The sequence below is a fragment of the Paraburkholderia heleia NBRC 101817 genome (genome assembly GCF_000739775.1).
Lineage (GTDB): Bacteria > Pseudomonadota > Gammaproteobacteria > Burkholderiales > Burkholderiaceae > Paraburkholderia > Paraburkholderia heleia.
Map to the genome: position 1 here is coordinate 54,220 of NZ_BBJH01000023.1, position 111,198 is coordinate 165,417.

Sequence of the window (111,198 nt, forward strand, 5' to 3'; positions counted from 1 at the left end):
GATCATCGCCGGCGCGAAGTAGGCGTCGATCGCCAGCTTCATCGCTTCCGGGCTTTCGGGACCGTAGGCCATGCCGGCAATCGTCGTACCTTCACCGATGCCGGTCACGCCGTCGCTGCAATACACCTTCACCAGCATCAGGGTTTGCCCGTACATCGTCGCGACGGACAGCTTGTGAGGGCGAATCGTCGGCAGATCGACGAGGCGGGTTTCGATACGTTCGATCGTGGCGGAAGTCATGTCGAATGCGTGAAATGAAGAAGGTATGGTGGATTTATACCCGCCGCGCATCCGCGAGATCCAATACTATTTGCGTCCAATTCCATACCTTTATAATATGGAAACCTCTAAATCGCCCATAAACAGGGGAATATTGCGGCGCATCATATGCTCAGAGTATTGATAATTTGATGCCTCATGTGGGAAGAAAACATGGATCTCCGCCAGCTTCGTTACTTCGTTGCCGTTGTCCGCGAGCGCAATTTCACGCGCGCCGCTGAACAGCTTTGCATCGCTCAACCGCCGCTGAGCCGGCAGATTCAATTGCTCGAACAGGAGATCGGCGTGCCCCTTCTGATTCGCAATACGCGACCGGTGCGCACGACCGATGCGGGGCGCCTTGTCTACGAGCAGGCCATGCAGATCCTTGGGCGCGTCGAACAACTGCAGGCGAGCGCCAAACACGTAGGACTGCATCACCGCACCGTGTTGTCGATCGGCTTCGTCGCCTCCGTTCTGTATTCGGGACTGCCGCCGTTGATGCGCAAGCTGCGCCAGAATGCGCCGGAACTCGACATCCAGATGGTCGAGCTGATGTCGGTGCAGCAAATCGAGGCGTTGAAGGAAGGCCGCATCGACATCGGTTTCGGACGCGTGCGTCACAGCGACCCCAACGTGGCCGGTATCGTCCTGCGCGAAGAACCCCTTGCGGTGGTGGTGCCGATCGGCAGCGAGATGGCGCAGGAATCGACGCCCATCCCCATCGAGCAACTGGCCGGGCAGAAACTGATTGTTTATCCCAGGGAGCCGCGCCCCAGTTTCGCCGATCAGGTATTGAACGTGTTGCACGGCGACGGCGTGCAACCGGGTGAAGTGCTGGAAGTGCGGGAAATCCAGACGGCGCTGGGTCTCGTCGCGGCCGAGTTCGGCGTATGCGTGATCCCCGCTTCGGCGCGGCAGTTGCGTCAGGACGTGCACTACCGGCTGATCGACAGCGACCACGCGACTTCGCCGATCATCCTGAATCACCGCGTGAACGACAACTCCGTCTATGTCGATCTCGTGAAGCAACTGGTCAAGGAAATGTACGCCGAGCCCCAAACGTGGCTGCCCGCGAAGAAGCAAAAGGCTTGAAGCGATGTGCCGCTCGCTCAACGCTTCGGTGCGGTCGTGATCGATGCGGGCGTGCGCTCCGATGCGCTGGTCAGCGCCGCGGCGGTTGCGCGGCGTGCAGCCTGCGTGCGCTGAAGCGAAGCATCACTGCGCCGCGAGCCGCTCCGCTGAGAACCGCACGCCGTCGAAAAGCCGCTCGGCCACGCGCCCGGGAAAGCCTGCCGGCAGTGTGGCCGCGACCTCCTCTATCGCACCGGGCGTACGCGCCAGCACGCGCTCGATCAGCGGTCCCGCATCCGGCCCGTAATGGCACAGTCGCGCGGTGGCGTCGAAATGCGTGCGCTTCACGTCGCGCATGCGGTAGTGGCGCGCCTTGCCCCACACCGCCATGGCGAGCGACGCCTTGTGCCACGACCATTGATTGCCGCCGTCGCCCTCCACGGGCCAGATCGACATGACGTCGTAGAGCGGCGCGAGCTGAAAGCGCCCGGCCGGCAACAGGCGGATGCTGAAGTTCTTCGCGTGGCCGTCCGGCGCCGCGAGCATCCAGAAAACGATTTGCGCAACCAGAAACGTTTCGAGGTCCTCGCGCGCCCGCTGCGACTGGCGCAGGAGACCCGCAATCTCGCGCACGCCGGGACCGCCATGCGCTTCGTACTTGCGATGCGGCGGCACGCCGAGCGCCTGGCAGAAGTCCTCCTGCGGCAGGCGCAGCAAGCCACCGGTGCGCGAGCGCGTACGATCGAAGCGCTCCACGCTGAGCACCTTTTGCGCGCCGAACTGGATGACCTGCGCCTGCGAAGCGGGCAAACCGTAGGCCCTCAGCAATGCCAGGCAAAGCCATTCGTTTTCCACTGAGGTATTGAAGTCCACCTTGCGATGGCCGATCAGCCCCAGTGGCAGTTTGAGAATATGGGTGGTGGGCGTGGCGCCGCGCGGCAGCAGCCATCTGCCGCGGTGACGCAAGAGCGCGGTCTTCTCCTGCGCGCCTGCCAGCGAAATGCGCAGATCGTCGGTCTCGAGCGCGCCACCGAGCAGCGCGCCGGCCGTTTCGAGCAGCAGGCGCTCGATGACGGCATCGCTCAACGCGGTGCCTTCGATGCGGTCGACGCGTCCCGGCGTTTCGTCCTCGCCCAGCAGTTGCACCGCGCCCACGCAGTCGCGCCCAATGGCCTTGAGCAGGTCGAAGGCCTCGAGCGTATCGGTGCGAAACCGCGCGGCGATGCGGCGACGGATGGGCTCGCTGTCAGGCAGGAGATTGTCAAAAAAGTGCTGGACGCGCTCGCCGCGCAACGGCACGTCCCCGATGCCGAACGGCAGCGAGAGCGAAAGCGGCCGGCCGACGGCCGAGCGCTTCCACGCGTCGTCATAACGCAACTCGGCGTCGCCGGCGGACGTCATGACCCACGTGCCCACGCGCTCGCCGTTGGCCCAGATCGACAGCGCGCGCGAATGCGATTTGCGGCCCATGCTCACCACTCCGCCGCGCTGGCGGCCGCCTCGCGTGACTGCACGCAGAGTTCCAGCCCGTAGAGCGCGAAAAGCGCGAGCATCTGCTCGAGCGAGAGGCTGGCGGCACCCGTGGTTTCGAGCGCGGAAAGGCGCGGCTGGCCGATGCCGAGATGCGCCGCGGCCTGCGCCTGGGTCATGCCGCGCGCCTTGCGGGCCGATTGCAGAATCTCGCCAAGCCCGCCTGGCGTCTGGACGATGATCTTCATGGCATATTCCTCTGAGACATAAACTGATTATATGCCTGTGGGGAATATTTCGCTAATATCACTCACGCGAATAAATAGAAAATATCTCTTACACGAATAATCGTCCGGCGAGCCTCCTGGATCCGGCTCGACTGCCGCGCACCCCTGCCGGTTAATCTGCAATTGCCTATGATGTATTCGGCTACACACCCGTATTCCCCTTTTTGCGAGGACCCCAGCCATGGACACACAGACCGTCAGGATTCCCGGCCCCGATCACCCGATCACGGTCGAGCCGGCGCACGCGCGCGTGGTGGTGAAAGCAGGCGGCCGCGTGGTCGCCGACACGCTCCGTGCGCTCACGCTGCGCGAGGCGAGCTATCCGGTCGTGTTCTACATACCGCGCGAGGACGCCGACATGTCGCTGCTCTCCCGCACGGAACACAAAAGCTGGTGCCCGTACAAAGGCGAGGCTTCGTACTACTCGATCACGCCAGGCGGCGCGCGAGCCGTGAACGCGATATGGAGCTATGAAACGCCGCATGAAGCGGTATCGGTAATCAGGAACCATCTGGCGTTCTACCCGGATCGCGTCGATTCGATCGAAACGTCCGACTAAACGCGTCGCGCCGCCCATCGATGCGCAACGTAACGCCACACGACGTTAACCGCTCAAGTTTTGCGCCGGGCCGGCCGTTATGCACGTTGGCTCATGGGAGAACGGATCGGCCACCCACGATGCCGCGGCGACGCGACATCGGCTTCGTCGACGCCCACTCGGGCCCCAAGATGTGCCAGGATTCGGTTATTCGTGCGGCCAGGCCCGCCGCACCCCGTTCCCTTACATCCAACCGACATGCAACAAGGCACCCCGGCCACTGCGGCCAGTTTCGCCAACATGGGCGTCGATCTGCTCGACTTCTTCGACGTGACGCCCACTTCGCTGTGGCTCGAAGACTATAGCCAGTTGCGCGCGCTCTTCGACAGCTGGCGTGCACAAGGCGTGACCAGCCTGCGCCAGTTCCTCGAAGACGATCCGCGCCGCGTGGCCGAATGCTCGGCCTGCATCCGCGTGCTCAAGGTTAACCGCCATACGCTCGATCTTTACGGTGCGCGCGACTATGAAGAACTCGCCGCACATCTTCCGCAGGTGCTGCGCGACGACATGTTCCAGGCGCACGTGGGCGAGCTCGAACAGATGTGGGCCGGCCACACGACGTTCGAGAGCAAGAGCGTGAACTACACGCTGCGCGGCCGGCGCATGGACATCCTGTTGCGCGGCGTGATCCTGCCGGGCCACGAAGCCGACTGGAGCCGCGTGCTCGTGGCGATCGAAGACGTCTCGGCGCTCGAAGAAGCGCGCCACCGGGCGGCCGTGAGCGAGCAATACGCGCTCGGCGTATTCGAACACTCGCCGGTTTCGCTGTGGGTCGAAAACTTCTCAGCCATTCGCGAGCTGCTCAACGAGGTACGCGAGCAGGGCATCGTCGACTTTCGCACTTTCACCGACGTACACCCCGAGTTTGTCGAGCGCTGCATGAGCGAGATCCAGGTGCTCGACGTGAACCACTACACACTGGGCATGTTTCGCGCACCGGACAAGGCTACGCTGCTCGCGCGCCTGCCGGAGGTATTCCGCGACGAAATGCGTCCGCACTTTCGCGAGCAGTTGCTCGATCTCTGGGAAGGCCGCCTCTTTCAGCAGCGCGAGGTGGTGAACTACGCGCTCGACGGCAGCGAGGTCAACGTCCACCTGCAGTTTTCCGTGTTCCCGGGCCACGAAGCGCAGTGGGACCTCGTGCTGCTCGCGCTCACCGACATCACGGCGCGCAAGAAAGCCGAGGCCTACCTCGAATTCCTCGGCAAGCACGACGTGCTCACGAAGCTCAAGAACCGCTCGTTCTATGTGGACGAACTCAATCGTCTGCACCGCAAGGGGCCGTTCCCGGTGAGCGCGATCGTCGTCGATATGGACAACCTGAAGATGGTGAACGACCAGCTCGGCCACGCCGCCGGCGACGCGTTGCTGCGCCGCGCCGGTGAAGTGCTCGCCAAAGCGATCCAGAAGCCCTGGCAGGCCGCGCGCATCGGCGGCGACGAATTTGCCGTGCTGATGTCCGGCGCCGACGTGCGCGATGCGCAAACCATGGTGGACAGCATCACCAAACTGGTGGAGCTGAACAACCAGTTCTACGGCGGACCGAAGCTGAGTTTTTCAATGGGCTTTGCGGGCTGCGAGGAAGGCGAAAGCGTGGAAGCGATGCTGCGTGAAGCGGACGCCGCGATGTACGAGGTCAAGCGCCGCCGCAACGAAACGAGCCGCACGTCGCTGGAAGCCGACGCCGCGCGCGATGCCTGAAGCGCGATGCGCGAGCAACGCTTCGGATACCGTAAGAAAAACAGGGAAGAAAAAGCGGCCGGCATGTAATCATGCCGGCTTGCCGAGGGCCTCGCGCCCTCGTTTCATACACTCAGGCCAGCGGCGCGACGCCACCTGCCCGAGTGCGGGCCGCCGCACTGGCGTGATGCTGCGCGCGCGCCAGCGAGCCAGCCGCGCGCATCCGCCATGGCGGCGGCCCTGGCATCACGACGCGTTGACGGCGTCCTTGAATGCCTTGCCAGCGGTGAACTTCACCGTCTTGGCGGCGGCAATCTGGATCTCCGCGCCCGTGGCAGGGTTGCGGCCCACACGGGCGGCACGCTGGCCAGTCGAGAACGAGCCGAAGCCGACGAGTTGCACGGAGTCACCCGAGGTGACAGCACGCGTGACGACGTCGAGGATCGCGTCGATGGCTGCGCCCGTGGCTGCCTTGGTCTCGCCCGTGCTGGCGGCGACTGCGTCAATGAGTTCCTGTTTGTTCATCTGCTACCTGTGTTGAGTTGAGAAAACCTGCATACCCTACCTCACGCGGGCAAAACAGGCAAATCGCGTTGCATGTGGAAACGCGCGGATCGCCCGCCCGGCACGTGTTTTGCGCTGCGCGTGCATGACGGCGAAAGCCGAATCAATAGCACAACACGGAGTCAGTGTGTAGACAAAAACACGTTAAAAATTGGCAAAAATGCACAAAAACGACATTATGGCGAGTTTAATCGAGTTTATACAGGAACAATTCGTGCAGATACCCCCTGAGGCATAACGAAAACCGGCAATATTTCCGGTTATGACCAAGTCAGAAAAAAATGCCTCGCCGGGAGCAGCCGCATGCCTGCCGCCGCCCTTGGCGACGCCGCCCGCATGCCTTCCGGCGAGCCGGCCGGCAGGTCGAGCGGGCCGTTTGGGTCGCGACGCCGGTTCGCGGCCGTCTTCCCGAGTCAGGGATGGCGGCCGGCCAGATCGCCTGCGTGCCTTTCAATTGCGCAACGTAAGGCAGCGTCAACGCCTTTGGCCTTTGGTACCGTCTGCGCAAAAGGAAACCGCATAGCCGGGCAACAGATTGATCAGTGATGCTGATTACCTTCCGACCCGCGGCGTTCGATCGCGACGGCCGGGCTCACGTGAAAACCCATAGCACGCGCGCGGGCGCATCGGTGAGATTGGCGTAGCGAAAGCGGCATAGCGCCGGCAACTGGAAGCTGTCGTTGGCCCGCAGCGTCACGGGCTCGGCGCTGCCCTCCACCCAGATCGTCAACTCGCCTTCGAGCACGAAGCAGCCCTGCTCGTCGCTGTCGTCCACAGGGCGCTCGCCGCTCGTCGCGCCGGGGTCGAGCCGGCTATCCAGCATCGAGAAACCCGACGACATGCTGGGCGAAACGAGCACGTCCGTAATGCCGCCGCCATAGTAGAGCGTGCGCCGCTCGCCTGGCCGCGTGACCCACGGCAGCTCGCGCGGCATGCTCACGCTATAGAAGTATGTGGTGGGCGTCTGCAGCGCCTCGCCGATGGCCGTGAGATCCGCCACCGTGGGCCGCGAAAGCCCGCGCTCGACCTGCGAAAGAAAGCCCACCGAACGGCCGATCCTTTGCGCGAGTTCGGCGAGCGTCACCTTCTTGTGCTTGCGCAGATCGCGAATGAGGATCGCGAGCCCTTCTATTTCGTCCTGCTGGTTCATGCGGTTCTCTCTGTCACACGACGTCGCGCAGGCGATACCACAGCTTGCCGAGCGCCTCGAGCGGCGCGGCGAAGCGCTCGCCGCCCGGAAAGCGCGGATTATGAATGCGCTCATAGAGCGAGAGCAAGTGCGGCTCGCCGAGGATGGCGTCGGTAACGGCACGCGCCGCCGCGAGCGTCGGCAGGATGCCGTGCCCGGAAAAACCCTGCAGCCAGTAGCGATCGCGTTCGTGACCGACGTCGGGTGTGCGGCGGATGCTGATGTCGATATGACCGCCCCACGCGTAATCGAATTCGATGTCGCGCAACTGCGGAAACGCACGCTCGAGACTCGGGCGGATTGCGGCGCCGATGTCCTTTGGGATGCCGCCGAGATACGTGCACGCGCCGCCAAAAAGCAGTCGATTGTCCGGGCTCAGGCGAAAGTAGTCCGGCACGAACTGATTGTCGATCACGCAACTGTTATGCGGCAAAAGCAGGCGGGCAAGCGCAGGGTCGAGCCGGCGCGTGGCGATCTGCCAGGTGCCCACGGGCAGCACACGGCTGGCCAGTTCGCTGTCGAGCCGATCGATGTAGGCATTGCAGGCGAGTACCAGCGTACCGTGCCTTCCCGCGTGCTCGCCACGTAGCCGCCCGGCGTTTCGCGATACGCGAGCACGCGGCTTTGCTCGAAGATGGCGCCGCCCGCGCGCTCGATGGCGTCGGCGAGGCCGAGCGCAAGCTTGAGCGGGTCGAGATGGCCCCCCTCGGGATCGTAGAGCGCCGCGCGATAGCGGTGGCTGCCGATCCACTCCGCCATCTCAGGCCCGGCAATCAGGCGCAGGCGTTCGTAGCCCCACTTCTGCGCGGCCTCGTCGCGCGCGGCTTCGAGCATGGCGACGCGCGAGCGCCGCACCGCCGCCCACAGGCTGCCAGGCCGGTAGTCGACGTCGAAGCCGTGCCGCGCGGGCAACTCGCGCACTTCGGCGGCGGCCCAGCGCATGCTGTCCCACAGCGCCCTCGCGCCCTCCAGACCCAGCGCCTGTTCGAATGGGAGCATGTCGCACGACCAGCCGGGCAGCGCCTGACCGCCATTGCGACCCGAGGCCGCCCACGCCACGCGGCTCGCCTCGACGACCGCGACGCGCCGGCCGGCCAGCGCAAGCCGCAGCGCCGTGTGCAGGCCGCTGAAGCCCGCGCCCACGACCAGCACGTCGGCGTCGCAATCGCCCGCCAGCGCCGGACGCTCGGGCAGCGCCCGGCTCTGGGCATAGCGACATGCGTAATAGCTTTCGATATGACGAGTCGATTCGGTGAACATGAATGAAACGTCCGTGAAATTTTTCATGTTAAATTTCATGAAAAATTAGCACGGCAATTTCATGTGCGCAAATCGGCATGTTCCCGGCGGCTCTGCCAGGCGCAATACAGTCCCCACCCGAGTCCGGCGCACCCTGCAACGAGTGAGCCCATCAGTACGCCGAGCTTCGCCGCATCCAGTGTGCGCTGCTCCGGGAACGCGAGCGACGCAATGAAGATGGACATCGTGAAGCCGATGCCTGCCAGCAACGCAACAAGGCTGACACCACGCCAGGACATCCCGGTAGGCAAACGGCAAAGCCTCAGCTTGACCAGACTCCAGCTGGTCAGAAAAACGCCAAGCGGCTTGCCGATCACGAGTGCCAGTGCGACTCCGAATATGACGCCAGACGTGTCGCGGCCAGTAAAATCCGATCCGTCGAGCGATACTCCCGCATTGGCAAGCGCAAAAAGCGGCATGATGCCGTACGCAACCCACGGATGAAGCGCCCACTGCACTCTCACGACTGGCGGGAGAAGATCTCGTTGTGCAACACGCAGGGTTTGCAGCGGCCCCTCCAGCCGGTCGAACGCCTGGGTATTCGTGACATCCGCTTCTTTTACGTGATATGCCACCTCTGAAAGCTCGACCAGTACGCGTTCATGTCCGCGAGATGCCACGACCGGTGTCATCAGCCCGAGCACGACACCCGCAAGCGTCGGGTGTACCCCGCTGATGAACAACCCTGTCCAGATGACGGCGCCCGGAAGGATATAGGCCGTCGCTCTGCCGATATCAAGCCGCCGCATGACGGCAACGGCAACAATGCCCGCTCCTGCAAGCGCGAATCCGCTGTAGTCGAGTTGTGCGGAATAGAACACAGCGATGATCAATACCGCAATGATGTCGTCGACAATCGCAAGCGTCAGCAGGAAAACGCGAACGTTGCCCGGTATCGATCGCCCGAGCAGCGCAAGCACACCGACCGCGAATGCGATGTCGGTCGCAGTCGGCACAGCCCATCCGTGAGCCATACCCGAACTGCGGTTTACAGCAAGATAGACGAATGCAGGCACTGTCACGCCGCCCACCGCCGCGGCCAGGGGCAATGCGGCCTGCCTGAAATCGCTCAACGAACCGGCGTGGATTTCCCTGCGGATTTCCATACCCACAACCAGAAAAAAGATGGTCATCAACGCATCGTTGATCCAGAAATGCACCGGTTGAGAGAAAAGGAATCCGGCCGCGCCGATTGTTAGCGGCGACTCGAAGAATTCACGATAGCTATGCGCCAGCGGCGAATTTGCCCAGATGAGCGCCATTGCCGCAGCGACGAGCAGGATGATGCCACTCGCCGCTTCGACGTGAAGAAAGTGTTCGAGCGCAGTAAAGGCTCTCTTTGCGATATGCCGTGGCCGGGCGAGCGGGCGTGAGAAGTCGTTGAGTCGCATGGGCGTGTCAGATCCTGCGTGGCGGCCCGACCAGCGCGATAAACCTGTCCCGCTGCGTCATGCAGCTAACACCCTTGCGATATTTTACACAATGCTTCCCGTACGCTTGTTCTCGCGCTTGCCCTCGCTGCGTGGCGCGAGGGCAAGCGCGAGAACTGCAGCAAGAACTTCCCGGGATCGATCGGGCCATTCATTCCGTCGGCGCGCGCTCTCGATCGGAGCATCGACGGTGAAACATGGGACAGAGCGCAGGCACGTTGCCCAACGCGATCATTTTGTCGAACTGACGATTAATGTGGCACGCATTGCATCGCGAAAGTGTCCCGGTTCGTTACAGAATGCGATATATCGGCCAGGCTCGAGTACAAGGCGTGTCGTGACGGTCTCGCGAGGGTTGAGGTCCTCCACGCCCTGCAGTTTGCTCAGGCGATCCTCGTTGACCTGTTGTGTCTTCTGATCGTACGGTAGTGCGTTGCCGTCTTTGGACCACGGCAAGATCAGGAATTCGTGCTTCAAGGTACGCGAGTCATTCGTGATCGTAAATTCAACCGGCCCTGCCGGCACGGTCGACGGCACGAGGGTCAACGACATCCCGGCCCCGGCCTTCCCGCCGTCTGAAAGGTGAACCGTTACCGCGGTCGGTTCGACTGGCAGCGCAGAGGGCGCAACAGCGAAAAGACCTGCAGTTACCAATGCCTGAAACACGTTCCTTTTGAGCATGGAAAGCCTCCTGTCCGATAGCGATTTCCCATCGATCCACGTGACTGTGCATTGGAGCGCCGCCGATCATTCCGGTCAGCGGTTTTCGGTTGTGCCATACACTGCGTGATCGACCCTCAGGTCCCCCTACCCAATGTGCGACGTTTGAGCAGCTGGCTCCACGAGGTATTCGAAAGTCAATGTACCGCTGTCTGGCTTAAGGCTGGCTTATGGTTGTGGCATCGATCACCTCGTACCGGCGGCGGGTTCTCGCCCGCCGTTAACCGTGCCTTAAGTCTGCAGTTTCAAACTGCAATTGCTGGAAGACCGAAATGCCAGCACACCCCGAAGGGCCAACCACGGAGGGACTTCTCATGAATACCATCATCAAGGCGCTTGCCCTGTCGCTTGCAATCGCCGCCCCAGCGATTTCGTTTGCAGAGTCAACCAGTGATCCGGTAACCCGCGCGCAGGTTGAGGGACAACTGGTTCAGCTCGACCAGGCCGGCTACAAGCCAAGCAACACGAAATATCCTGCGGATATCCAGGCTGCCGAGGCCCGCGTGGCTGCGCGGGGCGCGATGGCGTCGAAGGCTGACAGCAGTTATGGCGGCACCGCAACGAGCACGTCGCAATCCGGTGACCACGTCTCGCATCACGCGTGGAATGCGGAGTACGGCCATCACTGAGGACAACCAGAACAGTGCAGCAGGATGTGGACCGGTCTCGTAGAAACGACGCGCCGATGGGCAACGTCCTGCAGCAAGGGTTGCCGGGCAACGAGTTCGGCGCGGACCTGGCATGACGGTCAGCCGGCTTCCCTCGCCCCGCACACAGCGGGTTCGAGGCCCTCGTCCAGCACGAGGATCCTGTCGAACTGACCCGTGAGGCCCGCTAGCTTGTGTGTAATGAGAACGACGCTGCGCCCCGCCATCAGTTTGACGACAGCGCTCATCAAGGCCTGCTCGGTTACGGTATCCAGCCCCTCTGTCGGCTCGTCCAGCACGAGGATCGGGGCGTCACGCAGCAGCGCTCGGGCGATGGCGAGCCGCCGTGCCTGGCCACCCGACAGCCGCGTGCCGGCTTCCCCGACCTGCGTGTCATAGCCCTGTGGCAGCGTGCCGATGAACTCGTGCAGTTGCGCGTCACGGCATGCCGCTTCCAGGCTCGCCTGATCGGCATCCGGGCGTGCGATCAGCAGATTCGCCCGGATCGTGTCATTGAAGAGATACGTGTCCTGAGAAACGACGGCAATACGGTCGCGCACCGCTTCGGCAGCGCAATCGCGCAAATCAAGCCCGCCCAGTTCGATGCATCCGGTCGAATAGTCCCGGAAACGAAGCAGCAATTGCACGAGGGTGCTCTTGCCTGCGCCGCTCGCGCCAACGATTGCAACACGGTGGCCAGCCGGAAGTTCGAATGAGAGATTACGCAGAACCCACGGAAGTTCATCGCCGTACCGGAAGCTCAAGTCGCGCACCACTAAATCGTTGCCCGTTGCTAGCGCGACGGGCTCCGCACGATCCTGCACCGCCGGCGTCGCGTCCGCGAGTTCGAAGATCCGGCGGGCGGCGGCGAGGCTTTCGCCTAAAAGCTGGAGCGCCGGGGAAATCGGCATGACCGCTTCGAAACTGGCGAGCACGAGAAACGCGAGCATGGCGACGTCCGCGGGCGCCAGAGAAGAGGACAGCATCCGCGGTATGGCCAGCAGCAGCGCGCACCACGTCGCTGCCGAAACGCAGACGGCGAGCATCCCCTCCGAGAACCCTTTGGCACGGCTGAGCTTCGCCTGGTGCCCGACTAACCGCGCGGAAAGCCGATCAACCTTTTGGGCGTACGCGGACGCTGCGCCATAGACCTGTAGCTCGCCGAGTCCCTGCAGGCTGTCGACGATAACCTCCTGCAATTCGGCGCGCAAAACGACGCTGGCACGGGCTGGTTCGCGTGTCGTGGCGAAGCCGATGGCCGGCAATGCAATTCCCGCCAGCAGCAAAAACAGCAAGGTGACTGCCGCAACCGGCACACTGAATGCGGAGAGGACCGCGACGATCGCTAGCGTCCCGACGCCCCCCGTCACCAGGGGGACAATGGCACGAAGATAGAGGTTGCTGAGACTGTCGATATCGGACTGAATGCGCGTCGCCAGGTCAGCGCCGCGCAGGCGCTCGAGACCCGCCGGTGCAAGCGGCTCGATGCGGCCGTAGAGCCACACGCGCAAGCGCGCGAGCAGCCGTAGCGTGGCTTCGTGCGTCACGACACGCTCGAGGTAACGCCCCCCTGTCCGGATGATCGCGCAGGCGCGGATTAGCGCAGCCGGAGTGAAGTAATCGAATGCAAGATGGGTCACGCCGGCCAGCGCCATCGATGCAATGAACCAGCCAGCAACCGCCATCAGTGCGACGTTGGCGAGTACTGTCCCGAGCGACAACGCGGCGCCGGCTGCCATCCACCACCAGTAAGGGCGAAGCAGTGCGATGAGGCGCAGGAGATCGGCACGCATGGCAGCGCGATCGTGCGGCGCAGGCGCGGCGGTACGGGCAGACGATTTCATGCATGGACCTCCGCGCGCGACTCCTGGCCAGCAGCTTCGGCCTCGATAAGCCGCCGGTAGACACCGTCCTCAACCGCAAGCTGTGCATGCGTTCCCGATTGCACGGCCTTGCCGTTATCCATGACAACGATCGTGTCGGCAAGCGCCGCTGTTGCAAGCCGGTGCGCGACCAGCACGACTGTCCGGCCGCGGGCGAGGCGCCGCAGCGCATTGTGAAGGCTCGCCTGGGTGCGAACGTCCAGGCTTGCTGTGGGTTCATCGAGCAGGAGCACGGGTGCATCCTTCAGAAATGCGCGGGCCAGGGCGAGTCGCTGAATCTGTCCGCCTGACAGCCCCACCCCGCGCTCACCGAGGCGCGTGTCGTAACCGTGCGGCAGCGACTGAATGAACTCGTCGGCGCCCGCGTCTAACGCGGCCGCACGCAGGGCGTCGAAGTCCGCGTCTGGCCGGGCAATCAGGAGATTGTCCCGTACCGTGCCCGCAAACACATGCGCTCGTTGCGGCACCCACGCGACGCGCGCGCGCCAGTCGTCGAGATCTGTCTCGTCCAGCAACTGCCCGTTAACAGAAATGGTTCCGGCGGCAGCGGTCGCGAAGCCCAGCAGCAGGCTCAGCACCGTGCTCTTGCCCGCGCCGCTGGGGCCGACCAGTGCCGTGATGCGCCCCGCTTCGGCGACGAACTGCAGGCCATCGAGTGCGACGCGCCCAGGCGACCAGGAGTGGGAAACATTATCGAAGCGGATCAGGTAGCCGTTCGCGGCAGGCAGCGGCAGCCGCGCACCAGCGTTTGCCGGTTCGGGCAGCTCGAGTATTTCCATGATGCGCTCCGCGGCCGCGATCGCGTCGAGCCGCTCGTGATACCGGCTGCCCAGCGTGCGCAGCGGCAAGTAGAACTCGGGCGCCAGCAGCAAGACAAATAAACCGCGCAAAAGCGGAATTTTCCCGTAAAGAAGATGAAAGCCGATCAGCACCGCGACGACCGCGATGCCCAGCGTCGCGAGGAACTCCAGCACGACCGAAGAAAGAAAGGCGACCCTGAGCACCTTCATGGTGCTCGCGCGATAAGTCTCGGACAGCCGCGCGATGACGGCAGCCTCACGCCGGCCTGCATTGAACAGCTTCAGCGTCGTGATGCCTTGAAGCGAATCGAGGAATCGTGCTCCCAGTCGCGCGAGCAGTTTCCACTGGCGCTGGTTCGCTTCGGCGGCGGCCTTGCCGAGCAGGATCATGAACAGCGGGATCAGCGGCGCCGTGACCAGCAGGACGAGCCCGGAGGTCCAGTCCACCGGAAACACGACCATCAGGATGGCGAACGGTAACAGGACCGTCAGCGCGCGTGCGGGCAACCATCTCGCATAGTAGCCCTCGAGCGCTTCCACACCCTGGACGAGATGGGTCGCGAGGGCCCCGCTCGCCTCGCCGCGCAGCCACGTCGGCCCGAGTGCCTGCAACTTGCGCAGCAGCTCGCCGCGCAGCGCCTGCCGCATGCAGGCAGCACCGGCAAATGCCGTGCGCTCTGCCAGCCGGACCAGGACGAAGCGCAGGCCCATCACCGGCAGCATGAGCGCAAGGACCGGCCATATCCGGTCGAGCCCCGCCCGGTCCATCACCACGGCGCTCAGGACAGCGGCGAGCAACGCTGCCTGCACCATCACCAGCAGACCCGATCCCATGCCGAGTGCCACAGTTCGGCCCACGCCCGCGCGAATGGCGCCCGCGCGCCGGGCCAGCCAGCGATCGACGATTTTTCCTGGTGATACGTCTGGGTAAGACATCGATGATTACCTGGTAGATACAGCGGCGCCTATAATCTTTCCGGAGATAGCGCGAATGCGGCGGCGCGCCACCATCGCCCTTATCGATACACGACAACGCGGAGACACGATGAAAACCGTTCTACAGTTCATATTGTTCCTTGCGATCGCGATTGCCGCCATAGCGGTAGGTGTCATCGTCGGCAACTACGGTCTCTGGTATTTTTCGTGGCTGATCGGCACGGCGTTGATCGTGCTGTTTGCGACAGCCGGAGGGGTACTTTTCGACACGCAACAGGAACAGCATGAAATAACCTGATGCCGGCACGGACTCGCCGCGTGAGGCGTGATCACTCGATTAAACCGGGGGGCACACGCATGCGGCCACGCCGTAGCGAAGCGGCGTACGTTGCGAATGCGTCCCGCGCGTCGACTTCCCCTCGCAACAGGTCTGCCAGTGTCTGAGACAGGCCCACGGTGCCGGCCGCTCTCGGCGTCAAACGCAGAATTGCTACGCCCAATGCCCGTAACGTGTCCAGATCTGACGCCCAGTCCGGCACGAGGTGCGCCGACGACGCGTCGCGATCGCAACCCGGCATCGCGTGCCGTGCCCACCCTTCGTAGCTGCAGCTTTCGACGCGACAGTTCCAGCGCGAAAACGGTCGCGGCGAGAGCACCGGCAATTCGATTTCGCAGTCGGCGTTCCCGTCGCCTGCATGCGCAAGATTCTGGATGACCTCGCCCTTGCATACCGCCGGCAACACCCAGCGCCGCGCCCCCAGATCAAGCAGCCGTTTCAGGTCGGCTCCGCCCGTACAAGGCACGCCCGCGCCGATCACCAGCGGCACCTTTCCGGCAAGCAGTCGCAACGTCCACGCGTCGCCAACTTCGACCGGCAGGTCTGTGTCCTCGATCCACGTGTGAACGCAGTCGGCATCCCGGTTGGCCGAACCGGCGTGCACGGAGAGCACGACCTCCTTGCCGCCCAACGCAAGCTCGTGCGCAAGGGCAAGACAGTCTCTCTCCTGCAAGCCGGCGAGCGTGCCGTGAATCGCGACGCCGATGTAGACCACATCGACCGACGAAAGCGCGACGGTATCGTAGAACGCCATCGTTGCCGAGCGGCTCCAGCGCCCCACAAGCGCACCCAGGGAAATCTTCATGGAAGGATCCTCGCGCGAAGGCAGGGAGCCATTGAGCGGCCGTCGCACTCCCGCCTGATCCGCTACACTGCGCCGCTCAGGCTCGTTCCTTTTCCTGCGTGTCGAACAGCACGCCGCCGGCCACGGCAAACAGCACGATCGTTGCCGTTCCGATCATCCAGGAAAAGTACCAGGCACCGTAGTCGCCGACCACTACGCCGAGTACGATCGCGATCACCGCAGCGGCCATGAAGAGCAAAAAGTGTCGCAGGATTTTCATGACTCACTCCTTCAATATGCGTGTGGATTCGATTCGACGTGCTCGGCCTTGACCTTTCCGCGCATGACATAGAACGCCCAACTCGTGTAAGCGATGATCGCCGGCATGAACACTGCCGTCCAGCCGCTCATCCACATGAGCGTGTTGCGGCTCGAAACTGCATTCCAGACGGTCAGGCTCTGCGACGGGTCACTGGACGACGGCATGAGGAACGGGAAGAGGCTCACGCCAGCGGTACCGATCACCCCGATCCAGGCCAGCGCGCCAAGCCACCAGGCGAGCGACGCCCGGCCCGCACGAATGGCAAGCAAACCGAGGGCCATGCCGGCGTAGCCAAGGGCCGGCACGATCCACAGCGCGGGGTGCAGGTGGAAGTTGTCGAACCAGGCGCCCTCGGCTCGCGTCACACTCTGCTGCAGCGGGGTCTGCGCAACACCCGGCAGGGGAGCATGTTCGATACGGTAGCCGCCCAGATGGCTCGCCCAGATTCCACCGATTGTGAAGAGAACGATTGCAATGACGCCGCCCACCGTCGCCGCGCGCCTTGCCCTGTCCCAAAGTGCGCCGCGCTCGGTACGCCCCATGAGCATCGCGCCACCCATCCAGATCGACAGTGAGAGTGACAGGACCCCGCACATCACGGCGAAAGGATTGAGCAGACTCAGGAAGCTGCCGGTATAGAACGATGTCAAATCCCAGCCGAAGTGAAACGGCACGCCCAGCAGCATGTTGCCCATGCCGGCGCCGTACACGATCATGGGTACGGCGCCGCTCACCACCAGTGCCCAGTCCCACGCGTTGCGCCATGCGGGCGTTGGAAGCTTGCTGCGGTATTCGAACCCGAGGGGCCGCACGATCATCGTCCATAGCAACAACAGCATGACGATGTAGAGTCCCGAAAACGCAGTGGCGTAGATCAGCGGAAAGGCGGCGAAGATCGCACCGCCCCCGAGAATGAACCAGACCTGGTTGCCGTCCCAGTGCGGCGCTATCGTATTGAGCGCGATACGCCGTTCAGTGTCGGTCCGGCCCACGTAGCGCAGCAGCGCGCCAACGCCCATGTCCATGCCCACCATGATCGCCAGTCCCATCAGCAGCACGCCGAGGAGCAGCCACCAGAGCACCTTGAAAAATAGATAGAGTTCCATTAGTGCTCCTTGACAGTTGTGGCGGGCAGCGCGGCTGGTTCGAGGAAGGCTGCCTCGCCGTCCCCATGATGGCTTTCGGGTCCCTTGCGTATCGCCCGGGTCATCAAAAAGATCTCGACGGCCGCGAAAACCGTATAGATCAGGACGAATCCTGCCAGCGAGAAGATCATGTAGCCCACGCTGTGCGTCGACGCGGACATCCAGGTCGGGAGGACGCCGAACACCGTCCACGGCTGGCGGCCCACCTCGGCGGTAATCCAGCCCATCTCGCAGGCGATGAACGGGACGGGAATCATCCACGGGGCGAGCCTGAGGAACCAGCGGTGGCGCGTGATGTCGCCGCGCAGCGAGAAGATCACCGATATCACGAAGTACGCAAGCATGAGCAAGCCGCAGGCGACCATCGCGCGGAATACCCAGAAAATCGTGAAGACGTTCGGGATGGCGTCCCGCGACGCACGCGCGATGTCCTCATCCGTCGCGTTCGCGACATCCTGCCCGCTCGCATAGCGTTTCACGAGAAAGCCGTAGCCAAGGTCGTCCTTGTGGGCGTTGAACTGGGCAAGCGCCGCAGCGTTGCCTGGGTCCGAACTCAGCACCTTGAGCGCCTCGACTGCGGGAATGCCGTTGCGGATGCGCCGCGCGGCATCGGCCTCGATGCGGTCGATGCCGGGGACGATCGTGTCGAACGTGTGCGTGAGGAGCGGTGTCAGGACATAGGGGATCCGGATGCTCCAGGCATTACGCTGCTCGCCCTGCACAGGCCAGGTGGCCACATTGAACGGCGCCGGCGCCTTTTCCGTCTGCCACATCGCTTCCATGGCCGCCAGCTTCGAGGGCTGCGCGTGGCCGCCAACGAAACCCAGCGCGTCGCCAAGCGTGATCACGCCCGCCACCGAGAGCACGCCGAACAGGCTCGCCATGCGGAACGAACGCTTCGCGATCTCCATATGCCGGCCGCGGAGCATGTAGTACGCGCTAATGCCAGTCACGAAGATGGCGGCCGTGACGTAGCCTGCAATACTCGTGTGGACGAACTTCGTCTGGGCGTCCTCGCTGAAAATCAGCGCCCCGAGGCTCGTTAGCTCCATGCGCATGGTCACCGGATTGAACGCCGCCCCCTGGGGGTTCTGCATAAAGCCGTTCGCGACGAGAATCCAGAGCGCCGAGAAGTTCGAACCGAGTGCCACGAGATAGGTGACGATCAGGTGCTGCGCCTTCGTCAAGCGCCCCCAGCCGAACGCCATCAGGCCAATAAACGTGGACTCCATGAAGAAGGCCATCAGCCCTTCGATGGCGAGTGGCGCACCGAAGATATCGCCCACGAAGCCCGAGTAAAACGACCAGTTCGTGCCGAACTCGAACTCCATGGTCAGGCCGGTCGCCACCCCGAGGGCGAAATTGATCAGAAACAGACCGCTCCAGAATTGGGTAATCTCCCGGTAGATCTTCTTGCCGGTAATGACGTAGACGGTCTCCATCACCGCAAGAAGAAAGGTGAGTCCCAACGTGAGTGGGACAAAGAGAAAGTGATAGAGCGCAGTGGCGGCGAACTGCAACCGCGACAGCTCAACCACGGTATCGTTGATCATGTAATGCTCCGCTAAAAGCTGAACGAGCCGAATCCCCGGTCCCCGAACCGCCCGTCGACAGGCAACGAAAGCTCGGGGCGATGGCACTTCGATACAGGAGATCGAAACCCCCTGAAGGGCGAAGCTTATAAAATGCTGCAAGCCTTAACACTTGCTAATTCTATGTAATCGAGTAATTTTTTTCAGTACGTAATAGGCGTGGCGCAATGTCGCATGACGGTATCGAATGAATTCCAGGCCCAACAAGGACTGTTACACATCACGTACTTTCATGAATATGCAATAATTGAATTTGAAAGTGTCCATTGCAAGCTTGTGATAAATCAGGTGCCACCATGAGCGACCCTGTAGCAGCAGCACCCCGCGCGCTACGGATCGGAGATCCAGCCCCCGAGTTCCGTGCCAGAACCACCTGCGGCGAACGCTCGCTTGCGGAATACCGCGGCAGCTGGCTCCTTCTGTTTGCCCATCCCGCCGATTTCACGCCGGTATGCACGAGCGAGTTCGTCCGCCTTGCTCAGGCGCAGGGCAGCTTCGACTCAATCGGTTGCCGGCTCCTGGGCCTGTCCATCGACAGCCTGTACTCACACCTCGCATGGCTGCGCGATATTCATACGCATTTTGGCGTCAAGGTGACGTTTCCCATCATCGAGGATCCGTCCATGGCGATCGCCACGGCCTACGGTATGCTCGACCCACTGGCGCCCGACGCGGCCGCCATCCGGGCCAGTTACGTGATCGATCCGCAGGGGGTGATCCGGGCCATTACCTGGTACCCGCTGAACGTCGGGCGCTCGGTGGACGAACAGCTGCGCCTCGTGCGCGCCCTGCAGACCGCGGACAGCTGTGGCGCTTCCACGCCGGAAGGCTGGCAGGAGGGCATGCCGCTGCTGGAACTGGCACCGACCTCGCTCTATGACGTCATGCAAGGCGAGCAGGACGGCGCGACCTGGTACTTTCGGGAGCGGAAATTGTGATGAGTGTCTCATCCGGCGAGTTCGAAGCACTCAAGGAGCGGGCGGCCGAAGCAGCGGAAATCATGCGCGTGCTCGGCAACGCGAACCGGCTTCAATTGCTCTGCCAGATCGCTCAGGGCGAGCGATCGGTGGGCGAACTGGAGGAACAGCTGGACATCCGGCAACCTGCGCTTTCGCAGCAGCTGGCCGAGCTCCGCAAGTCAGGACTTGTCCAGACACGCAGGGAGTCAAGGTCCATTCTGTATTCGCTGGGGGACGGACGTGCTCGTCTTCTCCTGGAGATGCTGCTCGTCGCGTTCGGCATAAAGACGGCGGCGACCGATGCCGGGCGAGAAGCGGATCCACGGCGCCCCGCAGCTCGCCAGGTTGGCGACGCCGCGCGATTTGCCCGATTGGGCAAATGAGCCGCCCCTGTACCGTGACCGTACTGGGCGCGCATTCCACGCGCCTGATTGGGACTCGAGCGTATTTCGCAGACGTCCCGGTTCTCTCGAACACGAGGCATGGCGGTCACAGGAAACAGGGCATCCGATAGCCAACGCCCCTGACCGTCATGATCGACTGGGCACCGAGCTTGTCGCGCAAATCATTGACGACCAGATCGACGGCACGCACCGCAACGGGCCGTCTGCGTCCATAAAGGTGAAAGGCGAGCTCCGAGCGCGTGAAGACCCTCGTTGGTTCATTGGCAAGTGCGATCAGCAGCCGGTACTCGCTATGCCGCAGTGTCACCGGCATACCGTCGCGCGTCACCCGATGCCCGGCAATGTCGATGCCGAGTTTCCCCATCGACATCGCCCCACGCTCGTGCAGTGAGCGACACATCAACTCGCGCACCCTCGAGCCAAGGTCCTGCGCCTCAAAGGGCTGCATCAGATAGTGGTCGGCCCCCTCCTCAATCACGATTTCGGGGCGATCAAACTGATCCTGAGGCAATACCGCGATGACGACCGCCGTGCCTCCATGGCGGCGGTAGCCTCGCAGCAAGCGCAACGGATTCAGGTTGATGCTTCCGAAATCGATGAGCACGAGTTCGTGAACGAGATGCAACAAGCCGAGCTCCGCTTCATATGCGCTGCTCGCCCAGTCGAGGTCATGTCCCGAGCGTTGCATCAGTTCAATGATGGGCAGCGCACTCGATTCGTCGTCTCCAACCAATAGCCACTTCACACTACTCTCCCGTCTCCTGCCGACATTGTCGGGCGTGCAGCCTTATCCCAACCTTAAGGTTCGGGCCGGTGCAGGAACGCTTTATTTGATTCTGGCTTGGCGCAGGGGCGCTCTCTTCCTGTCCACGCGATCGGGGGTGATGGGCGCGCGCGTTTGCGCGATTCCCGGCTTTATAAGCAAACCTGATCATGATCGATGACCGCCGAATGTTCGCGTTAACTCGTACATAAGTTTCCCTCTCCAGAATCAGGGTGCAGGTCTATCCATCCCTCTACCGTCCGGAGGCTTGTATGAAGACGACGATCATCGGGATCGCCAGCATCGGGATGCTGGTCGCGCCGCTCCTTTCCCTTGCGCAAACGAGCCCCCATCCGACCCGCGCAGAAGTGCGTGCCGAGCTGGTGCAACTCGAAAAAGCCGGCTACCACCCCGCGAGGCGCGACGAGACAACCTATCCAGGTGACATTCAGGCAGCCGAAGCACGCGTTGCGGCCGAAAAAGCCGCAGGCGGCCTGTCGACGTCCGGAATGGGCGGCAGCACTGGCGGCGCTTCACAGTCAGGCGACGGCCGCACCTCGCGCCACAGCACATTGCCGCTGTACGAACACCATTAATCGCATCGCACGCTGAGCAGCGCCAACATGCAGGCTACAAGCCGGGCAGAACACAGTATCCTGCCGATATCCAGGCGCCGGAGGCTCGCGTTACCGCGCGCAACCCTGCGGCCGGTAACGCCGCGACAGCTTGCGGCGGCACGTCCGCGGCTACACCGCAGGCGGGTCATCGCATCTCGAAGGCGACGTGGGATTCGCTGTACGGGCATCACCGGCACCGGCAAGGATGAGCGATTCGATGCGGATACTTCTCGTAGAGGACGACACACTGATTGGCAACGGGCTGCAGCGGGGACTGCAACGCGAGGGCTTCGCAGTTGACTGGGCCCAGGACGGCGACGCCGCGGCGCTTGCCTTGCGGACCACCCCGTATGGGCTCGTCCTGCTCGATCTTGGGCTGCCGAAACAGGACGGGCTCGCCCTGCTCGCGCGACTGCGTCAGCGCAAAGACGACACGCCGGTGATCATCATCACCGCCCGGGACGCCGTACCGGACCGTGTCGCGGGCCTCGACGGCGGTGCCGACGACTACATCGTCAAGCCGTTCGCGCTCGATGAACTGCTCGCGCGCATGCGCGTGGTACGCCGGCGCCAGGCCGGGCATACACGAACCAGTCTGCACGTCGGTCCGCTTCGGCTCGACCCGGCGCAGCATCGGGTCTGGCTGCGGGAAGTGGAGATACCGATGACGACGCGCGAGTTCGCGCTGCTGCAGGAGCTGATGCAGGATCCCGATATCGTCGTGTCGCGCGAGCAGCTCGAAGAGCGCATGTACGGCTGGAACGAGGAGATCGGCAGCAACACAATCCAGGTCCATATCCACAACCTGCGCCGCAAACTTGGCACACAGGCGATCCGGAACGTCCGTGGAGTCGGCTACCAGATGGGAGAGATCGATTGAATTCGCTACGCCGGCGCCTGCTCTGGTGGCTGCTCCCTGCCACGTTGCTCACCGGACTGCTTGCGAGCGCGGCCACCTATCGTGGGGCACTGGCGGAACTGGACGAACTGCTCAACGATCAGCTAAAGGCCGTCGCCCAGCACGTCGTGGTCGAGCCCGACGGACACCTGTCGCTGCGAGGTTTGCAGGGCGCGAACGAGGACCGTCTCTCCGGAGAACAGTCTCATGCCGTGCTTCTCCAGGTCTGGCGCGGCAGCACGTCCGTATTCAGCACGGACATTGACTCGCCTCTTCCGCCGCCTTCCGGGGCGGGTTTCGCAGACATCATCGTCGGGGGGCAGCTCTGGCACACCTATGTCACGAAGGACGGCGACATGCTCGTGCGCGTCGCGCAGGCAAGGCGCGCGCGTTGGGAAGCGGTGGCCGAGATCGCGATGCACCTGTTCTGGCCAGTGCTGTCGCTAATCCCCGTGCTTGCCCTCTTTCTGTGGTTCGGGATCGGCTACGGCCTGAGGCCGCTGCGGAATATCGCTGCAAATCTCAAGCGAAGGGACGCGAACAATATGCAGACCATCGACACCACAGCGATGCCCGGCGAAGTCAAACCGCTGGTTGATGCGCTCAACGATCTGCTGCAGCGCCTCGACGACGCATTTGCGGCTCAGCGCGATTTCATTGCAGACGCTGCACACGAACTTCGAACGCCAATCATGGGCCTCGGGCTGCAAGCGGACCTGTTGCCGAAGGCGCTCAACGCAGAAGAACGCGAGCTCATCATCGCACAGATTCGCACAGGCACCGCACGTCTTGCGCATCTCGCCGAACAACTCCTGGCGCTCGCCCGCCTCGGCCCGGATTCGTTGCCTCCGCCCATGTCCGTTATGGATCTCACCTCATTGGCGCGTTCGGTTGTTGGCGAGCGGGCACGTCTGGCGCAGGCAAACGAAATTGACCTCGGCCTCGTCGCCGCTTCGCCCGTGCAGGTTCGCGGCAACGAGGACGGTCTTCGTATCCTGCTCAACAATCTGGTCGACAACGCCATCCGATATGCTGGCTCGGGTGCGCGTGTCGATGTCGTTGTGCAATGCGAGGACGGTTCGCCGACGCTCTCGGTATGCGATACAGGACCCGGTATCCCCGTGGAAGATCGCGAGCGGGTGTGGGAGCGCTTTTATCGCGGAAACGGACACGGCGCCTCCGGCAGTGGTCTCGGGCTGTCGATCGTCAGGCACATTGCCGGGCAACATCAGGCTGTCGTCGCGCTCGACAGCGGCCCGGACGGCCACGGTCTGACCGTGCGCTTTCGCTTTCCCAGGCCAGTCGCCGAGAGCGGCGCTCCGAAGACTTCGAAAACGGACCAGGCGGGCGCGCCCGCTGCCACGGCCCGGCGGGCCGCCTGAGCGACGTCTTTTTCATGGGCGGGGCGCCTGAAATCATCCCTGCCTTTCCGTACGTCCTTCGCGTACCGACAATGCAAGATCGGAGTACGCGAGCCGCGATCCGATTTCGAAACGAGCGGCCTTTCAGTCGATGAAATAAAGTGCCCTCGTCGTTCGGAACAATAAGGCAGCCTTAAGAATTTCTCGCGTAAAGTGAGAACATGCGCCTCGCGATGTGATCAACCCGCACCGAGCCATGCCCGCTTCACGCAGGTGATTCACTGAGCGGCAGTCCTGTCGATTCCGGGCTATTCGCCAGCATCACCTTTCGAAGGCCCCGACCTTGTGAGCGGGGCCTCCTTTTTTTTAATCTCCGCGCTCAGGCCGACGGCGCCCGACGCGCAGCCCGTTGCCGGATCGGCATGATGCAGACGACGACAAATCCGGCCCCGCGGAAGCCGGCATGAGCCTCACATGGGTTTCACGAACACGATACGTTTAGACCCGATGCATGGAAGGCCGCCGTCGGGACAGCGCGAGGCAAAGACTCAAGCAGCCGCGCCGTTGCCCGCAGCCCTCGCGTTTCCGTATTCTTCAATAATGCCGATCAGCGCGTTCAGATCCGCCGGCTTCACCAGGTAGTGATCGATGCCGGCATCGGCGGCACGAAGCCGATGTTCTTCCTGGCTGTAGCCGCTTATTGCAATGATCAGACTCTGCGGCAACGCGTCATCGGTTCGCAGGCGATGTGCCACGTCGAAGCCGTTCATGCCAGGCAAGCCGATGTCGAGCAGCACCACGTCGGGCAAAAAAACCTTGGCCTGCGTGAGGGCCGCAGCGCCATCCGCCGCGCGCTCGACCTGGTGCCCATATATGCGCAGGAATGCTTCGAGGCTTTCGGCTGTCGCGGCCATGTCGTCGACGATCAGTACGCGCATGCCCTGGGCCCGTCGAATTGGGACGACGTTCGGCCGGCTTTCGATTGCCTCGTCGACGACGAGCCGCGCTGGCAAGCGCACCGTGAATCTGCTGCCTTTCCCCCGCCCATCACTCTGGCACTGAACGGACCCCCGGTGCATTTCGGTCAGGTGGCGCACGAGCGTCAGTCCTATGCCCAGGCCGCCCTGCGCGCGGTCCAGCGATGTCTGTCCCTGCGCAAAGAGGTCAAAGACGTGAGGCAGGAACACCGGATCGATACCGTCGCCCTCGTCGGAGACGACAATCGAAGCCATCGCGCCGTCATGCGCCGTCGAGATGTGCACGCTGCCGCCGGGTGGCGTAAATTTCGATGCGTTGTTGAGCAGGTTCGCTACGACCTGCGACAGGCGGACGATGTCCCCATCGATGACAATGGCCACGCCCGGCTCGTCACGGGTCAGCGTCTGGGATCGCGCGGTATAGTTCGGCCCGCTGGTTTCGACTGCGCGATCAATGACGCTGGAAAGAAGCACGGGCTCCGTGCGCAGTGTGACGACGCCGCGAGCAATTCGCGAAACATCGAGCAGGTCGTCCACGATGCGCACGAGATGCTCCGCCTGCGTTCCGATAATCTCGCTGCCCCAGCGCAACACCTGGGAATCTGTCGGTCTCGCGCGTCGCATGACGGCCACTGCGTTGACAATCGGCGCGAGCGGATTGCGCAGTTCATGCGCAAGCATCGCCAGAAATTCGTTCTTGCGCTGGTCGCCGTCCCGAATCGCCGAAAAGAGCAAGGCATTCTCCAGCGCTATCGCTGCACGGCTGACGAATTCGTGCGTGACCGATGCGTCGTCATTGCGTTCGCTCGTCCTGTGGATGCCCAGCACGATGGTGCAGGGTTGCGCCGCCCCCGTCAACAATGGATAAGCCGTCATCTCCCTCAGATCCAGTGGCACCTCGCAGCACGTGCCGTCCTCCTGGGTGCATGCGAGGATGGGGCGCCCGTCGATCGGCAGGCGGGCCGGCTGCCCTGTCGACAAGGCCTCGCGGACCAGCATGTCGAGTTCTGGCAAGGATAACACCCGATGTTGCAGCGTAGCGGCGGCGCCCCAACGCGGCTCCCCCCATGCGGAATTCGCCACGCATGCGATGGTTTGCGGTGCTTGCCCCTCCCCTGGGGTAAAAACGAGCACAGCCGCATCGGCTAGCGTAGGCACCGGCAGTTCGACTATCCTGGCTACCGTATCGTCGACTTCCAGCGAACGCGTCAGCGCCTGGCTTGCGCGAGCGAGAAAATCCGCTCTGAATCGAGCCTGCTCGGCAGCGGCGCGTTGCACCTCGGCCTTCGCGAGGGCTTCGCGCTCGGCAGCATGTGCGATCAGCTGGTTTCGCATCCGGTACATGTCTACGAAAACACGCACCTTCGCGCGCAGAATTTCGGGAACCACCGGCGATGAAATATAGTCGACGGCGCCGAGCGCATAACCACGCGTCATCTCGTTGTCGTCGACGTACGCCGTGATAAAAATGATCGGCGTACGGGCCGTTCTTCGATACGAGCGCATCATCGACGCTGTCTCGAAGCCGTCCATGCCTGGCATGTTGACGTCAAGCAGGATCGCGGCGAATTCCTGCTCGAGTATGGCTCGAAGCGCGGCACGCCCGGACGACACCGCAACGATGTTCTCCCCGAGTTCTTCGAGAACGCTGCGAAGTACGAAGCGCTGCTCCGGAATGTCGTCGACGACGAGGATGTTGACCCGGTCGCCTTCCTCCTGCGAATGCGTTTCCATGGTCGTTCCTATGCGTGTAGCCACGCGTGCAGGACCGCGAGCAGATTACCGCGGTCGACTGGCTTCGACAGGTAGTCCCACGCACCGGCTGCGATGCAGCGTTCCCGGTCGCCCTTCATCGCCTTGGCCGTGACGGCAACGATAGGCAACGAGCGGCCAGCCGGCAATTTGCGGATCTCGCGTATCGTCATGAGGCCGTCCATCTCGGGCATCATGATATCCATCAGCACTGCGTCGATTGCGGGGTCCGTCGCGACCAGCCGGATCGCATCACGGCCGTTGTCCGCCCACACATGGCGCATTCCATAATCTTCGACGACGGTTGCCAGCGCGAATATGTTGCGCATGTCGTCGTCTACGATCAGCACCTTTTTGCCGTGCAGTGCGAGTTCCGATTCGCGCAAGCTGCTGATCTGCGCCTGGGCTTCCGTGCCGAGTCCAGTTGAACCGACATGTAATGCCGCGACTGTCGCATCCAGAAGGCGGTCGGAACCCGCGACGGGCATGACAACGTAGCGCTCGGAAGGTCGCAGCCACTGCTGCGCCCGCAGCGCTTCCCGATCCCCGATCACGACGACGGGCAGCGGTGCGAAAGAGGGTCGCCTGATGAGCGCCTCATCGAGCCATTCTGGCGACATGCCGCTCAACCCTTCGAGATCGACGACCAGTCCGTCTAGGTGGCACGCAGGCAGACGGCTCAACACTTCTGCGCCCGTTTCGCACGATTCGACTGTCACCCGGTCGCTCGCAAGCAACCTGAGAAACGTCTCGCGCTGCGGCGTCGGGGCCAACGCGACCAGTAGACGGCGAACGTCTACCGCCACATAGGTCATCAGGGCGCTCAGCGCGTCGTCGAGTTGCTCACGCGACTGGATCGGCTTGGGCAGAAAGCCGAACGCTCCCGAGTTAAATGCGCGTTCACGCGACTCGTCCGTGGAAATCACGCAGGTCGGCACGTGACGCGTCGCGAGGTCGTGCTTCAGGCGTGACAGGACGCGCCAGCCTTCCATGTCGGGCAGGAAAAGATCCAGCGTGACCGCATCGGGCCTGAACTGATCTGCGAGCGTCAATGCAGCCGAACCCAATGGCGTAACCAGACCCTTGAAGCCTTTCTCACGCGCGGCGTCGAGCAAATAATCCGCGAATGCGCGATCGTTCTCGACGATCAGCAGTACGCGATCGCCATGGGCAATGCTGTTTCGATCGTCCTGCGTGGATTCGACGAGGTTCGCAGCTTCTTCCACCGCGGCCGTTACGAGCTCGCGCACTGCGGGATCCGCTGTGGCCGGCCCGTACGCCGGGGGTTCCGTGACAGGCATCGAGCCGCGCGAGTCGTCGCGCATCGCGGCCCTGCGCACGGCTTTGCCGGGATCGCTCCCGAACGGGACGTATAGTGTGAAGGTGCTTCCTTTGTTCGGCGAACTAACCAGCCTGATCTCCCCGCCCAGCAGTTTGGCGAGTTCGCGGCTGATTGCGAGACCGAGGCCCGTACCGCCATATTTCCGGCTCGTGCTGCCGTCAGCCTGCTGGAACGCCTCGAAAATGATCTGCTGCTTCTCCGCCGAGATACCGACACCGGTATCGGACACCGAAAATGCGATGACCTGGTGTGCGCGATTCAGGCCTTCATGATCCGGGCTCCAGCCATCGAGAGCCTCTTCGATCGACAAGGTGACACGCCCTTCGTGCGTGAACTTGAACGCGTTCGACAGCAGATTCTTGAGAATCTGCTGCAGGCGTTTCGGATCGGTATAGATGGACGCAGGCAACTGGGCGCCCGTATGGACCATGAAGTCGACCTTGCGTGCTTCCGCGATGTGACGGAACGTGCGCTCGACGTAGACGGAAAGGTCTTCGATGCGATGTTCGGTGATCTCCACGACAACGGTACCCGACTCGATCTTCGCAAGATCGAGGATGTCATTAATCAGCATCAGCAGATCGTTGCCCGAGGAATGAATGGTTTTCGCAAAATCGACCTGCTTCTGCGAGAGGTTGCCATCCGCGTTCCTGCACAGGTTGTCGGAGAGAATCAGCAAACTGTTGAGTGGCGTTCGCAGTTCATGGGACGTGTTGGCGAGAAACTCGGACTTGTATTTGGACGTGAGGGCCAGCTGCCTCGCCTTTTCTTCAAGTGCCTGCCGCGCCTGCTCGACCTCGGCATTCTTGCGTTCGACCTCTTCATTCTGGTGCGCGAGAAGGTGCGCCTTTTCCTGCAACTGCTGGTTGGTCTGCTGAAGCTCCTCCTGCCGGCTCTGTAACTCATGTGCAAGCGTCTGGGACTGCCTTAGCAGGTCTTCGGTACGGGTATTGGCCTCAATCGTGTTGATCACGATGCCGATACTCTCCGTAAGCTGATCGAGAAAAGCCTGATGCGTGGGGTTGAGGCGCTCGACCGACGCCAGCTCGAGCACCCCCTTGACCTTCGCCTCGAAGACGACCGGAAGCACCAGCACATTGTGAGGCGTCACGCTCAGAAGGCCTGATGTAATCTGGAAGGGTTCCGTTGCGGGCGGCTCGAGGAGGATCTTGCGCCTGTCGACTGCGCACTGGCCAATCAGCCCCTCGCCGGGACGGACCAGCTTGCCGTGGGTCGCGCGGCCGCCCGCTGCATAGCTCGCCGTCAGGCGCAGCGATGGCGGCGTGCAAGCGCTATCGAGCACGTAGAACTCGGCCCGATGCACGCCGACCACGGGGGCGAGTTCGGAGAGGATCAGCTCTCCAACCGCCACGAGGTCTTTCTGGCCCTGCAGCATGCGGCTGAATTTCGCGAGGTTGGTCTTGAGCCAGTCCTGCTCCGTATTGACCTGCGTAGTGTCCTTCAGGTTGCGGATCATCTCGTTGATCGTATCCTTGAGTGCCGCAACTTCGCCCCGGGCCTCCACGGTAATCGAGCGGGTCAGATCGCCCTGGGTCACGGCAGTCGCGACTTCGGCAATCGCGCGCACCTGGGTGGTCAGGTTCGCGGCAAGCCGGTTGACGTTCTCCGTGAGTCCTTTCCAGGTGCCGGAGGCGCCCGGCACCTTCGCCTGACCGCCCAGCTTGCCCTCCACGCCCACCTCGCGCGCCACCGTCGTCACCTGGTCGGCGAATGTCGCGAGCGTGTCGGTCATGCTGTTGATCGTGCCGGCGAGCGCAGCAATTTCGCCCTTGGCTTCGACGGTCAGCTTGCGGTCGAGATCGCCATTGGCGACAGCCGTCACGACCCGGGCGATGCCGCGTACCTGGCTCGTCAGGTTGCCCGCCATGAAGTTCACGTTATCGGTCAGGTCCTTCCAGGTGCCGGCCGCGCCTTGCACGTCCGCCTGCCCTCCGAGTTTGCCTTCCGTGCCGACCTCGCGCGCGACACGCGTGACCTCCGACGCAAACGAGCGCAACTGGTCGACCATCGTATTGATCGTATTCTTCAGTTCGAGGATTTCGCCCTTGACGTCCACGGTGATCTTCTTGGAAAGGTCGCCGGCCGCCACGGCTCTGGTCACGTCCGCGATGTTGCGCACCTGGCTCGTGAGGTTGCCCGCCATGAAATTCACGTTGTCGGTCAGGTCCTTCCACGTACCGGCCACGCCTTGCACATCGGCCTGGCCGCCGAGCTTGCCTTCGGTACCGACCTCGCGCGCGACGCGCGTGACTTCGGACGCAAACGAACGAAGCTGGTCCACCATCGTATTGATCGTGTTTTTCAGCTCGAGAATTTCCCCTTTCACGTCGACGGTGATCTTCTTCGATAAATCACCTGCAGCGACCGCCGTGGTCACGTCGGCAATGTTGCGCACCTGCGCGGTGAGGTTGCTGCCCATGGAATTCACGGAGTCCGTGAGGTCCTTCCACGTGCCCGCCACGCCCTGCACATTCGCCTGACTGCCGAGCTTGCCGTCGGTGCCCACCTCGCGCGCCACGCGTGTCACTTCCGAAGCGAAGGATCCGAGCTGGTCGACCATGGTGTTGATCGTGTTTTTCAGCTCAAGGATTTCGCCCTTGACGTCGACGGTGATCTTCTTGGAAAGATCTCCAGCGGCGACAGCCGTGGTCACCTCCGCGATGTTGCGCACCTGCGCGGTGAGATTGCTGCCCATCGAATTGACGGAGTCGGTGAGGTCCTTCCACGTACCGGCCACGCCCTGCACGTCCGCCTGGCCGCCGAGCTTGCCTTCGGTGCCGACTTCGCGGGCGACGCGCGTCACCTCCGAGGCGAAGGACCGGAGCTGATCCACCATCGTGTTGATGGTGTTCTTCAACTCCAGAATCTCGCCTTTCACATCGACCGTGATCTTCCTGGAGAGGTCCCCGGCGGCGACGGCAGTGGTCACGTCAGCAATGTTGCGCACCTGCGCGGTGAGATTGCTGCCCATCGAATTGACGGAGTCGGTGAGGTCCTTCCACGTACCGGCCACGCCCTGCACGTCCGCCTGGCCGCCGAGCTTGCCTTCGGTGCCGACTTCACGGGCGACGCGCGTTACCTCGGAGGCGAAGGAACGGAGCTGGTCCACCATCGTGTTGACGGTGTTCTTCAGTTCGAGGATCTCGCCTTTCACATCGACCGTGATCTTCTTTGAAAGGTCGCCGGCCGCAACGGCTTTTGTGACCTCCGCGATGTTTCGGACCTGACTCGTCAGATTGCCCGCCATGAAGTTGACGTTGTCGGTGAGATCCTTCCAGGTGCCCGCAACGCCCTGGACGTCGGCTTGTCCGCCGAGCCGCCCCTCGGTGCCGACTTCACGGGCGACACGCGTCACTTCCGAGGCAAACGACCGAAGCTGGTCGACCATCGTGTTGATGGTGCGCGCCGTGCGCAGAAATTCCCCCTGCAACGCGCGGCCATCGGCTTCGAGTGCCATGTTCTTGGAGAGGTCGCCCTGCGCCACTGCTCCGATCACACGGGCGACTTCACTCGTGGGGTGCACCAGGTCGCCGATCAGCGAATTGATGGCGTCGACCGAGCCGCGCCAGAACCCTCGGGCAAACGGCAATACGGCACGCTCATTGAGACGCCCGTCCTTGCCGACGACCCGGCTCAGACGCGCGAGCTCTTCGAACATGCATACGTTCTGGTCAGCGAGTTCGTTGAAGACCTGGGCGAGCCTGCCGTGCACACCGGACCACTCGGGAGGCAGTTCGACTGTTTCGCCATCCTTGAGCGCACTGACCGCGCGAAGGATCGTCTTTGCGCACGCCGCGGCAGATTCGCCGCGCTGGATGACCGTATTGATAGTGGCGGCGTGATCGAACCAGAAGCCGTCGAGTCCTTCGACAGACAGACGCTGCCCGATGTTGTCCGTCGTAATCGTCGCATCCCGGAGCTGGACGGACATCCTGCCGCATTGCGCGGCAAGCCGGTTGAATTCTCCCGCGGCCTCACCTGACGGGCCCTCCCAGTCGTCAGGCAATCGCGCCGACGCATCGCCGCGCCGGAGAGCACCCAGCATACGCGCAATCCGCGCGAGGTCGTTCTCTTGCGCCGCCGTCGCCGTAACCGTAGGAGCGTCCATTTTTTCACCTCGAGGGCCGAAAAAAGCAAAGGGAGTCCGGTGCCACACGGTCTCCGTCGTCGGAGCTTGTTCTAATCTAATCGAATCTGATCGAATTGAAACGATTGCTCGCGGCGTTGCGGAGCAGCCATCGACTTCACGAAAGAGGGTGATCCTGATTGCTGGCGAGAGCGCAACCGGCTGCGAGCGCAATATGCGTGCCCGAAGCTTACGATTGACAGACAAGGCGCGCAGAACGCCCGTTCGGCACGCGTGCTAACCGTGCACGATCAGAACGGGACAGGACGATATTCGAAGCAAGGCCTCTGCGACACTGCCCAGCACTGCCCTGCCTACGCCGTGCCTGCCGTGGGTGCCGATCACGACAAGATCCGCTTCCTGCGTTTTCACGCAGCGCTGCAGGCATTGCGCGATCGAGTCGGACTTGCCGGTCGTTTCGCAGATCTCCACTGAGCACGGAACACCGCGATCCATTGCCGCCCGCCTAACCTCTTCAAGCGCAAGGCGGCCGTCCTCATTTAGCACCCTGCCGAGCGCCTCGGGATCGAAGTAGCCGGAGTAGGGCGCGAGACCCCATTTGTGCACGACGAACACAGCATGTACGCGGGCGGGCGCAAGCGCTGCGAACGCCACGGCTTCCTGCGTAGCGCGCCGGGCAGAATCATTACCGTCCACTGCCAGCAGAATCTTTCGATAAACGGGCTTTGCCATGGATGCCCCCTTTGATCCGTGTCGTGTCATGTCATGGCGACGCATCCACCCTACGCAGCGGGCGCCCGTCTCAACTGACCTCCGTCAATCGATTGCGTATCGACGGACGGCGCGATGGCGGCTGCTTTCGCGTGCCCCAAATACTGGTTGATCTGAGTCAACCGCGTTCGCGGGCGAGCCATGAGACTGAAGCGGCACGACACGAGAGACACGGGTCGTGATGGCCGCCGATTTGCAGCAGGGCTGCATGAACAGGACCTATTCACCATGAAAACTTCCGCGCCCAATCCCGCATCCCTCGGCCTTGCCGGATTCGCCCTCACCACGTGGCTGCTCAGCATGATCAACGCCGGATGGTTTGGCGGCGACGCGCTGGGCCTCGTGCTCGCCAGCGCCCTTGCGTTTGGCGGTACCGCGCAAGCGATCGCAGGGCTCATCGAAATTCCTCGCGGCAACACCTTCGGCGCCACGGCATTCATCGCCTACGGCGCGTTCTGGTGGTCGTTGGCGCTGTACCTCATGTACCTGCACGAGCACGTCGTGCCCGCTTTCGTGGGCTGGTATCTGCTTCTCTGGGGTGTCTTTACGCTTTACATGTGGGTAGCCACCTGGCGCGCCTCGCGGGCCCTGCAACTTCTCTTCCTTGCGCTGTGGATCACGTTCTTCCTGCTGGCCGCGAGCGAGTGGACCGGATCGCCCCTGATTCACCACGCGGGCGGTTATGCCGGGCTGTTCACCGCACTCGTCGCGTTCTACCTGTCCGCTGCGGAAATCATCAACGAGACCCACGGCCGCAACGTGCTGCCAACCGGCGCGCCGGCCCGCGCCAATGCCGACGATCTCGCCGGCACACGCACCGCCTGATTCTGAGCACCTGGAGAACATCATGACTGAGCTTGAACGCATCGCCTACGAACCGACGCCGCTGCTCCCGCCCGCCCCCGCGAGCGGCGAGTCGCACGAGTTCATCGCCCTGCCGCGCCCTCGCCTCGACGCCGGTGCGCCTCTCATGACCGCCCTCGCCCATCGCAAGAGCACGCGCGTCTACGCAGATGTGCCCATGACGCTCGACACGCTCGGCGCCCTGCTCTGGGCCGCAAACGGCGTCAACCGCCCCGATACCGGCGGGCATACGGCGCCATCGGCGCATGGCTTTCACGAAATCGATATTTATGTTGCGCTCCCGCAGGGCGTCTATCGCTATGATCCGGCGCTTCATCATCTCGTGCTCAGGCATCTCGCCGACGCGCGCAACATGACCGGCTATCAGGACTTTGTCGGCAAGGCGCCGCTCGATCTCGTGTACGTCTTGCGAGGCTCACAGGTGCTCGGTACGCCGCCGCAGCAGCGCGAGCTTTTCGCTGCCATTGCCGCAGGAGCGATTTGCCAGAATGTTTCGCTGTACTGTGCATCCGAGGGGTTCGCCACTGTGGTGCGAGGCTGGATCAACCAAAGGCTGCTCGCCGACGCGCTGCGCCTGAACGAAGACGAGGTGCCGCTCCTTGCGCAGACCGTCGGCAGGCCTGCGCTCAATTGACCGGCAGACCGGATCGAGTCATGGCGGCGCCAGGCCGGCGGAGGAAGCAACCATGTCCACACGTGTCGATTTGAGCGCTGTCCAAACCGAATACCGGCTTTGTTACGTCCGCACGCCCTGGGCCTGGTTCACGCGCATCCCGCTCGACCAGCAATGGGGTGAGCACTGGGAGCGCGCACCGTATATGCGCGAGGCCGGCTTACCCTACGCCGACGAAGCCGGCCAGATCCTCAAAGTCGGCTTCGACGGGCCGCTGCTGAGCCCCGAAGAGGGAGAGCACGCGCACCCGTACAGCGTGCAGGAAGTCAATGCGAAACAGGCGTCGTGGCTGCGCACCGAGAGCTACCTCGGCGGCCCCACCATTCACATCGTGGCCGGTGTCACGCTGCGGCGATTCATGGAACTGGTCGAACTGGCGGGCGGAACGGTCTACGCGCCTCTCGGCTGGGGCGAGTTGCCCGGGCTTCGGGTTGCGTCGAGCACCGGCCGCTAGCCGGCAAAGCACAGACATCGCTCGCGAGCCGGTGCGCCGTATCGAAACAGCGTGCTCGCGAAGACTTGCGCGCGTCGGAGCGGGGAGCGTGCCACTGCCCGCGACTATCGCGAAGGCGAACACTGAGGCGGATACGCTTGCCGTGATGTGTCCGCCGCCAGCGCGGGCGTGGCCAGTGTGCCGCCCGCCGGAAGCTGCGTGAGCGCAGCCGTAGCGGGCTGCGTGATCTCTCGATTGAGCGCCTTTTCGTCTTCAGGTTGTGTACCCGCGATCAGCGCGAGCAGTTCGTCGTGCTCGATCACTTCCCGTTCGAGCAGGCGTGCGGCAATCCGGTCCAGCGCGGCGCGCTGCTCGGCTAATGTGCGCGTCACGCGCTCATGGGCTTCCTTCAGCAGCCGACGCACCTCGTCGTCGACGAGCTGGGCCGTGCGCGCAGCCGGATGCGGCCCATCGGCACCCGCCGGTGCCGGCCTCACGGCGCCATCGTCGGCGCAATTCGCGAGGCCGAGGAGCTCGCTCATGCCATAACGGGCCACCATGTGCCAGGCCATCGTGGTGGCCCTCTCGAGGTCGTTTTCCGCGCCGGTGGAGACGTCGCCGAACACGAGCTCTTCCGACACCCTGCCGCCAATCAGTACGTCCAGACGGTCGAGCAGTTCGCTGCGCCTGAGCACGTAACGGTCCTCGGTCGGGACCTGCTGTGTGTAGCCGAGCGCCGCCACGCCGCGCGGGATCATCGACACTTTCTTGACCGGGTCGCAATGCGCGCGGCTCTGGGCAACGAGCGCATGACCCGCCTCGTGGTACGCAATGGTCACCTTCTCCTGCGCATTCATCACCCGGCTCTTGCGCTCGGAACCCGCCAGCGCCCGGTCGATGGCTTCGTCGAAGTCCGCCATGGTCACGTTCGCACGGTCGGCTTCGGCCGCGTGAAGCGCCGCTTCATTCACGATGTTCGCGAGATCGGCGCCCACGCAGCCGGGCGTGCGCGCGGCCAGCTCCCCGAGGTCGACATCGGGCGCGAGCGGCACCCCGCGCGCGTGCACGGAAAGAATCTGCCGGCGCCCGTTCAGGTCCGGGCGATCGATCGCGATGTGGCGGTCGAACCGCCCCGGACGCAGCAGCGCCGGATCGAGCGTCTCGGGCCGGTTGGTCGCCGCGAGCAGGATTACGCCGGCGTTAGGCTGAAATCCGTCCATTTCCACCAGCAGCTGGTTGAGCGTCTGCTCGCGCTCGTCGTTGCCTGAGACCGGATTCGCGCCGCGCACCTTGCCGAGCGCGTCGAGTTCGTCGATAAAAACGATGCACGGCGCCTGACGCTGCGCCTGCTCGAACAGATCGCGCACGCGCGCCGCGCCGACGCCCACGAACATCTCCACAAAAGACGAGCCGCTGATCGAGAAGAACGGCACGCCGGCCTCGCCCGCGAGGGCCTTCGCGAGCAAGGTCTTGCCCGTTCCAGGCGCGCCGACGATCAGGATGCCTTTGGGTATCTTTCCCCCGAGCCGTCGATATCGCTCAGGATGGCAAAGGAACGAGACGATCTGCTGCAGCTCCTTCTTGGCTTCGTCGATCCCGGCAATGTCGTTGAAGGTCGTGCCGGTCGCCTGCTGCAGATAGATCTGCGCACGGCTTTTGCCGATGCTCATGAAGTCTCTCGCGCCCCCGCTGCGCCGCAGCATGAATTGCCACGCGATCACGAAGAGCACCAGCGGGGCGATCCAGGCGAGCAGCAGGTCGCCCCAGATGCTGTCGAGCCCCCCGCGGTAATGTACGCCAGCGGCGGCAAGACGCGCGGGCAGCGACTCGTCGGCAACGCGTATAGCCGTGAACGGATAAGGCGGCTTGCCGGCGGGGAACGCGGCGGCGTCGGAGGCAGGGAGCGTTGCCTTCGCCTCGTCCGAGCGCAATTCCCCGCTGATGCGCGTGGGCGTGATGACGAGGTTGTCGATTTCGTGCGCGGCGAGCAGGCGCTGAAAATCGCTGTAGGCGATCGCCGGCGTCGCCGGGGCAAACCAGAGCAACTGTGCGGCTAGCAGCATCATGACGCCGACGAACAGCACGATGCTGCTCAAATCGAACTTGTTCTTCATGCGTTCGCTCCGCGTGGGCCAGGCGTCGCGCATGACTTGTCTGCGCCGCGGACGAGCAGAACCGGGCATGGCGCCGTCCGCACGAACTGCTCCGCGACACTGCCGAGTAGCGCCCGCTGGATGCCGCGCCTGCCATGCGTGCCGAGTACGGCCAGCTGCGCGCCATGGCTTGACGCACAGCGCTGCAGACACTGCGCCACGTTGTCGTTCATGTCCTGCACATCGAGCAGTTCGGTCTCGCAGCGCACGCCAGCCGATGTCGCTTGCGCGCGGGCTTCCTCGAGCTGCTTCATGGCGTCTTCGCGATACGCCTGGATCATCCCGGCCGGCACGTAGGTGAGCCCCATGCCGACCCCCATTGGCGCGACGATGTCGAGCGCGTGCACGACGCGCAGCCGGGCGCCGGTCAGGCCCGCCAGCTTCAGCGCTTCGGCGAGCGCCTGCTGCGAGGTTTCGCTGCCGTCGTAAGCTACCAGGATTTTTTCGTACATGTCTTTCCCCTCGCGGGCTGTCGCCCAGCGGATCGCGTCGCATCTTTCCATCTTCGAATCGGCCGGCGCTATGCGCTTGACTTGTGTCAAGGAACGTCGGTGCCACGTCCACCGCCGTCAATGCGTTCCCGCCATGCCCTCGCCGTTCGCCGGCTCGTCGCGCCACCCGCCGCCGAGCGCCGCGTACAACGCCACGGTGTCCTGCAGGCGCTGCGCAGCGGCTTCCAGCCATGCGATCTGCGCCTGATGCAACTGGCCGTCGGCGACCAGGATCTGCAGATAATCCACGGTCCCCGCGCGATAGTCGGCGCGCAGCAGCCGTAGCGCCTCCTGCGCCGCGGAGAGCGCGCGCGACTGCGCGTCGAGCGCGCCGGCGTCGTATTCGAGCGCGTAGAGCACATCCGCGACCTGGGCGAAGGCCGCAAGCACGGTTTGGCGATACTGCGCGCGCGAGGCCGCGTAGGCTTCCTGAGCGGCCTTGCGGCCGTACCACAGCGTGCCGCCCTGAAAGAGCGGTGCAGCCACGTCCGCTGCGAGGCTCCACGACTGCCCCATGCGCTGCGCAATCGATGCCGGTGAGGCGCCCGAAAGTCCGCCCGCGGCGGAAAGCGTGATGTTGGGCAGCATCGCCGCCGTCGCGACGCCGATCTGCGCGCTCGTCGCGTGCAACAGGGCTTCGGCCTGCAGCACGTCGGGACGCTGGCGCACGAGCTGCGACGGCACGGTTTGCGGCAGATCCGCAGGCAGCGTGACATCGCGCAGCGAGAGTTCGGGCGCGCGCCATTGCGCGGGCAGCGCGCCTGCGAGCGAAGCCAGCAGGTCGCCCGCCTGCGCCCGCTTTTGCTCAAGCACTGGCAGCGTGGCCTCCAGGGCGGCCTGCTCGTTCTGCAGGGTGAGCACCGCTGCGTAGGCGGCTGTGCCGACGCGCGCGCGCACCTCGGCAATGCGTACCTGCTCACTGACGAGGCCGATCATCTCCTGCGTCGCATCGATTTCGTCGCACCAGGCTGCGCGCGCGATCATTGCGTTGACCACGTTCGATTCGATCGTCAGCCACGCCGCCTCCAGCGCGTAGCGCTGCGCGTCGCGCTCGGCCGCGAGGCCTTCCACGTAGCGGCGGTTGCCGCCCCACAGGTCAATGGCGTAGCTGATCGAGGCGGAAAGCGTAAACAGATTGAAGATCGACGGCGCCGCCTGCGACCCCACGTGCAGCGGCGAATAGCGTTCGCGTGACGCGCCCGCTTCGGCACTGGCCTGAGGATAGAAAACGCCTGCGCCGGCGCGCAACTGGTCCTCGGCGCGGCGCAGCGAGGCTTGCGCCTGGTCGAGCGTGGCGTTGTCGGTGAGCGCGTCGTCCACGGCGGAGTCGATGGCGAGACTGCCGAACTGGGTCCACCAGTCGTCGCGCACGCTCACGTCCGCCCGCAGAGTCTGCGTCGCTCCCGCCGCCGCGAAGGCAGACGGGCTCCCGCCGGGCAGGAAGGCGTCGACTTTCGGCGGCGGCGGCCGCGAGAAGTCGGGCCCGACCGCGCACCCGCCGAGTGCCGCTGCGCAAAGCAAGGCGCACAGACTGGCTGCGAAGCGTGCACCACGCCGGGCAGCGCGATCCTGTCCATCCTGGGCGTGCGCGGGCGCAGTGTCAGCGAGCCGAAATGTAGACATCGACGATCTGTCCAGCATAGAGACGGAGCCCTGCCTTCGGGACCACGCGAAAGATGACCGGCAGCACACGCAGGTCCACGCGCTCGGTGCGCTGGTCGGAGAGTTCGATCTTCGGCGTGACGTAGGGCTGGATGCGCTCGAACTGCAGGTCGGCGTCGATGCTCGCGCCTCGCACCGACATGCGCGCCTTGAGCCGGGCTGGCTCCGGCAGCCGTGCGATGAGTATCTCGTCCACGTAGCAGCGCACCGCGAGACGCTCCGGCGCGGTGCCAAGCACGATCGCCGGGGCCATGCCCTGCGTATAGGTGTCGTACACGCCCTGTTGCGATAGATAGGAGCCCTGCGCCGTGTTCACGGCGAGGACCACGCCGTCGGCCGGTGCGCGCAAGCAACGCGTCGGCGGAAGCCGCGGCCTTGCGCAACGCGTCGACCTGCCCCTGCTGGTTGCGCACGTCATACACCCATGCGCCGGCGCGCGTGAGGCGGTCCTGGCGCGTCACGACCCCGAGATTCGCGCGCGCCACCCGAACGCCGTTCTCCGCATTGTCGAGCACGTCGCGGCTCACCGCTTTCGGGTCGATGTCCCATGCCTGCTTCTGTTTCGCGTAGGTGTCCTCGGCCATTTTCAGGCTGGCCTGCGCCGCGCTGACCTGGGCGTCCGCGACATCGCGTGTTTCCGGCCGCGGCTGCGCCTGCAGCTCTTCGAGCAGCGCCTGCGCGGCGTCGGCTTGCGCCGCGAGTTGCTGCGCGTTGGCGCGCTGCACCGAGTCGTCGATGGTCAGCAGGACATCGCCGGCTTTCACACGGTCGCCGTCGTGCACGGCAAGACGCGTGACCGCGCCGCCCACGTCCGGGTAGATGTTGACGTTCGCGCCCGCGGGCTGGTCGCTTTCCACGATGCCCGTGGCGTAGACGCCGTGCTCATAAGGGTTGGCCGCCGGCTGGAAGACGGGCGGCTGCGGCGCCTGCTGGATGCCGAAGACCCACGCGGCAACGACGCTCGCAATGAAGCCCGCAATGGCCGCGGCGAACAGGATGCGATGCTTCATCGCGCGCCTCCTGCCTCGATGCCTTTGAGCTTGCCATCCTCCATGCGCAGGATGCGGTCGGCGTACTCGAAAATGCGGGCGTCGTGCGTGACGATCACGATGCAGCGGCGGGCATTGAGCACCTGGCGCTTGACGAACTCGATGATATTGCGCCCCGTGTCGCCGTCGAGCGAGGCCGTCGGCTCGTCGAGCACGAGAATGTCGGGCTGGCTCACGATCGCGCGCGCGATCGCCACGCGCTGTTGCTCGCCGCCGGAAAGCTTCACGGGCGGCAGCGCCGCGCGGTTCGCAAGGCCCACCACGTCCAGATAGCGCACGGCCTCGGCCAGCGATTCGTCCCATGGACGGCGCTTGAGAATCAGCGGAATTGCCACGTTCTCGGCCGTCGTGAGGCGCGGGAACAGGTGATAGTCCCGAAACACGAAGCCGATGCGGTTGAGCCGGAAATCGGCGAGGCCGTCGTCGGGCTGCGCCCAGAGGTCCACGCCGTCGATCGAAACCGATCCGCCGTCGGGCCGCAAAATGCCGGAGATGACACTGAGCAGCGTGGTCTTGCCGCTGCCCGACGGCCCGACGATGAGCACCATTTCGCCAAAGTGCGCCTGCATCGACACGCTTTGCAGCGCCTGGGTACGCGCCGCGCCCTCGCCGAACCATTTGTCGAGCGCGCGTGCTTCGATGGCAATCGAGTCTGGCATCGCATCAGCCCCGGAAGATGTCGAACGGTTCGATGCGCAGCACGCGGCGCACGCCGAGATAGCTCGAGAGCGAGGCGATCACGACGACCATCGCGAACGCGAGGGCGAGGTCGCGATACGTGATCATCGCCGCGTAGTCGCGGATGCGCAGGCGGGCGAGCGAGATGGAGGCGGCGCACAGGCCTACGCCCAGACCATAGCCCGTGAGCGCCGTGAATGCGGCCTGAAACAGGATCATGGCAACGAGTTCGCGGCGCTTCGCGCCGATCGCCTTGAGCGCGCCGAACTTTTCGAGGTTTTCGAGGATGAACGTGTAAAACGTCTGCCCCGAAATCGACAGTCCGACGACGAAGCTGATCGCCGTCATCAGGAGAATGTTGGTGCCGAGACTCGTCTCGTACTTGTAGAAGTTGGCGATGCGCTGCATGAACTCCTGTTTCGTATAGGCGACGTAGCCGAGCGAAGCCACGACGGCCTTGATGTGCGCGATGTCGCGCGCCGACTTCGGCTCGACGAGGATGTACGACGTGGTGTAGCGCGTGGACGGGATGTACTGGATCGCGCGGCTGTACGTGGTGTAGAGCGTAGGCGTGCCGAAGAGCCCGCTGCTCGCCACCGTCGCGACGCCGACAATGACGGCGCGGTGGTCGTTCAGCTCGAAGTCGGTGCCGGGCGCGGGGTTGCCGAGCTTGTAGAACTCGGCGTCCTGCACGGCGATGAAGCCGTTCTCCGCATAGATGTCCTCGATGCGCCCGCGCTTCATGCGCGGCCAGCCATAGAGCGTGGTGTCGTCCAGCCCGATGACCGTCGTGGCCTGGTAGGTGCCGTCGCGCAGCTTGACGAGCGCCACGCCTGAGTAGAGCGGCACGGCGTACTTCACGCCGTCGATGCTGCGCACGGCGTCGAGCACGTAGTCGGGCATGCCGATGCTGCTGGCGATCGTCTGCACGGCGGGGTCCATCACCCAGATCTTCGCGCCCACGTTGATGACGGTGGACGACGAGCGATTCAGAATGCCGGCGAACATCGACATCATCTCGACCATGAGAAACACGGCGAACGTAATGCCGATGAGCAGCGCCGTGAATTTGGCGCTGTCGTTCACGAGCAGCTTGAATGCGAGGCGCAGGATACCTGGCATGACGAACCGTTTAGCCATGACTGTGCGGCCCTGGGTCGAGAATGATGTCAAAACTGCCACGCCGGATCCCAGCGTGAGCCTGAGCCGATTCTCGGGCAGGCGTTCCGCATCCTGTTGACGTGAGTCAAATGAACGAGATCGGGCGCTACACGGCATTCATGCCCGAGGCGCGGGGCACACTTTCCGGTGACGGGATGCGTGGCGGGGGCTGCGTGGGAGGCTGCGTGTGGGGCCGCGTCACGCCACCTCCTGCGTGCTGACGTAGAGCCGCTTCACCTCGTCCGGGTCGCACAGCGCCGTGCCGCTCGACAGCAGCGTCGCGGAGGCCGCTGCCTGTGCGAGGCGCGCGGCGTCCCGCAGCCTCTCGCCGCGGCGCAGCGCGACGAGCAGCCCCGCGAGGAAGCTATCCCCGGCGCCCGTTGCGCTCGAAACGGCTACGGACAGCGCTGGCACACGAATCGTTTCGTCTGATGTGACGAGCAGCGCGCCGCGTTCCCCTATCGTCAACGCAACGATCTGCGCGCGGCGCTCCTCGACGAGCCGCCGCGCAGCGCACAGCCATGCCGCCTCATCCGCGAGCGGTTGCTCCGCGAGCGCTGCCAGTTCGCCGAGGCTGGGCTTGACGAGATAGACACCTGCATCGAGTGCGAGCGCGAGCGGCAGGCCCGAGGTGTCGAGCACCACGCGCGTGCCGCGCAGGTTCGCCCAGCGGGCCAGGTCCGCGTAGGCCTTGGGCGGCAATCCGGGCGGCAGGCTGCCGCTCAGCACGAGATAGCGCGGCGCGGGCATCAGCGCATCGAGCAAGGCGAGCGTGGCCGACCACTCATCGGCGCTGATGTGCGGCCCGGGCAGGACGAAGCGGAATTCGCGGCCGGTCGAGCGCTCGGTAACCGAGAAGCTTTCGCGCGTCTCGCCCGCAATGCGCAGCCGTCGGCCGGGCACACGCTCCGCAGTCAGCATCTGTTCGAGCAAATTCCCCGCTGAGCCGCCTGCCAGGTAGACCGCAAGGCAACTCGACTCCCGGCCGTCGAGCCGCTGGATCACGCGGGCGACATTGAGCCCGCCGCCGCCCGGATAACGTCGCGCGGCCTCGCAGCGCAGCTTGTGCGTATCGACGACCCGTTCCACCGCCGTCGAGACGTCGACGGCAGGATTCAGCGTGAGTGTCACGATCTCGACCACGCTCGCCCCTTACGTAGGCGTTTGCCTACACATCAAGAAAAAATGCTTACGCCAGTTTCAGCGCCCGCTCATTGGAGCGCGCGCGACGGTGTCACATACTGAAGACGTACCACCGCTGCCGCCCGACTCCATCCGTTGCAAGGAGCGTTGACATGTCCACCGTCGAAATCCGCTCGCTGACCGCCGCGACGCTCCCCAACGCCAGCGCCGCCGACGACCCGGAAACCCTGCTCGCGCTTGCGCGCACTGCCGGCCTGCTCGTCACGCTCGACGGCCAGATCGGCCGCGAGAAGTATCAGAGCGTGGCAGGCTCGCTGCATGCGTTCCAGCGCTTCGCCGCCGCACTGCGCGACGCCCTCGTCGCGGCCGGCGCGCACTAGGGCCGGTTCACGGCAATAACGGGCCCTGGGGGCGGCTCCTGCTCCCCGCGGTCCGGGGCGCGCCTGCCGCGCGTTCTTCCTATTCCATGTGCATGCCGCCGTTGACAGCGAAATTGGCCCCTGTCGCGAACGCGCCATCGTCCGAGCACAGATACGCAACCAGCGACGCCACTTCCTCCGGCCGGCCGAGGCGCCCCACGGGGATCTGCGGCAGGATGCGTGTATCCATGATGTCCTGCGGCACGGCTTCCACCATCGCAGTGGCAAGGTAGCCCGGCGATACCGTATTCACGGTCACGCCGCGTTTCGCAACTTCGAGCGCGAGCGACATCGTAAAACCATGAATGCCGGCCTTTGCGGCCGCGTAGTTCGTCTGCCCGAAAGACCCGCGCTGACCGTTCACGGAACCAATGTTCACAATGCGGCCGAACCGCCGTTCGTACATGCCCGGCAAGAATGGCTTCGTGAGATTGAACATGCTGTCGAGATCCGTGTGCATCACCGCATCCCACTCGGGCTTCGAGAGCTTCATGAAACTCGCATCGCGCGTGATGCCGGCGTTGTTGATGAGCACATCGACGCCGCCGAACTCCGCGATTACCTTTCGTGCGCACTCCTCGCACGAGTCGTAGCTGGCCACGTCGAGCCCGAACGCATGGAACGTGCGCCCCGCCTCGCGTTCGCTGTGCAACCATGTCGCCACGTGATCGTTCTGCTCCGAATGGGATACCACCACGGTCATGCCGGCGTCGTACAGCTTCCGGCTGATGGCGGCGCCAAGGCCTCCCATCCCGCCGCTCACAAACGCAATCCGCTCCTTGCGCATCATGTTTCTCCTCGCAGACAGGCCACCGGCCGCGGATCGGCGCGATCGAACCGTCGCATCACTATAAAAACGCGTATTCGCCCGCGATTGACATGCATCAATCGGAGGCTTTCCTGGCGGAAAGCAGCGCGATGCGCGAAGGGTTGACTCAAATCAATGGTGACCCCTTGTCGGGACCTAGACTCATCCCACGCCACCCTTGTTCGCGGTTTTCTCAATCGTGGAGCGCCGATCATGGAGTACCGCAGCATTCTTGTTCATCTGGACGGCAGCGAACGCGCGAGCGCTTGCCTTGATCTCGCGTTGCTTGTCGCGCGGCAGCACGGCGCCCATGTCAATGCACTATTCGCACCCGTCACGACCGACCACGAAAGCGCATGGTCGGTCACGTTCGACGCGGCGTATCGCATGCGGACCCGGGAAGGCAAGCGCCGGGCGCTGGAGCACCAGTTCCTCAACGGGCTCTCCCAGGCGAACCTCAAAGGCACCTGGCGGGCTGCCACGGATCATGCCAGGAACGCGTTGCTCGCCCTCGCTCCGTTCGCGGATCTCATCGTGGTGGGTCAAAGCGATCCAAACGATCCGGACGCTTCGCGCAGTAACCGCCTGCAGGTTCAGGTGACGCTGGCAGCGGGACGGCCGGTCCTGTGGGTGCCCTATGCCGGGACGTTTGCCACTTTGGGCGAACGGATTGTCGTGGCGTGGGACGCAGGTCAGTCGGCCACACGCGCGCTGTACGACGCCCTGCCCTTCATGCGGCTTGCCGCGCACACCACAATCGTCACGCTCAACGCCGAGCGGGAAGGCCGCATACCGGGCGCCGACATTGCCCTCGTCCTCGCGCGCCACGGCATCGACGTGGAAATTACCCAGCTGCACACGCCCCCCACGGTATCGGTTGCCGAAGCCCTGCTTTCGCGCGTGAACAAGCTCGGTAGTGACCTGCTCGTGATGGGGGCGTACGGTCACCTGCGCTGGAAGGAACTCGTGCTCGGCGGCGTCACGCAAACCATTCTCGGGTCAATGCCTGTTCCAGTATTGATGTCGCATTGAGCACGCATTTGACGTAGCGTGCGCCTGCGTTGCGCGGCGCACATGCTCAGGTTTAAGGAAAATCGCCATGTGCTACAAGAGCCTGCTCGTCCATCTGGACGACTCGGAACGATGCGCGGTGCGCCTCGCGCTCTCGCTCGATCTGGCGGAACGCTTCGATGCGCATCTCACCGGACTGTATTGGTCGCATGCGTACCGGGACACATCCGGGGGCGAGCCAACGCCGCAGGCGCGCCTCGCACGGACGCACGAACGCTTTCTGCTCGCTGCGGAGCGCGCGGGCCGCACCGTCGAATGGCGCGCGCCGCAGCCTTGCGATAGCGCGATCGCGACGATGCACGCGCGCCACGCCGACCTGCTCGTACTGGGACAACCAGAAGACGAGGCATGGGTCGCGCAGAGCGCCGGCGGCTTCGTGGCGGACCTGCTGATGACGGCCGGGCGGCCGGCCATCGTGGTGCCGCATTCCGGCACTTTCACGGCATTCGCGCAGAACATCCTGGTAGCGTGGGACGGCAGCCGTGAAGCGGCGCGCGCCGTCTCCGACGCGCTCCCCCTGTTGCAGCGCGCCCAGTCTGTTTCGATCGAAGTGATTGCCTCTCACCGTGGCGCGCAGCGCGCGCGCGCCGAAAACGAGGCTATCGACGCCGCCGCGTGGCTCGATCTGCACGGCGTGCAGGCATCGTTTCACGAAAGCTTGAGCGATCCTCAAATCCTGACCGGAGCGGCACTGCTCAGCCGCGCCGGCGACCTGCACGCCGACCTGATCGTGGCAGGTGCTTACGCGCACTCGCGCGTGCATGAATGCGTCCTGGGCGGCGTGACACGCACGCTGCTGCAAGCGATGACGGTTCCGGTCCTCATGTCGCACTGATTCCACCTGGCGCACCGCGCCTTCGAAGAGGCGGGAAACCACCATGCTCGATCATCCCAACGACGCTGCCGCCAGCGCCACCCCGCTCGACAAGCTCGACGACTACGCGTTGCGTTACGCCGTGCGCCACGCCACGCTCGCCCCGTCGAGCCACAACAGCCAGCCGTGGCGTTTCGTGCCCGCCCACGACCGGATCCTGTTGTGCGCCGACCGCCTGCGGGCGCTGCCGGTCGTCGATCCTTTCGATCGGGAGCTGATCATCAGTTGCGGCGCGGCGCTCTTCAACCTGCGCGTGGCGCTCGCGAGTCTCGGCATCGGCTATGCCATCACGCTCTTTCCAACGAGCCTCGATCCCGACCTGCTCGCCGATGTGCGCCTGCTTCGTGAGCGGCCTGTGGGCGCGGACCTGGTTCCGCTGCTCAATGCCATTTCGCTGCGGGTCACCACGCGCCACCCGTTTTCTCCCGCGCCGGTCCCGGCAGCCGTCGAACACGAACTGGTCGAAGCGGCCCGCGCCGAGGGGGTTGACGTTGCATGCGCAACCGAAGCCGCGAAGCGCGAGGCGATCGCCGACCTCATCGCGCAAGCCGACCGGCGGCAGTTCGCCGATCCGAGGTTCCGCCGCGAACTCGCGAAATGGATCCATCCGCGCCGCACTGGCGACGGCATGCCGGCCTATGCGGCCGGACTTGGCTCCCTGCTCGACTTCGCAACCCCGCTCGTCGCCTCCGCGATCCGTACCTTCGACATGGGTGGCGGCGTGGCGGCGACCCATCGGGAGCTCGCGGCCGGCTCGCCCCTGCTGCTGTGCATCGCGACGAGCGTCGACGACGCGCAGGCCTGGCTTGCCGCGGGCGAGGCGCTCGAGCGGGTGCTGCTCGTGCTGACAGTGCACGGACTGTGCGCCTCCTATCTGAACCAGCCCATCGAAGTGGCCGAACTGCGCGCGCAGCTAGGCACGCTGCTCGGCATGCCGGAATCCGCTTGTCCGCAGCTTCTGCTGCGCATCGGACACGGCACGCCGGACGCGCCGTCACCGCGCCGCCCGCTGAGCGAAGTCGTGGCGTAGGTCCTCGTCCCAGGCAAATCGTCTGGATTCTCGAGCCTGCAACAGATCCGGACGCGGCAAGGAATTTGCCTTGCCATGCGGCATATCGATGTGACGTATGGTGTGACGTGGCTGGCGCGAGCCCGGCGAATTCGCTACGGCCGCCCTGAACATTCAGCCAAAGAGCCAAAGCACATGTGCGCTGGACGTTAGCCAACACCCGCACGCGCTATCTGACACTCCCCATTTCGCGCACGAATTCGAGTTGCGCCTGCAGGATCTGTTCGGCGCAGCGCGCATAGAGCCAGCCGGGCCCGTTGCCGGTGCTGTACATGCCGCGGCACATGCCCTTGAGCCGTATCGTCGTCGTTCCGTCCGCCGCCATTTGCCGTACCGCCCAGAAGTACGCGATGCCGAATTCATGCGGCATGCGTGTCTCGATCGTTTCGTCTGTCGTACGTTCGACTGGCGTGGGCGAGTGCCGTTGGACGAAGGCCCTGGCGCGGGCCCAGGCCTGCGCACAGTCGTCGGGCGTTGCGCATTGGATTGCACTCTGTTCTCGTCGCGCTTGCAGCTCGGTCTCGGACCGGCGGAAGGCGGCGTTGGCGTCGCGGCCCGTCTCCCGGTACGTAGTGCAAGCCGGAAGCGATGCAATCAACAGCGTCAGGCCAAGCGCCCAGCCGTAGGACAACCTGCGCGACATTTTTGTCTCCCCCGCCCGAAGATCGGCTCGCGACCGCGTGCCACCGACTCCAGGGTAAGGGCCCGGGCCTCGTTTCGATTGATCTACCTCAAGTCGAGACGGGTCCGCGTCAATGCCGCTTCGTCTGATTCAAGTCAAAGGCGGCGGGCAGGCGTGCGCTCCAATCGATGTCGGGCGCGCAGGTCGCGCGTGAAGCGAGGAGAGCATGATGAAGCTGACGTTTCTGGGCGCGGCCCAGACGGTCACCGGGTCGCGTTACCTGCTCGAAGCGGGGGACAAGCGGGTGCTGATCGACTGCGGGCTGTTCCAGGGCACCAAGAACCTGCGCCTGCGCAACTGGGATCCGCTGCCCTTCCCCGCCGGCTCGCTCGATGCCGTCATCCTCACGCACGCTCATATCGACCATTGCGGCTACCTGCCAGTCCTTGCACGCAGCGGTTATCGCGGCCCGGTGTACTGCACGCCCGGCACCGCGGACCTGTGCGGCGTCATGCTGCGCGACAGCGCACGGCTACAGGAGGAAGACGCGGCGTTTGCGAACCGTCACGGCTTCTCCAAACACCATCCTGCGCTGCCGCTCTACACACTGGAAGACGCCGAACAGGCGCTGCGGCTCATCGCGCCGCGCCCATTCGATGAACCCGTCGCGCTCGGCGAGCAACTGAGCTTCCGGCTGCTGCCAGCCGGCCATATCCTCGGGGCGGCCAGCGTCGTGCTGTGCAACGGGCATACGGTCATTGCGTTTTCCGGCGACCTCGGGCGCCCGGACGATCCGATCGTGCGTGCGCCATCCCCGCCGGTGCATGCCGACTACCTGGTGGTCGAATCGACCTATGGCGACCGGCTGCACGACGCGCTCAACCCCGAAGACGAGCTCGCCGAGATGTTTTCGCGCACCTTTGCGCGTGGCGGGATCGTGGTGATGCCCTGCTTCGCCGTGGGACGCGCACAGGAAGTCCTTTACTACATCGCGCGATTGAAACTGTCGGGCCGCATGGCGAATGTTCCGGTCTACCTGGACAGTCCGATGGCGATCAGCGTGACGGACCTCTACCGGCGTCACATGAGCGACCATCGGCTGACGGTCTCGCAGGTGCATGCCATCGATCATGCGGCGTTCATGGCGCGAACGGTGGACGAGTCGAAGGCCATTGCCGGACGCAGCGGCCCCATGGTCGTCATCGCAGGCAGCGGCATGGCCACCGGCGGCCGCGTTCTGCATCACCTGAGCCTCTACGCTTCGGACCCGCGCAACACGATCGCGCTCGTCGGCTACCAGGCGCCCGGCACGCGCGGCGCCGCGCTCGAGGCTCACGCGCCAGCCATCAAGCTGCATGGCGACTACGTGCGCGTGCGCGCCGAGATCTCCTCGATCACCTCCCTGTCCGCGCATAGCGATTACCGGGAAACCCTGCGCTGGCTTGCCGGTATGACGTGCCCGCCCGTGCGCACGTTTGTCACGCACGGCGAGCCCGCGGCGGCGGATGCCTTGCGCCGGCGCATCGTGGAGACGCTGCACTGGGATTGCTGCGTGCCGGAATACGGGCAGTCGTTCGAACTCGCCGAGGAAGCCGTGCGGCCTTACCCCTGCACGCCGAGCCCCGCCGAGGAACCGGCGCCCGCGCCGGCGGCAGGCGCGGCGCCCTGAACTGCTGGCCCGGCGCGTCCCGCGCGCGCCTGGAGGACAAGCGCCAAACTTTTTTGAGACACGGCTTCGAGTGGCTCATAAAATGGGCGTGCATCCCTCGTGCACGGGGTGTCGGCGTCACCCCCATTGGAGTCGATCCTTCATATGCGAATGGCCTACGCAGTGATCTCGCGCAAGCATTGCTTCCCGGATAGTCGGCATGAGCGCGGGTGCTGACCGGCGTATGCGCGCTGGACAAGGCGCGTGGCCCGCCATTGTCCAGCGTCTGCGCGAACCGGCCGTATCGGCCGCGCTGGCGTTCATCGTGGCCTTCGCGCTGGCTGGCGTCATTGCAACGTTCGTTACGCGACAGTGGCAAGCGGCGGCGGAACAGCGGTTCACCCGGCGAGCGGCGGCGCTGCACGAAACGCTCAGGCAGGCGCTGATTGCCGACGAGGCCATCTTGCGCGGCGCACGCGCCTTGCTCGCGCAGACGCCCGGCCCCGATCGGGCAGCCTGGAAGCACTTTGTCTCCGCTATCGATCTGGACAACTCCCGTTCGGCGATCACCGCGCTCGGCTATGTCACCCAGTACGCCAACCCGGCGGCAGGCGCAGCAGTCGCGACGCAATGGGCCGGCCTGAGCGCCAATCTTCCCGCAAACGCGTTTGCGCAGACCGAGGCGACGCGCGCCGCACGACGCTACGCTGCCGAAACCGGCAACGCCGCACTCGCGGCGCTGCCGGCGCTGGCCAACGCGCCACCGCTTCTCACGCTCTGGCTGCCCGTTTACGAGACGGGACCCGATGCACCAGGCAACGTGCAGAAGGTCATCGGCTTCGCGGTTGCCTTGCTGGACCCAGGGCGGCTCTTCGCACCGCTCGCTGCCGCCGATCCTGGGCTTGTGTTCCGCGCCCGGATCGGCACGCCTCCTTTGGACCTCTACACGAGTGAGCGCGGCGAAGAAGACGAGGTGTTGCCCGGCAAGCGGTTCCGGCGGAACGATCCGTTCGTGTTTGGCGGCGCAACGCTCGTGCTCGACGTCAGTGCCGACGCAGGTCCTGCGCTTACGGGGGCAGCAGCCTGCGCCACGGCCATTCTGCTCGCGGGGGCGCTCGGGGCCGCCGCGCTCGCGTTTTTCGTGCAACGCCTCATGCGTGCAAACCTGGCGCCCACGAAGGTCGCAGGCAACGCGCGGCTCAACGAAGCCCGCATGATGGGGATCATCCGCTCGTCGATGGAAGCGATCGTCACCGTCGACGATACCCAGCGCGTAGTAATTTTCAATCCGGCCGCCGAACAGGTGTTCGGCCTGTCCGCCATGGAAGCGATCGGCTCGCCGCTCTCGCGTTTCATTCCCGAGCGGTTCCGGGCCGCGCACGCGCAGCATGTCGAACAGTTTGGCGAGACCGGCGTCACCGAGCGCCAGATGGGCCGCCCGCAACGGGTGCTCCACGGGCTGCGGGCCAACGGCGAGGAGTTTCCCATCGAGGCATCGATTTCGCAGATCCGTGACGACTCGGGCAAGCTGTTCACGGTCATGCTGCGCGACATCACTGAACGCGTGCGCGCGGAGGACGCGCTCACGCGTTCGCGCGAAGAACTCCGGGAACTGTCGGCCAATCTGCAGAACGTGCGGGAGGCCGAAAAGACACGCATCGCGCGCGAGCTTCACGACGACCTCGGCCAGCAGCTCACCGCGCTCAAGATCGATCTCTCCGCGCTCGAGCGCCGGCTTGGGGAGAATGACGCCAGCGACGTCCCGGCGCGCCTCGCCGGCATGCGCAACCTGATCGACTCGACGGTGGGAGCCTTGCGGCGCATCGCGGCCGACCTGCGGCCGGTCATGCTGGACGATCTCGGCCTCGTGCCGGCCATCGAGTGGCTGGCGAACGACTTCACGAACCGCTACGGTATTGCCGTGGAACGCGATCTGAACGCGGACGCCACAATGTTTTCGAACACCGCTTCCTCCGCACTCTTTCGCATTGTTCAGGAAGCCCTGACCAATGTCGCCCGTCATGCCGACGCGAGCCTCGTCGAAATTTCGCTCAAGGTGGACGGACCAAGCTGCGTCCTGCGCATCGCCGACGACGGGCTTGGCGCGACCGGCGCCCCCGCAGATCCCGCCAGCACGCAGGCCAACGCTTTGCGGGACAAGTCGTTTGGCCTGCTCGGCATTCGCGAGCGAGCTCACATGCTCGACGGCACCGTTTCCATTGCTACCGCGCCCGGAAAGGGCTTTACCATGACGATCACGTTCGCCCTCCATGCTCTCCTGCCCGAAGAGGCCGCATCATGATCAAGGTGATCATCGCCGACGACCATGCGCTCATGCGCGACGGTCTGCGCCGCATACTGGAAAGCGCACTCGACGCCCAGTTCGAAGTCATCGGGGAAGGCTGCGACAGCGCGACCACGCTCGCGCTCGTGCGCGAGCACCCCGCCCAGGTCCTCGTGCTGGATCTCTCGATGCCAGGGCGCAGCGGCGTGGATCTCGTCAAGCAGATCAAGGACGAAAAGCCCGGGTTGCGCATTCTCGTGCTGACCATGCACGCCGAGCAGCAATACGCGGTACGCGCCTTCAAGGCGGGCGCTTCCGGCTACCTCACCAAGGAATGCGCCAGCACGGAGCTGGTTAGCGCCGTGACGAAGATCGCCGCCGGTGGCGTGTATGTCAGCATGACGATGGCCGAACGCTTCGCCCAGAGCCTGAACGAGCCGGCCGACACGCTGCCCCATCAACGGCTTTCCGACCGCGAGTTCGAAGTGTTCCGCCGGCTCGCGTCCGGACAGACCATTACCGAAATCGCGCAGGAACTCTGCGTGAGCGCGAAAACCGTCAGCACCTATAAGGTGCGCATCCTCGAAAAGATGCAGATGCCGCACGAAGCCGCGCTCGTGCGCTACGCGATGCGGCACAAGCTCATCGACGATCCCGACGAAGCCTGACCCTCGGGCGTCGCGGCCGATCGCCGCATGACTGTAGGAATCGCCCTACACGTCTTCCGTTCCGCGTACGTCACTTTCCATCACCGCCGATATTTTTCCGAGATGGCGTTGACGATACTGGCTACATGAAAGCCAGTCCTGTCCGCCAGCGCCTGCAGGTCTTCCTCGTCGAGGATGCGACCGCGGTGCGCAGGAAAATCGCCGAAGCGTTGTCGGCCATTCCCGATGTGACCGTGATTGGCGAAGCCGAGGATGCGGCTAGCGCCCTGACCGGCATCGCTCAAAGCGGTGCGGACGTCGCGGTGGTCGATCTGAGGCTCGCGAGCGGCAGCGGCATCGAATTGCTCACCCTGCTTGGCCGCGAGCAGCCATCGGTTGTGACGGTCGTGCTGACGAATCACTCCGGCGCACCGTTTCGCGCAGCCTGCCAAAAGGCGGGAGCCCATTTCTTCTTCGACAAGACGTCCGAGTTTGAAGCCGCCTGCGAAGCCATTGAAGCGTTAGTGAAACAGCGCGTCACCCCCGCGCGCTGAACTGGAGACGATCATGTATGCCGAGCCCGCCTGCGAAACCTCACTGTCCACCCCGCCGTCCGCACGCTGGCGCGTCGTGCCGCTGCAGCCCGCCGTGCGCGAGAGCGCGCCGCGCCAGCCGGCAACGCGCTGCTCGACCTGCTCGCTGCGTGCGGGCTGCATGCCGCCGGACCTCACGTCCACGGAACTCCAGCAACTCGACACCGTGGTTCTCACCACACGCCATGTGCACCGCGGCGAAACGCTGTTTCGCGCGCACGACGCCTTCCAGAGCCTCTACGCCGTGCGGACCGGATCGTTCAAGACGGTCGTCATGCATCGCGACGGACGCGAGCAGGTCACCGGTTTCCAGATTCCGGGCGAGCCGCTCGGGCTCGACGGCGTTTGTTCCGGGACGCACAGCTGCGATGCCATTGCGCTCGAAGACAGCACGGTTTGCATTCTGCCGTTCGGCCAGCTCGAAACGTTCTGCCGCGAGAGCCGGCGCATGCAGCGCCATCTTTATCAACTGATGAGCGGCGAAATCGTGCGCGAATCCAGCCTGATGATGCTGCTCGGTACGATGACTGCCGAACAGCGCCTCGCCGCGTTTCTGCTCGATCTCGCAGCGCGCTTCGAGGCGCGCGGCTACTCCGGCGCGCAATTCAACCTGAAGATGAGCCGGGAGGAGATCGGCTGTTTTCTCGGCATGAAGCTCGAAACCGTGAGCCGGATGTTCTCGCGCTTTCAGCGCGAAGGCCTCGTCGAGCCGAACGGCAAGCAGATCCGCATCGTCGACCTGGAGGGACTTGCGCGCGTGTGAAGCGAAAGGCGGCGTTGCGGTCGCTCAACGGTGTAGGCACAGCAAGCCTCGTCGCTGAAGTGCGCGTATGGTTGCGGCGCCCGGTATCCGGCGCCGCGCTTTTTTAGGAGATCCAGATGCGATCGACCGCCACCGGAATCGCCTGGCGATTGACACATGTCAACGGGAAAAAGGGCGCCGATGACACCATGGATCGGGCCGGCAGTCTTCCGCTCCCCGGCCGCATTCGAGGAGAGATTCGATGTCACGCACTCCCACGCCAGCCGCTTGCGCCATGGTGATTCCGTCTTTGCATGACGGGATGAGGAAGATCCTTTTTCACGCCGCAGCGGTCTGCGCCGTCTCGTTGTATGCCGTCGCTGCGCATGCGCAGCTCGCCGAACCCACTGAGCTCGTGGATCAGCAGCACTGCATGTTCTGCCACACGTCCGACGCGCCATTTCTCGCGCCGTCGTTTCACCAGATCGCCGAGCGTTACCGCGACAAACCGAACGCCAGCACCCTGCTTGAAGACAAGCTCAGGCACGGCGGCAAGGCGCACTGGGGCGACATGCCCATGCCCCTGCCCGGCGACCGCGGCGGCCCGCTCTCGGCCCAGGATGCACGTACGCTCGTTCAATGGGTACTGAGCCAGTAATGGCACCGGATGTCTAAAGGCAAGGAGCATCCTCATGCGTGTTACCGTCCATCTCGACAGTTTCGACCAGCTCGACCCTTGCGCTTACGCGATCGTCTGGATCGACACCGAAGCAAGGAAATGGTCCCGCGAAGGCCACGCGGGCGTGAGTCTGCCCGAATGGGGGCAATGCCTTCCATCCCCGGGCGGCACCAGCCTGTTCGCGTGTCAGGACCGGGGCGAGGTCTGCACACTCGAAGGCCTGAACCTTGAGGCGAGCGAAGGCCCGTATGAAGGCGAATGCGGTAGCGTCAGATGGCGCGAGCGCCTGAACGCCGGGCCACTCGAAGGACGTTGGCACGTGCAATGTGTCGACGAGAGCGTGCCCGATGCCGAGGATGGCCTCTTCGCTGACGAAGTCTGATCGAGGGCTTCCTCTTCGGGCGCCACGGTGCTCAGTGATCGCGGCGCCCAGCACCGCTTCGAAAAACGGCGCTTGCGGGCGCAGCGGAACCGAGTTGACGCTCGGCCGCGTCGAATGCCGCACGCATGGCGGCCACCGGGTCGTCGCCCTCGCAATGGTCCAGCGGCGCGAGTTCCCTCGAAGCCGAAACGAGGTCGAGACGAACGTCATAGGCCGGCTGTTGGCTTCCAGGCTGCAAGTGGCGCATCCGCTCGATCGCGAGATGACAACCTGCCAGCACGCCGCTGAACCGCTCGAGGCGCAGCAGCTGAACGCCGGCTTCCGCCTCGAGGGCAGCGGAACCGGGGAAACCCAGATAAACGATTTGCATCCCGAGTCCCATCACCGCGCCCCTTCAGAAATCCGCGTTGTTGCTGCCCGAAGGCTTGCCGCCGCCATTGACCACGCCTGACTACACTTCAAACGCGTGACGGATTTTCAGGTCGATCCACACCATCCCTTCGCGCAGCCCTTCGAGCACAGCTTCCCGCTCGGTTTCGAACACACGGTGATGCGCAAAGGCGTGGGAGAAGCACTGCGTCTGCGGGCCGTGCGTGACACTGACTTCGCAGCGAAAACCGCCTTGCGGGGCCGGCGACGTGAGTGCCTGGACGCTCCAGGCGTCCGAATCGATATGGCCGGTAAGTGACATGATTGCGTTCCCCCTGGGGCGTGGCGGCGATTGACTGGACCTGCGGTTGAATTCAGGATAAGACCGGGTAGCCGAAGCAAATTGATGCATATCAACCTGACTCGCACGGCTCACCGCGGTGCGCTACCGAAGGTCTGCGTGACGCGGCGCTCACGCGCGCTGCTGCGAGAGCGGACCGGCGTTTTACTGCCATCACCTGCCCCGTGCGATGCGCGCGTCGCCATCGCCCGATGTGTTGCGCACTTCGCCGGCGCGGCAACGAGAACCGGGCACGGGGCGGCGCGCAGGGCGTGCGAGGCAACGCTGCCGGGCAGCGCCTGTGTCCGCATGCGCCGCCCCTGCAGCCCGATGACGAGCAGATCGGCTCCCCAGCTACGCACCTCGCGCAATATCGTGCTGGCGACGTCGTCGAGTTCGACGTCCGTCGCCAGCGCCGCAAGCGATACCCGGGCGCCGCGGGACGTCACGAGCGCTCGTGCATGGGCAAGCGTACTGGCACGGTCGTCCTCGAACAGATGGTCGAGTTCTCGCCCTCCCACACGGAGCGTGCGCTCGACGACGTAGATCACGCGCAATTCCACCTCGGCCGGTATGCACCCAACTGCGAGTCGAAGGGCGCCGTAGGCACTCGCGCTTCCGTCGACGGCAATCAGCGCGCGGGAAAGAGGGGGTTCCTCCAAGGCAAGCAACTGCGACGGCACGTACAGCAACGTGCGGCGTGTCGCGTATGCGATTTCCTCCGGGTCGAGCCTGCACGCCCAGTGCTGCCCGGGGTGATGTGCGGCAAGCGCCACCAGATCGGCGTCGAGAGAGTTGGCGGCGCGCGCAGCGGCGACAGGCGCGGTCGTATGCAGTACCGAGAGATCGAGCAGTTGCACGTCCGGTTTGCGTCGCTCGAGTGCTAACGCGGCTGCGGCGTCGCACAAGTGGAGTTTTGCCCGGCGCAGCATCGCGGCATGTGTCTCGGCGCTGTCCGGCAGGCCCGACTTGAGCGCGGGGATCAGCGAGGCCGGATCGGCGATGACTTCGACGAGACTGAGGGCCGAATCGCGATCTGCAAGGCGGCAAGCAAATTTCGCAAGCGCAGCGAGGCCACTTCCGCCTTCGGCGGCGGCCATGAGGCGGTGGAAAGGTTTCGATGGCACTTCCATGTACGTATCCAGTTCAACTGAACAAAGACCATAGCGGCACGATGAGTGGCCGCGTCCTGGGTCTGTCCTCACGCCAGCATCGGCGTTTTCGCGCCCTGCGGCACGAGGAGCAGCGGCAGCACCGTGCGCTGCGCCACGTCGGCGGCGACGCTCGCGTAGCGCCACCGCCCGCCTTCATGGCCGCCGCGCGTGCCGAGCACCAGCAGGTCCGCGCGCCACTGCAGTGCCGCCTGAATGATCGCGTGCGCCGTCGACTCGCCATCGTGCTCGGCTTCGAGAACGACCGCGTCGAAGTCCTCTGGATGCTGCGCGGCCGCCGGATCGCACGCGAGGTATCCCACGCGCACTGCCGTGCCAGGTGCGGCCAGCCTCGCCGCTTCACGCACGCCGCAAGCCGACGCCGCGCTTGCATCGGCCGCCACGAAAACACGCCGCGGCGGCACCGAACAGTGGCGCGCGGTGGGCGTCGGCAGCAAAAGCACCGGGCAGGCCGTTTCGCCCGCGAGAGCGACCGGATTGGCCGGCGCCCCGATCGTCAAGTCTGCCTGCCAGCCGCGGACCGCGCGTGCAAGCGCCTCGTTGCGCGCTGCGCTGTCCGGCTCCGCGCCGAGGAATTCACAGTCCGCCTCGATTCCGCGTAGCGCCAGCAATTCGCGAGCGGCTTCGAGCGTCGCGGCCAGGGTGATCCGATGGGAGAAGTTCTGCGCGGCCCGCTGATCCGAATCCGTCAGCGAAGCCGAAGGTGCCAGGCCCGCAAGCCGTACGTGCGCGCCACGAACTGCCCAGCCCGCTACGCAGTCGAGCAGCGAGGCTACGCGCTCCATTCCGGTGAACAGGACATAGAGGCGTGAATAAGGCGCAACGTGCTGCCTGCTGGCGGCCGCGGCAGTCGGTCGTTTCATTTTTGTCCCCCTCTCGCTCATGTCCCCGCTACGCATTGCGCCGTGCGCAAGCCGGGCTGCATCAGCGCAAAAAAAGGGCGCGGGGTCAATGCCCCTGCGCCGCCATGGCGCGCGCCGTGCTTTCATGCCCGATCGACGCGCCTTCTCCCCCGTCCCGAAGACCTCAGGCGCTCACTGGATCTGCAGCCGCTTCTGCTCGGCGGCCGCCTTTTTCGGCAGCGTGAGCGAGAGCACGCCGTCCTGATACTGCGCATTGGCGGTGGTTTCGTCGATGTCGCTGGCAAGCGAGAACGTGCGAGCGAAAGACCCGCTGTAGCGCTCGCGGCGAATGACGCGCTCGCCTTCCTTCTGCTCGGTCTTGCGCTCGACCTTTGCATGAATCGAAACCACATTCCCGTCGATCTTGACGTCAATGTCCTTCTTGTCCACACCCGGCAGTTCGGCTTTTACCGTGTAAGCCTTCTCGTTCTCCGTGACATCGAGTTTGATCGCCGAGAGTTCGTTTTCCTCCGCGGCGAGCATCCCGCGCATCGGCCGAAACAACCCCTGGAAGAGGTCCGAAACAGGCTCCATGGGAAACGGGTCATAACGTGTCAGATTGCTCATTGCATTGCCTCCTTTAGCCCTTCGTGGCGCACAACCCTGCGATGAGTCGCGCTGTACCCAATTTAGGCAGTAAGCACGTTTTCTGATTGATCTGCCTCAATGTCTCCTTTCTCCCGCAATGCGCGCGCGCCCTGCTTGTCCGTGAACAGATGATTGATTCAAGTCAACTGCCGCGAGCCCTCCATTCTTAGACTCGAATCACGTTCTCCGCCCCGAGGGGCGGCGCGACCACCCCGTTCGCTGGAGAGATCACGATGAGCTACAAGACGATCATGGTGCATATGGATACGGGCGCGCGCGCGAGCGCGCGACTCTCGCTTGCGCTGAAGCTGGCCCGCCGGTTCGGCGCGCATCTGGATGGGCTCTTTGCGGCATTCGAGCCGAACCCGCGCGAGTTTTACGTGATGGCCGGCACAGCCGACTATTACGAGACGCACCGCAAGCTGCGCCGCGAACAACGCGGCGCGATCGAACGGCTCTTTCGCGCCGAACTGGCGCGAGCGCAGGTCGACGGCGCCTGGATGGCTCCAGAGGGCAATCCCGTCATGGCGGTCATGCAGCGCAGCCGGACTGCCGATCTCGTCATCCTCGGGCAAACCGATCAGGAAGATCCGGAATCTTATATTGCCGAACACTTTCCGGAGACCGTGCTTCTGGGCGCGGGCGGCCCTGTGCTGCTGATGCCATATACAGGCAGTTTCGAGTCGGTCGGCGAACGCGTGCTAGTAGCCTGGAACGGAAGCCGCGAGGCCGCGCGCGCGGTTCACGACGCCATGCCCTTCATTGCGCGGGCCGCCCACGTGACCATCGTGGCCGCTTCCACGACCTTTACGCCCGCCGAGTCGCAGGCGTCGTGTGCCGACCTCGCGGCCATGCTTGCGCGCCATGGCGCGACGACGGTCGATATCACCCGGTTCAAGCGCGACACAGCCGAATCCACAGGCGATGCGCTGCTCAGTTATGCGGCCGACGGCGGCTACGATCTGCTCGTGATGGGTGCCTACGGGCACGCGCGCCTGCAGGAACTCGTACTGGGCGGCGCCACGCGTTCCATCCTTGCCTCGATGACACTGCCGGTGCTCATGTCTCATTGACGGACCTCGCCTCGATTCCGTTCAGCTTCCCCTGGAGCCTTACCATGTACTCGCGCATTCTGGTCGCCCTCGACGGCAGCAAGACCGCCTCACACGCTCTCGACGCCGCGATCAGACTGGCGCTCGACACCGGCGCGCAGCTGCAGGCGCTCTACGTGGTCGACCTGCCCATCATCGCGTACGACGTGCCCGGCTACGATCCTTCGATCGTGCGCGATGCGTATATCGAGGAGGGACGGATGATTCGTGCCGATGCCGATGCGCGTATGGCGCAACAAGGCGTGAAAGGCTCATCGCGCTCGGTTGAAGTCGAGTTCCCAGCGGAAGATGTCGCACAATGCATCCAGCAGGCGGCTGCCGACTGGCATGCCGATCTGATCGTCATGGGCACACACGGGCGCCGTGGTGTGCGACGCCTGATGCTGGGCAGCGTTGCGGAGCGCGTGCTGCGGTGCGCGCGCTGTCCCGTGTTGCTCGTACCGGCTGCGCACGCGGCGGCGTCCGACCAGGACAAGCAGGCGAAGCGCAACGCGCACGTACCAGCCTGAGCGGCTGTACGGTCAGCCGCGCGTGGGTCACGTTTGTGAGTCACGTTTGCTCGAAGCAATCGCCGCGGATTCCCTCCTCAAGCAAGAACAAGCAAGAAGCGCCGCGACAAACAGCGAGGCAGAAAGAAAACCGGGCCAGTCGTATTGCTGGCCCAGCCTTCACCGCGCCTGAATTCCCCGTTCCTTACATCGGCGCGAACACGACCGGGTATCCGAGATGGTCCTCGACACCCTTGACGCCAGGCACACGCTCCGCGGAGACGAGGATCGCCTTGCGCTCCTCCTCCGAATTCACCGTACCCCAGAAGTGGACGACCCCCTCCTTGACGACGACGTTCTCCGCCGCCATTGCCCAGCGATGCCCATCCAGCGCGTGCATCACGTTGCGATGGATGGCTTCGTCCGAAGCCATGGCCGCCTGATCGGGCCGCGCGGCGCTCGCCAACGCGCGTATCAGGTTCGCACGGCTTACGATACCCACCAGCTTTCCCTGATCGAGCACGGGCACACGCTTGATATGCAGGCGTTCGAGCACGTCAGCGATTTCGCTGAGCGGCGTGGAAGGCGCAACCGAAACGACATTGCTCGTCATGACATCGCCGACCTTCACCGCGTTTTCCTTGAGGTACTCGCCCGCTAGCTTGCGTGTCGAATGGAGAAATTCGCCAAACCAGCTTCGCTGCGGCTTGCCGGTGCCCGTTTCCACACGATGTAGCAGATCGCTTTCGCTGAGTATGCCGACAACCGCTCCGCCATCGTCGACTACCGGAATGCCGCTGATATGATGTTCGGTGAGCAGCGTCGCTGCCTCGAAGATCGACGTATTGGGGCGCACGGTGATGACGTCCGTCGTCATGATGTTTGATGCTTGCATGAGGTCCTCCATTAAGGGCCAACGCCCCAATATGACTCAATTTAAAGACTGCCGCGCTGCGCACATTGACTTGAATCAAGCGTGCGGCCCTACTGCGACCGGGCTTTCACGGCATTGTCCGAATCCCTGTACATGCGAAAGTAGCCGCTGTGGAGCGTGATCGCTTCGGACTGCGTCGCCTCGATCATGCGGGCCGCCGCCCTTTCTATCGCGGCCCGGTGGGCAAGAAACGCGCCGCGCAAATCCGTCTCGCGCAGGGAGGCGGCGCCGAAATGATCCTCGAGCGCCTCGGCCGTGATCGCACATTCGACGTGCATGTCGCCGGCCGTGGCGGGAAAGGTCAATGCGAGCCGGTCGGCGTCATAGTGCGGCGGCCGGTCGGAAAAGATGATGTTCATGCTGATGCACTCCCGCGCATGGGCGCTTGCGAACGAGCTAGATCGTGATGTAACCCTGGAAGGACCATGGCAGTTCCATGTGCAATATTTCTGCCGCGGCGGGTGCTCGCGCCATGCACGAGCCAAAAAAGCCGGGAGCGCTATCGGCCGAAAACACCGGAACAAACGAGAGCGAGTCGTTGATCGTGACGAGGAAGTCGGGGTTGTAGCACGACGGCGCAAAGATCTTCACCGATTCGAAGAAAGCGGCGCCATCCGCATTGCGTGCCCACTCGGTCGCCTGCAAAGCCGTGGGGCTGCGCATCTCGTAGCATGCCGGCAATTCGATGGTCTGTCCGCCGTGGGAAATCCGTTCCGCGGGCCGGTAAACCAGCGTTGCGCCCGGATACGGCAGGCAGCGCAGGGATTGCGGCACTGGACCTTCGGGCCCGAGGCGCAGAGGCGGCCATGCCGCGAGCGAGAGGCACAGTTCAGGCGTGCGTTGCGCGAAGTAATCAGTGAGCCAGTTCATTTCTCTCTCCTTGCGTCGGACTGACAGACATGTCGCCTCAGCCCGTTTCTCCATACCAGTTGCGAATTGCATCCCAGATTTCCTCGGCCGATTCGCAAAAGCGAAAGAGCGCAAGATCGTCCGGGTCGATCATGCCGGCCTCGGCCATTGCGTCGAAGTCGATTACGCTGCGCCACCACGTCTGTCCCACGAGCACAACGGGGATCGGCGCGATCTTGCCCGTTTGCAGGAGCGTCAGGACTTCGAAGAGTTCGTCGCAGGTTCCGTATCCGCCGGGAAAGAACACGGCTGCCTTCGCGCGCTCCAGAAAATGCAGCTTGCGAATGGCGAAGTAGTGGAAGCGGAAGCACAGTTCCGGCGTCAGATACGCGTTGGGTAACTGTTCGCGCGGCAAGGCGATATTCATCCCCACCGTGGGCGCGCCTGCATCGAACGCACCACGGTTGGCCGCTTCCATGATGCCGGGGCCGCCGCCCGTCACGACCGTAAGCCTCGGGAGCTTGCTGGTGCCCGGCGCATGGCCGACCAGCGTACCGAACTTGCGCGCGATGTCGTAGTAGATGCTGCGCTGCAGGAGCGCTTGCGCCACGCGCAGTTCGCGCTGCTGTTCGGCATCGGTGCCGGCCAGGGCCAGACGGCGCGCCGCGGCGAGCCGCTTGCGCGCTTGCGCCGGGCTGGCGACGCGCGTACTGCCGTAGACGACCACGGTATGCGCGATACCGGATCGCTGCAGCCGCTCTTCGGTTTTCCAGTAGTCGAGCTGAAGGCGCACGCCGCACATTTCCGGACGTCGCAGAAACGCCGCGTCCTCGTCGGCCTGAACATAGCTCTGGCTTTCGACGAGCCGGCGCACGCGAGGTGCGGGACGCTCTGCGGCGGAAAGGCCCCGGTTGCCCATGGCGAATCACATCTCGATGATGACTTTCAACGCCTGCGTGCTCGCGGCGTGCGAAAACGTCTCATAGGCCTTGGGCATGTCGTCGAACGCAAACCGATGCGTGATCAGCCGGTTCGGATCGATGCGTCCGGCGCACACGGTCTTGAGCAGCATGGGTGTGCTCACCGTGTCGACGAGACGCGTCGTGATCGCCACGTTGCGGTCCCAGAGCTTGTCGAGGAAAAGCGACGCCGGCACGCCATGCACGCCGATGTTCGCAATCGTGCCGCCCGGCGCCACGATCTGCTGGCACAGTTCGAACGTCGCAGGCACGCCGACGGCCTCCATCGCGCAATCCACGCCCACGCCGTCCGTGAGCTTCATCACCGCCGCGACGGCGTCGCCCGCGCGCGGATCGATACACGCCGTCGCGCCGAACTTCTTCGCGCATTCCAGACGGTTGGCGTCCATGTCGATCATGATGATCCGGGCGGGCGAATAGAACTGCGCGGTGAGCAGCGCGGCCAGCCCGATCGGCCCCGAACCGACGATGGCAACCGTGCTGCCGGGCTCGACCTTGCCGTTGAGCACCCCGCACTCGAAGCCCGTCGGCAGGATGTCCGAGAGCATCACGAGCGCGGCCTCGTCGAGGCCGTCGGGAATCCGGTACAGGCTCGTTTGCGCGTGCGGCGTCCGCACGTATTCGGCCTGCGTGCCGTCGATGCGATTACCGAGTATCCAGCCGCCCGTCTTGCAGTGCGAATACATGCCGCGCCGGCAGTACTCGCACTGCCCGCAGCTCGAGATGCACGAGACGAGCACGTGATCGCCGACTTTCAGCGTCGAGACGCCGCCGCCGATTTCATGGACGACACCCACCCCTTCGTGGCCGAGAATGCGGCCGGGCTCGCAACTCGGCACGTCGCCCTTGAGAATGTGGAGATCGGTGCCGCAGATCGTCGTTTTCGACATCTTGACGATCGCGTCGCCAGGATCCTGCAAGACGGGCATCGGCCGCGATTCGACCGCGAACTTGCCCGGACCGTTGTAGACCAGTGCTTTCATGTTCCCTCCGAGAAATTTCGGAACGACCGCGGGCGCGGTCGTGACGGTATTAACGCCTTTCTTATGATGAGCGGCGGGGAGGCCGCAAGATTTGACATCGATCAAGCACCCGCCAGGCCGGCAGTTTCAATCGCCGAACGTGCGCGTGTGATCGTCGTAGCTGAACAAGCCGGCGTACCGGCCCCAGTCGATCGCGCTGCGCAGGGTCGTTTCGGCATCGGCGCGGTGCAGGTGGTCCTCGAGTTCCAGTTCGAAGCGCGCACGCGGCGCGCGGTGCCCTTCCCGTTCGTCAAGAACCTCGCGGATGTGGGCAATGAGCGGCACGAACTGCACCACGTGTTCGCGAAAGAGCTTTTTGCGTTCGCTGTCGGCGGCGTGGGCGAACATGCGTCCGGCCGCCGTGAGCTTGATCGTGCGCTCCTGCAGCTCTGCGAATGCCAGCAGGTGCAGCGCCGCGGCAATGGGAAAGAGTTCGTCGGGCTTGAGCATCAGCGACGTGGCCATCGAGGCCAGTTCTGTGTGGCCGTCGCGCGTGGCTGCCGCGAGCGCGTCGAGGAACCCGACGAGACGATGGCTCGACACCGCCGGCAGTCGCAGCCCGAACGCGCCGCGCACCGCGTCTGAGCCGCTGGCGGATTCGGCGAGCCTCGCGGTCAGGATTCCGTACAGCGTGTCGACGATGGCGCGAAACGCCGGGTCGAGCCGGTTGCGCGGGCGCGACAGCGGCACATTCAGCGTCGCCACGATATGGCCCGGATGGCCGCCCAGAACATGGATGCGGTCGCACATCAGCACCGCTTCCTCGATGTTGTGCGTGACCACGAGCACCGCCTCGATCGGGGTTTGCCGCTGGGTCCAGAGGTCGAGAAAGTCGCTGCGCAGCGTTTCGGCGGTGAGCACGTCGAGCGCCGAAAACGGTTCGTCCATCAGCAGCAGTTTCGGCCCGCTCACCAGCGCCCGCGCAAAACCCACACGCTGGCGCATGCCGCCTGATAGTTCGCGCGGAAACGCGGATTCGAAGCCGTCGAGCCCGGTCATCTCGATCGCGGACATCGCGCGCTCGCGCACCACAGCGGGCGGGAGTCCGGATGCATCCAGTCCCAGCTCGACGTTGGCGAGCACCGTGAGCCACGGGTAGAGCGCGAAGGTCTGGAACACCACGGCGATACCCTCCGCGGGCCCCGCGAGCGGCGCGCATCGGTACAGTACGCGGCCCGACGTGGGCAGCGCGAGGCCGGCTGCAACGCGCAAGAGCGTCGATTTGCCCGATCCCGAGCGCCCGAGCAGACCGAGGATTTCGCCTTTGCGCAGCGTCACGTCGATATCCACCAGCACCGGCAGCGGCTCGCCGGAGGGCCGCGCGAACGCCATGCCCACGTGATCCAGTTCGAGCACCGGCGCAGCGGTGTTGGCATGAGGCGCGTCATCGACTGCCATCGCAGAGGAGCGGGCGGGACCGGGCATCGGGGCGATTTCCATGGCGAGGCGTTCAGGCAAGCCGCGTACGGCGTTCGGCAAAAGCATAGAGCGGCCGCCAAATCAAACGGTTGGCGGCGACGACCATGATCGACATGACAGCGATGCCAAGCGCAATGCGCGGGTAGTCTCCCCGTGCCGTCATCTGCGCGATATAGGCGCCGAGGCCGCCTGCACTGAGGCGGGTCGTGCCCCAGTTGACGGTTTCGGCCACGATGCTCGCGTTCCACGCACCGCCGCTCGCCGTCAGCGCGCCCGTCACGTAATACGGGAAGATGCCGGGCAGCAGCACCTGCAGCCAGCGCGCGCGCCGCCGCAGCCGCAGGCTCGTCGCCGCCTCGCGCAAATCGCTCGGCAACGCCGTGGCGCCGGCTATCACATTGAAGAGGATGTACCACTGCGTGCCGAGGATCATCAACGGGCACAGCCAGATCTGCGGGGCGAGCCCGAAGCGCACGATGCAGAATGCGACGACGGGAAACAGCAGATTGGCGGGGAAGGCAGCCAGGAATTGTGCCGCCGGCTGGACCCAGGCCGCGAGCCTCGGGCGAAGCCCCACCGCCACGCCCACCGGAACCCAGATCACGGAGGCAAGCGCAATGAGTACCGCGACTCGCAGCAAAGTGAGCAAGCCGTTGCGCACTGCATCGACCACGTCGGCCCATGCGAGAGCCGGCGCGGCATAGCGCAGCACGGCAATGGCCGCGGCTGTCACGGCCGCGGCGCACAGTACGAACCAGAGCGCTTCGCCCGCGCGCCGCGAAAACGGCCCCTTCGCCAGCTCGAAACCGCGCCAGCCTGCCCCGGGCGACAGACGCAGGTGCGCGGCGCGCGCGAGCGCCGCGCCAGCCGGGCGGCACGCATGCTGCATCCACGGTGAGCGATGAAAGAGGTCGAGCAACCAGCTGCGCGGGCAAGCCTGCACCGCGATATCGCCATAACGAAACCGGTCGGCCCACGCCACCAGCGGGCGAAACAGCAACTGGTCGTAGAGCACGATCGCGAGGCTCATGGCGAGTATCGCCCAGCCCACTGCCACGAGATCGTGCTTCATGATCGCCTGCGCCATCCACGACCCCACGCCGGGCAGCGCCACCTGTACGTCGCCCACCGAGATCGCCTCCGAAGCCACCACGAAGAACCAGCCGCCCGACATCGACATCATCGCGTTCCAGACGAGCCCCGGCATCGCGAACGGGACTTCGAGCCGCCAGAAACGTTGCCAGCCGGACAGACGGAAGCTGCGGCTCGCCTCGTCCAGATCCGAGGGCACGGTGCGCAGCGCCTGATAGAAGCTGAACGCCATGTTCCACGCCTGGCTCGTGAAGATCGCGAAAATCGAGGCCAGTTCGGCGCCCAGCACGTTGCCCGGAAAGAGCGACATGAAGAACACGACCGTGAACGACAGGTAGCCGAGTATCGGCACCGACTGCAGCACGTCGAGCAGCGGGATGAGGATGCGCCGCGCCCGGCGGCTTCTTGCCGCGAGCGTCGCGTACGTGAACGTAAAGATGAACGAAGCGGCGAGCGCGATCATCATGCGCAGCACGGTGCGCAGCGTATAGCCTGGCAGCGCCGCGGGCGAGAGCGAGATGACGGCTCCGTGCCCGCCCGCCAGCGGGCCCGTCATCTGGCGCGCGCCCTCGCCCAGCAGCACGATCGTGCCGAACACCAGCACCACGGCCGCCACGTCGCGCCAGCCCGGCATGCGCGGGTACCAGCGCAGTCCTCTCAGTACTTCGGCATGATGTTCCATGGCAATACCCTGCTTACCCGGCTGCGTTCGACCTCGGGCCGCTCGTGGCCTGACTGGCAGCGTGCGTTCATGTTTCGAGCACGTATTCGCCGGGCGCCGGCCCAATCCCGGCTTCCGGCGTGCGCGCCGGAACCTCGCCCGTCGAGTGCCCGCGCAGCCAGTCGCACCAGCAGGTCCACCACGAACCGTCGATCACGGGTGTGTCGCTCATGTACTCGTGGCCGCTGCGGTACGGCGCGCCCCATTCGCGCGTCGCGCACCGGAAGTAGCGCCCCGGGTGGCCGGGCTCGGACACGATGCCGGCGTTATGGCCGCCCGACGTGAGGACGAACGTGAGCGCGTTGTGCGTGAGCAGATGCAGCTTGTAGACCGAGCGCCACGGCGAAACGTGATCGCGCTCGGTCCCGACGACGAACATCGGCGTTTGGATGTCCGAGAGCGCGATGGGCTGTCCATCCACGCAATAGCGCCCCGCCGCGAGATCGTTGTCGAGAAAGAGATGGGTGAGATATTCGCTGTGCATGCGGTACGGCATGCGCGTCGTGTCGGCGTTCCACGACATGAGGTCGTTCGGCTTTGTGCGCCGGCCCAGCAGATACTCGCTCATCATGCGGGACCAGATCAGGTCGCGCGCGTTGAGCAACTGGAACGCCGCCGACATTTGCGCGCCGTCCAGATAGCCCTGCCGCCACATCAGCGCGTCGAGCGCGGCGAGTTCGCTTGCGTCGATGAACAAGCCGAGTTCGCCCGGCTCGCTGAAATCGGTGAGCGCGGCCAGCAACGTGATGGAGCGCAGCATGTCGCGCCGCCCGTCGCGTGCGAGCGCCGCCGCCCCGATCGCGAGCAGCGTTCCGCCGAGGCAGTAGCCGAGCGCGTGGACCGGCTCGCCGCAGCGGGCGCGAACCGCTTCGAGCGCCGCGAGGAAGCCGTCGCGCAGGTAGTCGTCGAGGCCGAGATCTCGCGCCTGTGGGCCTGGGTTGCGCCACGATAGCGCGAACACCGTGTAGCCCTGTTCGACCAGAAACCGGATCAGCGAGTTGTGCGGTTGCAGGTCGAGGATGTAGTACTTCATGATCCAGGACGGCACGATCAGAATCGGCTCGCGCGTGACATCCGGTGTCGCGGGCGCATACTGCAGCAGTTCGCACAGCGCGTTGCGCCAGACGACCCGCCCTGGCGTCACTGCGACGTCGCGCCCCGGAATCCAGGGCTGTGCCACGCGTGCGCGCGTGCCCCGCAGGGTGTCGGCCATGGCGTTCGCGTCGTCGAGCCAGTTGCGCAGGCCCGCAGCAAGGTTGGCGCCGCCGCTGCGCACCGTGGCCTGCAACACCTCGGGATTGGTCGCGATGAAGTTGCCCGGCGAACACGCGTCGAGCCATTGGCGCGCCGCGAAGCCAACCAGTTCCTCGTGGTGCCGCTCGACGCCCGGAACCCCGCGCGTCGCTTCGCACCACCAGCGCTCGACCGCCAGAAACGCGTCACGGTACATCTGGAACGGCCAGTGCGACCATGCGGCGGCGGTAAAACGCGGGTCGGCGCGACCGGCGTACACCGTCATCCCGTCCTCCTGCGCTTCGTCACCGGCGGGGCGCAACCGCGATAGAAACGTTGCCGCAAGCCATCCGTGCGTCGCAAGGTCGAAGCATTTTCCCGGTGAGACCGCGAGGTGCCCCGCCCAGTCGAACGCGGCCAGCATGAGCGCGAGCGGCGAAAGGCCGAAGGTCGCCACGGCCAGACTCGCGTGGGCCGCGCGGTTCCACTGATCGGAAGGCGAGTCGTCCGGCTGCCGGCACTCCATGGCGCGCGCGGGCGTCCGTTGAATGGCCCGGCTCACATGCAAGGGCTCGGCGTCGCTAACAGCGGAATCGGTCATGATGGGCGCACTCTTCGTTCGTCAGGCCGTCCGTGGGCGGTATGGCCGGCGGCGTCAACCGCACTACTGTGCGTTGGCCGGGAAAGGTGGCGATTGATCTGAATCAAGCATGCGAGCGCCGGACAGGCGGGACGAAGCGTGGACGATGCGGTTGCACGCCCCGCCTCGTGCGATCAACCGGCTCCGCTCTGACGGCCCGCGTTGTCTCCTCGTTGCGCACCGTTGCGGCTCGGCGCGAGCGTATCCCGCAGCCCTTCCAGCTCGCGCTGCAGCGAAATGATTTCCGCATGCAGCGCCTTGATATCCCGATGCATCTCGCGCCTGAGGCGCCGCTCTTCCTTGCCGATGAGCCACGCGGCAATGCCGGCGAATGCCAGTGAAAGCATGCCGTAGCCGAGCAGCACGACGAACACGGCAAAAACACGTGAGGCGGGCGTTGTCGGCGCGATGTCGCCATAGCCCACTGTGGCGCTGCTTTCGAATGCGAGCCACAGCCCTTCGGCATAACTGTGCACCCGCGGCTCCAGCGCATAAAACCCTGCGCCGCCAAGCAACAGAACGGTCGCGCCCGCGAGCGGAAGCAGCGCGAGGCGATTGGGTTCGAAACAGGTGCGCAGGGCCACGACGATACGTAGCGCAATCATCGCCATGAACGCGAGTCTGAGCACCCATTCGAGGGAAGACCAGGGATTCGCTCCGCCGATCATGCTGACGAGCGCGCCACAAGCGATCGCCACATCGAAGGCATTGCGATCCAGAAACCGTGCGGGTTTGCGGCTCGACCACGCAGTCCGCGCAACGGCGGCTGCGCACGCCACCGCCGCGGCACCGTAGAGTACGCGCGCGGTCAGCAGCATCGAACCTGTCGTCGCGAGCAGTTCGACGTAGAAGGCCGGAATGGCAATCAGGCAGCCCGCAAGCAAAACCCAGCGAGCGTGTGTCCACGCGTGCTGTGCAGCGGCTCCGTCGTGCGAGTCGACGCCCCCGAGTCCTGCCTTGTGCCAGCCGACACTCATTTGCCGTACCCCTCGTTATGCAAGGCTCGGCGGCCTGAAGTCTGCGTTTGCGTTTGCGCTGCAGGCCGGATTTCATCGCAGGTCATGCCTGCCTCCTCATGCCGACGGGGATATCGGAAGGCGGCTCAGAATTGCTCCTCAATGAAGTGAAACGGATAGCCCGGCTCCTGATAGCCGCGCGCCTGGCGCACCATGCATCGCATGGGCGCTCGCGCACCCGACCCTCTCGTTGCATAGACATTAGAAGGAGGCACCGATCGTCGCTTGACCTATATCAATCTGCGCTTCGTGGCCCGCCCTAGCCTTCACACAGGATCCGCGAGTTCCGAACTGGATGCCGAGGCGGCCGGCGCATGCCGGTCTCCATTCCGGTCTATCCTGGCGGTATCGGGGCGCATCTACGCACCGGTGCGCCTGCTGGACTGCGCTAGCCGATTAATCACTTCGTATATCCAGTTATTTATCCACCTATCGGGCTTGCGGGCTGCTCGCACGCGCCAGGAACTCGTTATCGGTGACGTTTTGCTGCGGCTGGAGATCCACGATGACCTACAAGACCGTGATGGTCCACCTCGACACGAGCACAGGCGCCCATACGCGGCTCTCGTTCGCGCTGAAGCTCGCCCGAAAATTCGATGCCTTTCTGGACGGCGTGTTTACCCTGTTCGATCCGCATCCAGTGGGCTTCTACGCCATGACGGGCGCGGCCGACCTCTACGACGCTCACCGCAAATTTCTCACGCAGAAACGAGGCGAGACAGAACGGCTGTTTCGCACAGAACTGACGCGTGCCCAGGTGCGAGGCGTATGGACTGCACCGGACGGCTTTCCCGTCACCACGGTCATGCAGGCCAGCCGTACCTCGGACCTGGTGATACTTGGGCAATCCGGACCGAAGGACCCTGAGTCCTATGTGGCGGACAATTTCATGGAGACGGTTCTGCTCGGTGCCGGCAGCCCCGTTCTGTTGATACCGGAAACCGGCTCCTTCGAGGCCGTTGGCGACCGGGTGCTGATCGCCTGGAATGGCAGCCGCGAGGCAGCTCGCGCCATTCGCGACGCGATTCCGCTTCTCGCGTGCGCGACGCGTGTCACGGTCGCTGCCGTCTCCACGGCGTTCAAGCCGGGGCCGACCGAAGCATCGTGCGCTGACGTCGCAGCGATGCTCCAGCGACACGTTGCGCCCCCCGTGGACATTGCGCGCTTCGCTCGTTCATCGGCGATATCGACAGGCGAAGCCCTGCTCGAATTCGCGAGCGATGGCGAATACGACCTGCTCGTCGCGGGTGCCTACGGTCACGCGAGGTTTCACGAGTTCGTCCTTGGTGGCGTCACGCGCGCGATTCTTTCTTCGATGACATTGCCGGTATTGATGTCTCACTGAACGACTGCGCGAAGGCAAGTCGCCCGCCGCACCGTCGCGAGAAAACCGTCATGGGCGACGTCGACATCGATGGGCGCTGAACCGCGGCAAAAGGCGGCGCCGCTCATCTGCTGCAGTAGCACAGTCCCATCGCCGGGCGCGCACGGAAAGGCGGAAATACGTACCACGAGCCATCGTCATGACGGAAGAAGATGATGGCCCGCGGCGCGCTTGGCGCCCCCCCTACGAGGCGCACATAGCGCAAATGCGACGACGCGATATGACCGAAATTCGTCACGCATCCCGGCATCGACGGCGTCGGGGCAAGCCATTTGTCTACAAGTGAGCGCAAAGATGCACGGTGCTCGTTCATCGCTGTCCCCTTCCTTCATCACGCTGACTGACGGTCCGACGCGAATCGCCGAGCCGATGCCTTCAGTATTGTCCTTACCCGCAAGGGATCCAATCAGCGCCGTCCGAGAGTGATGTAGGAAAATCGGAATCTCCACGTAAGCGATGCACCACAAGCACGACGCGCCTCACCGTCGGCTCGATGCAAGCCCGTTGACGGGCGCCGCGATGACGATGCCGGTGAGCGCCGCGTGCAAGGGCTGCTTTTCGCACGGGCCCGTGTCGGTACCAATGTCGATCCGGCACGGGCGCTTCGACGGCAGCGCGGCTGCGAAGGCGTTGACACAGGTCAAACGCGGCCAGCCAGCACGGCGGTCGAATAGACGAAATGGCCGGCGCGAATCGCCGGCATTTCAGCAAGTCAGCCATCACTGGAGCCCACGACCGTGCGAACCCTCCCCACCATGCCGAAGATCACGGCTGCCGCCAGCGGCGACGATCCCGCGAAGTTCTGCTTTCGCTACCGCGGTGGTCGACACCACCGCCGGCACTATGACGTGCTCATGACGCTGAACGAAACGAGCGGCGTCTGCCATATCGAAGTTTGTCACGCGCTGCCGGCTGGCGCCGATCTCCCTCTTTTCGCGTCGGGGCGTCTCAATGCTGCGCGCCTCGCGCGCGCAGTCGATCTGATCGGACTCGTGAAGCAGGTGACCGCGCGCGATCACACGAGGTTGCAGCCCGGCCGTCTGGTGTTCGACGCCCACATGCCGTTGCCCTGGCGGCCCGTAGGCGCCACGGCAAGTCCCAGACTACGTCGCGCCGCAAGCTCGACATCGGCACGCCATGCGCACGCTGCGTTCGTCGCCCCGCAAGCCAATGCTGTGCCGTCTATGGCGGCGAGTCTTGCGCATGTGCGAGTTCGTTACCCTTTGCACGGCCTGGGACGCGGCGCGCGACTGAAGCGACATGCGAGGGCCGACTGACGCAAGGTGGGTGCACCCGTCACACTGTGCTCGAAGCGCGGTCGTGTGGCGGCCCTCCCGCCCCGGCATGCGCTCCGGCCATGCGACGCGTGTACCGATCCGGCCTGCAGCCGTGTCGCGCAGATCTACCTGACGGTAGGCCGATCGTGAGACGCAGCCCCCTTTTCTGGAGCGCGCAACGTGCGTGACGTGGTCAGCCGCCTCTGCGCGCGTTTGCATCGCGGGTATCCATCGCACGACGGACGCAACCCGAATATGATGCCACCGCACCGCGACTCGCCTGATCGACGGAAGATAGCACGCGCCGCGACAGGAGCCAGGCCAGCCACAGCATGGCTCCTGCGCCCGGCGGCCGTGGCCGCAGTCGTTTTTCTCCTCGTGGCTTGCGCAACCCGCACATCGGGCAACGCCTCCGATGCAGTCCCCAGCCAAACCTCGCTTCCCGCATTGCAGCCCGTGCCAGTGGACCTGACGCGTTACATGGGCCGTTGGTACACGATCGCCACGGTGCCTTACCTGAACGAACGTGAATACGTCGGCAGCTACGCGGACTGGGAACTGCGCAAGGACGGCAGGATCGACGACAACTACTTCGGCAGGCGCTACGGCTTCGATCAGCCGGTGACGGGCGGCACGCTGGTCGCGAGCGTGGTGCCCGGCAGCGGCGGCGGAAAGTGGCGGGTGACGATCTTGTGGCCCTTCAACGTGGTGGTCCTCACGGTCTACGTGGACCCCGATTACCGTTACACCGTGCGTTGCGAGGAGGATGGCAGCCCCATCTGGATTTTGTCCCGGACGCCGGACATGGATGACGATGTATACGCCGGCCTGGTACGCCGGCTAGAGGGAATGGGTCTCCACACCGAAGGGTTGCGGCGTGTTCCGCAACACCCCGGGCAGATCGGCCAGCCGGGTTTCATGGCCCCGCGTTGAGCAGCAGAACGAACCCGGCCACGCAGATGATCAGCGTAGCGGCTCCGTAGCGAAACGTCGCCCATGCGTCGAACACGAGACCGTCGAGCACCAGATAAAGTCCGACAAGCGCCGCGAAAATGGCAATCGTGGCGAGCACGATTCTGAATTCGGAACGGATCATGATGCGCACCTGAGGCGCGGCAACGGCACGAGAAGAACGCTGGGCATGTCACCTCCGGTTAAGGCAAGTCAGGCAATACCGGCCTGCGCGGACGGTCACGAGCGCCCGTCCGGCACCGGCCAATCGATTTTGCGGCGCATCGGCGCGTGCCGCTTGACATGCGTCAAGCCATGACCTGCCTGCGAAGACACGATTGAGTTGAGCCACTCACCCGCATTGCGCCAGGAGGACACCATGTACAACCGCATTCTCGTCCCGCTCGACGGTAGCGAGACCGCCTTCGCCGCGCTCGATGCCGCGATCAACCTCGCGCAGGGCACCGGCGCGGAGCTGCTGCCCCTTTACGTGATCGACGTCCCCGTTATCGCGTTCGAGGTACCGGGCTTTGATCCTTCGATCGCGAGGGACGCGTGCATCGAACAAAGCCGGATCGTCTGCGCCGACGCCCAGGCGCGCATGACAAAAGACGCGATGAAAGGCACGCCGCACGCGGCCGAAGTCGAACTGGGCGCTGAGGGCGTTGCCGAGTGCATCGTGCGCATCGCCGAGGACTGGCATGCGGACCTGATCGCCATGGGCACGCACGGCCGCCGCGGCGTACGCAGGCTCGTGCTCGGCAGTGTGGCGGAACGCGTCCTGCGCCTCGCTCACTGCCCTGTGCTCCTGGTGCCGTTGCGGGCGGCCGAGGCTCAGCAAAACACTCCGGATGATCGCGCGGCGCACATGCTGGCCTGAGGCACCTCGGCAGCGACGCGGGCAGCCACGATCCGGCGCGCCGATACCGTGTTCCTGGTGCCGGCGATTGTCATGTGGCGCCGTATTCCCCGGCGTACGCGATCTCATCCCAGATCATATTCGCGCATCATTTCCGCAATCACCGCTTTCAAAGGCGCAACGCACTCCTGCGCAACCCCGCGAAGCTCGTCGATGACCCAATTGCAGCCACCGTTCTGCGCTGGATCGACCTTGCGCGGAACCGGGATGTCGCAATCACGGCAGCTGTCGCCAAGATCAGCGCTTTCCTGAACTCTGCGCAGAACTTCTAAACGAATGCTCTCAGCGGTACCCACGTTCTTGATCATGTTCGCCTCCATCGCGCGAGCGAAATCGCATCCTCGACCCTTCATCGATGTGAGAGCCGCGCTCAAGCCGAGCCGTCCCCCTCCATCCGATGCTCCATTCTTTCCTCGCGAAGTCCCGAAGCGTTGATGCACGTCAATTGACGTCGTCCTGAGCGCCGTAGTGTTGGGCGATACACGAGGGTCTGAGGCAAACGCACGCTGCGCGACGGCGAGCCTTTGCGCTGAACCCCGTTCCCGCGCTCCCGAACAGCGAGGTCCGTCGTGACAGGCAAAACGCTCGTATTCCACCAGGCCGCTCGCCAGCGCCTTCTCGACGGCGTCAACGCGCTCGCCGAGGCTGTGAAAGTCACGCTCGGCCCAGGCGGGCGCAACGTCATCGTCGAACGCAGCGGCGACACGCCGCTCATCGCGAACTCGGGTGTCGTCGTGGCCGGTTCGGTCACCGTGCCCGATTCGTTCGAGGAGATGGGTGTGCGCCTCCTGCGCGAAGTCGCCACACGGACCAGCGAACTCGCGGGCGACGGTACGACCACGGCAACCACGCTCGCCCAGGCCATCATGGTCGAGGGCAACAAGTATGTCGCGGCGGGCTTCGACCCGATGGCGCTGCGCCGCGCAATCGAGGCCGCCGGCCAGCGTGTCGTCGCGAGGCTGCGCGAGCTGGCGCGCCCATGCGCAGGTACCGACGAGGTGCGCCATATCGCCACGATTTCGGCAAGCGGCGACGCGAGCATCGGCGCTATCGTCGCCCAGGCCGTCGAGCGAGTGGGACGGGACGGCGCGATCAGCATCGAGGACGGCTCGAAGCTCGAGGACGAACTGGAGACGGTCGAAGGTTCGTTGATCGGGCACGGCTACGCCTCACCGCTCTTTGTCGGCGACGACGCGCGTGAAGTCGTGCTCGAGGAGCCGCGCATCCTGCTATGCGACGCGACCATCAGCTCGATTGCGCAGATGCTGCCGTTGCTCGAAGCGCTCAGCGCGACGGGCAAGCCGCTGCTCGTGGTGGCCAACGAAATCGAGGGCGAGGCCCTGGCCACGCTCGTGGTCAACCATCTGCGCGGGACGCTGAAGTCATGCGCGGTGCGCTCGCCCGAGTTCGGCGAGCGGCGCAGCGAGACGCTGAACGACCTTGCCACGCTGACCGGCGCCACCGTCATCTCGCCGCAAACGGGCCGCACGCTCGAGCATGCGACGCTCGACGATCTGGGCACCGCGCGGCGTGTCGAGATCGCACGCGACACCACGACAATCGTCGAGGCACGCGGCGACCGGACCCGCCTCGAAGAGCGCATTGGCGCGCTGCGCGCGCGCGTCGATCAACTCGGCCCCGGCAACGAACGCGACGCGCTCACGCGCCGCCTTACGCGGCTCGCGGGCGGCGTGGCCGTCATCCGCGTCGGCGCGGCCACGGAAACGGCGCTGCACGAACGCAAGAACCGCTTCGAGGATGCGCTCCATGCCACGCGTGCGGCAGTCGAGGAAGGCATCGTGCCGGGGGGCGGCGTCGCGCTGCTGCGCGCGAGATCGGTTCTGGAAGACTTCGGCGCCGACGAAACCGGGCGGGCCGGCGCGAAGATCGTCCATGACGCGCTGGCGGCGCCGCTCGGCCAGATTGCCGAAAACGCCGGCGCCGATGCCCAGGTGGTCGTGCACACCGTGAGCGCCGGGCAGGATGCGTGGGGCTACGACGCCGCGCGCGGCACCTTTGGCGACATGATGGCGGCGGGCGTCGTCGATCCGCTGAAGGTCACGCGCACCGCATTGCAGAACGCGGTATCGATTGCTTCCCTGCTGCTCACCACGGACTGCATGATCGCCCGGCCAGCCGGTTCGGGTTACGAACCCGCTGAATGACCCGGGACGTCCGCATTCCGGCCCTGGATACAGAGTTCGACCACGCCAGTGCGGGACATCGAGCGGCGCGACGTCGTCTATACCAGAGGCGTCTCGGTGCTCCCTTCCCGCCTGTGCCAGCCTGCCGCAGGTTCGAGCGGCTCGACCGCGCTGGTTTCATCGAGGTGAAAAAGCGCATCGAACTGCGAGGCGAGTTTGGCTTCGAAATAGTGACTTTGCCGTTCCGTCTGCGGAAGATACAGCACACCGATCGCACGCTCGAGCAGGGGCTCGTCGAGGGCGCGCGAGGTGTCGTCCTGCATCGGCAGGAAGAAGCGGTCGTAGCCCGTGGCGTGAAACAAATGCTCCCAGCTTCCCTGCAGCGCAGGGCGCACCCATTTCTGCTCGACCTCGCCGTCCCAGCGCGAAGCCGCCGACACGTGCCCGGTGTAAGTCGTGAAGCCCACCAGCAACGCCCGATGCTGCGCGCTCTCGCGCACGATCTGGCCCAGATTCCACTCGCCGCGGCGCCGTGACTCGGTGGCGCGGGCATCGCCAAGATGCGAGTTGTGCGCCCAGACGACCACCTTGCCGCTGCCGCCGCGCCGCACGCGGTAACGGGCCAGCGCGAATAGCGTATTGGCCATATGGGCGTCGCGCAGGTTCCACGTGTTCAGCCGGCTGCTGAACATGCCGCGGTAGTAGGCCTCGGCGTTGACCACCACCTGCGCGTTCTGCTCGGCGAAGAACTGCGCGTCGAGCGCGTCGGTGCCGTCGCGCGAGAGGTAATCGAACTGGTCGGCACGCAGTTGCAGAAGCTGCCGCACCGCGCCGGCGTGCGCGGCGGGCCGCGCGCCAAGCGCCACCGCGTAGCCATAGGCCTGCGGCTCGCGCACGTGGTCCAGCGCCGCATAACGCTCGCGCGCCTGCGCGGCTTCGCCTGGATCCACGTCTTCCAGATAGCGGATCACCGCGTCGGCAGACCGGTAGAGGCTGTACAGATCGAGACCGTACACGCCTACGCGCTGCTGCTGGGCCCGCGTCGCGTTGATTTCGCGCAACGCAGCAATGAAGTCGCGAACTTCCCGATTGCGCCACATCCACTCGGGGAAGCGCTCGAAGTCATCGAGCGCCGTCGTAGCGTCGTCAGCCCCCTCGTCCTGCACGAACCGGTTGATGCGCCACGCGTCAGGCCAGTCGCCTTCAATGGCGACAGTGTCGAAACCGTACCCGGCGATGAGGCGCAGCGTGATTTCCGCACGCATGCGGTAGAACTCGGCGGTACCGTGGGTCGCCTCGCCGAGCAGGACCAGATCGCGGCCGCGAACCATTTCCATAAGCGAATCGTAGTCCGTACTATTGCCGTTCAGACGCTGCCCAAGCGATCGGACCGTAAGGAATGGTGTTTTCGATGGTTGCATGATGAAGTCTCTCCAGGCGGGATACGAAAACGCCGGTGCGAGGAAACCCGCATGATCAGGCCGCGTCGTTTCCTGGCGCAGCGGTGCGCGCACCGTCAGCATCGCCGGGCAAGGCCTGCTGCTGCCATTCCCGCGCGGCGTCGAGACAGGTTCGCACCTCGTCGTCGCTTGTCTGCGTGAAATCGGCATAAAACTGCCCGATACCCATGAACCAGTCCGGCCGCATCACATAGACGAAGTCGTCCGCGACCGGGTCGAAGCGGGCTTCGGCTCCGGCTGGGCACACGGGCACGGCGACGACGATCTGCTTCGGGTGCCGCGTGCGCAGCGCGTCGAGGGCGGCATGCATGGTCGATCCCGTCGCCATGCCGTCATCCACGACGATGACGGTCTTGCCCTGCACGGCAGCAGGTGGCCGTTGGCCCCGGTAGACCAGCTCGCGACGGCGCAGCTCGATGCGTTCGCGTGCGATGGCGTCCAGAACCTGTTCCTCGCTCACATGCAGTGCGCGCAGCACCGAATCGTTGAGGTAGATCGCCTCGCCGGTCGCGATGGCCCCCATCGCCAGCTCGGGGTTATGGGGCGCGCCGAGCTTGCGCACGAGAAGCACATCGAGCGGGCAGCGCAAGGCCCGCGCCACTTCATAGCCAACCGGCACGCCGCCGCGCGGCAGCGCCAGCACGACGACGTCTGTGTGGCCGGCATAACGATGCAATGCCGCGGCAAGCTGTTTGCCGGCGTCAGTGCGATTACGAAATATGTCACTCATGGTCGATGTCCTGTATGCGTTGAACCGCCAGTCCTCTCCATGCCGGCGAAGCTCGAACTGCGGGCCTGCACGCGGCGCAGCAGCGCTGCGCGTTCAGAGCGGCGCTTTGGCCAGCCAGCGTTCAAACCAGCCGGCAGCCAGCTGCGTCACTTCTTCGAGCGCGCCGGGTTCCTCGAAGAGATGGGTCGCGCCGGCCACGATCGCCATGCTGTGCTCGCAGGTCAGCTGCCCGGCGGCTCTCTGGTTCAGGCGGATGACGTCCGTGTCGCGTTCGCCGACGATCAGCAGCGTTGGCGCAGCGACCGAGGCGAGCGCGGTCCTCGCGAGGTCCGGCCGCCCGCCCCTCGACACGACGGCACGCACGTTGTCAGTCTGCGCCGCCGCGACGAGCGCGGCCGCGGCGCCCGTGCTCGCTCCGAAGAGCCCGACAGGCAGCGTTGCGACATCCGCCCATTGACGCAGCCATACAAGCGTCGCGACGAGCCGGCGCGCCAGCAGCGCGATGTTGAAGCGGTACGTGGCGTCGACGTCGTCATGCCGTTGCTCGTCCTGCGTCAGCAGATCGAACAGCAGGGTCGCAAAACCCTTGCGCTGCAAACCGGCTGCCACGCGAGCGTTTCGCGGGCTGAAGCGGCTGCTGCCGCTGCCGTGCACGAACACCACGACGCCGCGCGCGTCGCCGGGAATCTCGAGGATTCCGCCCAGTTTCACGTAATCAACGGGAATCTCGACCTGCAGGGTTTGCATCTGTCTCTCCCGGGATCGCCTACGCGCGCCGGCATCGCGTGCCGGGCACCATCGCGTTGGGCTTCTTCCATGCCGTTCCAGTTCTTTACATCGCGGTGCGCACCAAGCGCCCCCTTTGCCTGGATCATCGTGTCTGCGCCGCTTCGCCCATTGACTTCGATCAATCACCTGCTCTCCTCCTCTGGGAGGACACACGCTGACCTGGATCAACGCTCCTGCGACCCAGCCGTCCATGCTGTAATCGAGCCCGTCTGGGCGCCGCTACAACGCCAATCAGGCGCGACGCGGATGGCGGGAAAGAGCGGACGTGCTGGACACGCGTTCGCTTACGAGGCCGCTTCCGCCGCTTGCGCGTACGATGCGCTCGTCGGCTCGCGAAATCCTGGAATTCCGCTAGCCGGAATCAGCTGGCCCGAGGTCAACAATGTGGTATGCCCTTGTCGAACAACAGCGTGAATGGATGCGCGCATGGCACGCTGCGGCGCAGTACGCGCGGCATGCATGCGATGTGTGGCCCGCGCCGCCGCTGGCGCATGCCGCCTCGTCCTGCTATGCGGACCTGTTCGAACCCCTGCTCGGCCTCGCGGAGGCGCCGCCACCGTTCGCGATCCGCTCCATCGCGCTCGATGGGAGGCATTGCGATGTTGACGAACATATCGTCGCGCATACGCCGTTCTGCGACCTGCGGTGCTTTTCGCGCGCGCGTGCCACGCGCGCGGTCCTGCTGTGTACACCGCTGGCCGGTCATGCGGCCGTCATGATGCGGGAGACCGTCGAGGCCCTCCTCGCCGACGGCGACGTCTATCTCACCGACTGGATCAACGCGCGCGACGTGCCGCTCGCCGCCGGCCGTTTCGGCCTCGACGAGTACGTGGCAATGCTCGACGCATTCATCGACCGGCTTGCCGGGAACAAGCGGCCGCTGCACATCGTCGCCGTCTGCCAGTCCACGTTTCCCGCGCTCGGGGCACTGGCGCTGCGCGCGCAGCGCGGCTGCGCGCCGCCCGCGAGCATCACGCTCATTGGCGGCCCGCTGGACACGCGTATCCATCCGAGCGCGCTCGGTCTCGCGGCCGAGTCGCATTCGCTCGGCTGGTGCCAGCGACACCTGATCGACATCGTGCCGGCCGGGTTCGCCGGGCAAGGCCGGCACGTGTTTCCGACCTACCTGCAGCAGGCTGAAATCGCGGTTGTCTATCCGCACCGTTACGTTGCGCTGGTCGATCGCTACGCGCAAGCTACCTCGCGCGGCGACACCCGCGCGTTTGCCGACGCGCGCCGCGCGTTGATCGAGTACACCGCGCTGCTCGACATGCCGGCCGAATATTTTCTCGATACCGTGGACATCGTGTTCCATCGCGCCATGCTCGCACAGCACGCATGGCGTGTAGGCGGTACGCTCGTCGACCCTGCGGCGCTGCGGGACGTCGAACTGCTGACCGTCGAAGGCACGCACGATGCCGTCACCGGCGCCGGACAGACGCATGCGGCCCTGGCGATGTGCAGCGGCATTGCGGCAGCAGCGCGCCAACGGCTCGACGTCGAGGGTTGCGATCATTACGGGCTGTTTACGGGCGAACGCTGGCGCAACGACGTGCACCCGGCGCTGCAGGCGGCTTTCGGACGCGCAGAGGCGGCCCGGGTGGCGGCCGCGGTCAAATCGGCCTGATCCAGGGCGAACACGTCACCGGCGCCCAAGCCACGCAGGTGCGCCGCCTGGTCCAGCGCCTCCTTGAGCCAGATCAACCGACACCGGGTCGCGGCTGCCACCATGCAAGCAGTTCCCTCCGCCGCCACCGACCGCCTCCACGCGCCGGGCGAGCGGAGCGCATTGGCCGTGCCCTCGCCTTCATGGGGTTGAAGGAAGCCGCACACCGGCTCGTAAAGACCTACTCGGGCGGCATGGTCCGCCGGCTCGAAATCGCTCAATCCACCCGGCACCGCCCGCGCGTGCTCTTTCTCGACGAACCGACGGTCGGGCTCGATCCCGTCGCACGACAGTCGGTCTGGGAGCAGGTCGAGCGGCTGAAGTCGCGCTTCAACGCCGCAATCTTGCTCACCACGCATTACCTCGAGGAAGCCGAACACTTGTGCCCGCCGCGCGCCGCTGGTTTCGTTCGCGGCGAAAACCCTCGTGCTCGGAAAGTCGCTTGGCGGCGGCGTGCGCGCGCTCGTGCAGGCCGCGGTCATCATGCTGCTCGCGCTCGCGATCGGCGTGCATCTGCGCATCGACCCGCTTTCGATGGCAGGTGTGGCGTTCTTCGTCGTGCTCGGCGCGGCCGTCTTTTCTAGCTTCTCGCTCATCATCGCCTGCATCGTGAAGACGCGAGAACGCTTTATGGGTGTCGGACAAGTCCTGACGATGCCGCTCTTTTTCGCAAGCAATGCGATCTATCCCACTTCGTTGATGCCACGCGCGCTGCAGATCATCTCCCAGTCCAACCCGCTGACCTATCAGGTCGATGCACTGCGGCGGCTACTGTTGCCGGGCTTCGCGAGCGCTGCAGGCCCCGGGCTCATACTGGACGCCGCGGTGCTCGCGCTTACGCTCGCCGTGCTCGTCGCCGTGTGCGCCCGGCTCTATCCCGATCTGGCACGTTGATGCACACAGGCGCAGAAGCGGGCACATGAAATTCAAAACGCTGCTCCGGCCTACCTTGCTCCTACGCACGGTTCATCTGGCCGCTGTCTCACGCTCGCGCGCGGCGAGTGCCTCCTTGATCGCCTGCACGAAGCGGGAAACCTTCTCGACTACCGCGTCGGTGCGCATGTCTTGCGCGGAGACAGCACAGGTCGCGATCGGCGCACGCCGCGCGAGCTGCGTCATCTGCTCGAATGCGTCTTCGCTGCCGCGTGCGCCCATCGTGCAGAAGAATGCCACCGTGCGCATCTGGTCCCAGTGCAGCGAAAGCCACGTCGCAACCGGCGCCGAGGCGCGCGCCGCCCACACCGGCGTACCGATGAGGACGACGTCGTAATCGGCCGGCGCATGCGTCATCGGCAGCAGGTGGGCGGGGCGCCGGCGGACCACGTCGAGGATCGAAAGCAGGAAACCCAAAGGGCCCGCACGGCGCCGTAACTCAACCTCGCGCAGCCGTTCGTAATCCCCTTCGAGTTCGGCGGCGAGCCGCCCGGCAAGCTCCGCCGTCGTCTCGCTGCGCGAATAGAAGACCACGAGAATTCGTGATGGTGCGTTCAAGGCCGCCTCCATTCAGTTTCGTCGATGCGAACCGCACCGCGCTATGCGCGGCGCTTCTCTTCGAGATGCGGTTGGCGCGCCGCGACAAGACGCAGCTCGTCGAGCAGGCTCGCGGCCGCATGCAGCAGATCGTCGAGCGAAACGATGCCGATCAGCCCGCCGTCTTCGCCGACCACGGGCAGCCGGCGCACGCCATGCAGGCGCATGCGCCTCGCGAGCAGCCAGACGTCGTCGGCGCCTTCTGCGATCCACGCGGGCGTCGACATCACGTCGCCGGCGTACAGCTCGCCCGCCTCCGCGTCCGGGCTCACCACGGCCAGCACGATGTCCCGATCGGTCAGCACGCCGAGGGGCACGCGCACGCCCTCCTTTTCCTGCACCACCACCAGATCGCCTGCGTGCAGCGCGCGCATTCTCGCCGCGGCTTCGACGATGGATGTGTGCGGGTCGCAGGTGGCGACCTCGCGTGTACAAAGCGTGGCAGCGTTCATTGCACATCCTTCCATACGGCAAGCAATTCTTCACACGAGCCAACATAGCTCCCGTCTTCACACACGAGCGCGAACGGGACGCTCGCGCTCTGGGCATGCTGGGGCAAGAAGTCCGCGCCCAGCGCGTCACCGAACCGGTGGACGACGAGCACGCCTGCACAGACGATGGCCGAGGCCGTCACGATCCCGAACGCCAGCCGCTCGAATCGACGAAAGAAGCGATACATGGCGGGGTTCCCTGTCTCAATCGACGTTCAGAAGGTTGACGATCGTGTGCACGCCCGGCGTCGCCTTGGCCGCGCCGTAGACGAGCTTGCGTTCGGCGTACGAAGCAACCTTGCCGGTCAGGGTGACCGTGCCGCCGTCGATCTTGATCTCGACGTGCTTCGCTTCGCGCTCGCCGTGCCGCCCAATGGCGTCGCGAATTCCGCGTGCGATGTCTTCGGCCGAGGTCGCGCCGCGAATGCGAATCTTGTTGTTCACGCCGGTTACGCCGAGCAGATGCGCTATTGCCTGTTGCGCGGCGTGACTCTGATAGCCCCACTCGCACTCGCCGAGCAGTGTGACGCACCCCTTCTCGACTTCGACCTGGACGTCCTGATGGTTGACGCCGACGGTCCATTCGAGGATCGCGCGCGCCGTGTTCGCGATGTCCTCGTCGCTGCGCGCTTCGTGACGCGGAACGCGCACCGCCATCTCCACGGCGATCCCGCGCACGCCGGCCACCCGGGCAGTCGCCCTTTGCGCGGCGAGCTTCGCCGCGTAGCTCGCCGGATGCCCCGAGAGCGTCACGACGCCGTTCGACACCTCAACGCCGATCGACGCCGGCTGGATCGACAGGTCGCATGCGATCTCAGCTTCTACGTCACCTTTGATTTCCAGATCCGATTTCATTGCAGTCCACTCCTCATTACGTTCCGCCGCCGTTTCGCTTCACCCGGGATTCACGCCGCCGGTACCGAAGCGAAATGCCCGCGGACGAATTCACGCACCCGCGCGAGGTTGGCGGAGGCCGTGGCGGGAGGCATTGCCGGGCCGACTTCGTCGAAATGCAGATGCCCGATCACATCGAAACCGGATGCGCGGAAAACGTGCGTGTCCTGCAGCAACTGCATCGCTTGCCACCGGCCATCCTGCACGAACGAGGCCAGTGGCGCGGCCGAGATCGTCACCACGACGGCGCGACGCCCCGACAGCAAGCCGTGCACGCCGTCCGGCTGGGTCTCGTACGCGAAGCCCCGGCTAAACACGCGGTCGATATAGCCCTTCATCATCGCCGGCATCGCCATCCACCAGAGGGGATAGACGACCGTCACGACGTCCGCCGCAAGCACGTCTTTCTGCGCGATCACGACGTCTGCCATGCGCACGTGCACGTCGCTTCCTTCGGTCAATTCCTCGGCGGACAGCACGGGATTGAACCCCATGCGGTACAGGTCGTGGACACGCACGTCATGGCCGATGCGAACCAGCTCCCCCAGGTAGGCACAGGTCACGCTCATCGTGAAGCTGTCTTCCACGGGATGCGCGACCACGATCAGATGTTTCTGCATGGCGGTGGCTCCTTTCAAAAAACCGCTGCACGAACAGGCTTCATCGTGCGCGCGCCAGCCGCTAGCCGATTGACACATGTCAATCATGCGGGGATCCCCTGCCGGTCCCCCAGTTCACTCGACGACCAGCTCGTCCACGACGCGGCGCACGCCGCGCGTCGCCCAGGCGGCGCCACATGCCGCTCGCCGGTCGCGCAGCGACGACACCTTGCCGCTCAGCGTCACTACGCCGTCGTCGACCGCGACATGAATGCCCGCGAACTCCCGCTGCGCGCGGCGTGCGAGCGCGGCCGAAATATGCTCGCCGACGTGAGCCACGGCGTCGCTGTTGCGCACGGCAATCCGGTTGACCACGCCCATCACGCCGCGCATGCGGCTCACCACTTTCTCGGCCAGATTGCGCTGATAGCCCCAGTCCACGTCGCCAACGAGCGTCACGCAGCCGCGCTCCACCTCGACGTGAACCTGGTTCTCGGCGAGACCCGCCTGCCAGCGCAGCGCAACCATGATGGCTTCGGCGAGATCGACGTCCGAATGCTGAACCCTTGGTGGCCGCTCAACCGCAAGTTCGATGACGACTGCGCGGCACCCGGCCACGCGCTCGACAGCTCGCCGGACGGCCATTTTTTGCGCGTAGCCGGGCACCGTGCCCGAAATCGTTACGATACGGTCCTTAACGCCGACATCGACACGCGAGACATCCACCTCGGGATCCCACGCGAGTTCGCATGCCACCTCATCTCTCAATACTTCATCGGTTTTCATCACCGCCTCCTGTCGAGCGTGCTGCTCATTGCGCCGCTTCAAGCATCGCTCGGCGCAACGCCGCGCGGCTGATGTCGATCAATCCATCGCGCGGCGCGCCGCCTGACGTCCCGTGGTCAGCTCGACGATTTCCGCGGTGATCTCGTCCTGGCGCATCGCCCGATACTGTTGCGAAAGACTGGCCAGCCGCGCTTGCACGTTCGTGCGCGCCGCGAGCATTGCGCGCACGCGTGCCTCGTTCTCGGCGGCGAACGCGAGCATCAACGCTTCGCACAGTTCGAGCGATACGTAAAGTTCGACGAGCCTCGCCAGAAGCCGCACGGGCGGCACGTTGACAAGCGGCGGCAGCGCGCGCGGCGTCACGTGAAAGCGCGCGAAATCGAATGGAATGAGCGTGCGCTGCGCGATGCGCAGCCGCGACTCGCCTGGCAGCGCGTGCGTGATCGTTACCCGTGTCGCGCGCGCCCCATCGGCAAGTCGTGCATAGAGCGCATCGGACACCCGGGACGCGAGATGAGGAACGGCTGCCGGGTGCGCGGCCATCGGGGCAGACCAGGCCTTTACGAGGCCACGCTCCGCACACGCGCTCACGAGCCGTGTGCCGACCAGCAGGCAATGGCCGGGGAGGCCGCGAGGGAGGCGCAGCGCCGCCTCCGCAATCCGGTCGTTGAGGCCGCCAACGAAGCCCTGCTCCGCGCCGATGACGATACGCACCTCGGCGCGCTCGTCGTCCTCTTTCATCGTGCCAGTCGACGCGCCCGACGGGCTGAAGGCGAGGACGTCCCCGATCGCGGCCCCGGCCGCCGCCGCGCAAGCGCGGATTCCCGCGAGCCTCGCGTGCGCGTCGTGCGAGCGCGCCGCGGCAATCCCACGCATGGCGCCGACCACCGCTTCGAGTTGATGGGTCGCGCCAATTCGCGCTTCGATCTCGCCGAGCTTGCCGCTCATGCAGCCCCCTTGCCGCGCGCGACACTGCCCGCGCCGGCCACCATGCCGGCGATATGTTCGCGCACCCGCTCGCGCAACGCGGCAACGCCTTGGGACAGTTCGCGTTCCGAATCATTATCTGTCGTGTGCGCGCCGCTTTGCGTTAAACGCTCGCGGATCTGTGCGACGGCACTGACAGGCAACGCATCGAATTCGCCTTCGGCGAGTGCGCCGAGCAGCGCGACCTGCGCGGCGGTGCCAAGCGGGCTCAAGCGCGGCTGCGCGAGCAATGCGCGAATCCGTTCGCCACGCGCGATCTGCGCATTGACGCGCGCGTCGGTCAGGCCGCCGAAACGCGCGAACATCTCCAGTTCGAGGAACTGCGCATAGTCGATCCTCAGCCGCCCCGCTACCTGCCGTAGCGCCTGCACTTGCGCCTTGCCGCCCACGCGGCTCACGCTCAGCCCCACGTTGACGGCCGGCCGCTGGTTCGATGCGAAGAGCGCCGCGTCCATCACGAGCTGGCCGTCGGTGATCGAGATCAGGTTGGTCGGAATGTAGGCGGAGAGATTGCCCGCGTCGGTCTCGGCAATCGGCAGCGCGGTGAGCGAGCCGCCGCCCAGTTGCGGGTTCAGCTTCGCCGCACGCTCTAGCAGTCGTGCGTGCAGATAGAAGATGTCGCCGGGGTATGCCTCGCGCCCGGGCGGCTCGCCGGTGAGCAGCGCCAGCTCGCGGTGCGTGGCCGCGTGCTTCGAAAGATCGTCGATCACGACGAGCGCGTGCTGGCCACGGCCGCGGAAATACTCCGCGACCGAGAAGCCCGCGAACGGCGCGATCCATTGCATGCCGGGCGAAGCCGACGAAGGCGCCGCCACGAACACGCACCGCTGCGGCGCGCCGCGCGCGCGCACGGCGTCGATCACGCGCTGCACCGCCGTGGCGCGCTGGCCCACCGCGATGTACACGCAGATGACGTCGCTCGAGCGCTGGTTGACGATCGCGTCGACGGCGAGCGAGGTCTTGCCCGTCGCCCGGTCGCCGATGATGAGTTCGCGCTGGCCGCGCCCGATCGCGAACAGCGCGTCGACGATCAGCACGCCTGTTTCGAGCGGCTCGCTCACGGCATCCCGCTCGACGATGGCGGGCGCCGGGCGCTCCACCGGCAGCCACGCCTCGGCGGCGAGCGGCTCGCCGCCGTCCAGCGGCCGTCCGAGCGGATCGATCACGCGCCCGAGCAGCCCCTCGCCCACGGGTATGTGAACCACGGCGCCGGTGCGCTCGACGCGCTCGCCGGCTGCCACGGCCGCCGCGCCTTCGAGCAGCACCACGTTTGCGAAATCGGCGTCGAGGGTCCGGACATAGCCCGTCGCGCCGCTCGCGAAGCGCACGGTTTCGTCGAGCGCGACATCGGCGAGCCCGGCGATGCGTGCAACGCCGTCGGCCACGCTCGCCACGCTGCCGTTGGTCTGTGCCTGGGGCGAAAGGTGCACGCGCGCGAGTGCGTCTTGCGCTCGCGCAAGCCAGTTCTGCGTTCCGGACTCAGCCGCGCACACCGTCATGCTCCAGCAGTGTTTCGCGAATGGCGTCGAGATCGTGACGCAGATGGTTGCGCACCGCCGCGTGCGCGCCCGTGAGTTCGAGCCCGGCGATCAGCGTGGGGTCGGCGCGCACGCGCAGTTTGACGCGGCGCCCGAGGGCCGCACCGAACGCCTCCTCGCAAGCCTGCTGCTCGGCGGCGCTCAGTGCGCGCGGCGCGGCCACGGCGAGCGGCTCGCCTTGCGCGCCGAATTCGGCGCGCGTTTCGGGCGGCAGCTTCGCCAGGGCCTCCGCCGTAGCGCGGATGAAACCCTGCACACGCGCCTGCGGCGGCATGCGGTCGAGCAGGCGCCCCGCAATCTCCACGGCGAGCCGCACCGCGTCGTCCTCGATGGCGCGCGACTGCGCGGCGCGCGCGCGGGCGATCTCGCGCCCGGCATGCGCGCGCAGTCGCGCGGCTTCGGCACGTGCATGTGCGAGCAGGGCGGCCTTGTGCAGTTCGGCGTCCGCCTCGGCGGCCTGCAGCGCTGCGTCGCGCGAGGCGGCGAGCCGCGCGGTCTCCTCGCGTGCGGCGTCCTGCTCGGTCTGCGCCGCCTGGCGGCACGCCTGCGCATCCGCAAGCAGCGCCTGCGCCGCTTTCTGGCGGGCAGCAACGATATCCGCCACGGGGCGGAACAAAAAGCGCCCGAGCAGCCAGACCAGCACGAGGGCATTGACTGTCTGCAGCGCGAGCGTCGACCAGTCGATATGCATGGCACTCGCCCGCTACTTGACGAACGGATTGGCGAACAGCAGCAACAGCGCGATCACGAGGCAATAGATCGCCATCGTTTCGATCATCGCGAGGCCGACGAACAGCGTGCGCGAGACGGTGCCCGCGGAATCGGGCTGGCGCGCGATGGCGTCCATTGCGGCGGCGACAGCGCGGCCTTCCGCAAGGGCGGGACCGATGGCGCCGAACGACACCGCGAGCGCGGCCGCCGCGATACTGACGATTTCGATGAGGTTCATGGCTTGTTTTCCTGTGCGCGATGGCCGGGGCCCGCGCGCTCGCCGCCCGCCGCGGCGCCGACGAATACCATTGCCAGCACCGCGAAGATATAGGCCTGCACGGCGCCGGTGAGGAGATCGAGCGCCATGAGCGGAATGGGCACGAGCAGCCCCGCGAGCGATAGCACGATGCCGACTACGAACACGCCGCTCATCACGTTGCCGAAGAGGCGCACGACGAGCGAGAAGGTGCGCGTGAGCTGCTCGACGACGTTCAGCGGAATCATCACCCAGGTCGGTTCGGCAAAAGTCGCCAGGTAGCCGCGCAGGCCGCGCGTGCGCAGGCCGTGAAAGACGGTCGCCGCAAGCACGATCAGCGCGAGCGCCGCATCGGTTTCGAGATGCGCGGTCGGCGGTTCGACGCCGGGCAGCAGCGACGACCAGTTCGCCGCCAGCACGAATACGAAGAGCGTGCCGATCAGGGCGCGGTACGGGGCGGGGTCGCCTTCGATGGTGTCGCGAATCTGGCTGTCGAGCGTCGTGACGAGCAGTTCCAGCACGGTCTGCGTCTTCGAAGGTGTGAGCGTGAGCCGCCGCGTGAGCAGCACCGCGGCGGCGGCCATGCAGGCCATGATGATCCACGTGACCACGACCGGCGCCGCGATCGACAGCGCGCCCAGGTGCCAGAGCGGCGTCGTGGCGAGAGGCGAGGCTTTCATCGTGCCTGCACCGCCGCGCGCAGCACGGCATGGCGCGCAAGCAGCAGCCCGGCCATGCCCGAGAGCAGCGCGGGAATGCCTGCGCGCGCGAGTGCGAACAGGAGCAACGCGGTCAGCACGCAGCGCACGCCCTGCGCGCCAAGCGCGAGACCGATTCTGCCCGCCGCAAAATACCGCGCGTTCCAGCTCAGCGCGGCGAAGTGCGCCGCACCGGCCGCGATGCCGGCGGCAAGACCCGCCACGCATGCCCAGATCGTCGAGTGCTCAGTCATCCTTATCACCCCGTTCCTGTCGATGCATCCACTTCCACGCGAACCAGAGGCCCGCTGCCGCGCCGAGCATGAGCATCGGCGCCGAGAAGAACACGCGCGTGCCGAACAGCCGGTCGAGCATGTGGCCGATCGCGAGGCCCGCCAGCGTGGGCAGCACGATGGTCCAGCCAAGAATGCCGATCTGCCCGAGCCGGCTGCCGAGCGACGGCTCGGGTTGCGCACGGCCACGCGCTTCGCGCCCGGCGGCATCGCGCGCGGCGCGCGCCATATGGTTGGGCTCGGGTGACGGGTCGTTCATCGCCCACGCTCCTGCGCCACCGCGATCTCGTGCCCATCCGGCACGACTGGGCCGCGCAGATAGCGCAGCATCTGCCGCACGGCCTGCGCATGCAGGCGCACGGTCTCCACGCGCACGCGCCGCTCGGCATCGAGCTGCGCCGCGCGCACGCGGGCGACTTCGTGCTCGAGCCGCTCGAGGCAATCGCCGACGATCGCCTCGCGGCAAGCAACGGCCACCCGGCGTCCGCCGGACACCGTCATGAGTCCGCCATCCACCGCGCAGTAGTGCCGCGACCCGTCCGGCGCGACCCAGCGCACCACCGAAGGCACGAGCATCGTGATGAAGTCCGCGTGGGCAGGCCGAATACCGAACGAGCCGCTCTCGTCCTCGGCGCGCACCGAACCGGCGGCCTCATGATTCACCACCACGTCGAGCGGCGTGGCGATCGTCAGGTCGAGCGGCGCGGCATCCATGCTTGCTCCCTTATGCAAGGGCGGCCGGTGTGGCCGCTGTTGCGGAGGCGCGCTCTTTCTCGCGCGCTTCGTCGAGCGTGCCGACCATGAAGAGCGAACGCTCCTGCCAGTCGTCACAGTCGCCTGCGAGTATCGCCTTGCAGCCCGCCAGCGTGTCGGCGATCGAGACCGAGCGGCCCGGTTGTCCCGAGAACGCCTGCGTCACGGCGAACGGCTGCGTGAGAAAGCGCTGCAGGCGGCGCGCGCGCTGCACGAGCAGCCGGTCTTCGGCGCCCAGTTCCTCGACGCCGAGCAGCGCGATTACGTCCTGCAGTTCACGATGATGCTCGATGAGCCGGCGCACTTCGATCGCGACCGCCGCGTGCTCCGCGCCCACGACGAGCGGATCGAGCAGCACCGACGACGAAGCGATCGGATCGATGGCCGGATACATGCCCTCCGCAGCCATGGCGCGCGAGAGCACGATCATGCTGTCCACGTGCGCCGCGATGGTCGTCACGGCGGGGTCGGTGAAATCGTCGGCGGGTACGTAGACCGCTTCGACGGCCGTCACCGCCGCATCGCCCACCGAGACGATGCGCTCCTGCAACGCGGCCACTTCGCTCGCGAGCGTCGGCTGATAGCCGACCCGCGAAGGCATGCGCCCGAGCGACGCCGACACCTCGGCGCCCGCCTGCACGAAGCGAAACACGTTGTCGATCATCAGCAGCACGTTCTGGCGCTTCTCGTCGCGAAAGTGCTCGGCGATCGTGAGCGCCGTGAGCGGCACGCGCCAGCGCGCGCCCGGCGGCTCGTTCATCTGGCCATACACCAGCACGGTGCGTGCGAGGACCTCCGAGGCCCGCATGTCCGCGAGCATTTCGTGGCCCTCGCGCGAACGCTCGCCCACCCCGGCAAACACCGAGATGCCCTGATAGCGCTCGACCATCGCGTGTATCAACTCCATCAACAGTACGGTCTTGCCGACGCCCGCGCCGCCGAACATCGCGGCCTTGCCGCCTTGCGCGAGCGGCGCGAGCAGATCGATCACCTTGATGCCGGTGGTGAACGTCCCGGCGCTGCCGCGCAGGGACGCAAGCGGCGGCGCCGCGCGGTGAATGGGGCGGCGCGGGGCACCGGCGTCGAGCGGCGCTCCGCCGTCACGCGCCGTCCCGCTCACGTCGAGCAAACGGCCGAGCACCGCGTCGCCCACGGGAACCGCGAGGGGGCCGCCCAGGGCTTCGACGCGCGCGCCGCGCCGTAGACCCGCCGTGGACTGCAAGGCGAGCGCGCGCAGCGCCGTAGCACCGAGATGCGCCTCGACTTCCGCAATGAGGCGAGACCCGTCGTCGCAAACGATCGACAGCGCGTCTTCGACAGACGGCAGCGGCCCGGTCTCGAACACGACGTCGAGCACTGCGCCGCGCAACGCGCTCACGCGCCCGATGGCGCGCCGTGCAGAGGCCGCATTGTCGTTCGAGGCGTCACTGTTCGGCACGTCCTGCTTCAGCGGCGCATCGGTTTTCATGGTGTGCACGCGCGGGTCTCGTATATCGGATCGGCGTCCAGACGATCAGGCACGCGCCGACGCGCAACGGCTTGCGGGCCTGGCAGGGACCGCCTCGCCGTTCGGGCGCACGCCCACGAACTGGCCGAGATACGTCATCCAGTCGGCGGCGGGCGGCAGCGCGCCCGCCGGGCGCGGAGCCTGTGCCTGCACACGCTCGCAAGCCTTTTCGAAATCGAGCACCGCCTCCCGAAGCAAGGCCCCAAACGCCGTCTGGCTGCGCGCAGCCAGATCCTGGCTGTGCTCGCACAGGGCCGTGCTCGCCGCGATGTACTCGCGCATCAAGGTTTGCCAGGTCTGCACGAACGCCCCCGCATCGTAGGGACGCGCCTCGAGAAGGGCCTCGCAGGCACGTTGTGCGGCGGCACGGTCGCGCTCGACGCACTGCGCCTGCAACCCCAACGCGGCCTGGAGTTCCTCCAGACCGAGCTGCACCATACGCATCCCCAAGCTCATCATGGACATTGGCGCGAGTTGCGCATGCTGAGGGGTGTCTCTCATTTCCATCTCCTGATCGATCAAGCGCTGTTGCCGGATCTGCCACTCGCGTCTTCGCACGGCAGGTCGGATTCCTCGTCCAATCTAATAGGGGCGCTACTCGCGTAATTGACCTGCATCAGAAGTTTTTAGGGCGCGGGTCGGCGGCGAAGGCGCGAAGGCGGATCGGGTTTCTCTTGATTTGAATCAGAAGCCGGCCTGCCCGCGCGCGCGAGCCTTCCATGGCTTCGATTGACTCCGTGCGCACCGCGCTAAACGATCCTGCCCCGCATCGCTTCCGCTACGGCTCTTCATGAATACGCTGACTGACGACACCCGCGCGGCGCGCCTTCTGTGTCTCGTCGATACACTCGCCGCCGAGTTGCACACCGACGCACCGCATGCCGTGCGCGTTTCGATGATGACGCAGCTCGAACGCGATCTCGGCTTTGACAGCCTCGCGCGCGCCGAACTGGCCGAACGGATCGAGCAGACTTTCGCCGTACGCTTGCCGCCCGACGCGTTTGCAGCCGTCACGCCTGCAGACCTGCTCAAGGCAATCGAACGAGGCGCCGCGGCCGCGCCGCACGAGGCCGCGCCGCCAGCACAGGCGCTGTCCGAGGTGCGCAGCGAACCCCCGCTGGCGCTCCCCGGGCAGGCCCGCACGCTTGCCGACGTGCTCCAATGGCACGCACGCCGGCATCCTGACCGTGTGCATCTCACGCTGGTCGAGAATGGCGCGCCCGTCACGCTCACCTATGGCGCGCTCTTTCAGCGCGCCTCGCACGCGGCCAACGCCTTGCGCGCGCTCGGTGTCGACCCTGGCGCGAGAGTCGCGCTCATGCTGCCAACCGGCACCGACTATTTCGTCGCCTTCGCAGCGCTGATGCTGTGCGGGTCCGTTGCCGTGCCGATCTATCCGCCCACGAGCCTCGCCCAGCTCGAGGAACACGTCGAACGCCACGCTTCGATCCTTGCCAACGCGCAAGTCTCGGCGCTCGTCGCTTCGGCGTCGCTGGTCACGGTTGCGCACATGCTCAGGCTGAAGGTCCCGACGCTACATCAACTCGTCTCCAGCGCGGCCCTCGTGCCGACGCAATCCGAACAATACGCGCAACCCCCGTTCATCAGGACCGCCACTCACGATCTTGCTTTGCTCCAGTACACCTCGGGCAGCACAGGCGAGCCCAAGGGCGTGATGCTGAGCCACGCCAACCTGCTTTCAAACATCCGCGCAATGGGCGAGCGTATGAAGGTGCAACCGGCCGACAAGTTGGTGAGCTGGCTGCCGCTTTATCACGACATGGGCCTCATCGGCGCGTGGCTCGCTCCGCTTTACTTCGGCTTTCCGCTCGTCGCGATGTCGCCCCTCGCGTTTCTCGCGCGTCCCGCCATCTGGCTGGAAACGATCTCCCAGCACCGCGCGACGATCACCGCCGCGCCCAACTTTGCCTACGACTGGTGTGCGCGGCGCGTGCCCGGGCGCCAGATCGCCGGGCTCGATCTCAGGTCGTTGAGGTTTGCGTTCTGCGGCTCCGAGCCGGTGAATCCGGGCACGCTGCGGGCGTTCGCCGATCGTTTCGCACCGTTCGGGTTCGACGCGCGCGCCATTACGCCGGTCTACGGCCTCGCCGAGAACACGCTTGCCGTCACGTTCCCTGCGCCGTCACGCGGCCTGCGCATCGACCTCGTGCAGCGCGAGGCGCTGAGCATCCGCGGCGAAGCCTTGGCGGCGCGTGCGGAGGACGATCCGCTGGCGCTCGTGGCGTGCGGCTATCCGCTCGCGCAAACCGGGCTGCGCATCGTCGACGACAACCGCCAGCCGCTGGCCGAACGCCGCATCGGACATATCGAGTTTCGCGGCGCGAGCGCGACGGCCGGCTACTATCGCAATGCCGGCCAGACCGCGCGCCTCACGCACGACGGATGGCTCGACAGCGGGGATCTGGGGTATCTCGCAGACGGCGAGCTCTTTGTGACCGGACGCACGAAGGATCTCATCATTCGCGCCGGCCGCCACATCTTCCCCGACGAACTGGAATACGCGCTCGCGCAGTTGAGCGGCGTCGAACCGGGCGGCGTGGCGGCCTGCGGCGAACCGGATCCCCGGGCGGGCACCGAGCGCCTCGTCCTGATCGTCGAAACCTCGATGCGCGAGGCCGCCGGGCGCGCCGAGCTTCAGACCCGGGTCAACGCCGTCGCCCGCCGGCTATGCGGCGCGCCCGCCGAGCGGATCATGCTCGTCGCGCCCCAAAGCATTCTCAGAACGCCGGGCGGCAAGATCCGTCGCGCCGCCACAATCGAGCGCCTGCGCCACGGCGCACCGCCTGAGAAGCCGGCACACGCGTTCGCGCCCTGGCGTCAGACATTCGCGCTCGCCTGTGCCAATGCGGTTCCGCTCACACGGGCGGCCGGCGCATGGCTGCGCCGCGTTGCCCGTGGAACCTGGTGCTGGTCGCTCGTCGGACTTGCGTTTCCGGCAGTCTGGATAGCGGTCACGCTGGATCGAGAACCCGCGCGCCGCTGGCGCACGGCGGCTCGCGCGTGCCGCCTCGTCCTGCGCGCAGTCGGCCTGCGCACCACGCTGCGTGGCGCCGCGCACTTCGATGCCGCAACGCATCCCGTGCTGGCCGCCAATCACACCAGCTATCTCGATGTGGTCGTGCTGCTCGCCGCGTTGCCTGAGCCGGTGCATTTCGTCGCGAAGCGGGACCTCTCGCGCCGTCCGTTCGTCGGCCGCCTGTTGCGCGCGCTGGGCACCCGCTTCGTCGCACGCGAGGACTATGGCCGCAGCCTCGCCGACGAAGCGACGCTTGTCGAATGCGCCCGCGCTGGCGAAACGCTGCTGTTCTTCCCCGAGGGAACGTTCGTGGCCGCCGCCGGGCTGCGGGTGTTCCGGCTGGGGGCGTTTCGCGCGGCTGTACTGGCAGGCCGTCCGGTGCTCCCCGTCGCCGTGCGCGGCGCGCGCACCGCGCTGCGCGACGGGCACTGGATACCGGAGCGCAGCGATATCGAGGTCGAACTGCTGGAACCGATCTGCGCGCACGCCGCCGATTTCCGCGCGATGGTCGACTTGCATGAGCGTACGCGCGCCGCACTGCTCGCAAAATGCGGGGAGCCTGACGCCGATGACCGGACCATCCCCGTCGAACCCGCGGCCCCGCCTGTCACGACGACGGATAACGCCGCGGCGTCCCGGTGAAGAAGAGGACTGCCAGGCGAGACCGTCGCTGTCGTCTTGCGCTGCACGAACCACGACGCTGCACGAACCACGATACACGTACGTGCCGTGCGCGGTACCGTGCGTGGCGGCGGCACGCACGGATACACGTGCCGCCGGTCACATCGGCAAACGCTCTGCCAGCGTCACGGGCGTGCCGGCCTCCGCATCGAGCGACGGCTCGCTGTCCGCGACGCGACGCTTGACCGCGACGAAACTGTCGGGACTCACCGAGATCGAGTCGATGCCGCACTCCACGAGGTACGCTGCAAACTCCGGGTGATGCGCGGGCGCCTCGCCGCACAAGCCGACCTTGGCCCCGGCCTGGTGCGCCTCTGCGATCACCTTGCGCACCATCCACTTGACCGCCTCGCTTTGCTCGTCGAAAAGCCCGGAGAGTTGCGCCGAGTCGCGGTCCACGCCGAGCGTGAGCTGCGTAAGATCGTTGCTGCCGATCGAAAAACCGTCGAAGCGTTGCGCGAACTGACGCGCAAGCACGACATTGGACGGAATCTCGCACATCACATAGACCTCCAGACCATTACCGCCGCGCTCGAGGCCGTTCTCCTTCATGACCGCCAGCACGCGGTCGGCCTCCTCGGGCGTTCGGCAGAACGGAATCATCACGACGACGTTGGAGAACCCCATCGCCTCGCGCAGGCGTCGGATCGCGCGGCATTCGAGTGCGAAGCCTTCACGGTAGAGCGGCGAGTAATAGCGCGAGGCGCCGCGAAAGCCGAGCATCGGGTTGGCTTCCTTCGGCTCGAACTGCGCGCCGCCCACGAGATTCGCGTATTCGTTGGTCTTGAAGTCGCTCATGCGTACGATGACGGGACGCGGATACTGCGCCGCCGCGATGCGCCCGAGCGCACGGGCGAGATGCTCGACAAAATACTCCGTGCGGTCTTCATAGCCGGCGGTCAGATCGCGGATGGTACGCTTCGCCCGTTCGTCCTTCAGCTTGTCGAAGTGGACGAGCGCCATGGGATGCACGCGGATCTGGTTGCTGATCACGAACTCCATCCTGGCGAGCCCCACGCCGTCGGCCGGGATGCGCCACCAGCGAAACGCCGCCGCCGGATTTGCGAGATTGAGCATGATGTCCGTGCGCGTAGGCGGCAGGTGCGAGAAGTCGATCTCGTCGGCGTGAAATTCGGCGATGCCCTCGTACACCATGCCCTCCTCGCCCTGCGCGCAACTCACCGTGACCTCCTGGCGGTTGCGCAGCACGCGCGTGGCGTTGCCGGTGCCGACGATCGCCGGCAGGCCGAGTTCGCGGCTCACGATCGCCGCGTGCGAAGTGCGGCCGCCGTGATCGGTGACGATCGCCGAAGCGCGCCGCATGATCGGCACCCAGTCCGGGTCAGTGGTCTGCGCGACCAGCACGGCGCCGTCCACGAAGCGCGCCATGTCGCGCGGCTGCTCGATCACGCAAACCTTGCCGGCGCCGATCGCCTCCCCGACACTCACGCCCGAGAGCAGCTTCGGGCCCGTCTTGCCGATGCGCCAGCTCTTGAGCGCGCCCGCGTCGCGACGCGACTGCACCGTTTCCGGACGCGCCTGCACGACGAAGATCTCGCCTGTGGCGCCGTCCTTCGCCCACTCCATGTCCATCGGGCAGCCGTAGTGTGCTTCGATCAGGCATGCCCAGCGCGACAGATGCAGGATCTCGTCATCGCGCAGCACCCAGGCCGTGCGTTCCGCGCGCGAGGTACGGACGTTCTTCGTCGGCTGCCTCCGGCTGCGCGTGCAGACCATCTTGACTGCCTTCGCGCCGCGCGTCTTGCTGACGACCGGCGTGAGCGACGGATCGTCCAGTAACGGCTTGAACACTTCGTACTCGTCGGGGTCGACCGCGCCCTGCACCACGTTTTCGCCCAGCCCCCAGGCGGCGTTGATCAGCACGACGCGGTCGAAGCCCGTTTCCGTGTCGATCGAAAACATGACGCCCGCGCCGCCCAGATCGGCGCGCACCATCTGCTGCACGCCCACCGACACCGCAACCTCGAGCGCGTCAAAACCCTTTGCCTGGCGATAGCTGATCGCCCGGTCGGTGTACAGCGATGCGTAGCAACGCCGGCACGCGTCGAGCACCGCCTCGGCGCCGCAGACGTTCAGCAACGTTTCGAACTGCCCCGCGAAGCTCGCCTCGGGCAGGTCTTCGGCCGTTGCGCTCGAACGCACGGCGACGCTCAGTTTTTCGTTGCCAGTCTGCCGGCACAGATCCGCGTACGCGGTCCGGATGCCATCGGCGATAGCGGGCGGCCATGCGCCCCGCAGGACCGCGGAGCGGATCAACGCACCCGTTTGCTCGAGCGTGCTGCGTTGGGCCGCCAGGTCGCCGAGAGCGGCGGTGATCACCTCGTGGAGATGGTTCGCTTCGATGAAGTCGCGATACGCCTGCGCCGTGGTCGCGAAGCCTGGCGGCACCTTGACGCCGTGGGGCGCGAGGTTGGCGATCAACTCGCCGAGCGACGCATTCTTGCCGCCCACGCGCGCAAGGTCGGCGCGCGTGACGTGCGCGAGCGAGACAACGGGAGAGGAAGCGCTTGCCATGGGTTGCTCCGCGTATTGACGGGTCGACATCTGCACAGGGTGCGTTCGATACAGCCGGTCGCTGCGGCTCATGCCGGCTCGCCGCGCACGAGCAGCACGGGGCACGGCGCGTTGCGCACGAACTCCTCCGCCACGCTGCCCAGAAAGGCGCGCCTGACGCCGCGCCGCCCATGCGTGCCGAGCACAACGAGTTGCGCACCGAAGCGCGCTGCGCTCGCTTGCAGACAGTCCGCAACGCTTTGCGTGACGCCCGCCACTTCGAGCAGTTCCGTCTCGCAGTTCACGCCCGCCGCCTTCGCTTCGGAGCGTGCTGCTTCGAGCCGCGTTTTGGCCTCCTCGCGATACGAGGCGAGCAGGTCCACCGGAACGTAGGTGAGCCCCATGCCGAACGGCGCCACGACGTCGATCACGTGCGCCACGCACAGCCGGCCGCCCGTGAGCTGCGCCACGCGCAACGCCTCGGCGAGTGCCCGCTTCGCGGTATCGCTACCGTCGAATGCAACCAGAATCTTCTCGTACATGCTCTGCCTCCTGACCCGCGGGCTATCCCGCGCCACGTCGCGTTACCTGACGCCTATCTTCCGGTTGCATTGCGTCACACCATTGATTTGCATCAAGAGACAACGCCCGTCGAGGGACCGCATGGCTTGATTTGCATCAGATGCGGCGGCGCTGGGCGCGGGATGCTGTTGCCGAGGCAAAACCCGCCGCTTCTTCCGCGAGGAGAGATCCATGAAACTTGCCCATGGCCTTACCCTGACCGTCGCCCTCGTGGCGGCTACGAGTTGCGCCGGCCTTTACACGGCGCAGACCGCCGCCGCCGGGGCGGACACCGCTGCGACGCGGACCGTCCAGAACGGTGTCGCCTACATCACCGGCGGCGTGGGCAGTGACGAAGCCGCGGCGCTGCGCAGCGTCGCCGGCCAGTACAGCCTGCGGATGACGTTCCTCACGCAAGGCGGCCAATACCTTTCCGATGTGGATGTCGAGATCGTCGGGCCTTCCGGCGCAGCGGTGCTCAATACGCGCACGCTCGGTCCGTTCCTTTACGTGTCGCTGCCGGCCGGCAGGTACCAGATCGCCGCGTACACGGCGGGCACGAGGCAGACCCGCGTAGTGCTCGTGAATGCACATCAGGGTACGAACGTCCAGTTCGATTTCCCGGCGCTCGCGCGTCGTACCACCGTGCCGTGTTGCCCGCCTTTGCGCGTGACGGAATGAAAGTGAAGGCGCACGACATCAACTTGAGCTTGATTTCCCCTGATACAGGTCAACCGCGGGACCCGCCTTCAACCTAAGCTCGCTTCATCGTGGTTGCACCTTCGCGAGACCTCACATGTACAAGCGACTGATCTTCCTGACCATCCTCGCGCTGCCGGGATCGTTCTTCGTCCTCGCAGCCATTGGTGTACATCCGCGTGGCCGCGCACTGCTCGCGCGCGCCGCGGGATTTCCTTTGCCGCACACGAAATACGCCCCTTCGCGCACCCGCGCGGTGCGTTGAGCGCCGAACGCACCGCGCCCGCCTCGCACGAACTTCCTGCGCCTCGCGATCGTGCGTGCCGCAAGCACGGCTTGCCGGGCGGCACGCACACCACGCGGCAACGCGCCGAGTCAATCCACTGTCAGATCGTCCACCACGGCGCGCACGCCAGGCGCGGCCCACGCTGCGCCTCGCGCCACCGCGCGTTCGGCGAACGAGTGAACCTTTCCGGACAGCCGGACCGTGCCGTCGTGCACGGTAACCTGAATATGGCGCGCCTCGCGGTCAGCATGCCGGCGCATGGCGTCCAGGATGTCGTTGCTGATCTTCTCCGGCGCCACCTTGTGATGGACCTCGATGTGATCCGCCACGTCCGCGACACCGCGCAACTGGGTGATAGCGCGCACCGCTGTCTGACTCTGCCACGGCCAGTCCACCTCGCCCCTGAGCACGACATGGCCGTGCTCCACCTCCACCTGCACGGCTTCGGCGCTCAGCCCGGCTGTCCAGCGCAAAACGGAACGCGCGATGTTCGCGATGTCCTCGTCGGTGCGAACGTCCTCGCCCGGTAGACGCACACCCAGTTCGACCACTAGCGCGCGCACGCCGCCGACGCGGCGAACCGCCTGTTCGGCGGCAATCTTCTCGCCAAGGCTCGAGAGATGCCCGGCGAGCGTCACGACGCCGTCCTTCACCTCGACCCCGATACACGAAGCGCTTACCGCGGGCTCCCACTCCAGTTCCGCTTCCACGTCATGCTTGAGCTGCAAATCGGTCTTCATCGTCGCCTCCATTGAACTGGCCCAAAGCGGACCGTCCATGCGAGCGTGGCACGAAGCGCACCCCGGCGACTGATCTGCATCAAATGCCGAATTGCGCCCTCATCTCGGCGCTGCCCTTCGCACATCCCGTCGGTCGAGCGACGCCTGTGCGGCAATCCGCATCGGCATTTCATCCGCTCCCGTGTCAGCCATTTCTGACATGCCGTGCACAGATCACACATCAATCTCAGCCAGGGCTGATTGTTGCCGCTCGGGCCAAAACCAATACTTGAGGCGTGGCGAAAGCGAATGTGTTCGGTGATCGCGCGGCGCACAAGGCCGGCTTCAGGGACGCTGTCCCGGTTGTGCCAGGCGCCGCCGCAATGTCCGGGAGCAAAGTCATGGACCAGCACGAGGAATCCTGTTTTCCTGACGCCGTGTTTGCGCGCGATCTCCAGGTCGGCGCCCACCTCGCCACGAAGCGCCCCGGTTATATGCATCACGGCATCTACATCGGCCATGGCCGCGTCATTCACTACGCCGGCCTTTCGCGCTGTCTTGGCCGTGGCCCGATCGAGGTCATCTCCATCGATCGATTCGCGGCGGGATCCGGCTTCAAGGTCGTACCGCACCCCCACTCGCAATACACGGGCGTCGAGATCGCCCGCCGCGCGGTATCGCGACTCGGCGAGCAGGACTACCGGTTGCTCACCAACAATTGCGAACATCTCTGTTTGTGGTGCGTGATCGGCCACGGCAAAAGCGACCAGGTCGATGCGTGCATCCGCAATCCTGCCCGCGCGGCGCGAGTCCTCTTCACCCTCTTCACCCTGTTGTTCGGCAGATTGATCCGCAACTGCATGCTCACGTCGTTCGTCAAGACAAGTGGCGTCCCCGTCTCGGTGCTGAACGGTTGATCCGGCTCGCCGAAACCATCTCGAGCGCCACCCGCGCATGCTGCCGGCCATTCAGGATTACACCGGCCATGAGGCCGGGCAGCCTCCGATAGATTGACGTGCATCAAGCCTGAGCGATGCTGCTCGCCGAGAATCCCTTTGCTGGCGCGCGATCGCTACGCGTTGCGCCGATGCCCATTCCTTGAGACAGGTTTCGATGAATGCTGGCCCATCCACTCCGCACCCGGATGGCGAATCATCCGTGGCGCAAGCCGACGCGCCCCTCGCGCAACGTGCGGCCCCCAGTGCCCGGACGATGCTCGCTGCGCCCGCGCGAAGGCGCGCACAGGCCGCCTGGGCAATGGGCCTCCTCTGTCTGCTCGCGCTCGTGCTCATGGTCGTCCACGCCAGTTCGCTCGAGCGCAGTCTCGCGCTCGCACGTGCAGCGCGTCCAGGCTGGCTGCTGATCGCGCTCGCAGCGCAGATCGCAACCTACGTGTGCGCTGCGCTCGTCTGGCGCCAACCGCTTCAGGATTCGGGCTATGCATTACCGATGCGCGTGCTCATACGCCTTGGCGTCGTCAAGGTGTTTACCGACCAGGCTCTGCCGAGCGCGGGGCTCGGAGGTAGCCTGATGGCGATACGCGGGCTGCTGCGCAACGGCGTCCCGCGTTCGATCGCATTGACGGCACTGTTGTCGAGCCTCCTCTCTCGCGACATCGCCTTCTTGATCGTGGTACTCGCGAGCGCCGCAATCCTGTGGCTACGTCACGCCGCGGGCGCCGCACTCCTCATCGGCGTCGCGGTATTCCTGCTGGTGCTCCTGCTCGTGCCCGCGTTTCTCATCGCGTTGCATCGCTGGAACCGCGATCCGCGTGTCGCCGCGCTCGGCAAATGGCTGCATCTGTCGCGCCTGATCGAATCGTTCAACGACGTTCCACTCGATCTGCTGCTAAACCCGCGCGTACTCGTGCGCACGGTCGCCCTGCAGCTCGCGATCTTTCTTCTCGATGCAGGCACCCTGTGGGTCGCGTTGGGTGCAGTGGGCGCTCAGACGCGATTCGTCGTGGCGTTCGCGAGCTTTGCCGTCGCGTCCATGGCGGCGACCATCGGGCCGGTGCCAGTCGGCCTCGGCACGTTCGAGGCGGCTTCAGTCGGCATGTTGAAGCTACTCGGCGTGCCGCTCGAGGCAGCACTTGCGGCAACGCTGCTGCTGCGCGGTTTCACCTTCTGGCTGCCGATGTTGCCCGGCTTCTGGCTTGCCCGCTTCGAGCTTCGCGCGAGCCGGCGCAAGGCAGCCACGTCGGACGAACCTTCAATCCATTAGCACAATGACAGTGACGGCAATGAACATGTCATCAGACCGGAATCACTTCGACACAATCGTCATTGGGTCACGAATCGGCGGGCCCGCATGCGCGACGGCCCTGGCTGGATACGTTGAAGACGTGCTGGCCCTCGAGCGGCAACACGGTGCCGTCTAGGGCCGGTTATGACCGGGTATCGACAGGTGCTTTTTCGCCTTCGGCGGTTCCTCCCCGCCTAGCACTCCGAATTCGACGGGAGATTTCGTGTAGAAGACATGGACGCGCCCAGCCTCTACCGCGTCGAGCATGCGCTGCGCCTCATCCTCGGTGACGGCGAGGATGACCTGCACCGGTTGGTCGGCGAGATTCAGCAGATGCGCCCCATGATGCGCGCCCGCGTGCCCCGTGCCCTCCGCACAATTGATGACCGAGACGCCATGGATGCCCAACCGGCTCGCTTCGTGCAGCAGCCACTCACATACCGTCCGATGGTCGTGACGACGGTTATGTTCGGTATAAAACGTAAGCTGATAGCCGTTCATGGGTTCCTCCGCCCACTCGCACGGGGGCCGCTGGGCAGTCGCGGCGACCGCGGGGCCGCCTGGCGCCGCCCCGCGCCGGAAGGACGTTTGGTTAGTACCGTTGGTCAATTGTAGTGCAACCGCCCGACGCCGGCGTATGCTGCGTCGCAGCGCGCCGGTTGTCATCGGCCCAGGTATGCGCCGTGAGCGGGATTCGCGATTGCAGCACCCGCCGCGACCTTGTCGAAGTCCATCAACTCTCTTCTTTCGTCCCAAGCGTGGCGTATTCGATTCGCGCACGCGTATAAAAAAGGCGAACGCCGCCGACATCGAGCCTTTCAAGCAGATCGTCGATGTGGGCGTCTTCGGCAATGAACGTGACGGCGACCGACTGTTCCGCAAGCTCAAAAAAGCGCGCCGCATGATATTTTCCCTTCGCATCGACGCCCTCTGCTATCTCGACAACCGTTGCGCCTTGAATGCCGGCGCATTTGGCCTCCTCGAGTATCCAGTCCACGACCGGGAGGTGCCGTACGCGATGACTCCGGTTAGCCGCGAATACAGTGAGTTGGCTACCTTGCATGAATGCCTCCTGCCGCCAGGTGATCGAATGTGCCGGGCCCTGGATGCGCCAGCGGGATGGCGGCGCTCACGACACGACAGCAACGGTTGAAAACGCAATAATTGCACATAGTCGCATGCCCGGCATCGCGCCTCGACGCCTGACGACCGCTGCGGTACGCGCCCGGCGACCCGGCAGCACGCAATGGGTCGGTACCGATCGGTCAAAAGCCCGGCTCATGGCGCGCGAGCAGCGCATTGGCCATCCACTGTAACGCACCGCACAGCAGCAGATAGACGAGCCCGACGAACAGGAAGAGTTGCGCGGGATAGATCAGCAGACGGTTGTTGAGCTGATTGGCGAGGAACGTGAATTCCGGCACGCCAACGATATACGCGAGCGACGTATCCTTGATCAACGCCACCCACTGGTTGACGAACGACGGCATCATCACCCGCGCCGCTTGCGGCAGGATGATTTCGCGTAATGCCTGCCAGCGCGTGAAGCCAAGCGAAAGCGCTGCCTGTCCCTGCCCTGCGCCGATCGACGTGATGCCCGCATAAACCGAATGCGACAGATACGCACCACCGATCAGCGCCAGCGCACATACGACGGTCGCAAGACCAGGCACGTCGATGTGCAGCAGGATCGGCATCAGGAAGAAGGTCCAGAAGATCAGCATCAGCACGGGTATCGCGCGAAAGAACGCGACCACCGCGGTGAGCGCGAGACGGACGACTCCGCGTGTCATGGCGAGCGCAACGCCAAGCGCGAAACCGATCAGGGCCGCGAGCAACGCCGACACCGCCGAGAGCGCGACCGTCAGCGCAACGCCTCCCAGGGGGCCCGCCGGAAACGCGCCGATCATCAGATAACGCAAGGTGGGTAACCACGCGAACTCGTTCACGCACGGCCTCGCAGCAAACTGTGCAGGCCGGCGCGTTGCCAGAGCACCAGCGCGACTTCGATGACAGCGATGGCCAGCACATAGAATACGGTCGCGGTGCCGAATGCCTGGAAGGTCCTGAAGCTTTCGCTATCGACCTGCCGCGACATGTACGAGAGTTCGCCAACGCCTATCGCCATCGTCAGCGACGAGTTTTTGATCACGTTCATGTATTGACCAGCGAGCGGCGGCGTCGCAATGCGCAACGCCTGCGGCAGGATCACGTAACGCAAGGTGGAGTAGCGGCGCATGCCAAGCGTCGCAGCCGCGTGCCACTGTGCGTGGTTCACGCCGCGCATGCCGGCCAGGAACTCCTCGCCGATGAACGCCGTGGTGTAGCAGGTCAATCCGACCCATCCGGCGAACAGTTCGAAACTCGGCCAGCGCAGCGTGAGCGGGCCAAACGTCGCGAGGTGGGGCGTGTTAAGCCAGGTCATCCAGCTGGACGGCAACATGGCCGCGACGCCGAAGTACCAGAACAGCAATTGAACAAGCAGTGGAGAATTGCGGAAGACGAACACGTAGAGCGCCGCAGCGCGTGCAATCGCGCGATTGCGGGCCGTGCGCGCAACCGCAAGCAGAAAGCCCAGCGGCGTTGCGCACGACGCCGCGCTGGCAGAGAGCATTAGCGTTACAAAGAAGCCTTGTTCGAGCCACGCGAGATACTTCGGTTCAAGCCAGTTATGCATGAAGCGGGCGCCGCGCTCAACTGTTCTTTTGCGGATCGCCGATCTTGAAGAGACGGGGCAACGGAGCCGCACTCTTCGGGCCGAACCACTTGTTGTATATCTGCGCAGCTTCACCGTCGTTTTCCAGATGCGTCAGCGTGCTGTTCACCACATCGAGCAGACGCGTTTCGCCTTTGGGCACACCAACGCCTTCGTAGTCGTTCGAGATCGTGAACGGGGAAATCTCATAGCTCGCCTTGTCCGGCGCGCGCGCAAGCAACGCGACGAGCTTCGGACCGTCCTGCGTGATGGCCTGCACGTTGCCCGTGCGCAGCGCAGCGAAAGCGAACGGCGTGTCATCGTAAGCGACGATGGTTGCGTTCGGGAATTTCGCGCGCACCTGCTGCTCGTTGGTCGTACCTTTATCTGCGCCGATACGCAAACCATCGATCTGCTCCAAAGACTTCAATACACCCTTCCTTGCAATGAACTGGGTACCGGACGCGAAGTATGGCGTGCTGAAATCCACCTCCTTCCTGCGTTCGTCGGTAATCGTAAAGTTGGCGAAGACCAGATCGACCTTTCCCGACTTCAGGAATGCGACGCGATTGGCGGGATTGGTGGGCTGAATTTCGAGCTTCACGCCGAGACGCCTGGCGACGGCGCGCGCATAGTCCACGTCGAGCCCAACGATCTGATTGTCTTTCGGATCGACGAAGCCGAACGGCGGGTTGCTGTCGAATGCAGCCACACGCAACACGCCCGCCCGCTTGATGTCGTCCAGACGATCCGCATGCGCGGTGGTCGATGCCACCACCAGAAGTGCTGTCAACAGTGCGCCTGGCACCGCGCCCCAGATGCTGCTTTTCATTGTCGGATTTCCTTCCTTTCTCGTTGCCCTTGCGTTGCCGCTGAATCTACGCGCTGGCGAAGTACGCAGCCTATCTGCATGACAGGCGCGAACGAACCAAATATTTTTCAGATCCAAAGCGTCGTTGGCGATATAGGAAAAACGGCACACCGCAAGCGCCGGAGGTAATGTTGACGCATGCTTCTTTGCATGCAGCCTCGCGCTGCAACTCTTGCCGGGAAAATCGCATCGGCCCGGTAATGTCGACTATGGCAATACCATCGACTTGCATTTCTTTCGCGCGCAAAAAAATTGAATGCGAACAGGTTCCCAGGCTCTTACAACTTCAAGGGGCTATCACGCTTGACCTGGGCATGTCGGCTGCTTAGCATCGACACGGGACTTTGCTTTGAGCTTCTTAAGCGATGAGTCGATGAGTCGGCTTCAGACTTCAGCAATGCTCGCTGCAACGCCCGGTTTGTCTGTTTCAGGGGGGGCTTTTATGTCTTACCGCCGCTGGAGGTCTCCTGCCGAGACCGCAGAATGGATCATCCTCGTCGGCGCAGCGTTCGCAGTGCTGGGCGGGTGGATACCCTGGATGGGCCACGCGCCTTACTACTTCGTTGCCGGTATCGCACTGATCGGCGCTGGCATCCTCATGCTTTGGAACCGCTCAGCGGGACTATGGTGGTATTTCGGCATGTTCGTCGCCGCCCTGATCTGGTCGATCTTCAAGGTTGGGCTGGATGGCTGGAGCCTGCTGCCGCGACTCTTCGTGCTCGCACTGATCGGCATAGGGATAAGCCTGGTCATCCTCAGCAGTTCGGCAGTCGGCCGGCCACTGCGCGTGGCGGCAATCATCACGGCGGTGTTCTACGTCGTGGCGATCGCCAGCATGCTCTGGTCCGCCATCTCCTGATCAGAACCGAACGCGTCCAATCACATAAAAATCTTTCGGTCGTCGCAATCGCGGGCTTCGCCGTCGGTCGGGTCTCCGCCTGGTTGATCATTCAAGGACTAGTCGAGCGGCAACTCGTGCCGAAGGCCGAACGCATTCATGAGATGGTGCGGTGCGTTTTACCGCAAGTCCGCATTCCTCCTACCACACCGGCACCACGCATTAGTCGTCCGCCGCCAATTTCAAGCAATCGGAATACTTTCGCGCGTTGCGCGTCCTGTTTCGATGGATCATAGGGATATGCCTCCGATGATCATATGTATTTTATTCGGAGTCCAGATCGATAAGGAAAATACGAAATTGACGCGCCGCCGTATCGGACTACCGGGACAACATAATGCGAAACTCACCGACCGAGACTGCTTTCCTTCCCGAACTCGCCGACCGCGCGGAAACGGGTAGTATTCGACACGAGGTCTGCGGATGCAGCACCCACGCGGACTTCCTGAAACTGCGCCCTTCCTGGGAAGCCGTCTGCACGGCGTGCCCGGCGACACTCGAGTTTACGTACTGTGAACTCGCCGCGGCCAAGGCGTTTGCCCGCGGCGCGGCGGTCAATGTCGCGCTCGTCTACGACGGCACCGCGCTCGTCGCGCTTTGGCCGCTGTGCATAGCGCGCGAAGGCCCATGCCGGGTCGCGCGCGCACTTGGCTGCGGAAGCAACGAGGAATATGGCGGCCCGCTCGTATCCGATCGAGGCGACTGGCGCTTCTACGACGCCGCCGTCGATGCGTTGCGCGGCGTCGACGCCGACGTGCTGGAGATACGGTTCGTCGAACGCGATAGCCCGCTTCACGCGGCGCTCTCGCGTGCACCTCTGTCGTGGGTCTTGCGCGCCCTTCCGGAGCGCTGGCGCCTGCTGTCCGGGTACTCCATGGAGTTGTCGCGTTTCCCCACTTTCGACGCCTTCATCGCCACGAGGCCCGACTCGCTGCGGCGCCCATTGCGGCGCCTCGCAAGGAGGCTTTCGGAGGACGGCTCGGTTGAATACGGCTGGTGTAAGAACGTCGACGACGCACGAGCAGTACTCACATGGCTCTTTGCGAAAAAGCGCAGCTGGGCGCTCGCTCGCGGCCTCGACGCCCCTTATCTGATGAATGACGACGTACGCGACTTTTTCATCGAACTCGCCGTGCGGACCGATCTCGCTACCACTCCACTGGTCTCGTTCGTCAAACTGGACGGCGTACCCATTGCGGCATCCGTCAATTTGACCGGGCCGCACAGACTCGAGTATTTCATCACGACGTATGACGAGGCCTATGCCGCCCGTTCCGTCGGCAACCTGCTTGTCGACAGCATGGCGCGATGGGCGCTCGAGAACGGCCGTGATTTCGATTTCCGTCCGTACTTCTCGAGCTACAAGGAGCGTTGGTCAAATCACAAAAGCTGGTATGAGTCGCATTTCGTCATACTCACCTGGCGCGGCAGGCTCGTTGAGTTTCCCCTTGCCGCGGGGCAGCTTCGTCGCGTATTGCGCAGGGCGCGCGAGTTTGCCATCGACCCGCTGCGCGCGAAGCTGCGTGCCCTGACGTCCGCGCGGTGAACGCCGCAATCGGTGGTCGGCCTGCCGGCTGATTTGCCCAGGCCTTCACGTACGCGGGGGCTTCGCGCTCCGGCGCGGCGGTGTCGGCCACGGGCGGCAATACCGGTTTATCGCAAGTAATACACCGTAAACCGTTAGATTTCCAACCCCAATTCGCTCCAATATATCTCTTCGGGATTTGTCAGGAAAAAGCTGCACGATCAAAAAATCTCCTGTACAATCCGGCCTCCTTGATTCCCCGATAGCTCAGTCGGTAGAGCGCCGGACTGTTAATCCGTAGGTCCCTGGTTCGAGCCCAGGTCGGGGAGCCAGACATGCGGGAGTAGCTCAGTTGGTAGAGCGCAACCTTGCCAAGGTTGAGGTCGCGAGTTCGAGACTCGTCTCCCGCTCCAGCATCCACGCGGCAGCGTCTTGCGTCTGACTACGCTCGTTTCCCAACTGAAGCCACAGCGTATATTCCTTACTTCGCAATCCCAATTAACCGGAAACGGATATTCGCAAAGAGACCATTCATTGACCGGTCTTGTGCGTTATTTGTAGAAAATATAAGTCGCGATATAAGGCGAGCTACCCGACTCGTGCTCGGTCGAGCACGACGCAGCCGGCTTCACGCCTCCAACCGTCCTTACCCGCCGCACGTAGCGCACGGCTGTGAGCATGCCCTGCGATCCGGTGGAATGCGTCTCAAGCAAAAGTTGCGGGACGCTATCAGGCGTATCGCTGGGCTTTTGCGCAACGACTTTCCCCTCGATGCGGCTGCCGTCGCGCGCTTGCCACGCAGGTCCGGCCGAATGCTCGATCACTGCGGCGCCGTGCGCGTCGTAGAGCGTTGCATGCGGTTGCTTGAAGACCCAGCCGAGTGTGTGATCCGCACCGTACTCACAGGCGTAGATCTGGACACCCGTTGCGATCGTGCTCAGAACCGGTTGTGCGCCTGGCGCGTCGATCGATTCCGCTTGTGCGGGCACGCCGCTCATCAGCGAAATCAGCCCGGCCACCATTGCAGCCTGCTTCCCATATAAGAAGCGATTCATGGAGACACTCCTTTAGCCTGTCCGACACGGCTCGCTACGCAACACCCCGGCGCGGGCTTCAGGAACCGGTCACTTCCGGGATTATTCCGTGCGGGCGCGCGTCGCCGCACCTTCAGTCCGGCGTCTTGACGGCCGGCCATACTCGGCCGCCTGCCAGGCAAGCAGGCCGGGCACATAGAACATCAGATCGCGCACGCGTCTTGCGCCCGCGAGCGCGAGGCAAGTGGGCGCATCGAACCCCAGCAAGCCGCCGATCACGACGAAACCGCCCTCCTGTACGCCAAGCCCGGCTGGCACCAGAAACGCGATGCTGCTCAGCATCTGGATCAGCGCTTCGATCACGAACGCCTGCACGAACGTCGCGTCCGTGCCGAGCACGCGCAACGCGATCCAGATTTCGAGTGCATAGCCGAGGCATTGCAGCGTCTGCCAAACGAGCACGTAGCGCACGATCACGCCGGTTTGCCGCCAGATCAGCTTGAGGGATAGATCGACGCGCACGGACTTGCCCACGAGATCGACGACCTTGCCGCTCGTGACGCGGTTGAGCGTGCGTGCCGCGCGCTCGAACGGCCGCGCATGCTGCACGAGCGCAAAGAGCACGAGCAGCGGGATGAAGCCCGCGAGGCCCCATGCGAGCCGCCCCACGAACCGCGCGGTATCGGAAGAGGAATGTTCGAGCAGATAGCCGGCTGCAAGCAACGCAAAGAGCACCTGACTGATCAGCGTGAGCTGCATGTCGGCGATGAGGCTCGCCACCGCCGTGGCAGGCCGTACGCCCGCACGGCCAAGCAGCCGGAACGACACGAGTTCCCCGCCCACGCGCGCAACGGGCAGCAAGCCGTTGATCGACTCGCGAATCCATACGAGTTTGAGCATCGTTGCGAACGACGGGCGCTGCGCCGCGCGAATCAGGCTGCGCCAGTCCCATGCATTCGCGCACATCGGCAGGATATGCACGATGGCCGCCAGCACGAGTCCCATGCCCGCGCCGCGCAACAGTTGCAGCACTGCCGCAGGATGTTCGCGCCAAACGAGCCACACGGCGATCGCAAGACCGA

The 111,198-nt window shown here is 65.0% G+C and carries 111 protein-coding genes, 2 tRNA genes and 3 pseudogenes (2 of these 116 cut by a window edge); 43 read left to right on the top strand and 73 right to left on the bottom strand.

What is annotated here, in order from left to right:
• Positions 1-240, bottom strand: partial view of a muconate/chloromuconate family cycloisomerase gene (locus tag BHE01S_RS19540; RefSeq protein ID WP_042266841.1) — the beginning only. The gene continues 909 nt to the left of window position 1, outside the view; the window shows 240 of its 1,149 coding nt (coding positions 1-240); its start codon is at positions 238-240; its stop codon lies beyond the left edge, outside the window.
• 192 nt (positions 241-432) lie between these two features.
• Between BHE01S_RS19540 and BHE01S_RS19545 the strand changes: the two genes are divergently transcribed.
• The gene (locus BHE01S_RS19545; RefSeq protein WP_042267001.1) at positions 433-1,353 is read left to right on the top strand and encodes a LysR family transcriptional regulator; all 921 of its coding nucleotides are present in this window, start codon (positions 433-435) and stop codon (positions 1,351-1,353) included.
• A 123-nt stretch (positions 1,354-1,476) separates the two neighbouring features.
• Here BHE01S_RS19545 and BHE01S_RS19550 read toward each other — a convergent pair whose 3' ends face one another.
• Positions 1,477-2,802 (bottom strand): type II toxin-antitoxin system HipA family toxin, encoded by a 1,326-nt coding sequence (locus tag BHE01S_RS19550; RefSeq protein ID WP_042266842.1) that lies wholly within the window; start codon positions 2,800-2,802, stop codon positions 1,477-1,479.
• A 2-nt stretch (positions 2,803-2,804) separates the two neighbouring features.
• Complete coding sequence (locus tag BHE01S_RS19555) at positions 2,805-3,050, bottom strand: helix-turn-helix domain-containing protein (protein WP_042266844.1); 246 nt, start codon at positions 3,048-3,050, stop codon at positions 2,805-2,807.
• Between the two features lie 220 nt (positions 3,051-3,270).
• Here BHE01S_RS19555 and BHE01S_RS19560 point away from each other — a divergent pair, with 220 nt between their 5' ends.
• Together BHE01S_RS19560 and BHE01S_RS19565 are read left to right on the top strand one after the other, a co-directional pair.
• Positions 3,271-3,648 (top strand): DUF427 domain-containing protein, encoded by a 378-nt coding sequence (locus BHE01S_RS19560; RefSeq protein ID WP_042266845.1) that lies wholly within the window; start codon positions 3,271-3,273, stop codon positions 3,646-3,648.
• 237 nt (positions 3,649-3,885) lie between these two features.
• Positions 3,886-5,388 carry a sensor domain-containing diguanylate cyclase gene (locus BHE01S_RS19565; RefSeq protein WP_042266846.1) on the top strand — a complete coding sequence of 501 codons (1,503 nt, stop codon included), beginning with the start codon at positions 3,886-3,888 and terminating at the stop codon, positions 5,386-5,388.
• A 225-nt stretch (positions 5,389-5,613) separates the two neighbouring features.
• Here the strand turns inward: BHE01S_RS19565 and BHE01S_RS19570 are convergent, their stop codons facing one another.
• The 5 genes and pseudogenes from BHE01S_RS19570 to BHE01S_RS19590 all read right to left on the bottom strand — a co-directional run bounded on the left by BHE01S_RS19570 (position 5,614) and on the right by BHE01S_RS19590 (position 10,530).
• Positions 5,614-5,892 carry an HU family DNA-binding protein gene (locus BHE01S_RS19570; RefSeq protein ID WP_028207645.1) on the bottom strand — a complete coding sequence of 93 codons (279 nt, stop codon included), beginning with the start codon at positions 5,890-5,892 and terminating at the stop codon, positions 5,614-5,616.
• Positions 5,893-6,523: 631 nt separating this feature from the next.
• Positions 6,524-7,081 (bottom strand): helix-turn-helix domain-containing protein, encoded by a 558-nt coding sequence (locus BHE01S_RS19575; RefSeq protein ID WP_042266851.1) that lies wholly within the window; start codon positions 7,079-7,081, stop codon positions 6,524-6,526.
• A 13-nt stretch (positions 7,082-7,094) separates the two neighbouring features.
• Positions 7,095-8,380 (bottom strand): annotated as a pseudogene (locus BHE01S_RS39880) (NAD(P)/FAD-dependent oxidoreductase).
• A 59-nt stretch (positions 8,381-8,439) separates the two neighbouring features.
• Complete coding sequence (gene nhaA, locus BHE01S_RS19585; protein ID WP_042266852.1) at positions 8,440-9,810, bottom strand: Na+/H+ antiporter NhaA; 1,371 nt, start codon at positions 9,808-9,810, stop codon at positions 8,440-8,442.
• A 270-nt stretch (positions 9,811-10,080) separates the two neighbouring features.
• Positions 10,081-10,530: a hypothetical protein gene (locus tag BHE01S_RS19590; RefSeq protein ID WP_042266854.1), complete on the bottom strand. Its 450-nt coding sequence runs from the start codon at positions 10,528-10,530 to the stop codon at positions 10,081-10,083.
• Between the two features lie 353 nt (positions 10,531-10,883).
• Between BHE01S_RS19590 and BHE01S_RS19595 the strand changes: the two genes are divergently transcribed.
• A complete protein-coding gene (locus BHE01S_RS19595) occupies positions 10,884-11,198 on the top strand; it encodes a DUF4148 domain-containing protein (RefSeq protein WP_042267003.1) in 315 nt (104 codons plus the stop codon).
• A 119-nt stretch (positions 11,199-11,317) separates the two neighbouring features.
• Here the strand turns inward: BHE01S_RS19595 and cydC are convergent, their stop codons facing one another.
• Entirely contained in the window at positions 11,318-13,060 is a 1,743-nt protein-coding gene (gene cydC, locus BHE01S_RS19600; protein WP_084069015.1) for a thiol reductant ABC exporter subunit CydC, read from the bottom strand.
• A complete protein-coding gene (gene cydD, locus BHE01S_RS19605; protein WP_042266857.1) occupies positions 13,057-14,835 on the bottom strand; it encodes a thiol reductant ABC exporter subunit CydD in 1,779 nt (592 codons plus the stop codon). The genes cydC and cydD overlap by 4 nt, the downstream gene beginning before the upstream one ends.
• A gap of 109 nt (positions 14,836-14,944) precedes the next feature.
• On the opposite strand from cydD, the gene BHE01S_RS19610 reads away from it, so the two are divergent.
• Entirely contained in the window at positions 14,945-15,133 is a 189-nt protein-coding gene (locus tag BHE01S_RS19610) for a hypothetical protein (RefSeq protein ID WP_042266858.1), read from the top strand.
• 31 nt (positions 15,134-15,164) lie between these two features.
• Here BHE01S_RS19610 and BHE01S_RS19615 read toward each other — a convergent pair whose 3' ends face one another.
• From BHE01S_RS19615 to BHE01S_RS19630, 4 genes are all read right to left on the bottom strand, one after another.
• Complete coding sequence (locus BHE01S_RS19615) at positions 15,165-15,977, bottom strand: hypothetical protein (protein WP_042266861.1); 813 nt, start codon at positions 15,975-15,977, stop codon at positions 15,165-15,167.
• Between the two features lie 76 nt (positions 15,978-16,053).
• A complete protein-coding gene (locus BHE01S_RS19620) occupies positions 16,054-16,236 on the bottom strand; it encodes a hypothetical protein (RefSeq protein ID WP_042266863.1) in 183 nt (60 codons plus the stop codon).
• 11 nt (positions 16,237-16,247) lie between these two features.
• The gene (cydB, locus tag BHE01S_RS19625) at positions 16,248-17,384 is read right to left on the bottom strand and encodes a cytochrome d ubiquinol oxidase subunit II (protein ID WP_042266864.1); all 1,137 of its coding nucleotides are present in this window, start codon (positions 17,382-17,384) and stop codon (positions 16,248-16,250) included.
• On the bottom strand, positions 17,384-18,976 hold the full coding sequence (locus BHE01S_RS19630) for a cytochrome ubiquinol oxidase subunit I (RefSeq protein WP_042266865.1): 1,593 nt from the start codon (positions 18,974-18,976) through the stop codon (positions 17,384-17,386). The genes cydB and BHE01S_RS19630 overlap by 1 nt, the downstream gene beginning before the upstream one ends.
• A 335-nt stretch (positions 18,977-19,311) precedes the next feature.
• Between BHE01S_RS19630 and BHE01S_RS19635 the strand changes: the two genes are divergently transcribed.
• Together BHE01S_RS19635 and BHE01S_RS19640 are read left to right on the top strand one after the other, a co-directional pair.
• Entirely contained in the window at positions 19,312-19,953 is a 642-nt protein-coding gene (locus tag BHE01S_RS19635) for a peroxiredoxin (protein WP_042266867.1), read from the top strand.
• A complete protein-coding gene (locus BHE01S_RS19640; RefSeq protein ID WP_042266870.1) occupies positions 19,953-20,357 on the top strand; it encodes an ArsR/SmtB family transcription factor in 405 nt (134 codons plus the stop codon). Before BHE01S_RS19635 ends, BHE01S_RS19640 begins: the two co-directional genes overlap by 1 nt.
• Positions 20,358-20,463: 106 nt before the next feature.
• Here the strand turns inward: BHE01S_RS19640 and BHE01S_RS19645 are convergent, their stop codons facing one another.
• Positions 20,464-21,123 (bottom strand): winged helix-turn-helix domain-containing protein, encoded by a 660-nt coding sequence (locus tag BHE01S_RS19645; RefSeq protein WP_042266871.1) that lies wholly within the window; start codon positions 21,121-21,123, stop codon positions 20,464-20,466.
• Positions 21,124-21,413: 290 nt separating this feature from the next.
• Here BHE01S_RS19645 and BHE01S_RS19650 point away from each other — a divergent pair, with 290 nt between their 5' ends.
• The 3 genes from BHE01S_RS19650 to BHE01S_RS19660 all read left to right on the top strand — a co-directional run bounded on the left by BHE01S_RS19650 (position 21,414) and on the right by BHE01S_RS19660 (position 24,038).
• Positions 21,414-21,737: a DUF4148 domain-containing protein gene (locus BHE01S_RS19650; RefSeq protein WP_042266872.1), complete on the top strand. Its 324-nt coding sequence runs from the start codon at positions 21,414-21,416 to the stop codon at positions 21,735-21,737.
• Between the two features lie 238 nt (positions 21,738-21,975).
• Positions 21,976-22,638, top strand: coding sequence for a response regulator (locus tag BHE01S_RS19655; protein WP_042267006.1), 663 nt, complete (start codon positions 21,976-21,978; stop codon positions 22,636-22,638).
• Positions 22,635-24,038, top strand: a complete 1,404-nt coding sequence (locus BHE01S_RS19660) for a sensor histidine kinase (protein ID WP_084069017.1) — start codon at positions 22,635-22,637, stop codon at positions 24,036-24,038. Before BHE01S_RS19655 ends, BHE01S_RS19660 begins: the two co-directional genes overlap by 4 nt.
• A gap of 527 nt (positions 24,039-24,565) precedes the next feature.
• Here the strand turns inward: BHE01S_RS19660 and BHE01S_RS19665 are convergent.
• From BHE01S_RS19665 to BHE01S_RS19675, 3 genes are all read right to left on the bottom strand, one after another.
• Positions 24,566-26,728: an ATP-binding response regulator gene (locus BHE01S_RS19665; RefSeq protein WP_042266873.1), complete on the bottom strand. Its 2,163-nt coding sequence runs from the start codon at positions 26,726-26,728 to the stop codon at positions 24,566-24,568.
• A gap of 8 nt (positions 26,729-26,736) precedes the next feature.
• Positions 26,737-32,040 (bottom strand): HAMP domain-containing protein, encoded by a 5,304-nt coding sequence (locus BHE01S_RS19670; RefSeq protein WP_245639788.1) that lies wholly within the window; start codon positions 32,038-32,040, stop codon positions 26,737-26,739.
• Between the two features lie 432 nt (positions 32,041-32,472).
• Positions 32,473-32,928 carry a universal stress protein gene (locus BHE01S_RS19675; protein ID WP_042266875.1) on the bottom strand — a complete coding sequence of 152 codons (456 nt, stop codon included), beginning with the start codon at positions 32,926-32,928 and terminating at the stop codon, positions 32,473-32,475.
• 267 nt (positions 32,929-33,195) lie between these two features.
• Between BHE01S_RS19675 and BHE01S_RS19680 the strand changes: the two genes are divergently transcribed.
• The 3 genes from BHE01S_RS19680 to BHE01S_RS19690 are packed head-to-tail and all read left to right on the top strand — an operon-like array spanning position 33,196 to position 34,958.
• The gene (locus tag BHE01S_RS19680) at positions 33,196-33,792 is read left to right on the top strand and encodes an acetate uptake transporter (RefSeq protein WP_042266876.1); all 597 of its coding nucleotides are present in this window, start codon (positions 33,196-33,198) and stop codon (positions 33,790-33,792) included.
• A 22-nt stretch (positions 33,793-33,814) separates the two neighbouring features.
• Positions 33,815-34,465, top strand: coding sequence for a nitroreductase family protein (locus BHE01S_RS19685; protein ID WP_042267009.1), 651 nt, complete (start codon positions 33,815-33,817; stop codon positions 34,463-34,465).
• Positions 34,466-34,517: 52 nt separating this feature from the next.
• Positions 34,518-34,958 (top strand): hypothetical protein, encoded by a 441-nt coding sequence (locus BHE01S_RS19690; protein ID WP_042266878.1) that lies wholly within the window; start codon positions 34,518-34,520, stop codon positions 34,956-34,958.
• A gap of 104 nt (positions 34,959-35,062) precedes the next feature.
• Here the strand turns inward: BHE01S_RS19690 and ftsH are convergent, their stop codons facing one another.
• The 7 genes and pseudogenes from ftsH to BHE01S_RS19725 all read right to left on the bottom strand — a co-directional run bounded on the left by ftsH (position 35,063) and on the right by BHE01S_RS19725 (position 43,274).
• A complete protein-coding gene (gene ftsH / locus BHE01S_RS19695; RefSeq protein ID WP_084069033.1) occupies positions 35,063-37,051 on the bottom strand; it encodes an ATP-dependent zinc metalloprotease FtsH in 1,989 nt (662 codons plus the stop codon).
• Positions 37,048-37,542, bottom strand: coding sequence for a universal stress protein (locus BHE01S_RS19700; protein ID WP_042267012.1), 495 nt, complete (start codon positions 37,540-37,542; stop codon positions 37,048-37,050). The genes ftsH and BHE01S_RS19700 overlap by 4 nt, the downstream gene beginning before the upstream one ends.
• 117 nt (positions 37,543-37,659) lie before the next feature.
• Positions 37,660-39,204, bottom strand: a complete 1,545-nt coding sequence (locus tag BHE01S_RS19705) for an efflux transporter outer membrane subunit (protein ID WP_084069018.1) — start codon at positions 39,202-39,204, stop codon at positions 37,660-37,662.
• A pseudogene (locus BHE01S_RS19710) lies at positions 39,182-40,253 on the bottom strand (HlyD family secretion protein). The gene BHE01S_RS19705 and the pseudogene BHE01S_RS19710 overlap by 23 nt, the downstream one beginning before the upstream one ends.
• The gene (locus BHE01S_RS19715) at positions 40,250-40,951 is read right to left on the bottom strand and encodes an ABC transporter ATP-binding protein (RefSeq protein ID WP_042266879.1); all 702 of its coding nucleotides are present in this window, start codon (positions 40,949-40,951) and stop codon (positions 40,250-40,252) included. The pseudogene BHE01S_RS19710 and the gene BHE01S_RS19715 overlap by 4 nt, the downstream one beginning before the upstream one ends.
• Positions 40,952-40,955: 4 nt before the next feature.
• Positions 40,956-42,092 carry an ABC transporter permease gene (locus BHE01S_RS19720; RefSeq protein ID WP_042267015.1) on the bottom strand — a complete coding sequence of 379 codons (1,137 nt, stop codon included), beginning with the start codon at positions 42,090-42,092 and terminating at the stop codon, positions 40,956-40,958.
• A 237-nt stretch (positions 42,093-42,329) separates the two neighbouring features.
• Entirely contained in the window at positions 42,330-43,274 is a 945-nt protein-coding gene (locus BHE01S_RS19725; protein WP_042266881.1) for a 1-phosphofructokinase family hexose kinase, read from the bottom strand.
• Between the two features lie 152 nt (positions 43,275-43,426).
• Here BHE01S_RS19725 and BHE01S_RS19730 point away from each other — a divergent pair, with 152 nt between their 5' ends.
• Positions 43,427-43,654: a hypothetical protein gene (locus BHE01S_RS19730; RefSeq protein ID WP_042266882.1), complete on the top strand. Its 228-nt coding sequence runs from the start codon at positions 43,427-43,429 to the stop codon at positions 43,652-43,654.
• A gap of 79 nt (positions 43,655-43,733) precedes the next feature.
• On the opposite strand, the gene BHE01S_RS19735 is transcribed toward BHE01S_RS19730, so the two are convergent.
• Positions 43,734-44,480, bottom strand: a complete 747-nt coding sequence (locus BHE01S_RS19735) for a beta-ketoacyl-ACP reductase (protein ID WP_042267018.1) — start codon at positions 44,478-44,480, stop codon at positions 43,734-43,736.
• Positions 44,481-44,714: 234 nt separating this feature from the next.
• Between BHE01S_RS19735 and BHE01S_RS19740 the strand changes: the two genes are divergently transcribed.
• The 3 genes from BHE01S_RS19740 (at position 44,715) to BHE01S_RS19750 (ending at position 47,476) form a co-directional block, all read left to right on the top strand.
• On the top strand, positions 44,715-45,533 hold the full coding sequence (locus tag BHE01S_RS19740) for a universal stress protein (protein ID WP_042266885.1): 819 nt from the start codon (positions 44,715-44,717) through the stop codon (positions 45,531-45,533).
• 67 nt (positions 45,534-45,600) lie between these two features.
• Positions 45,601-46,407: a universal stress protein gene (locus tag BHE01S_RS19745; RefSeq protein ID WP_042266886.1), complete on the top strand. Its 807-nt coding sequence runs from the start codon at positions 45,601-45,603 to the stop codon at positions 46,405-46,407.
• Positions 46,408-46,450: 43 nt separating this feature from the next.
• Positions 46,451-47,476 (top strand): Acg family FMN-binding oxidoreductase, encoded by a 1,026-nt coding sequence (locus BHE01S_RS19750; RefSeq protein WP_042266887.1) that lies wholly within the window; start codon positions 46,451-46,453, stop codon positions 47,474-47,476.
• 208 nt (positions 47,477-47,684) lie between these two features.
• Here the strand turns inward: BHE01S_RS19750 and BHE01S_RS37910 are convergent, their stop codons facing one another.
• On the bottom strand, positions 47,685-47,885 hold the full coding sequence (locus BHE01S_RS37910; protein WP_157025496.1) for a hypothetical protein: 201 nt from the start codon (positions 47,883-47,885) through the stop codon (positions 47,685-47,687).
• A 481-nt stretch (positions 47,886-48,366) separates the two neighbouring features.
• Here BHE01S_RS37910 and BHE01S_RS19760 point away from each other — a divergent pair, with 481 nt between their 5' ends.
• From BHE01S_RS19760 to BHE01S_RS19790, 7 genes are all read left to right on the top strand, one after another.
• On the top strand, positions 48,367-49,806 hold the full coding sequence (locus BHE01S_RS19760) for an MBL fold metallo-hydrolase RNA specificity domain-containing protein (protein WP_084069034.1): 1,440 nt from the start codon (positions 48,367-48,369) through the stop codon (positions 49,804-49,806).
• A 199-nt stretch (positions 49,807-50,005) separates the two neighbouring features.
• Positions 50,006-52,087, top strand: coding sequence for a PAS domain-containing sensor histidine kinase (locus tag BHE01S_RS19765; RefSeq protein ID WP_084069020.1), 2,082 nt, complete (start codon positions 50,006-50,008; stop codon positions 52,085-52,087).
• Entirely contained in the window at positions 52,084-52,737 is a 654-nt protein-coding gene (locus tag BHE01S_RS19770; protein ID WP_042266891.1) for a response regulator, read from the top strand. Before BHE01S_RS19765 ends, BHE01S_RS19770 begins: the two co-directional genes overlap by 4 nt.
• Before the next feature lie 125 nt (positions 52,738-52,862).
• Positions 52,863-53,270 carry a response regulator gene (locus tag BHE01S_RS19775; RefSeq protein WP_042266893.1) on the top strand — a complete coding sequence of 136 codons (408 nt, stop codon included), beginning with the start codon at positions 52,863-52,865 and terminating at the stop codon, positions 53,268-53,270.
• A gap of 13 nt (positions 53,271-53,283) precedes the next feature.
• A complete protein-coding gene (locus tag BHE01S_RS19780) occupies positions 53,284-54,072 on the top strand; it encodes a helix-turn-helix domain-containing protein (RefSeq protein WP_042266895.1) in 789 nt (262 codons plus the stop codon).
• Positions 54,073-54,373: 301 nt separating this feature from the next.
• A complete protein-coding gene (locus BHE01S_RS19785; protein WP_042267022.1) occupies positions 54,374-54,709 on the top strand; it encodes a c-type cytochrome in 336 nt (111 codons plus the stop codon).
• A gap of 34 nt (positions 54,710-54,743) precedes the next feature.
• Positions 54,744-55,112, top strand: coding sequence for a DUF3564 family protein (locus BHE01S_RS19790; protein WP_042266896.1), 369 nt, complete (start codon positions 54,744-54,746; stop codon positions 55,110-55,112).
• A gap of 31 nt (positions 55,113-55,143) precedes the next feature.
• Here the strand turns inward: BHE01S_RS19790 and BHE01S_RS39140 are convergent, their stop codons facing one another.
• The 5 genes from BHE01S_RS39140 to BHE01S_RS19815 form a co-directional block, all read right to left on the bottom strand.
• On the bottom strand, positions 55,144-55,494 hold the full coding sequence (locus BHE01S_RS39140) for a hypothetical protein (protein WP_042266898.1): 351 nt from the start codon (positions 55,492-55,494) through the stop codon (positions 55,144-55,146).
• A 69-nt stretch (positions 55,495-55,563) separates the two neighbouring features.
• Positions 55,564-55,803 carry a hypothetical protein gene (locus BHE01S_RS19800; RefSeq protein ID WP_042266899.1) on the bottom strand — a complete coding sequence of 80 codons (240 nt, stop codon included), beginning with the start codon at positions 55,801-55,803 and terminating at the stop codon, positions 55,564-55,566.
• 110 nt (positions 55,804-55,913) lie between these two features.
• On the bottom strand, positions 55,914-56,921 hold the full coding sequence (locus tag BHE01S_RS19805; protein ID WP_052405996.1) for a universal stress protein: 1,008 nt from the start codon (positions 56,919-56,921) through the stop codon (positions 55,914-55,916).
• A gap of 101 nt (positions 56,922-57,022) precedes the next feature.
• Positions 57,023-57,856: a universal stress protein gene (locus tag BHE01S_RS19810; RefSeq protein ID WP_167337697.1), complete on the bottom strand. Its 834-nt coding sequence runs from the start codon at positions 57,854-57,856 to the stop codon at positions 57,023-57,025.
• A 171-nt stretch (positions 57,857-58,027) separates the two neighbouring features.
• On the bottom strand, positions 58,028-58,462 hold the full coding sequence (locus tag BHE01S_RS19815; protein WP_042266903.1) for an Hsp20/alpha crystallin family protein: 435 nt from the start codon (positions 58,460-58,462) through the stop codon (positions 58,028-58,030).
• Positions 58,463-58,716: 254 nt separating this feature from the next.
• On the opposite strand from BHE01S_RS19815, the gene BHE01S_RS19820 reads away from it, so the two are divergent.
• Complete coding sequence (locus tag BHE01S_RS19820) at positions 58,717-59,556, top strand: universal stress protein (RefSeq protein WP_042266904.1); 840 nt, start codon at positions 58,717-58,719, stop codon at positions 59,554-59,556.
• Positions 59,557-59,600: 44 nt separating this feature from the next.
• Positions 59,601-60,104 carry a universal stress protein gene (locus BHE01S_RS19825; RefSeq protein WP_042266906.1) on the top strand — a complete coding sequence of 168 codons (504 nt, stop codon included), beginning with the start codon at positions 59,601-59,603 and terminating at the stop codon, positions 60,102-60,104.
• Positions 60,105-60,288: 184 nt separating this feature from the next.
• Here BHE01S_RS19825 and BHE01S_RS19830 read toward each other — a convergent pair whose 3' ends face one another.
• The 9 genes from BHE01S_RS19830 to BHE01S_RS19870 form a co-directional block, all read right to left on the bottom strand.
• Positions 60,289-60,978 carry a CBS domain-containing protein gene (locus BHE01S_RS19830; protein WP_042267026.1) on the bottom strand — a complete coding sequence of 230 codons (690 nt, stop codon included), beginning with the start codon at positions 60,976-60,978 and terminating at the stop codon, positions 60,289-60,291.
• Positions 60,979-61,067: 89 nt separating this feature from the next.
• Positions 61,068-61,376: a DUF1488 family protein gene (locus BHE01S_RS19835; RefSeq protein WP_042266907.1), complete on the bottom strand. Its 309-nt coding sequence runs from the start codon at positions 61,374-61,376 to the stop codon at positions 61,068-61,070.
• 37 nt (positions 61,377-61,413) lie between these two features.
• Entirely contained in the window at positions 61,414-61,887 is a 474-nt protein-coding gene (locus BHE01S_RS19840) for a hypothetical protein (RefSeq protein ID WP_042266909.1), read from the bottom strand.
• A 37-nt stretch (positions 61,888-61,924) separates the two neighbouring features.
• On the bottom strand, positions 61,925-62,785 hold the full coding sequence (locus BHE01S_RS19845) for an LOG family protein (protein ID WP_042266911.1): 861 nt from the start codon (positions 62,783-62,785) through the stop codon (positions 61,925-61,927).
• A 6-nt stretch (positions 62,786-62,791) separates the two neighbouring features.
• Positions 62,792-63,829 (bottom strand): zinc-dependent alcohol dehydrogenase family protein, encoded by a 1,038-nt coding sequence (locus BHE01S_RS19850; protein ID WP_042266913.1) that lies wholly within the window; start codon positions 63,827-63,829, stop codon positions 62,792-62,794.
• Between the two features lie 126 nt (positions 63,830-63,955).
• Complete coding sequence (locus tag BHE01S_RS19855; RefSeq protein ID WP_042266915.1) at positions 63,956-65,266, bottom strand: ABC transporter ATP-binding protein; 1,311 nt, start codon at positions 65,264-65,266, stop codon at positions 63,956-63,958.
• Between the two features lie 52 nt (positions 65,267-65,318).
• Positions 65,319-67,061, bottom strand: a complete 1,743-nt coding sequence (locus BHE01S_RS19860; RefSeq protein WP_042266917.1) for an ABC transporter permease — start codon at positions 67,059-67,061, stop codon at positions 65,319-65,321.
• A gap of 67 nt (positions 67,062-67,128) precedes the next feature.
• Positions 67,129-68,859, bottom strand: coding sequence for a PHA/PHB synthase family protein (locus BHE01S_RS19865; protein WP_245639793.1), 1,731 nt, complete (start codon positions 68,857-68,859; stop codon positions 67,129-67,131).
• Between the two features lie 248 nt (positions 68,860-69,107).
• A complete protein-coding gene (locus tag BHE01S_RS19870; protein ID WP_042266921.1) occupies positions 69,108-69,950 on the bottom strand; it encodes a potassium channel family protein in 843 nt (280 codons plus the stop codon).
• Between the two features lie 544 nt (positions 69,951-70,494).
• Between BHE01S_RS19870 and BHE01S_RS19875 the strand changes: the two genes are divergently transcribed.
• The 3 genes from BHE01S_RS19875 to BHE01S_RS19885 all read left to right on the top strand — a co-directional run bounded on the left by BHE01S_RS19875 (position 70,495) and on the right by BHE01S_RS19885 (position 73,583).
• On the top strand, positions 70,495-71,334 hold the full coding sequence (locus BHE01S_RS19875; RefSeq protein ID WP_042266924.1) for a universal stress protein: 840 nt from the start codon (positions 70,495-70,497) through the stop codon (positions 71,332-71,334).
• 776 nt (positions 71,335-72,110) lie between these two features.
• On the top strand, positions 72,111-72,650 hold the full coding sequence (locus tag BHE01S_RS19880; protein WP_157025500.1) for a hypothetical protein: 540 nt from the start codon (positions 72,111-72,113) through the stop codon (positions 72,648-72,650).
• Between the two features lie 462 nt (positions 72,651-73,112).
• Positions 73,113-73,583, top strand: a complete 471-nt coding sequence (locus tag BHE01S_RS19885) for a lipocalin family protein (protein WP_245639789.1) — start codon at positions 73,113-73,115, stop codon at positions 73,581-73,583.
• On the opposite strand, the gene BHE01S_RS19890 is transcribed toward BHE01S_RS19885, so the two are convergent.
• Complete coding sequence (locus tag BHE01S_RS19890) at positions 73,567-73,746, bottom strand: DUF2964 family protein (protein WP_042267027.1); 180 nt, start codon at positions 73,744-73,746, stop codon at positions 73,567-73,569. The genes BHE01S_RS19885 and BHE01S_RS19890 overlap by 17 nt on opposite strands.
• Positions 73,747-73,980: 234 nt before the next feature.
• Between BHE01S_RS19890 and BHE01S_RS19895 the strand changes: the two genes are divergently transcribed.
• A complete protein-coding gene (locus BHE01S_RS19895; RefSeq protein ID WP_042266928.1) occupies positions 73,981-74,481 on the top strand; it encodes a universal stress protein in 501 nt (166 codons plus the stop codon).
• A 104-nt stretch (positions 74,482-74,585) separates the two neighbouring features.
• Here BHE01S_RS19895 and BHE01S_RS36890 read toward each other — a convergent pair whose 3' ends face one another.
• Complete coding sequence (locus BHE01S_RS36890) at positions 74,586-74,828, bottom strand: hypothetical protein (RefSeq protein WP_084069039.1); 243 nt, start codon at positions 74,826-74,828, stop codon at positions 74,586-74,588.
• A gap of 261 nt (positions 74,829-75,089) precedes the next feature.
• On the opposite strand from BHE01S_RS36890, the gene groL reads away from it, so the two are divergent.
• The gene (gene groL, locus BHE01S_RS19905; protein ID WP_042266932.1) at positions 75,090-76,685 is read left to right on the top strand and encodes a chaperonin GroEL; all 1,596 of its coding nucleotides are present in this window, start codon (positions 75,090-75,092) and stop codon (positions 76,683-76,685) included.
• A gap of 77 nt (positions 76,686-76,762) precedes the next feature.
• Here groL and BHE01S_RS19910 read toward each other — a convergent pair whose 3' ends face one another.
• The 3 genes from BHE01S_RS19910 to BHE01S_RS19920 all read right to left on the bottom strand — a co-directional run bounded on the left by BHE01S_RS19910 (position 76,763) and on the right by BHE01S_RS19920 (position 79,601).
• Positions 76,763-78,085, bottom strand: coding sequence for an erythromycin esterase family protein (locus BHE01S_RS19910; protein ID WP_042267030.1), 1,323 nt, complete (start codon positions 78,083-78,085; stop codon positions 76,763-76,765).
• 55 nt (positions 78,086-78,140) lie between these two features.
• Positions 78,141-78,854: a phosphoribosyltransferase gene (locus BHE01S_RS19915; protein ID WP_042266934.1), complete on the bottom strand. Its 714-nt coding sequence runs from the start codon at positions 78,852-78,854 to the stop codon at positions 78,141-78,143.
• Between the two features lie 93 nt (positions 78,855-78,947).
• Entirely contained in the window at positions 78,948-79,601 is a 654-nt protein-coding gene (locus BHE01S_RS19920; protein WP_042266936.1) for a dienelactone hydrolase family protein, read from the bottom strand.
• Positions 79,602-80,025: 424 nt separating this feature from the next.
• Between BHE01S_RS19920 and phaZ the strand changes: the two genes are divergently transcribed.
• The 3 genes and pseudogenes from phaZ (at position 80,026) to BHE01S_RS19930 (ending at position 82,203) form a co-directional block, all read left to right on the top strand.
• The gene (gene phaZ / locus BHE01S_RS19925) at positions 80,026-81,270 is read left to right on the top strand and encodes a polyhydroxyalkanoate depolymerase (RefSeq protein ID WP_042266938.1); all 1,245 of its coding nucleotides are present in this window, start codon (positions 80,026-80,028) and stop codon (positions 81,268-81,270) included.
• A gap of 38 nt (positions 81,271-81,308) precedes the next feature.
• Positions 81,309-81,515 (top strand): annotated as a pseudogene (locus BHE01S_RS39150) (hypothetical protein); the annotation flags it as partial.
• Positions 81,516-81,735: 220 nt separating this feature from the next.
• Positions 81,736-82,203, top strand: a complete 468-nt coding sequence (locus tag BHE01S_RS19930; protein ID WP_245639790.1) for an ABC transporter permease — start codon at positions 81,736-81,738, stop codon at positions 82,201-82,203.
• Between the two features lie 72 nt (positions 82,204-82,275).
• On the opposite strand, the gene BHE01S_RS19935 is transcribed toward BHE01S_RS19930, so the two are convergent.
• The 16 genes from BHE01S_RS19935 to BHE01S_RS20010 form a co-directional block, all read right to left on the bottom strand.
• Positions 82,276-82,800 (bottom strand): flavodoxin family protein, encoded by a 525-nt coding sequence (locus BHE01S_RS19935; protein WP_052406005.1) that lies wholly within the window; start codon positions 82,798-82,800, stop codon positions 82,276-82,278.
• A gap of 41 nt (positions 82,801-82,841) precedes the next feature.
• Positions 82,842-83,291 carry a CBS domain-containing protein gene (locus BHE01S_RS19940; RefSeq protein ID WP_042266940.1) on the bottom strand — a complete coding sequence of 150 codons (450 nt, stop codon included), beginning with the start codon at positions 83,289-83,291 and terminating at the stop codon, positions 82,842-82,844.
• Positions 83,288-83,518, bottom strand: coding sequence for a hypothetical protein (locus BHE01S_RS19945; protein WP_042266943.1), 231 nt, complete (start codon positions 83,516-83,518; stop codon positions 83,288-83,290). The genes BHE01S_RS19940 and BHE01S_RS19945 overlap by 4 nt, the downstream gene beginning before the upstream one ends.
• 16 nt (positions 83,519-83,534) lie before the next feature.
• On the bottom strand, positions 83,535-84,185 hold the full coding sequence (locus BHE01S_RS19950; RefSeq protein WP_042266944.1) for a BON domain-containing protein: 651 nt from the start codon (positions 84,183-84,185) through the stop codon (positions 83,535-83,537).
• Positions 84,186-84,235: 50 nt separating this feature from the next.
• Complete coding sequence (locus BHE01S_RS19955; protein ID WP_042266945.1) at positions 84,236-84,844, bottom strand: NAD(P)H-dependent oxidoreductase; 609 nt, start codon at positions 84,842-84,844, stop codon at positions 84,236-84,238.
• Positions 84,845-84,958: 114 nt separating this feature from the next.
• Complete coding sequence (locus tag BHE01S_RS19960) at positions 84,959-85,609, bottom strand: BON domain-containing protein (RefSeq protein WP_042266947.1); 651 nt, start codon at positions 85,607-85,609, stop codon at positions 84,959-84,961.
• Between the two features lie 78 nt (positions 85,610-85,687).
• Positions 85,688-86,557 carry a F0F1 ATP synthase subunit gamma gene (locus tag BHE01S_RS19965; RefSeq protein WP_042266948.1) on the bottom strand — a complete coding sequence of 290 codons (870 nt, stop codon included), beginning with the start codon at positions 86,555-86,557 and terminating at the stop codon, positions 85,688-85,690.
• Positions 86,554-88,095, bottom strand: a complete 1,542-nt coding sequence (locus BHE01S_RS19970) for a F0F1 ATP synthase subunit alpha (RefSeq protein WP_042266951.1) — start codon at positions 88,093-88,095, stop codon at positions 86,554-86,556. Before BHE01S_RS19970 ends, BHE01S_RS19965 begins: the two co-directional genes overlap by 4 nt.
• A complete protein-coding gene (locus BHE01S_RS19975; RefSeq protein WP_042266952.1) occupies positions 88,076-88,825 on the bottom strand; it encodes a F0F1 ATP synthase subunit B family protein in 750 nt (249 codons plus the stop codon). Before BHE01S_RS19975 ends, BHE01S_RS19970 begins: the two co-directional genes overlap by 20 nt.
• A 12-nt stretch (positions 88,826-88,837) precedes the next feature.
• A complete protein-coding gene (locus BHE01S_RS19980) occupies positions 88,838-89,083 on the bottom strand; it encodes a F0F1 ATP synthase subunit C (RefSeq protein ID WP_017774099.1) in 246 nt (81 codons plus the stop codon).
• Positions 89,080-89,781 carry a F0F1 ATP synthase subunit A gene (locus BHE01S_RS19985; protein WP_042266954.1) on the bottom strand — a complete coding sequence of 234 codons (702 nt, stop codon included), beginning with the start codon at positions 89,779-89,781 and terminating at the stop codon, positions 89,080-89,082. The genes BHE01S_RS19980 and BHE01S_RS19985 overlap by 4 nt, the downstream gene beginning before the upstream one ends.
• Positions 89,778-90,053 (bottom strand): N-ATPase subunit AtpR, encoded by a 276-nt coding sequence (locus BHE01S_RS19990; protein WP_042266955.1) that lies wholly within the window; start codon positions 90,051-90,053, stop codon positions 89,778-89,780. The genes BHE01S_RS19985 and BHE01S_RS19990 overlap by 4 nt, the downstream gene beginning before the upstream one ends.
• Positions 90,046-90,351 carry an AtpZ/AtpI family protein gene (locus BHE01S_RS19995; protein ID WP_042266958.1) on the bottom strand — a complete coding sequence of 102 codons (306 nt, stop codon included), beginning with the start codon at positions 90,349-90,351 and terminating at the stop codon, positions 90,046-90,048. Before BHE01S_RS19995 ends, BHE01S_RS19990 begins: the two co-directional genes overlap by 8 nt.
• A complete protein-coding gene (locus tag BHE01S_RS20000) occupies positions 90,348-90,806 on the bottom strand; it encodes a F0F1 ATP synthase subunit epsilon (RefSeq protein ID WP_042266959.1) in 459 nt (152 codons plus the stop codon). Before BHE01S_RS20000 ends, BHE01S_RS19995 begins: the two co-directional genes overlap by 4 nt.
• 10 nt (positions 90,807-90,816) lie before the next feature.
• The gene (gene atpD, locus BHE01S_RS20005) at positions 90,817-92,313 is read right to left on the bottom strand and encodes a F0F1 ATP synthase subunit beta (RefSeq protein ID WP_084069028.1); all 1,497 of its coding nucleotides are present in this window, start codon (positions 92,311-92,313) and stop codon (positions 90,817-90,819) included.
• Positions 92,314-92,358: 45 nt separating this feature from the next.
• Positions 92,359-92,853, bottom strand: coding sequence for a hypothetical protein (locus BHE01S_RS20010; RefSeq protein WP_157025502.1), 495 nt, complete (start codon positions 92,851-92,853; stop codon positions 92,359-92,361).
• 289 nt (positions 92,854-93,142) lie between these two features.
• Here BHE01S_RS20010 and BHE01S_RS20015 point away from each other — a divergent pair, with 289 nt between their 5' ends.
• Positions 93,143-96,031, top strand: a complete 2,889-nt coding sequence (locus BHE01S_RS20015) for an AMP-binding protein (protein WP_042266963.1) — start codon at positions 93,143-93,145, stop codon at positions 96,029-96,031.
• 138 nt (positions 96,032-96,169) lie between these two features.
• Here the strand turns inward: BHE01S_RS20015 and ppsA are convergent, their stop codons facing one another.
• Both ppsA and BHE01S_RS20025 read right to left on the bottom strand, forming a co-directional pair.
• On the bottom strand, positions 96,170-98,605 hold the full coding sequence (ppsA, locus tag BHE01S_RS20020; RefSeq protein WP_042267037.1) for a phosphoenolpyruvate synthase: 2,436 nt from the start codon (positions 98,603-98,605) through the stop codon (positions 96,170-96,172).
• Between the two features lie 68 nt (positions 98,606-98,673).
• Positions 98,674-99,126, bottom strand: a complete 453-nt coding sequence (locus BHE01S_RS20025) for a universal stress protein (RefSeq protein ID WP_042266965.1) — start codon at positions 99,124-99,126, stop codon at positions 98,674-98,676.
• Positions 99,127-99,337: 211 nt separating this feature from the next.
• Here BHE01S_RS20025 and BHE01S_RS20030 point away from each other — a divergent pair, with 211 nt between their 5' ends.
• A complete protein-coding gene (locus tag BHE01S_RS20030) occupies positions 99,338-99,826 on the top strand; it encodes a hypothetical protein (protein ID WP_052405998.1) in 489 nt (162 codons plus the stop codon).
• Positions 99,827-99,941: 115 nt separating this feature from the next.
• Positions 99,942-100,109, top strand: a complete 168-nt coding sequence (locus tag BHE01S_RS37920) for a hypothetical protein (protein WP_157025504.1) — start codon at positions 99,942-99,944, stop codon at positions 100,107-100,109.
• A gap of 110 nt (positions 100,110-100,219) precedes the next feature.
• Here the strand turns inward: BHE01S_RS37920 and BHE01S_RS20035 are convergent, their stop codons facing one another.
• Together BHE01S_RS20035 and BHE01S_RS38470 are read right to left on the bottom strand one after the other, a co-directional pair.
• Positions 100,220-100,870 (bottom strand): BON domain-containing protein, encoded by a 651-nt coding sequence (locus BHE01S_RS20035; RefSeq protein WP_042267040.1) that lies wholly within the window; start codon positions 100,868-100,870, stop codon positions 100,220-100,222.
• Entirely contained in the window at positions 100,867-101,370 is a 504-nt protein-coding gene (locus BHE01S_RS38470; protein ID WP_167337695.1) for a hypothetical protein, read from the bottom strand. The genes BHE01S_RS20035 and BHE01S_RS38470 overlap by 4 nt, the downstream gene beginning before the upstream one ends.
• Here BHE01S_RS38470 and BHE01S_RS20040 point away from each other — a divergent pair.
• Positions 101,344-101,766, top strand: a complete 423-nt coding sequence (locus tag BHE01S_RS20040) for a lecithin retinol acyltransferase family protein (protein ID WP_245639791.1) — start codon at positions 101,344-101,346, stop codon at positions 101,764-101,766. The two genes, BHE01S_RS38470 and BHE01S_RS20040, sit on opposite strands and share 27 nt — an antisense overlap.
• Positions 101,767-102,106: 340 nt before the next feature.
• Entirely contained in the window at positions 102,107-103,072 is a 966-nt protein-coding gene (locus BHE01S_RS20045; RefSeq protein ID WP_052406001.1) for a lysylphosphatidylglycerol synthase transmembrane domain-containing protein, read from the top strand.
• A 153-nt stretch (positions 103,073-103,225) separates the two neighbouring features.
• On the opposite strand, the gene BHE01S_RS36900 is transcribed toward BHE01S_RS20045, so the two are convergent.
• The 5 genes from BHE01S_RS36900 to BHE01S_RS20070 form a co-directional block, all read right to left on the bottom strand.
• Positions 103,226-103,594 (bottom strand): DUF190 domain-containing protein, encoded by a 369-nt coding sequence (locus BHE01S_RS36900; RefSeq protein ID WP_084069031.1) that lies wholly within the window; start codon positions 103,592-103,594, stop codon positions 103,226-103,228.
• A 232-nt stretch (positions 103,595-103,826) separates the two neighbouring features.
• Complete coding sequence (locus tag BHE01S_RS20055; RefSeq protein ID WP_042266970.1) at positions 103,827-104,156, bottom strand: DUF190 domain-containing protein; 330 nt, start codon at positions 104,154-104,156, stop codon at positions 103,827-103,829.
• 202 nt (positions 104,157-104,358) lie between these two features.
• Entirely contained in the window at positions 104,359-105,042 is a 684-nt protein-coding gene (locus BHE01S_RS20060) for an amino acid ABC transporter permease (RefSeq protein WP_042266973.1), read from the bottom strand.
• Positions 105,039-105,770 carry an amino acid ABC transporter permease gene (locus tag BHE01S_RS20065; RefSeq protein WP_042266974.1) on the bottom strand — a complete coding sequence of 244 codons (732 nt, stop codon included), beginning with the start codon at positions 105,768-105,770 and terminating at the stop codon, positions 105,039-105,041. Before BHE01S_RS20065 ends, BHE01S_RS20060 begins: the two co-directional genes overlap by 4 nt.
• A gap of 16 nt (positions 105,771-105,786) precedes the next feature.
• Positions 105,787-106,620 (bottom strand): ABC transporter substrate-binding protein, encoded by an 834-nt coding sequence (locus BHE01S_RS20070; RefSeq protein ID WP_042266977.1) that lies wholly within the window; start codon positions 106,618-106,620, stop codon positions 105,787-105,789.
• A 481-nt stretch (positions 106,621-107,101) separates the two neighbouring features.
• Between BHE01S_RS20070 and BHE01S_RS20075 the strand changes: the two genes are divergently transcribed.
• The 4 genes from BHE01S_RS20075 (at position 107,102) to BHE01S_RS20090 (ending at position 109,495) form a co-directional block, all read left to right on the top strand.
• Positions 107,102-107,518: a hypothetical protein gene (locus BHE01S_RS20075; RefSeq protein WP_157025506.1), complete on the top strand. Its 417-nt coding sequence runs from the start codon at positions 107,102-107,104 to the stop codon at positions 107,516-107,518.
• Positions 107,519-107,894: 376 nt separating this feature from the next.
• Positions 107,895-109,103 (top strand): GNAT family N-acetyltransferase, encoded by a 1,209-nt coding sequence (locus tag BHE01S_RS20080; RefSeq protein WP_052406003.1) that lies wholly within the window; start codon positions 107,895-107,897, stop codon positions 109,101-109,103.
• A 235-nt stretch (positions 109,104-109,338) separates the two neighbouring features.
• Positions 109,339-109,414: transfer RNA gene (locus tag BHE01S_RS20085), tRNA-Asn, on the top strand.
• 5 nt (positions 109,415-109,419) lie between these two features.
• Positions 109,420-109,495 (top strand) — tRNA-Gly (locus BHE01S_RS20090).
• Between the two features lie 138 nt (positions 109,496-109,633).
• Here the strand turns inward: BHE01S_RS20090 and BHE01S_RS20095 are convergent.
• Together BHE01S_RS20095 and BHE01S_RS20100 are read right to left on the bottom strand one after the other, a co-directional pair.
• Positions 109,634-110,137 (bottom strand): DUF3455 domain-containing protein, encoded by a 504-nt coding sequence (locus tag BHE01S_RS20095; protein WP_063769096.1) that lies wholly within the window; start codon positions 110,135-110,137, stop codon positions 109,634-109,636.
• Positions 110,138-110,218: 81 nt separating this feature from the next.
• Positions 110,219-111,198: the 3' portion of a lysylphosphatidylglycerol synthase domain-containing protein gene (locus BHE01S_RS20100; RefSeq protein WP_042266979.1), read on the bottom strand. 31 nt of this gene lie beyond the right edge of the window; 980 of the gene's 1,011 nt are visible here — the last part of the coding sequence; its start codon lies off the right edge, out of view; its stop codon occupies positions 110,219-110,221.

Coding starts and splice junctions, on each gene's coding strand:
- BHE01S_RS19545 (WP_042267001.1), top strand. CDS start 433: ATGGATCTCCGCCAGCTTCGTTACTTCGTTGCCGTTGTCCGCGAGCGC.
- BHE01S_RS19550 (WP_042266842.1), bottom strand. CDS start 2,802: ATGGGCCGCAAATCGCATTCGCGCGCGCTGTCGATCTGGGCCAACGGC.
- BHE01S_RS19555 (WP_042266844.1), bottom strand. CDS start 3,050: ATGAAGATCATCGTCCAGACGCCAGGCGGGCTTGGCGAGATTCTGCAA.
- BHE01S_RS19560 (WP_042266845.1), top strand. CDS start 3,271: ATGGACACACAGACCGTCAGGATTCCCGGCCCCGATCACCCGATCACG.
- BHE01S_RS19565 (WP_042266846.1), top strand. CDS start 3,886: ATGCAACAAGGCACCCCGGCCACTGCGGCCAGTTTCGCCAACATGGGC.
- BHE01S_RS19570 (WP_028207645.1), bottom strand. CDS start 5,892: ATGAACAAACAGGAACTCATTGACGCAGTCGCCGCCAGCACGGGCGAG.
- BHE01S_RS19575 (WP_042266851.1), bottom strand. CDS start 7,081: ATGAACCAGCAGGACGAAATAGAAGGGCTCGCGATCCTCATTCGCGAT.
- nhaA (WP_042266852.1), bottom strand. CDS start 9,810: ATGCGACTCAACGACTTCTCACGCCCGCTCGCCCGGCCACGGCATATC.
- BHE01S_RS19590 (WP_042266854.1), bottom strand. CDS start 10,530: ATGCTCAAAAGGAACGTGTTTCAGGCATTGGTAACTGCAGGTCTTTTC.
- BHE01S_RS19595 (WP_042267003.1), top strand. CDS start 10,884: ATGAATACCATCATCAAGGCGCTTGCCCTGTCGCTTGCAATCGCCGCC.
- cydC (WP_084069015.1), bottom strand. CDS start 13,060: ATGAAATCGTCTGCCCGTACCGCCGCGCCTGCGCCGCACGATCGCGCT.
- cydD (WP_042266857.1), bottom strand. CDS start 14,835: ATGTCTTACCCAGACGTATCACCAGGAAAAATCGTCGATCGCTGGCTG.
- BHE01S_RS19610 (WP_042266858.1), top strand. CDS start 14,945: ATGAAAACCGTTCTACAGTTCATATTGTTCCTTGCGATCGCGATTGCC.
- BHE01S_RS19615 (WP_042266861.1), bottom strand. CDS start 15,977: ATGAAGATTTCCCTGGGTGCGCTTGTGGGGCGCTGGAGCCGCTCGGCA.
- BHE01S_RS19620 (WP_042266863.1), bottom strand. CDS start 16,236: ATGAAAATCCTGCGACACTTTTTGCTCTTCATGGCCGCTGCGGTGATC.
- cydB (WP_042266864.1), bottom strand. CDS start 17,384: ATGGAACTCTATCTATTTTTCAAGGTGCTCTGGTGGCTGCTCCTCGGC.
- BHE01S_RS19630 (WP_042266865.1), bottom strand. CDS start 18,976: ATGATCAACGATACCGTGGTTGAGCTGTCGCGGTTGCAGTTCGCCGCC.
- BHE01S_RS19635 (WP_042266867.1), top strand. CDS start 19,312: ATGAGCGACCCTGTAGCAGCAGCACCCCGCGCGCTACGGATCGGAGAT.
- BHE01S_RS19640 (WP_042266870.1), top strand. CDS start 19,953: ATGAGTGTCTCATCCGGCGAGTTCGAAGCACTCAAGGAGCGGGCGGCC.
- BHE01S_RS19650 (WP_042266872.1), top strand. CDS start 21,414: ATGAAGACGACGATCATCGGGATCGCCAGCATCGGGATGCTGGTCGCG.
- BHE01S_RS19655 (WP_042267006.1), top strand. CDS start 21,976: ATGCGGATACTTCTCGTAGAGGACGACACACTGATTGGCAACGGGCTG.
- BHE01S_RS19665 (WP_042266873.1), bottom strand. CDS start 26,728: ATGGAAACGCATTCGCAGGAGGAAGGCGACCGGGTCAACATCCTCGTC.
- BHE01S_RS19670 (WP_245639788.1), bottom strand. CDS start 32,040: ATGTCCGTCCAGCTCCGGGATGCGACGATTACGACGGACAACATCGGG.
- BHE01S_RS19675 (WP_042266875.1), bottom strand. CDS start 32,928: ATGGCAAAGCCCGTTTATCGAAAGATTCTGCTGGCAGTGGACGGTAAT.
- BHE01S_RS19680 (WP_042266876.1), top strand. CDS start 33,196: ATGAAAACTTCCGCGCCCAATCCCGCATCCCTCGGCCTTGCCGGATTC.
- BHE01S_RS19685 (WP_042267009.1), top strand. CDS start 33,815: ATGACTGAGCTTGAACGCATCGCCTACGAACCGACGCCGCTGCTCCCG.
- BHE01S_RS19690 (WP_042266878.1), top strand. CDS start 34,518: ATGTCCACACGTGTCGATTTGAGCGCTGTCCAAACCGAATACCGGCTT.
- ftsH (WP_084069033.1), bottom strand. CDS start 37,051: ATGAAGAACAAGTTCGATTTGAGCAGCATCGTGCTGTTCGTCGGCGTC.
- BHE01S_RS19700 (WP_042267012.1), bottom strand. CDS start 37,542: ATGTACGAAAAAATCCTGGTAGCTTACGACGGCAGCGAAACCTCGCAG.
- BHE01S_RS19705 (WP_084069018.1), bottom strand. CDS start 39,204: ATGTCTACATTTCGGCTCGCTGACACTGCGCCCGCGCACGCCCAGGAT.
- BHE01S_RS19715 (WP_042266879.1), bottom strand. CDS start 40,951: ATGCCAGACTCGATTGCCATCGAAGCACGCGCGCTCGACAAATGGTTC.
- BHE01S_RS19720 (WP_042267015.1), bottom strand. CDS start 42,092: ATGCCAGGTATCCTGCGCCTCGCATTCAAGCTGCTCGTGAACGACAGC.
- BHE01S_RS19730 (WP_042266882.1), top strand. CDS start 43,427: ATGTCCACCGTCGAAATCCGCTCGCTGACCGCCGCGACGCTCCCCAAC.
- BHE01S_RS19735 (WP_042267018.1), bottom strand. CDS start 44,480: ATGCGCAAGGAGCGGATTGCGTTTGTGAGCGGCGGGATGGGAGGCCTT.
- BHE01S_RS19740 (WP_042266885.1), top strand. CDS start 44,715: ATGGAGTACCGCAGCATTCTTGTTCATCTGGACGGCAGCGAACGCGCG.
- BHE01S_RS19745 (WP_042266886.1), top strand. CDS start 45,601: ATGTGCTACAAGAGCCTGCTCGTCCATCTGGACGACTCGGAACGATGC.
- BHE01S_RS19750 (WP_042266887.1), top strand. CDS start 46,451: ATGCTCGATCATCCCAACGACGCTGCCGCCAGCGCCACCCCGCTCGAC.
- BHE01S_RS37910 (WP_157025496.1), bottom strand. CDS start 47,885: ATGCCGCATGAATTCGGCATCGCGTACTTCTGGGCGGTACGGCAAATG.
- BHE01S_RS19760 (WP_084069034.1), top strand. CDS start 48,367: ATGAAGCTGACGTTTCTGGGCGCGGCCCAGACGGTCACCGGGTCGCGT.
- BHE01S_RS19765 (WP_084069020.1), top strand. CDS start 50,006: ATGAGCGCGGGTGCTGACCGGCGTATGCGCGCTGGACAAGGCGCGTGG.
- BHE01S_RS19770 (WP_042266891.1), top strand. CDS start 52,084: ATGATCAAGGTGATCATCGCCGACGACCATGCGCTCATGCGCGACGGT.
- BHE01S_RS19775 (WP_042266893.1), top strand. CDS start 52,863: ATGAAAGCCAGTCCTGTCCGCCAGCGCCTGCAGGTCTTCCTCGTCGAG.
- BHE01S_RS19780 (WP_042266895.1), top strand. CDS start 53,284: ATGTATGCCGAGCCCGCCTGCGAAACCTCACTGTCCACCCCGCCGTCC.
- BHE01S_RS19785 (WP_042267022.1), top strand. CDS start 54,374: ATGAGGAAGATCCTTTTTCACGCCGCAGCGGTCTGCGCCGTCTCGTTG.
- BHE01S_RS19790 (WP_042266896.1), top strand. CDS start 54,744: ATGCGTGTTACCGTCCATCTCGACAGTTTCGACCAGCTCGACCCTTGC.
- BHE01S_RS39140 (WP_042266898.1), bottom strand. CDS start 55,494: ATGGGACTCGGGATGCAAATCGTTTATCTGGGTTTCCCCGGTTCCGCT.
- BHE01S_RS19800 (WP_042266899.1), bottom strand. CDS start 55,803: ATGTCACTTACCGGCCATATCGATTCGGACGCCTGGAGCGTCCAGGCA.
- BHE01S_RS19805 (WP_052405996.1), bottom strand. CDS start 56,921: ATGGCCGCCGCCGAAGGCGGAAGTGGCCTCGCTGCGCTTGCGAAATTT.
- BHE01S_RS19810 (WP_167337697.1), bottom strand. CDS start 57,856: ATGAAACGACCGACTGCCGCGGCCGCCAGCAGGCAGCACGTTGCGCCT.
- BHE01S_RS19815 (WP_042266903.1), bottom strand. CDS start 58,462: ATGAGCAATCTGACACGTTATGACCCGTTTCCCATGGAGCCTGTTTCG.
- BHE01S_RS19820 (WP_042266904.1), top strand. CDS start 58,717: ATGAGCTACAAGACGATCATGGTGCATATGGATACGGGCGCGCGCGCG.
- BHE01S_RS19825 (WP_042266906.1), top strand. CDS start 59,601: ATGTACTCGCGCATTCTGGTCGCCCTCGACGGCAGCAAGACCGCCTCA.
- BHE01S_RS19830 (WP_042267026.1), bottom strand. CDS start 60,978: ATGCAAGCATCAAACATCATGACGACGGACGTCATCACCGTGCGCCCC.
- BHE01S_RS19835 (WP_042266907.1), bottom strand. CDS start 61,376: ATGAACATCATCTTTTCCGACCGGCCGCCGCACTATGACGCCGACCGG.
- BHE01S_RS19840 (WP_042266909.1), bottom strand. CDS start 61,887: ATGAACTGGCTCACTGATTACTTCGCGCAACGCACGCCTGAACTGTGC.
- BHE01S_RS19845 (WP_042266911.1), bottom strand. CDS start 62,785: ATGGGCAACCGGGGCCTTTCCGCCGCAGAGCGTCCCGCACCTCGCGTG.
- BHE01S_RS19850 (WP_042266913.1), bottom strand. CDS start 63,829: ATGAAAGCACTGGTCTACAACGGTCCGGGCAAGTTCGCGGTCGAATCG.
- BHE01S_RS19855 (WP_042266915.1), bottom strand. CDS start 65,266: ATGGCAGTCGATGACGCGCCTCATGCCAACACCGCTGCGCCGGTGCTC.
- BHE01S_RS19860 (WP_042266917.1), bottom strand. CDS start 67,061: ATGGAACATCATGCCGAAGTACTGAGAGGACTGCGCTGGTACCCGCGC.
- BHE01S_RS19865 (WP_245639793.1), bottom strand. CDS start 68,859: ATGGAGTGCCGGCAGCCGGACGACTCGCCTTCCGATCAGTGGAACCGC.
- BHE01S_RS19870 (WP_042266921.1), bottom strand. CDS start 69,950: ATGAGTGTCGGCTGGCACAAGGCAGGACTCGGGGGCGTCGACTCGCAC.
- BHE01S_RS19875 (WP_042266924.1), top strand. CDS start 70,495: ATGACCTACAAGACCGTGATGGTCCACCTCGACACGAGCACAGGCGCC.
- BHE01S_RS19890 (WP_042267027.1), bottom strand. CDS start 73,746: ATGATCCGTTCCGAATTCAGAATCGTGCTCGCCACGATTGCCATTTTC.
- BHE01S_RS19895 (WP_042266928.1), top strand. CDS start 73,981: ATGTACAACCGCATTCTCGTCCCGCTCGACGGTAGCGAGACCGCCTTC.
- BHE01S_RS36890 (WP_084069039.1), bottom strand. CDS start 74,828: ATGATCAAGAACGTGGGTACCGCTGAGAGCATTCGTTTAGAAGTTCTG.
- BHE01S_RS19910 (WP_042267030.1), bottom strand. CDS start 78,085: ATGCAACCATCGAAAACACCATTCCTTACGGTCCGATCGCTTGGGCAG.
- BHE01S_RS19915 (WP_042266934.1), bottom strand. CDS start 78,854: ATGAGTGACATATTTCGTAATCGCACTGACGCCGGCAAACAGCTTGCC.
- BHE01S_RS19920 (WP_042266936.1), bottom strand. CDS start 79,601: ATGCAAACCCTGCAGGTCGAGATTCCCGTTGATTACGTGAAACTGGGC.
- phaZ (WP_042266938.1), top strand. CDS start 80,026: ATGTGGTATGCCCTTGTCGAACAACAGCGTGAATGGATGCGCGCATGG.
- BHE01S_RS19940 (WP_042266940.1), bottom strand. CDS start 83,291: ATGAACGCTGCCACGCTTTGTACACGCGAGGTCGCCACCTGCGACCCG.
- BHE01S_RS19945 (WP_042266943.1), bottom strand. CDS start 83,518: ATGTATCGCTTCTTTCGTCGATTCGAGCGGCTGGCGTTCGGGATCGTG.
- BHE01S_RS19950 (WP_042266944.1), bottom strand. CDS start 84,185: ATGAAATCGGATCTGGAAATCAAAGGTGACGTAGAAGCTGAGATCGCA.
- BHE01S_RS19955 (WP_042266945.1), bottom strand. CDS start 84,844: ATGCAGAAACATCTGATCGTGGTCGCGCATCCCGTGGAAGACAGCTTC.
- BHE01S_RS19960 (WP_042266947.1), bottom strand. CDS start 85,609: ATGAAAACCGATGAAGTATTGAGAGATGAGGTGGCATGCGAACTCGCG.
- BHE01S_RS19965 (WP_042266948.1), bottom strand. CDS start 86,557: ATGAGCGGCAAGCTCGGCGAGATCGAAGCGCGAATTGGCGCGACCCAT.
- BHE01S_RS19970 (WP_042266951.1), bottom strand. CDS start 88,095: ATGACGGTGTGCGCGGCTGAGTCCGGAACGCAGAACTGGCTTGCGCGA.
- BHE01S_RS19975 (WP_042266952.1), bottom strand. CDS start 88,825: ATGCATATCGACTGGTCGACGCTCGCGCTGCAGACAGTCAATGCCCTC.
- BHE01S_RS19980 (WP_017774099.1), bottom strand. CDS start 89,083: ATGAACCTCATCGAAATCGTCAGTATCGCGGCGGCCGCGCTCGCGGTG.
- BHE01S_RS19985 (WP_042266954.1), bottom strand. CDS start 89,781: ATGAAAGCCTCGCCTCTCGCCACGACGCCGCTCTGGCACCTGGGCGCG.
- BHE01S_RS19990 (WP_042266955.1), bottom strand. CDS start 90,053: ATGACTGAGCACTCGACGATCTGGGCATGCGTGGCGGGTCTTGCCGCC.
- BHE01S_RS19995 (WP_042266958.1), bottom strand. CDS start 90,351: ATGAACGACCCGTCACCCGAGCCCAACCATATGGCGCGCGCCGCGCGC.
- BHE01S_RS20000 (WP_042266959.1), bottom strand. CDS start 90,806: ATGGATGCCGCGCCGCTCGACCTGACGATCGCCACGCCGCTCGACGTG.
- atpD (WP_084069028.1), bottom strand. CDS start 92,313: ATGAAAACCGATGCGCCGCTGAAGCAGGACGTGCCGAACAGTGACGCC.
- BHE01S_RS20010 (WP_157025502.1), bottom strand. CDS start 92,853: ATGAGAGACACCCCTCAGCATGCGCAACTCGCGCCAATGTCCATGATG.
- BHE01S_RS20015 (WP_042266963.1), top strand. CDS start 93,143: ATGAATACGCTGACTGACGACACCCGCGCGGCGCGCCTTCTGTGTCTC.
- ppsA (WP_042267037.1), bottom strand. CDS start 98,605: ATGGCAAGCGCTTCCTCTCCCGTTGTCTCGCTCGCGCACGTCACGCGC.
- BHE01S_RS20025 (WP_042266965.1), bottom strand. CDS start 99,126: ATGTACGAGAAGATTCTGGTTGCATTCGACGGTAGCGATACCGCGAAG.
- BHE01S_RS20030 (WP_052405998.1), top strand. CDS start 99,338: ATGAAACTTGCCCATGGCCTTACCCTGACCGTCGCCCTCGTGGCGGCT.
- BHE01S_RS37920 (WP_157025504.1), top strand. CDS start 99,942: ATGTACAAGCGACTGATCTTCCTGACCATCCTCGCGCTGCCGGGATCG.
- BHE01S_RS20035 (WP_042267040.1), bottom strand. CDS start 100,870: ATGAAGACCGATTTGCAGCTCAAGCATGACGTGGAAGCGGAACTGGAG.
- BHE01S_RS20040 (WP_245639791.1), top strand. CDS start 101,344: ATGCATCACGGCATCTACATCGGCCATGGCCGCGTCATTCACTACGCC.
- BHE01S_RS38470 (WP_167337695.1), bottom strand. CDS start 101,370: ATGGCCGATGTAGATGCCGTGATGCATATAACCGGGGCGCTTCGTGGC.
- BHE01S_RS20045 (WP_052406001.1), top strand. CDS start 102,107: ATGGGCCTCCTCTGTCTGCTCGCGCTCGTGCTCATGGTCGTCCACGCC.
- BHE01S_RS36900 (WP_084069031.1), bottom strand. CDS start 103,594: ATGAACGGCTATCAGCTTACGTTTTATACCGAACATAACCGTCGTCAC.
- BHE01S_RS20055 (WP_042266970.1), bottom strand. CDS start 104,156: ATGCAAGGTAGCCAACTCACTGTATTCGCGGCTAACCGGAGTCATCGC.
- BHE01S_RS20065 (WP_042266974.1), bottom strand. CDS start 105,770: ATGCATAACTGGCTTGAACCGAAGTATCTCGCGTGGCTCGAACAAGGC.
- BHE01S_RS20070 (WP_042266977.1), bottom strand. CDS start 106,620: ATGAAAAGCAGCATCTGGGGCGCGGTGCCAGGCGCACTGTTGACAGCA.
- BHE01S_RS20075 (WP_157025506.1), top strand. CDS start 107,102: ATGTCTTACCGCCGCTGGAGGTCTCCTGCCGAGACCGCAGAATGGATC.
- BHE01S_RS20080 (WP_052406003.1), top strand. CDS start 107,895: ATGCGAAACTCACCGACCGAGACTGCTTTCCTTCCCGAACTCGCCGAC.
- BHE01S_RS20095 (WP_063769096.1), bottom strand. CDS start 110,137: ATGAATCGCTTCTTATATGGGAAGCAGGCTGCAATGGTGGCCGGGCTG.